General features: G+C 63.4%; 100 protein-coding genes, 4 tRNA genes and 1 pseudogene (2 of these 105 running past the window's edge). 41 read left to right on the plus strand and 64 right to left on the minus strand.

Translation table 11 applies throughout. The features are described from left to right. On the plus strand, positions 1-721 hold the end of the coding sequence (locus tag C722_RS0112160; protein ID WP_017640760.1) for a TolC family outer membrane protein. It extends 776 nt beyond the left edge of the window; the window shows 721 of its 1,497 coding nt (coding positions 777-1,497); its start codon lies off the left edge, out of view; the stop codon is at positions 719-721. Here C722_RS0112160 and waaA read toward each other — a convergent pair. From waaA to C722_RS0112175, 3 genes are read right to left on the minus strand one after another with little or no spacing between them, the layout of a single operon-like run. Continuing rightward, positions 667-1,932: a lipid IV(A) 3-deoxy-D-manno-octulosonic acid transferase gene (waaA, locus tag C722_RS0112165; RefSeq protein ID WP_017640761.1), complete on the minus strand. Its 1,266-nt coding sequence runs from the start codon at positions 1,930-1,932 to the stop codon at positions 667-669. The two genes, C722_RS0112160 and waaA, sit on opposite strands and share 55 nt — an antisense overlap. Positions 1,933-1,980: 48 nt before the next feature. Continuing rightward, positions 1,981-3,765 (minus strand): IlvD/Edd family dehydratase, encoded by a 1,785-nt coding sequence (locus tag C722_RS0112170; RefSeq protein WP_017640762.1) that lies wholly within the window; start codon positions 3,763-3,765, stop codon positions 1,981-1,983. 32 nt (positions 3,766-3,797) lie between these two features. Continuing rightward, positions 3,798-4,979, minus strand: coding sequence for a fumarylacetoacetate hydrolase family protein (locus C722_RS0112175; RefSeq protein ID WP_017640763.1), 1,182 nt, complete (start codon positions 4,977-4,979; stop codon positions 3,798-3,800). Between the two features lie 108 nt (positions 4,980-5,087). Between C722_RS0112175 and C722_RS0112180 the strand changes: the two genes are divergently transcribed. Beyond that, positions 5,088-6,035 (plus strand): LysR family transcriptional regulator, encoded by a 948-nt coding sequence (locus C722_RS0112180; protein WP_017640764.1) that lies wholly within the window; start codon positions 5,088-5,090, stop codon positions 6,033-6,035. A 166-nt stretch (positions 6,036-6,201) separates the two neighbouring features. Next, entirely contained in the window at positions 6,202-7,566 is a 1,365-nt protein-coding gene (locus C722_RS0112185) for an MFS transporter (RefSeq protein ID WP_017640765.1), read from the plus strand. Here C722_RS0112185 and C722_RS0112190 read toward each other — a convergent pair. Together C722_RS0112190 and C722_RS0112195 are read right to left on the minus strand one after the other, a co-directional pair. Further along, positions 7,563-8,849 (minus strand): MFS transporter, encoded by a 1,287-nt coding sequence (locus C722_RS0112190; RefSeq protein ID WP_143075289.1) that lies wholly within the window; start codon positions 8,847-8,849, stop codon positions 7,563-7,565. The two genes, C722_RS0112185 and C722_RS0112190, sit on opposite strands and share 4 nt — an antisense overlap. A gap of 224 nt (positions 8,850-9,073) precedes the next feature. Next, positions 9,074-9,958 carry a LysR family transcriptional regulator gene (locus C722_RS0112195; RefSeq protein WP_017640767.1) on the minus strand — a complete coding sequence of 295 codons (885 nt, stop codon included), beginning with the start codon at positions 9,956-9,958 and terminating at the stop codon, positions 9,074-9,076. A gap of 84 nt (positions 9,959-10,042) precedes the next feature. On the opposite strand from C722_RS0112195, the gene C722_RS0112200 reads away from it, so the two are divergent. The 4 genes from C722_RS0112200 to C722_RS0112215 all read left to right on the plus strand — a co-directional run bounded on the left by C722_RS0112200 (position 10,043) and on the right by C722_RS0112215 (position 13,419). Then, positions 10,043-10,375, plus strand: a complete 333-nt coding sequence (locus C722_RS0112200; protein ID WP_017640768.1) for a multidrug efflux SMR transporter — start codon at positions 10,043-10,045, stop codon at positions 10,373-10,375. 61 nt (positions 10,376-10,436) lie between these two features. Further along, on the plus strand, positions 10,437-11,612 hold the full coding sequence (locus C722_RS0112205) for an FAD-dependent oxidoreductase (protein ID WP_017640769.1): 1,176 nt from the start codon (positions 10,437-10,439) through the stop codon (positions 11,610-11,612). Continuing rightward, positions 11,609-12,424 carry an aldo/keto reductase gene (locus C722_RS0112210; RefSeq protein ID WP_017640770.1) on the plus strand — a complete coding sequence of 272 codons (816 nt, stop codon included), beginning with the start codon at positions 11,609-11,611 and terminating at the stop codon, positions 12,422-12,424. Before C722_RS0112205 ends, C722_RS0112210 begins: the two co-directional genes overlap by 4 nt. A gap of 98 nt (positions 12,425-12,522) precedes the next feature. Next, the gene (locus tag C722_RS0112215) at positions 12,523-13,419 is read left to right on the plus strand and encodes a hypothetical protein (RefSeq protein ID WP_017640771.1); all 897 of its coding nucleotides are present in this window, start codon (positions 12,523-12,525) and stop codon (positions 13,417-13,419) included. Between the two features lie 13 nt (positions 13,420-13,432). On the opposite strand, the gene C722_RS0112220 is transcribed toward C722_RS0112215, so the two are convergent. After that, positions 13,433-14,176, minus strand: coding sequence for a TIGR00266 family protein (locus C722_RS0112220; protein WP_017640772.1), 744 nt, complete (start codon positions 14,174-14,176; stop codon positions 13,433-13,435). Positions 14,177-14,380: 204 nt separating this feature from the next. On the opposite strand from C722_RS0112220, the gene C722_RS0112225 reads away from it, so the two are divergent. Next, positions 14,381-16,738 carry an FdhF/YdeP family oxidoreductase gene (locus C722_RS0112225; RefSeq protein WP_017640773.1) on the plus strand — a complete coding sequence of 786 codons (2,358 nt, stop codon included), beginning with the start codon at positions 14,381-14,383 and terminating at the stop codon, positions 16,736-16,738. Between the two features lie 447 nt (positions 16,739-17,185). Here C722_RS0112225 and C722_RS0112230 read toward each other — a convergent pair whose 3' ends face one another. The 3 genes from C722_RS0112230 to C722_RS24870 form a co-directional block, all read right to left on the minus strand. Further along, the gene (locus C722_RS0112230) at positions 17,186-17,773 is read right to left on the minus strand and encodes a hypothetical protein (protein WP_017640774.1); all 588 of its coding nucleotides are present in this window, start codon (positions 17,771-17,773) and stop codon (positions 17,186-17,188) included. A 107-nt stretch (positions 17,774-17,880) separates the two neighbouring features. Continuing rightward, positions 17,881-18,498, minus strand: coding sequence for a LysE family translocator (locus C722_RS0112235; protein WP_017640775.1), 618 nt, complete (start codon positions 18,496-18,498; stop codon positions 17,881-17,883). Positions 18,499-18,547: 49 nt separating this feature from the next. Further along, positions 18,548-19,333 (minus strand): 2OG-Fe dioxygenase family protein, encoded by a 786-nt coding sequence (locus tag C722_RS24870; protein ID WP_037063808.1) that lies wholly within the window; start codon positions 19,331-19,333, stop codon positions 18,548-18,550. Positions 19,334-19,477: 144 nt separating this feature from the next. Here C722_RS24870 and C722_RS27050 point away from each other — a divergent pair. After that, positions 19,478-19,594 (plus strand): annotated as a pseudogene (locus C722_RS27050) (LysR family transcriptional regulator); the annotation flags it as partial. 84 nt (positions 19,595-19,678) lie between these two features. Beyond that, complete coding sequence (locus tag C722_RS25790; RefSeq protein WP_256204536.1) at positions 19,679-20,323, plus strand: LysR substrate-binding domain-containing protein; 645 nt, start codon at positions 19,679-19,681, stop codon at positions 20,321-20,323. 363 nt (positions 20,324-20,686) lie between these two features. Here the strand turns inward: C722_RS25790 and C722_RS0112250 are convergent, their stop codons facing one another. The 7 genes from C722_RS0112250 to C722_RS0112280 form a co-directional block, all read right to left on the minus strand. Beyond that, positions 20,687-20,995 (minus strand): chaperone modulator CbpM, encoded by a 309-nt coding sequence (locus C722_RS0112250; RefSeq protein WP_017640778.1) that lies wholly within the window; start codon positions 20,993-20,995, stop codon positions 20,687-20,689. Beyond that, positions 20,995-21,939, minus strand: a complete 945-nt coding sequence (gene cbpA, locus C722_RS0112255; protein ID WP_017640779.1) for a curved DNA-binding protein — start codon at positions 21,937-21,939, stop codon at positions 20,995-20,997. The genes C722_RS0112250 and cbpA overlap by 1 nt, the downstream gene beginning before the upstream one ends. 64 nt (positions 21,940-22,003) lie before the next feature. Then, complete coding sequence (locus C722_RS0112260; RefSeq protein ID WP_017640780.1) at positions 22,004-23,011, minus strand: transporter; 1,008 nt, start codon at positions 23,009-23,011, stop codon at positions 22,004-22,006. Between the two features lie 118 nt (positions 23,012-23,129). After that, positions 23,130-24,632 carry a lysine--tRNA ligase gene (gene lysS, locus C722_RS0112265; RefSeq protein ID WP_017640781.1) on the minus strand — a complete coding sequence of 501 codons (1,503 nt, stop codon included), beginning with the start codon at positions 24,630-24,632 and terminating at the stop codon, positions 23,130-23,132. A 111-nt stretch (positions 24,633-24,743) separates the two neighbouring features. Further along, positions 24,744-25,839, minus strand: a protein-coding gene (prfB, locus tag C722_RS26025) for a peptide chain release factor 2 (RefSeq protein ID WP_153015305.1) whose coding sequence is annotated in 2 segments (ribosomal slippage) — positions 24,744-25,766 and positions 25,768-25,839 — 1,095 coding nt in all. Because the reading frame shifts where the segments join, the coding sequence is not laid out codon by codon here. Between the two features lie 100 nt (positions 25,840-25,939). Further along, positions 25,940-27,562 (minus strand): MFS transporter, encoded by a 1,623-nt coding sequence (locus C722_RS0112275; RefSeq protein WP_017640783.1) that lies wholly within the window; start codon positions 27,560-27,562, stop codon positions 25,940-25,942. A 109-nt stretch (positions 27,563-27,671) separates the two neighbouring features. Then, positions 27,672-29,345, minus strand: a complete 1,674-nt coding sequence (locus C722_RS0112280) for a GMC family oxidoreductase (protein ID WP_017640784.1) — start codon at positions 29,343-29,345, stop codon at positions 27,672-27,674. Positions 29,346-29,491: 146 nt separating this feature from the next. Between C722_RS0112280 and C722_RS0112285 the strand changes: the two genes are divergently transcribed. Continuing rightward, complete coding sequence (locus C722_RS0112285) at positions 29,492-30,394, plus strand: LysR family transcriptional regulator (protein ID WP_017640785.1); 903 nt, start codon at positions 29,492-29,494, stop codon at positions 30,392-30,394. A gap of 3 nt (positions 30,395-30,397) precedes the next feature. Here C722_RS0112285 and C722_RS0112290 read toward each other — a convergent pair whose 3' ends face one another. After that, positions 30,398-31,093, minus strand: a complete 696-nt coding sequence (locus tag C722_RS0112290) for a tellurite resistance TerB family protein (protein WP_017640786.1) — start codon at positions 31,091-31,093, stop codon at positions 30,398-30,400. 191 nt (positions 31,094-31,284) lie between these two features. On the opposite strand from C722_RS0112290, the gene C722_RS0112295 reads away from it, so the two are divergent. Further along, positions 31,285-31,755 carry a nuclear transport factor 2 family protein gene (locus C722_RS0112295; RefSeq protein WP_017640787.1) on the plus strand — a complete coding sequence of 157 codons (471 nt, stop codon included), beginning with the start codon at positions 31,285-31,287 and terminating at the stop codon, positions 31,753-31,755. Between the two features lie 39 nt (positions 31,756-31,794). On the opposite strand, the gene C722_RS0112300 is transcribed toward C722_RS0112295, so the two are convergent. The 13 genes from C722_RS0112300 to ffh form a co-directional block, all read right to left on the minus strand. Beyond that, positions 31,795-32,898, minus strand: a complete 1,104-nt coding sequence (locus C722_RS0112300) for an NADH:flavin oxidoreductase/NADH oxidase (protein WP_017640788.1) — start codon at positions 32,896-32,898, stop codon at positions 31,795-31,797. Between the two features lie 68 nt (positions 32,899-32,966). Next, the gene (gene recJ, locus C722_RS0112305; protein ID WP_017640789.1) at positions 32,967-34,688 is read right to left on the minus strand and encodes a single-stranded-DNA-specific exonuclease RecJ; all 1,722 of its coding nucleotides are present in this window, start codon (positions 34,686-34,688) and stop codon (positions 32,967-32,969) included. Further along, the gene (locus C722_RS0112310; RefSeq protein ID WP_007160963.1) at positions 34,688-35,227 is read right to left on the minus strand and encodes a YaeQ family protein; all 540 of its coding nucleotides are present in this window, start codon (positions 35,225-35,227) and stop codon (positions 34,688-34,690) included. Before C722_RS0112310 ends, recJ begins: the two co-directional genes overlap by 1 nt. A 376-nt stretch (positions 35,228-35,603) precedes the next feature. After that, a complete protein-coding gene (gene thrC, locus C722_RS0112315; RefSeq protein ID WP_017640790.1) occupies positions 35,604-37,013 on the minus strand; it encodes a threonine synthase in 1,410 nt (469 codons plus the stop codon). Positions 37,014-37,059: 46 nt separating this feature from the next. After that, positions 37,060-38,364: a homoserine dehydrogenase gene (locus tag C722_RS0112320; protein WP_017640791.1), complete on the minus strand. Its 1,305-nt coding sequence runs from the start codon at positions 38,362-38,364 to the stop codon at positions 37,060-37,062. Positions 38,365-38,427: 63 nt separating this feature from the next. Then, a complete protein-coding gene (locus C722_RS0112325) occupies positions 38,428-39,153 on the minus strand; it encodes a thioredoxin fold domain-containing protein (RefSeq protein WP_017640792.1) in 726 nt (241 codons plus the stop codon). A gap of 62 nt (positions 39,154-39,215) precedes the next feature. Further along, a complete protein-coding gene (gene xerD / locus C722_RS0112330; RefSeq protein WP_017640793.1) occupies positions 39,216-40,106 on the minus strand; it encodes a site-specific tyrosine recombinase XerD in 891 nt (296 codons plus the stop codon). After that, positions 40,103-40,516 carry an acyl-CoA thioesterase gene (locus tag C722_RS0112335; protein WP_017640794.1) on the minus strand — a complete coding sequence of 138 codons (414 nt, stop codon included), beginning with the start codon at positions 40,514-40,516 and terminating at the stop codon, positions 40,103-40,105. The genes xerD and C722_RS0112335 overlap by 4 nt, the downstream gene beginning before the upstream one ends. A gap of 65 nt (positions 40,517-40,581) precedes the next feature. Beyond that, positions 40,582-40,932, minus strand: coding sequence for a 50S ribosomal protein L19 (rplS, locus tag C722_RS0112340; protein WP_007160957.1), 351 nt, complete (start codon positions 40,930-40,932; stop codon positions 40,582-40,584). Between the two features lie 42 nt (positions 40,933-40,974). After that, positions 40,975-41,712 (minus strand): tRNA (guanosine(37)-N1)-methyltransferase TrmD, encoded by a 738-nt coding sequence (trmD, locus tag C722_RS0112345; RefSeq protein ID WP_017640795.1) that lies wholly within the window; start codon positions 41,710-41,712, stop codon positions 40,975-40,977. Between the two features lie 3 nt (positions 41,713-41,715). Continuing rightward, the gene (gene rimM / locus C722_RS0112350) at positions 41,716-42,252 is read right to left on the minus strand and encodes a ribosome maturation factor RimM (protein ID WP_017640796.1); all 537 of its coding nucleotides are present in this window, start codon (positions 42,250-42,252) and stop codon (positions 41,716-41,718) included. Between the two features lie 5 nt (positions 42,253-42,257). Further along, the gene (rpsP, locus tag C722_RS0112355; protein ID WP_017640797.1) at positions 42,258-42,506 is read right to left on the minus strand and encodes a 30S ribosomal protein S16; all 249 of its coding nucleotides are present in this window, start codon (positions 42,504-42,506) and stop codon (positions 42,258-42,260) included. A 250-nt stretch (positions 42,507-42,756) separates the two neighbouring features. After that, entirely contained in the window at positions 42,757-44,136 is a 1,380-nt protein-coding gene (gene ffh, locus C722_RS0112360; RefSeq protein ID WP_007160953.1) for a signal recognition particle protein, read from the minus strand. Positions 44,137-44,557: 421 nt separating this feature from the next. Between ffh and C722_RS0112370 the strand changes: the two genes are divergently transcribed. Beyond that, a complete protein-coding gene (locus C722_RS0112370; RefSeq protein ID WP_017640798.1) occupies positions 44,558-45,358 on the plus strand; it encodes an inner membrane protein YpjD in 801 nt (266 codons plus the stop codon). Positions 45,359-45,546: 188 nt separating this feature from the next. Further along, on the plus strand, positions 45,547-46,851 hold the full coding sequence (locus tag C722_RS0112380) for an MFS transporter (protein WP_017640800.1): 1,305 nt from the start codon (positions 45,547-45,549) through the stop codon (positions 46,849-46,851). A gap of 58 nt (positions 46,852-46,909) precedes the next feature. Here C722_RS0112380 and purT read toward each other — a convergent pair whose 3' ends face one another. The 3 genes from purT to C722_RS0112395 all read right to left on the minus strand — a co-directional run bounded on the left by purT (position 46,910) and on the right by C722_RS0112395 (position 49,163). After that, positions 46,910-48,091 (minus strand): formate-dependent phosphoribosylglycinamide formyltransferase, encoded by a 1,182-nt coding sequence (purT, locus tag C722_RS0112385; protein WP_017640801.1) that lies wholly within the window; start codon positions 48,089-48,091, stop codon positions 46,910-46,912. Between the two features lie 21 nt (positions 48,092-48,112). Continuing rightward, positions 48,113-48,310, minus strand: coding sequence for a DUF1289 domain-containing protein (locus C722_RS0112390; protein WP_017640802.1), 198 nt, complete (start codon positions 48,308-48,310; stop codon positions 48,113-48,115). Positions 48,311-48,575: 265 nt separating this feature from the next. Further along, complete coding sequence (locus C722_RS0112395) at positions 48,576-49,163, minus strand: CoA pyrophosphatase (protein WP_017640803.1); 588 nt, start codon at positions 49,161-49,163, stop codon at positions 48,576-48,578. Between the two features lie 127 nt (positions 49,164-49,290). On the opposite strand from C722_RS0112395, the gene C722_RS0112400 reads away from it, so the two are divergent. After that, entirely contained in the window at positions 49,291-49,845 is a 555-nt protein-coding gene (locus C722_RS0112400) for an NUDIX hydrolase (RefSeq protein WP_017640804.1), read from the plus strand. A 130-nt stretch (positions 49,846-49,975) separates the two neighbouring features. Then, positions 49,976-50,449: a murein L,D-transpeptidase family protein gene (locus C722_RS0112405; protein WP_371099786.1), complete on the plus strand. Its 474-nt coding sequence runs from the start codon at positions 49,976-49,978 to the stop codon at positions 50,447-50,449. 163 nt (positions 50,450-50,612) lie between these two features. Here C722_RS0112405 and C722_RS0112410 read toward each other — a convergent pair whose 3' ends face one another. From C722_RS0112410 to C722_RS0112425, 4 genes are read right to left on the minus strand one after another with little or no spacing between them, the layout of a single operon-like run. Beyond that, entirely contained in the window at positions 50,613-51,767 is a 1,155-nt protein-coding gene (locus C722_RS0112410; RefSeq protein ID WP_017640806.1) for an ABC transporter ATP-binding protein, read from the minus strand. A gap of 10 nt (positions 51,768-51,777) precedes the next feature. Then, positions 51,778-52,437 (minus strand): ABC transporter permease, encoded by a 660-nt coding sequence (locus tag C722_RS0112415; protein WP_017640807.1) that lies wholly within the window; start codon positions 52,435-52,437, stop codon positions 51,778-51,780. A gap of 4 nt (positions 52,438-52,441) precedes the next feature. Next, positions 52,442-53,344, minus strand: coding sequence for a glycine betaine ABC transporter substrate-binding protein (locus C722_RS0112420; protein ID WP_017640808.1), 903 nt, complete (start codon positions 53,342-53,344; stop codon positions 52,442-52,444). A gap of 9 nt (positions 53,345-53,353) precedes the next feature. Beyond that, positions 53,354-54,064, minus strand: a complete 711-nt coding sequence (locus C722_RS0112425) for an ABC transporter permease (protein WP_017640809.1) — start codon at positions 54,062-54,064, stop codon at positions 53,354-53,356. 722 nt (positions 54,065-54,786) lie between these two features. On the opposite strand from C722_RS0112425, the gene C722_RS26215 reads away from it, so the two are divergent. The 4 genes from C722_RS26215 to C722_RS0112445 all read left to right on the plus strand — a co-directional run bounded on the left by C722_RS26215 (position 54,787) and on the right by C722_RS0112445 (position 59,490). Further along, positions 54,787-54,978 (plus strand): hypothetical protein, encoded by a 192-nt coding sequence (locus C722_RS26215; protein ID WP_143075287.1) that lies wholly within the window; start codon positions 54,787-54,789, stop codon positions 54,976-54,978. Positions 54,979-55,297: 319 nt separating this feature from the next. After that, complete coding sequence (locus C722_RS0112435) at positions 55,298-56,344, plus strand: glycoside hydrolase family 5 protein (protein ID WP_017640811.1); 1,047 nt, start codon at positions 55,298-55,300, stop codon at positions 56,342-56,344. Positions 56,345-56,638: 294 nt separating this feature from the next. After that, positions 56,639-57,814 carry an acyltransferase gene (locus C722_RS0112440; protein WP_017640812.1) on the plus strand — a complete coding sequence of 392 codons (1,176 nt, stop codon included), beginning with the start codon at positions 56,639-56,641 and terminating at the stop codon, positions 57,812-57,814. Positions 57,815-57,906: 92 nt separating this feature from the next. Next, positions 57,907-59,490: a peptide chain release factor 3 gene (locus C722_RS0112445; protein ID WP_017640813.1), complete on the plus strand. Its 1,584-nt coding sequence runs from the start codon at positions 57,907-57,909 to the stop codon at positions 59,488-59,490. Between the two features lie 74 nt (positions 59,491-59,564). Here C722_RS0112445 and rmuC read toward each other — a convergent pair whose 3' ends face one another. From rmuC to recC, 4 genes are all read right to left on the minus strand, one after another. Beyond that, positions 59,565-61,148, minus strand: a complete 1,584-nt coding sequence (rmuC, locus tag C722_RS0112450; protein ID WP_017640814.1) for a DNA recombination protein RmuC — start codon at positions 61,146-61,148, stop codon at positions 59,565-59,567. 73 nt (positions 61,149-61,221) lie between these two features. Beyond that, positions 61,222-63,303 (minus strand): exodeoxyribonuclease V subunit alpha, encoded by a 2,082-nt coding sequence (gene recD / locus C722_RS0112455; protein WP_017640815.1) that lies wholly within the window; start codon positions 63,301-63,303, stop codon positions 61,222-61,224. Further along, positions 63,296-66,958: an exodeoxyribonuclease V subunit beta gene (recB, locus tag C722_RS0112460; RefSeq protein ID WP_017640816.1), complete on the minus strand. Its 3,663-nt coding sequence runs from the start codon at positions 66,956-66,958 to the stop codon at positions 63,296-63,298. Before recB ends, recD begins: the two co-directional genes overlap by 8 nt. Further along, positions 66,955-70,386, minus strand: a complete 3,432-nt coding sequence (gene recC, locus C722_RS0112465; RefSeq protein WP_026083814.1) for an exodeoxyribonuclease V subunit gamma — start codon at positions 70,384-70,386, stop codon at positions 66,955-66,957. The genes recB and recC overlap by 4 nt, the downstream gene beginning before the upstream one ends. Before the next feature lie 182 nt (positions 70,387-70,568). Between recC and C722_RS0112470 the strand changes: the two genes are divergently transcribed. After that, positions 70,569-71,066, plus strand: a complete 498-nt coding sequence (locus C722_RS0112470; RefSeq protein WP_017640818.1) for a hypothetical protein — start codon at positions 70,569-70,571, stop codon at positions 71,064-71,066. 155 nt (positions 71,067-71,221) lie between these two features. Here C722_RS0112470 and yacG read toward each other — a convergent pair whose 3' ends face one another. The 5 genes from yacG to pilB form a co-directional block, all read right to left on the minus strand. After that, a complete protein-coding gene (gene yacG, locus C722_RS0112475) occupies positions 71,222-71,419 on the minus strand; it encodes a DNA gyrase inhibitor YacG (RefSeq protein ID WP_007160931.1) in 198 nt (65 codons plus the stop codon). Next, the gene (gene coaE / locus C722_RS0112480; protein WP_017640819.1) at positions 71,416-72,027 is read right to left on the minus strand and encodes a dephospho-CoA kinase; all 612 of its coding nucleotides are present in this window, start codon (positions 72,025-72,027) and stop codon (positions 71,416-71,418) included. Before coaE ends, yacG begins: the two co-directional genes overlap by 4 nt. After that, a complete protein-coding gene (locus C722_RS0112485) occupies positions 72,024-72,896 on the minus strand; it encodes an A24 family peptidase (protein ID WP_017640820.1) in 873 nt (290 codons plus the stop codon). Before C722_RS0112485 ends, coaE begins: the two co-directional genes overlap by 4 nt. After that, complete coding sequence (locus tag C722_RS0112490) at positions 72,896-74,113, minus strand: type II secretion system F family protein (RefSeq protein WP_017640821.1); 1,218 nt, start codon at positions 74,111-74,113, stop codon at positions 72,896-72,898. The genes C722_RS0112485 and C722_RS0112490 overlap by 1 nt, the downstream gene beginning before the upstream one ends. A gap of 209 nt (positions 74,114-74,322) precedes the next feature. Then, a complete protein-coding gene (gene pilB, locus C722_RS0112495; protein ID WP_017640822.1) occupies positions 74,323-76,017 on the minus strand; it encodes a type IV-A pilus assembly ATPase PilB in 1,695 nt (564 codons plus the stop codon). A 212-nt stretch (positions 76,018-76,229) separates the two neighbouring features. Between pilB and C722_RS25795 the strand changes: the two genes are divergently transcribed. Genes C722_RS25795 through C722_RS26220 form a run of 3 tightly spaced genes read left to right on the plus strand, consistent with a single transcriptional unit; the run spans position 76,230 to position 79,337 of the window. Then, on the plus strand, positions 76,230-76,655 hold the full coding sequence (locus C722_RS25795) for a prepilin-type N-terminal cleavage/methylation domain-containing protein (protein WP_026083815.1): 426 nt from the start codon (positions 76,230-76,232) through the stop codon (positions 76,653-76,655). A gap of 37 nt (positions 76,656-76,692) precedes the next feature. Continuing rightward, positions 76,693-78,345: a tetratricopeptide repeat protein gene (locus C722_RS25800; RefSeq protein WP_081594583.1), complete on the plus strand. Its 1,653-nt coding sequence runs from the start codon at positions 76,693-76,695 to the stop codon at positions 78,343-78,345. Between the two features lie 35 nt (positions 78,346-78,380). After that, positions 78,381-79,337, plus strand: a complete 957-nt coding sequence (locus tag C722_RS26220; RefSeq protein ID WP_157225830.1) for a hypothetical protein — start codon at positions 78,381-78,383, stop codon at positions 79,335-79,337. A gap of 499 nt (positions 79,338-79,836) precedes the next feature. Here C722_RS26220 and C722_RS0112505 read toward each other — a convergent pair whose 3' ends face one another. Then, complete coding sequence (locus C722_RS0112505) at positions 79,837-80,835, minus strand: SDR family oxidoreductase (protein ID WP_017640823.1); 999 nt, start codon at positions 80,833-80,835, stop codon at positions 79,837-79,839. Positions 80,836-81,125: 290 nt separating this feature from the next. Here C722_RS0112505 and C722_RS0112510 point away from each other — a divergent pair. From C722_RS0112510 to cyoE, 6 genes are all read left to right on the plus strand, one after another. After that, positions 81,126-81,201, plus strand: a tRNA-Thr gene (locus tag C722_RS0112510). Positions 81,202-81,607: 406 nt separating this feature from the next. Beyond that, positions 81,608-82,531: a ubiquinol oxidase subunit II gene (gene cyoA, locus C722_RS0112515; protein WP_017640824.1), complete on the plus strand. Its 924-nt coding sequence runs from the start codon at positions 81,608-81,610 to the stop codon at positions 82,529-82,531. Between the two features lie 3 nt (positions 82,532-82,534). Beyond that, positions 82,535-84,523, plus strand: a complete 1,989-nt coding sequence (cyoB, locus tag C722_RS0112520) for a cytochrome o ubiquinol oxidase subunit I (RefSeq protein ID WP_017640825.1) — start codon at positions 82,535-82,537, stop codon at positions 84,521-84,523. A 3-nt stretch (positions 84,524-84,526) separates the two neighbouring features. Next, entirely contained in the window at positions 84,527-85,141 is a 615-nt protein-coding gene (locus C722_RS0112525; protein ID WP_026083816.1) for a cytochrome o ubiquinol oxidase subunit III, read from the plus strand. Next, entirely contained in the window at positions 85,141-85,479 is a 339-nt protein-coding gene (gene cyoD, locus C722_RS0112530; RefSeq protein WP_026083817.1) for a cytochrome o ubiquinol oxidase subunit IV, read from the plus strand. Before C722_RS0112525 ends, cyoD begins: the two co-directional genes overlap by 1 nt. A gap of 11 nt (positions 85,480-85,490) precedes the next feature. Continuing rightward, positions 85,491-86,378, plus strand: a complete 888-nt coding sequence (gene cyoE / locus C722_RS0112535) for a heme o synthase (RefSeq protein WP_201785582.1) — start codon at positions 85,491-85,493, stop codon at positions 86,376-86,378. Between the two features lie 61 nt (positions 86,379-86,439). Here the strand turns inward: cyoE and C722_RS26440 are convergent, their stop codons facing one another. The 11 genes from C722_RS26440 to rluD form a co-directional block, all read right to left on the minus strand. Beyond that, complete coding sequence (locus C722_RS26440; RefSeq protein ID WP_017640829.1) at positions 86,440-90,354, minus strand: pilus assembly protein; 3,915 nt, start codon at positions 90,352-90,354, stop codon at positions 86,440-86,442. Beyond that, positions 90,351-90,959, minus strand: coding sequence for a PilX N-terminal domain-containing pilus assembly protein (locus C722_RS0112545; protein ID WP_017640830.1), 609 nt, complete (start codon positions 90,957-90,959; stop codon positions 90,351-90,353). The genes C722_RS26440 and C722_RS0112545 overlap by 4 nt, the downstream gene beginning before the upstream one ends. Beyond that, complete coding sequence (locus tag C722_RS0112550) at positions 90,956-91,756, minus strand: PilW family protein (protein ID WP_017640831.1); 801 nt, start codon at positions 91,754-91,756, stop codon at positions 90,956-90,958. The genes C722_RS0112545 and C722_RS0112550 overlap by 4 nt, the downstream gene beginning before the upstream one ends. Before the next feature lie 3 nt (positions 91,757-91,759). Beyond that, a complete protein-coding gene (gene pilV, locus C722_RS0112555) occupies positions 91,760-92,356 on the minus strand; it encodes a type IV pilus modification protein PilV (RefSeq protein WP_017640832.1) in 597 nt (198 codons plus the stop codon). After that, positions 92,357-92,890 carry a GspH/FimT family pseudopilin gene (locus tag C722_RS0112560; protein ID WP_017640833.1) on the minus strand — a complete coding sequence of 178 codons (534 nt, stop codon included), beginning with the start codon at positions 92,888-92,890 and terminating at the stop codon, positions 92,357-92,359. A gap of 332 nt (positions 92,891-93,222) precedes the next feature. Beyond that, positions 93,223-93,298: transfer RNA gene (locus C722_RS0112565), tRNA-Lys, on the minus strand. Between the two features lie 5 nt (positions 93,299-93,303). Next, positions 93,304-93,380 (minus strand) — tRNA-Pro (locus tag C722_RS0112570). Positions 93,381-93,390: 10 nt separating this feature from the next. Beyond that, positions 93,391-93,466 (minus strand) — tRNA-Asn (locus C722_RS0112575). Between the two features lie 162 nt (positions 93,467-93,628). Further along, the gene (gene clpB / locus C722_RS0112580; RefSeq protein ID WP_017640834.1) at positions 93,629-96,193 is read right to left on the minus strand and encodes an ATP-dependent chaperone ClpB; all 2,565 of its coding nucleotides are present in this window, start codon (positions 96,191-96,193) and stop codon (positions 93,629-93,631) included. Between the two features lie 131 nt (positions 96,194-96,324). Further along, complete coding sequence (pgeF, locus tag C722_RS0112585) at positions 96,325-97,056, minus strand: peptidoglycan editing factor PgeF (RefSeq protein ID WP_017640835.1); 732 nt, start codon at positions 97,054-97,056, stop codon at positions 96,325-96,327. Then, a complete protein-coding gene (gene rluD, locus C722_RS0112590) occupies positions 97,053-98,012 on the minus strand; it encodes a 23S rRNA pseudouridine(1911/1915/1917) synthase RluD (protein WP_017640836.1) in 960 nt (319 codons plus the stop codon). The genes pgeF and rluD overlap by 4 nt, the downstream gene beginning before the upstream one ends. Before the next feature lie 188 nt (positions 98,013-98,200). Between rluD and C722_RS0112595 the strand changes: the two genes are divergently transcribed. Then, a complete protein-coding gene (locus tag C722_RS0112595) occupies positions 98,201-99,226 on the plus strand; it encodes an outer membrane protein assembly factor BamD (RefSeq protein WP_017640837.1) in 1,026 nt (341 codons plus the stop codon). A gap of 106 nt (positions 99,227-99,332) precedes the next feature. Here the strand turns inward: C722_RS0112595 and C722_RS0112600 are convergent, their stop codons facing one another. Next, on the minus strand, positions 99,333-100,955 hold the full coding sequence (locus C722_RS0112600; RefSeq protein WP_017640838.1) for an NAD+ synthase: 1,623 nt from the start codon (positions 100,953-100,955) through the stop codon (positions 99,333-99,335). Between the two features lie 133 nt (positions 100,956-101,088). Here C722_RS0112600 and C722_RS0112605 point away from each other — a divergent pair, with 133 nt between their 5' ends. Genes C722_RS0112605 through C722_RS0112615 form a run of 3 tightly spaced genes read left to right on the plus strand, consistent with a single transcriptional unit; the run spans position 101,089 to position 104,238 of the window. After that, the gene (locus C722_RS0112605; protein WP_017640839.1) at positions 101,089-101,337 is read left to right on the plus strand and encodes a PP0621 family protein; all 249 of its coding nucleotides are present in this window, start codon (positions 101,089-101,091) and stop codon (positions 101,335-101,337) included. Next, positions 101,321-102,895 carry a PAS domain-containing sensor histidine kinase gene (locus C722_RS0112610; RefSeq protein ID WP_017640840.1) on the plus strand — a complete coding sequence of 525 codons (1,575 nt, stop codon included), beginning with the start codon at positions 101,321-101,323 and terminating at the stop codon, positions 102,893-102,895. The genes C722_RS0112605 and C722_RS0112610 overlap by 17 nt, the downstream gene beginning before the upstream one ends. A 2-nt stretch (positions 102,896-102,897) precedes the next feature. Then, complete coding sequence (locus tag C722_RS0112615) at positions 102,898-104,238, plus strand: sigma-54 dependent transcriptional regulator (RefSeq protein ID WP_017640841.1); 1,341 nt, start codon at positions 102,898-102,900, stop codon at positions 104,236-104,238. Here the strand turns inward: C722_RS0112615 and thiO are convergent, their stop codons facing one another. Then, positions 104,239-105,339 (minus strand): glycine oxidase ThiO, encoded by a 1,101-nt coding sequence (thiO, locus tag C722_RS0112620; protein WP_371099787.1) that lies wholly within the window; start codon positions 105,337-105,339, stop codon positions 104,239-104,241. It lies immediately after the preceding gene. A 98-nt stretch (positions 105,340-105,437) separates the two neighbouring features. Between thiO and C722_RS24880 the strand changes: the two genes are divergently transcribed. The 7 genes from C722_RS24880 to C722_RS0112655 all read left to right on the plus strand — a co-directional run bounded on the left by C722_RS24880 (position 105,438) and on the right by C722_RS0112655 (position 112,959). Next, positions 105,438-105,962: a GspH/FimT family pseudopilin gene (locus C722_RS24880; protein WP_017640843.1), complete on the plus strand. Its 525-nt coding sequence runs from the start codon at positions 105,438-105,440 to the stop codon at positions 105,960-105,962. Between the two features lie 102 nt (positions 105,963-106,064). Further along, complete coding sequence (locus tag C722_RS0112630; RefSeq protein WP_017640844.1) at positions 106,065-106,535, plus strand: GspH/FimT family pseudopilin; 471 nt, start codon at positions 106,065-106,067, stop codon at positions 106,533-106,535. Further along, positions 106,532-107,035, plus strand: coding sequence for a type IV pilus modification protein PilV (pilV, locus tag C722_RS24885; protein WP_017640845.1), 504 nt, complete (start codon positions 106,532-106,534; stop codon positions 107,033-107,035). The genes C722_RS0112630 and pilV (C722_RS24885) overlap by 4 nt, the downstream gene beginning before the upstream one ends. Continuing rightward, entirely contained in the window at positions 107,032-108,129 is a 1,098-nt protein-coding gene (locus C722_RS0112640; RefSeq protein WP_017640846.1) for a PilW family protein, read from the plus strand. The genes pilV (C722_RS24885) and C722_RS0112640 overlap by 4 nt, the downstream gene beginning before the upstream one ends. Then, positions 108,126-108,611: a PilX N-terminal domain-containing pilus assembly protein gene (locus C722_RS25450; protein ID WP_017640847.1), complete on the plus strand. Its 486-nt coding sequence runs from the start codon at positions 108,126-108,128 to the stop codon at positions 108,609-108,611. Before C722_RS0112640 ends, C722_RS25450 begins: the two co-directional genes overlap by 4 nt. A gap of 14 nt (positions 108,612-108,625) precedes the next feature. Continuing rightward, the gene (locus C722_RS24895) at positions 108,626-112,498 is read left to right on the plus strand and encodes a pilus assembly protein (protein ID WP_017640848.1); all 3,873 of its coding nucleotides are present in this window, start codon (positions 108,626-108,628) and stop codon (positions 112,496-112,498) included. Positions 112,499-112,500: 2 nt separating this feature from the next. Next, the gene (locus C722_RS0112655) at positions 112,501-112,959 is read left to right on the plus strand and encodes a type IV pilin protein (protein ID WP_017640849.1); all 459 of its coding nucleotides are present in this window, start codon (positions 112,501-112,503) and stop codon (positions 112,957-112,959) included. 15 nt (positions 112,960-112,974) lie between these two features. Here the strand turns inward: C722_RS0112655 and ispH are convergent, their stop codons facing one another. The 4 genes in view from ispH to ileS are tightly spaced (at most 34 nt apart) and all read right to left on the minus strand, a layout consistent with a single transcriptional unit that may run on beyond the window. Beyond that, a complete protein-coding gene (gene ispH, locus C722_RS0112660) occupies positions 112,975-113,919 on the minus strand; it encodes a 4-hydroxy-3-methylbut-2-enyl diphosphate reductase (protein WP_017640850.1) in 945 nt (314 codons plus the stop codon). Positions 113,920-113,953: 34 nt separating this feature from the next. Further along, a complete protein-coding gene (locus tag C722_RS0112665) occupies positions 113,954-114,400 on the minus strand; it encodes a peptidylprolyl isomerase (protein WP_007160800.1) in 447 nt (148 codons plus the stop codon). Beyond that, positions 114,393-114,896 carry a signal peptidase II gene (gene lspA, locus C722_RS0112670; RefSeq protein WP_017640851.1) on the minus strand — a complete coding sequence of 168 codons (504 nt, stop codon included), beginning with the start codon at positions 114,894-114,896 and terminating at the stop codon, positions 114,393-114,395. The genes C722_RS0112665 and lspA overlap by 8 nt, the downstream gene beginning before the upstream one ends. Next, on the minus strand, positions 114,889-115,343 hold the 3' end of the coding sequence (gene ileS, locus C722_RS0112675) for an isoleucine--tRNA ligase (RefSeq protein ID WP_017640852.1). Its footprint extends 2,380 nt past the window's final position; 455 of the gene's 2,835 nt are visible here — the last part of the coding sequence; its start codon lies off the right edge, out of view; its stop codon occupies positions 114,889-114,891. The genes lspA and ileS overlap by 8 nt, the downstream gene beginning before the upstream one ends.

The following is a 115,343-nucleotide window of genomic DNA, read 5'->3' on the forward strand; positions in this document are numbered from 1 at the left end:
GCTGGCCGCCGGCCAGGGTGTGAACGCGGCGCAGGAAACCCTGCGCCAGCGTCGCGCCGGGCACCTGCCGACGGTGGATGCGGTGGCGCGCTACAGCCACAGCGACAACGATGCGGTGAATCTGCCCAACGCCGAGCAGCTGGCGCTGTTCGGCAGCCCGGTCAACAGCCGCAGCATCGGTATCCAGGTGGAGCTACCGCTGTACAGCGGCGGCGCCACCAGCTCCCAGGCGCGTCAGGCCTACCAGCAGCTGGACCGGAGCGAACAGCAGCAGGAAAGCCTGCGCCGCCAGGTGGTGCAGAACACCCGCAATGCCCATCGGGCGATCAACACCGACATCGAGCAGGTGCGTGCCCGCCGGCTATCCATCGCCTCCAGCCAGCGCGCCCTGAGAGCCACCGAGATCGCCTACCAGGTGGGCAGCCGCACCATCGTCGACGTGCTCGACGCCCAGCGGCTGCTGTACAACGCCGTGCGCCAGTACAACGATGCCCGCTACAACTACATCCTGGATACCCTGAGACTCAAGCAGGCGGCCGGTACCCTGGCGCCCAACGACCTGCTGGCGCTGTCGGGCTATCTCGACCCCCACTACGACCCGGATCGCGACTTCCTCCCGCCGGACCTGGCCAAGACCCGCGCCGAGGTCCTGCCGGCGCGCTCGGCTCAGGGCGTGAGCAATTTATCCAGTCCGGAGAGCAGGCGCTCCAGCGCGCCCTGATTGGCGGACAATACCGCGAGACCCGCCTGCCGGCGCCGCTCGGCTTCCGCCGGTTCGGCCCAGAGCCGGGCCACGGCGGTAGCGATCGCGAATGCCTCTGCCACGGTTTCCAGGGCGCCGGCGTCGCGCAACTGGGCGACGATGTCGAGGAAGTTGAATACGTGCGGACCGCTGAGCACCGGCACGCCGAGAGCAGCCGGCTCCAGCGGATTGTGGCCGCCGCGCTCGATCAGGCTGCCACCGACGAAGGCCACGTCGGCCAGGGCGTAGAGAAACAGCAGCTCGCCCATGGTGTCGCCCAGCAGGACCTGGGTCTGCGGTTGCACCGCCTCCCCCGTCGAGCGCTGGATCACGCTGAAATCTTCGCGGCGCACCTCGGCCAGTACCTCGGGAAAGCGCTCGGGATGACGCGGTACCAGGATCAGCAGGGCATCGGGGCGTGCGGCCAGCAATTGGCGATGGGCCTGTAGCAGGATCTCGTCTTCACCGGCATGGGTGCTGGCGGCGATCCACACCGGGCGCTGGCCCCAGCCCTGGCGCAGCGCAGCGGCGCGGACCGGCAGTTCGGGATCGATGCGCAGGTCGAACTTGATGGAGCCTGTCACCGTGACCCGCTCGGCACGGGCGCCGAGGGCGCGGAAGCGCTCGGCTTCCACCGGCGTCTGCACCGCCAGCCAGGCCAGCTCCGCCAGCATCGGCCCGGTCACCCCACCCAGTTTTCCGTAGCCCCGGGCGGAGCGTTCGGACAGCCGGCCATTGGCCAGGGCGATGGGAATATCGCGGCGCGCCGCCTGGTGGATGAGGTTGGGCCAGAGCTCGGTCTCCATCACCACCCCCAGGCTGGGCCCGAGCCGGTCGAGGAAACGCCCGGCCAGCCATGGCAGGTCGTAGGGCAGGTAGCAATGCTGGACGTCATCACCGAACAGGGCGCGGATGCGCTCCGAGCCGGTGGGCGTCATGCAGGTCACAATGATCGGCAGGTCGGGATGCCGCTGGCGCAGGGCGCGGATCACCGGCGCGGCGGCGATGCTCTCTCCCACCGACACCGCGTGCACCCAGATGCCGCCGGGCGGCACCTCAGGCAAGCCCAGCGCCAGGCGTTCGCCGATGCGCTGCCGATAGGCGGGCGCCTTGCGTCCGCGCCAGAGCAGGCGCAGCAGGATGAAGGGCAAGGCCAGGGTGAAGATCAGGCTATAGAGGGTACGGTTCATGGCGGCAGAGCTTAATGAAGCCCGGCCGCCAGTGCGAGCCCGTTCGACCTAGTGCGAATGCCGCGGCACCCCACCCTCGCGCGCGATCACCTTGAGGTGCAGGGTGGCCGGCTCCAGGCAGCCACCGGTGGAGAGCTGGCCCACCAGTTGCCGATAGAGCTCCTGCCAGGGGGTCTGGGCCGGCGGCAGGTTGGGCGTCCATTCGGCGCGGCGGCGTTCCAGTTCGCCATCGTCAAGCAGCACGTCGACGCTGCGGGCATTGAGGTCCACGCGCAGCCGGTCGTTGGTCTTGAGCAGGGCCAGGCCGCCGCCCACCGCCGCTTCCGGCGACATGTTGAGGATCGAAGGGCTAGCCGAGGTGCCGCTCTGGCGACCGTCGCCCAGGCATGGCAGGGAATCGATACCCTTCTTGATCAGCGCCGCCGGGGGCGCCATGTTGACCACCTCGGCGCTGCCCGGATAACCCACCGGACCGGCGCCGCGGATCACCAGGATGCAGCGTTCGTCGATGTCCAGCGCCGGATCGTCGATGCGCGCGTGGTAGTCCTCCGGGCCTTCGAAGACGATCGCCCGCGCCTCGAAGCTGTTTTCCTTGCCGGGTTCGGCCAGGTAGGTCTGGCGAAAGGCCTCGCCCACCACCGACATCTTCATGATGGCACTGTCGAAGAAATTGCCGCTGAGCACGATGAAGCCGGCGCGGTGCTTGAGCGGCGCTTCGTAGGGCTGGATCACGGCCGGATCCGAGCTGGCGGCCCCCTCGGCGATGGCACCGATGGTGCGCCCGGATACCGTCAGGCAGTCGCCGTGCAGGCGCCCCGCCTTGAGCAATTCGTGGAGCACCGCTGGCACCCCGCCGGCGCGGTGGAAGCCCTCGCCCAGGTACTTGCCGGCCGGCATGCAGTTGGCCAGCAGCGGGATGTCCTCGCCCAGGCGCTGCCAGTCGTCCAGCGACAGTTCCACGCCCATGTGGCGGGCGATGGCGATCAGGTGCGGCGGGCAGTTGCTGGAGGCGCCCAGGGCCGAAGCCACCACGATGGCGTTCTCGAAGGCCTCGCGGGTCATGATCTGCGAGGGGCGGATGTCGTCCAGCACCAGCTGGCAGATGCGCTTGCCGGTGGCATAGGCCATCTGGCCGCGCTCGCGATAGGGCGCGGGGATGCTGGCGCAACCGGGCAGCGACATGCCCAGGGTCTCGGCCAGGGCATTCATCGACAGGGCCGTGCCCATGGTGTTGCAGTGGCCCACCGAAGGCGAGGCGGCGGTGGTCAGGGCCATGAAGCCCTCGTAGTCGATCTCGCCGGTCGCCAGCAGGTTGCGCGCGTGCCAGAGCACGGTGCCGGAGCCGATCAGCTCGCCTTTGAAATGCCCGTCGAGCATGGGCCCACCGGACAGCACGATGGCCGGCAGGTCGGTGGTGGCCGCGGCCATCAGGCAGGCCGGGGTGGTCTTGTCGCAGCCGGTGGTGAGCACCACGCCGTCCAGGGGAAAGCCGTGCAGGATCTCCACCAGGCCGAGGTAGGCCAGGTTGCGATCCAGGGCCGCGGTGGGGCGGCGACTCTGCTCGGCGATGGGGTGCACCGGGAATTCCATGGGGATGCCGCCCGCATCGCGGATACCGGCCTTGACCCGCTGGGCCAGCTCCAGGTGATGACGGTTGCAGGGCGTGAGGTCGCTACCGGTCTGGGCGATGCCGATGATGGGGCGACCGGACTGGAGTTCGTCGCGGGTCAGGCCGTAGTTCATGTAGCGCTCGACATAGAGCGCGGTCATGTCGGCGTGGGCAGGATCATCGAACCATTGCTGGCTGCGCAGCGGGCGTTTGGCGGAAGTCATGATGGTCTCTAGTTGTTATTAGGAAAGAGCGGTTAGCGACCCAGCAGGCCGCGGGCGGCCAGGTTGTGCATCAGGGCACCGAGGCCGAAGCGCCAGGCCGGGGCCTGGTCGCTGGTGGTCACCCTATTGTGCAGGGTTCCCAGCAGCGGGCTGGCGATGCTCACCACGTCCCCTACCTTGTGGGTGAAGCCACCGCCCGGGGCGTCGCGATCCTGGGTCGGGGCGAATAGGGTGCCGAGAAACAGCACGAAACCGTCGGGATACTGGTGGTTGGCATTGAGGGTCTGGGCGGCGAGATCGGTGGGATCACGACTGATCTGCGCCATGGAGCTGCTGCCATTGAGGTGAAAGCCGTCTTCGCCCTGGACTTCCAGGGTCACCACACACTGGCGGACCTGGTCGAGATCGAAGGTCTCGTCGAACAGGCGGATGAAGGGCCCCAGGGCGCAGGAGGCGTTGTTGTCCTTGGCCTTGCTCAGCAGCAGGGCGCTGCGGCCCTCGATGTCGCGCAGGTTGACGTCATTGCCTAGGGTGGCGCCATGCAGGCGGCCGCGGCTGTCCGCCACCAGCACCACCTCGGGTTCGGGATTGTTCCATTGGGACACGGGGTGGATGCCGATGGCGCTGCCGCTGCCGACCGCGGCCAGCACCGGCGCCTTGGTGAAGATCTCGGCGTCCGGCCCGATACCCACCTCCAGGTATTGCGACCACATGCCCTTCTCGATCAGCAGCGCTTTGAGCGCCTGGGCGCGCGGACTGCCCGGCTCCAGGCCCTGCAGATCCGCGCCGATCACCGCCTGCACCTGCTCGCGGATGGCCACGGCGCGCCCGGCATCGCCGCCGGCCTGCTCTTCGATCACCCGTTCCAGCATGCTGGCGGCAAAGGTCACTCCGGCGGCTTTGATCACCTGCAGGTCGGCCGGTGGCAGCAGGTGCAGACGTGCGGGGTCGGCCTGCTCGCCACTGTTGGCCAGCAGGTCATCGAGGCTGCCGAGGTAGCGCCCAGGGGTATCGCGCAGGGCCTGCAGCGGCGCCTCTTCCTCGAACAGGGCGCTCAGCGTAGCAAAGCGTGCCGAGATATCGAAGACGCCGTCCTCGCGCAGCACCACGGGCGAGGGACCGGCCAGCGGACCGGGCACCCAGGCACGACCGACCAGAGTGCCGGCCAGGCCATCGGTGGGAAGGGTATTGGCAGGCGAGAGACGAAGGGGCATGGGCAGGACTCCAGGGCTGATGGGTCCACGCTAGGCAGCCGGACTGATAAACTCAAATGGGCTTATTTCATCATTCGATAACCTGCGCTTATCGCCTGGGAGGCATGCGTGTCCGAGCCGTCGTTCAGCCAGATCAGCCACTGGCTCAAGTTTCGCCACCTGCTGCTGATCGATACCCTGGGGCGCACCCGCAACATGCACCTGGCCGCGCAGCAGATGAATCTCAGCCAGCCGGCCATCAGCAAGATGCTCAAGGAGCTCGAGCACCTGCTGGGCTTCGCCCTGTTCGAGCGCCAGCCACGCAGCATGCCGCCCACCGCCCTGGGCGAGCACGTGCTGCGTTACGCCCGGGTGGCCCTCAACGATGCCCGCGACTTCGCCGAGCAGATCGACAGCCTGAGACGCGGCGGTCACGGCCAGCTCAAGGTTGGTGGCATCTTCGCCGCCACGGCGGTGGCCCTGCCCCAGGCCATCGTCGCGATCAAGCAGCGCTGGCCGCTGCTGGCCATCGAGGTGGTGGAGCAGACCAGCGATCACCTGATGGAGATGCTCGACGACAAACTGCTGCACCTGGCGGTGGCACGCTTCACCGACGAAGCCCAGGCCCAGCGTTTCGACTTCCAGCCCCTGGCACCGGAGCCCTTCCGTTTCGTGGTCAACGCCGATCATCCACTGGTGGGCAGCGGCCCCGTGGGCCTCGACCAGGTGCTGGCCTGGCCCTGGATCCTCTATCCCAAGGGCACGCCCATCCGCGGGCGCATGGAGCGGGCCTTCGCCGCCGCCGGCCTGCCGGTGCCGAACAACACCATCGACACCATCTCCATGCAGACCTTTCTCCAGGTGCTGCGCGCCGGCCCCATGATCGGCATGCTGCCGGAGGCCATGGTCGAGCCCTATCTCGCCAGCGGCGCGCTCAGTGCGCTGGAGCTGCCGCTGCACCTGCCGGCGCAGGACTACGGCATCCTCACCCGCAAGGGCGAACCCCTCGGCGAGGCCGCCCGGGAATTCGCCGCCATCCTGCTGAGCCATGCCGGTCGCGAGGAGTCCGCAGCCTAGACAGCTCGATAACGCGCCGTTATCGAATGATCCGCAAATGCCATTGGGAAAGAATCGCTCTCGCTCCTAGAGTGGCCTGGCGATCCAGACGGCCACCCCGCATCCCCGGCCGCCTCCGACCTCTTCAATAACAACAACGGGCCCCAAGGCCCCGAAGGTCATTCCCATGTTCGAGACCACCGCTCCCCAGGGCGCCGCTGGCGACGCCTTCGAAGAACGCACCTATCGCAAGGTGGTGCTGCGTATCCTGCCGATCCTGCTGCTGTGCTACATCGCCGCCTACCTGGACCGGGTCAACGTCGGCTTCGCCAAGCTGGACATGCTCGACGATCTGGGCTTCAGCAACACCGTCTATGCCCTCGGCGCCAGCATGTTCTTCTGGGGCTACTTTCTCTTCGAGGTCCCCAGCAACCTGCTGCTGCATCGCTACGGCGCGCGCTTCTGGATCGCCCGCATCATGCTGACCTGGGCGATCATCTCCATGGCGGTGGCCTTCACCCAGCCGCTGGCGCAATTCTTCGGTCTGCAGTCGAGCACCCTCTTCTATGTGCTGCGCTTCCTGCTGGGCGTCTGCGAGGCGGGCTTCTTTCCCGGGGTGATCCTCTATCTCAACTACTGGTTTCCGACCCGCCGGCAGAGTCGGGTGATGTCGGGCTTTCTCATCGCCCTGCCCTTCAGTCTGAGCTTTGGCGGCGTGCTTTCCGGTTGGCTGATGAGCAGCCTGCACGACTGGCACGGCCTGGCCGGCTGGCAGTGGATGCTGCTGGTGGAAGGGGTGCCTTCGATCATCATGGCGGTGGTGGTGTTCTGCTGCCTGAGCGACAACATTGACAAGGCGCCCTGGCTAGACGCCCGGGAAAAGGCCCTGCTCAAGCGCAACCTGGAGCAGCAGAACGCCGGCAAGGCGTCGCGCCTCAGCGAGGTGTTCTTCAATCCGCGGGTCTGGCTGCTGGTGTTCATCCTGCTGACCTTCAACACCGGCTTCTATGGCCTGGCGTTCTGGATGCCTTCGATCATCAAGAACGCCGGGGTCAGCGGCAGCCTGCAGATCGGTCTGCTCACCGCCATCCCCTACAGCGTCGCCCTGGTGGTCATGCTGCTCAACGCCCGCCACTCGGCACGCACCGGCGAGCAGCGGATGCATGCGGCGGTGCCGGCCTTCGTCGGCGCCCTGGGCCTGGTGCTGAGCGCCTGGTTCATCCACAACATCGTGCTGTCGATCTTCTTCCTCACCGTGGCCGCCTCGGGCCTGCTGGCGCTGATGCCGATCTTCTGGTCGCTGCCCGGCACCCTGCTTTCCGGCGTCGCCGCGGCGGCGGGTATCGGCATGATCAACGCCATCGGCAACCTCTCCGGCTTCACCGGCTCGATGATCACCGCGACCATGGAAACCCTCACCGGCGACATCAACAACGGCACCTATGTGCTCGGCGCCTGCCTGTTCGTCAGCGGCCTGCTGATCCTGGCGATCCCGGCGTCGATGCTGCACCGGGCGCCGACCGCCGTGCCGCTCGACCTCAAGACCGCCTAGCCCGCCTCGGGCACGGCCGAACGCCCGGCTCCCGCGGCGCTCGGTCGCCCGATCCCCAGCGCCATCACCGCCGCGACGATGCCGGTCAGCCCAGCCAATACCAGGGCCTCCTGGTAGGAACCGAAGTGCTCGCGCAGGGCGCCGGCGAGAAAGGCCGCGCAGGCGGCGCCGAGCATGTGGCCGCAGAACACCCAGCCGAACACCACCGGCGCACTCCTTTCACCAAAGCTCTGGTTGGTCAGCTTGACCGTGGGCGGCACCGTGGCGATCCAGTCCAGCCCATAGAAGATGCCGAACAGCAGCAGCTGCTCGGGGGCGAAACCGGAGAATGGCAGGTAGATCAGCGAAAGCCCGCGCAGGCTGTAGTAGACGAACAGCAGGCGGCGCGGATCGTATCTGTCGGTCAGCCAGCCGGAGGCGGTGGTGCCCACCAGATCGAAGATCCCCATCAGCGCGAGGATGCCGGCGGCCTGTACCTGGGACAGGCCGTGGTCGTGGCCCATGGCGATGAAGTGGGTGCCGATCAGGCCGTTGGTGGTGAAGCCGCAGACGAAGAAGGTCAGGAACAGCAGCCAGAAATCGCGGCGCCGACTGGCCATGGCCAAGGTGCCGAGGGTCACGCGAAACAGATTGCCCGGTGCGGTGGCGACCGGCGCCTGATAGTCCGCCGGGGCGCCATGGGGTCGCAGGCCGACGTCCACCGGCCGCTCGGGCAGCAGCCAGGCCACCAGCGGGATCAGCGCCGCGCTGGCCACGGCCACGGTCAGCACCACGGTCTGCCAGCCCTCATGACTGGCGAGATGGGCCAGCAGCGGCAGGAACACCAGGTTGCCGGTGGCGGTGCTGGCGGCCAGCAGGCCCATCATCAGGCCCCGGCGGGCGACGAACCAGCGATTGACGATGGCGGCACCCAGCACCATGGCCACGCAGCCCGTGCCCAGGCCGCTGAGCACGCCCCAGGTGGCCACCAGGTGCCAAGGTTCGCGCATCAGGGTGCTCAGGGCGGTGGCGAGGCTGATCAGGGTGAGGCCGCCGAGCAGGGTGCGGCGGATGCCGAGGGTCTGCATCAGGGCGGCGGCGAAGGGCCCGACCAGGCCGTAGAGGAAGATGCCCACGGCGGCGGCGAAGGACACGCTTTCGCGGCTCCAGCCAAAGGTCTCCTGCAACGGCAGCAGCAGTACGCCCGGGGTGGACCTCACCCCGGCCGAGACCAGCAGGGCGAGAAAGATCAGCGCCAGGACGACGAAGACATAGCGCTGGCCGAGGGCGGGAGGTGTGGTCATGGCGATCATCCCGGATCGAGGAGGAATGACCTGAGTATCGCAGCGCTTGCACCTAGGCGCTGGTCAAGCTGCCCCACGGATTCGGCCAGAATACGACTGTCATGGGAAGAGGCCATGGGCAAGCGCTGAGGCTCCGTCATGTTGGGCTTCGCTTTCGCTCAGCGCCAACCTACGGCGCTCCGCGTAGGTTGGCGCTGAGCGCAGCGAAGCCCAACACATCGATTTCAACCAATCGCCCGCAACTCTTCGGCCAGCCGTTGCGCCAGCCAGCGCGCCGCCGGCCCCGGTGCGGCGTTGCGGCGCCAGGCCAGCTCCACCACCAAGGCCGGCGGCACCCAGTCGCAGGCCAGTTCGGCGAGCAAGCCCTGGTAGGAGGGATAGCGCGCCACGTGCCGCGGCAACCAGCCCCAGCCCAGGCCGCGCATCAGCAATTCGGCGAGCAGATAGAAGCTGTCGGCGCGCCAGACCTGGGGCGCGATCTGCTCGCCACCGGGATAGGGGTTCTCCAGCGGCGCGATCAGCAGCTGACGGTGGCGGGCCAGTTCGCGCCGCCCTACCCCGCGCTGGCTGGCCAGGGGATGCTGGGCGCCGCAGGCGGTGACCTGGGCGACATCACCCAGGGCCTGGCGCTCCAGGGCCTGAGGCATGTGCTCATGGCGAAACAGCAGGCCGAGGTCGGCCTGGTTGGTCAGCAGCTTGCGCGCCACATCGCCCTGGGCGCCGCTGGTGAGCTGGACTTCTAGGTGCGGGAAGGCCGCGGCCAGGGCGTCCAGCGCATCGAGCACCGGCTGGTAGGGCATGGCTTCGTCCAGCGCCAGGCGCAACAAAGGCTCCTGACCGGCGCAGAGGGCCTGGGCACGGCTGTCCAGCCGCTGGCATTGACGCAGGACCTCCCTCGCCTCCTCCAGCAAGGCCAGACCGGCCGCGGTGATGACCGGCGTACGACCATTGCTGCGCTCGAACAGCGCGACGCCCAGATCGCTCTCCAGCAGAGCGATGGCGGTACTCACCGCCGATTGCGCCCGTCCCAGACGGCGTGCCATGGCCGAGAAACTCGCGCCCTCGGCGATGCCGACGAAGATCTCCAGCTGCTCCAGATTCCATTGCACGACCCATCTCCTCAACGGATAGGTATCAACTTTCACCTATCGCCCGGAAAGGCACAATGGGGGCCTTCGACAGGAGGAATCATCATGAGCGGATACATCTACCTGGCCATCGCCATCGCTGCCGAGGTCGTCGCCACCACCTCCATGAAGGCCATCAGTGGCTTCAGCAAGCCACTGCCACTGATTCTGGTCATCACAGGCTACGGCCTGGCCTTCTGGATGCTGACCCTGGTGGTGCGCAGCATTCCCGTGGGTATCGCCTACGCCATCTGGGCCGGGCTGGGCATCGTGCTGGTCAGCATTGCCGCGGCGGTGCTCTACGATCAGAAGCTGGACCTGCCGGCCATGCTGGGCATGGGCCTGATCGTCGCCGGCGTGGTGGTGATCCAGCTGTTTTCCGACAGCACCGGGCATTGAGACCAGCGGCGGCGAGGAGCGTGTAAAATCACTCCTTTGCCGATTATCCAGCAGGCCGTTCATGTCCCAACCCTGGTCCACCGATATTCTCATCGTCGGCGGCGGCGTCGCCGGCCTCTGGCTCAACGCCCGTCTCAGACGCGCCGGCTACGCCACCGTGCTGGTGGAGACCGGCGCCCTGGGCGGCGGCCAGAGCGGCAAGTCTCAGGGCATCATCCATGGCGGCACCAAATATGCCCTGACCGGGATGCTCACCGGTGCCTCCGAGGCCATCGCCGACATGCCGCGGCGCTGGCGCGAAAGCCTGGCCGGCAGCGGCGAGCTGGATCTTTCCGGTGTACGCCTGCTCTCCGAGGCCCACTACCTCTGGTCGCCGGGCAGCCTGGCCGGCAACCTCACCAGCTTCTTCGCCAGCAAGGCGGTGCGCGGCCGCGTGGATGCGGTCAAGGGCGACGAACTGCCCCCGGCCCTGCGTGACCGCGCCTTCAAGGGCAAGGTCTATCGCCTGGCCGAGCTGGTGCTGGACGTACCCAGCCTGGTCGCACGCCTGGCCGAACTGGCCGGCGACAGCCTCTTGGCCGGGCATGACCTCCAGCCCCTGCGCGAGGACGGCGAGCTGACCGGTCTGGTGGTGGACGGCCAGGCCATCCGCGCCCGCCGCATCGTGCTCACCGCCGGCGCCGGCATGGCCGATCTGCTCCAGGCACTCCATCTGGAACAGCCGGCCATGCAGCGCCGACCGCTGCACATGGTGGTGGTCAAGGGCCCTATGCTCAAACCCCTCTATGCCCACTGCCTGGGCGGCGGTCCCAAGCCACGCCTGACCATCACCAGCCACCCCACCGCAGACGGCCAGTGGCTGTGGTACCTGGGCGGCGACCTGGCCGAGGCCGAGGGCGTGGCCCGTGAGCCAGCGGCGCAGATCGCCACGGCGCGGGAAGAACTGCAGCGCCTGCTGCCCTGGATCGATTTCGCGGGCGCCCAGTGGGCGACCCTCCGGGTGGACCGCGCCGAACCAGCGCAATCCGGACTGGTGCGGCCGGACAACGCCTTCCTCGCCGAGGAAGGCCGTCTGCTGGTGGGCTGGCCGACCAAGCTGGCGCTGTCGCCGGACCTGGCCGACCGTGTCCTCGCCCACCTCGACCGTGACGGTATCCGGCCGGGACAGCACCCCGCCCTGCCCGCCCATCCGCAACCGCCGGTGGCCGCGCCCTTCTGGGAGGAACTGCTGCCATGAGCCTGCGCACCCTGCACGGTCTGCAGCGTCCGCTGGGCAGTACCGGTCTCGAGATTTCCCCCCTGGGCCTGGGCACGGTCAAGTTCGGCCGCGACCAGGGCGTGAAGTACCCCAACGGCTTCACCATCCCCGACGACCGCGCCGCCGCCGACCTGCTCAGTCTGGCTCGCGAGCTGGGCATCAACCTGCTGGATACCGCCCCGGCCTATGGCCGCAGCGAAGAACGCCTGGGTCCGCTGCTGCGTGGCCAGCGCCAGCACTGGGTGATCGCCAGCAAGGTCGGTGAGGAATTCGCAGGCGGACTGTCCAGCTTCGACTTCAGCCCGGCCCATACCCGCCGCTCGGTGGAACGCAGCCTGAAGCGTCTGGAAACCGACTGGCTGGACCTGGTGCTGGTGCACTCCGACGGCAACGACCTGAGCATTCTCGAAGACAGCGGCTGCTACGAGACCCTGGCCGAACTCAAGCGCGAAGGCCTGATCCGCGCCTTCGGCTTCTCCGGCAAGACCGCCGCCGGCGGCCTCAAGGCTCTGGAAACCGGCGATTGCGCCATGGTCACCTTCAACCTCAACGAAGACGCCGAGATCCCGGTGATCCAGGCCGCCGCCGCCCAGGGCAAGGGCATCCTGATCAAGAAGGCCCTGGCCAGCGGTCACGCCGTACTCGGCGCCGGCCAGGATCCGGTGCGGGCCAGCTTCGCCCGGGTGTTCGGCGAGCCCGGGGTGAGCAGTGCGATAGTCGGCACTATCGATCCCCTGCACCTGTCACATAATGTCCGTACCCTGGCCGAAGTGATCACCGCTCGGCCCTGATCCAGAGCGTTTCGCTGAACCCTTGCCTTCGTCCGCTGGACGTCCTGCCCGGTCGCCCGGGACGGCGCGTCCGCGGCACACTACAACAGGAGTCGGCCATGCCCCAGCTCATCGCCCGCCACAATCCCAAGGCGTTCAAGACCCTGCCCCTTTCGGTCGAGGCCAATCATGACGGCCTCACCTACCAGGCGCTCGGCCAACCGCTGAATTTCAGCGAGATGCTGGAGCGGCGCAAGCCGATCGAGATCGAGGATGCCCAGCACTTCAGTGCGAAGCTCGCCAACCTGGGCGTCTCGGTGCGCCTGACGCTGAACTGGCAGGGCCAGGACCACTGGCTACTGGTGCGCCAGCGCCGGCCCGATCGGGGCGACGTGGTGCTCAAGCTGATCTCCGGCTATATCCCGACCCACGAACTGGCCCTGCCGCTGCTCACCGCCGTGCAGGAGGTGGCCGAGGAGTGCCTGATCGAGACGCCGCGCGGCTGGCTGGCCGGGCGCTTCGCCGACACCTGGCTACCGACGCCCTATGCCCCGGCCCTGCCCTATCGCGAGGACGTGGCCTTTCGCCTGAGCCCGCGTTCGGGGGCGGCACGGCCGGTGCGCTGCGGCAGCCTGGCGCTGCTGGAGCGTCCGCGCGCCTATGTGCACACCCCCACCGCCTCGCTGCAACTGGTCTATGACCTGCTGCTGGAGCTGCCCAAAGAGTGCAAGGCGCCAAGTCTGTTCCACGTCGACGAGAAGATCGAGAACGGCCAGCTGCTGGCGCGCCTGGCCCGCCAGCGCCCGGATCTCTATCTGGTCGCTCTGGACGACGGCAAGCCCACCGGCGAGCTCTATACCCTGTCGGTCGGCCAGCGCCTGCCGGTGTCGACCCGCGGCCTCTGGCTGTCGGAAAGCTTCGCCCGCCAGGACGGCTGGCTGGTCCACGACAGCCGCGTGCGCTGGCGCGACTGGCTGGAGCGCATGGCGCCCCAGAGCGCCCTGCAACGGGCCTAGGACACAGGGAGAACTAGTCGCCACCCGCGCGGCGTTCGCCGACACCGCCGCCGGCCGCGGCCTGAACCCGGCCGGCTAATCGCGAAAAGGGCAGCGTCTGGATCCACACGGTGCCGTGACCGCTCAGGGTCGCCAGCACCAGACCCTCGCCGCCGAACAGCATGCTGCGCAGGCCACCGGCCAGCTTGATGTTGTAGTCGATGCCACTGGTGAAGCCCACCAGACAGCCAGTGTCCAGGCGCAGCGTTTCGCCCCTGAGTTCCTTGCGGATCACCGTGCCCCCGGCGTGCACGAAGGCCATGCCATCGCCTTCCAGCCGCTGCAGGATGAAGCCTTCGCCGCCAAAGAAGCCGGCGCCCAGGCGCCGGGTGAAGGCAACGCCGATACGGGTGCCCTTGGCCGCGCAGAGAAAGGAGTCGCGCTGGCAGAACAGGGTGCCGCCCAGGGCTGCCAGATCCAGGGGGATCACCTGACCCGGATAGGGCGCGGCAAAGGCGACGTGGCGCTTTTCCCGGCCCTCGTTGGTGAAATGGGTCATGAACAGCGACTCACCGCCGAGCATCCGCTTGCCGGCACCCCAGAGCTTGCCGAGCAGTCCGTCGGACCCATCGCCCATACGTGCGGTGAAATCGATGTCGGCCTCCATGTAGGTCATGGCACCGGCCTCGGCGATCACCGTCTCGCCGGGATCGAGACCGATCTCCACCGCCTGCAGGGATTCGCCGAGGATACGATGGTCGAGGATATGGCTGGCCATGGTGAGCTTTCTCGGTAGCTGCGGAAGCGTCCAGCCTAGCAGTCACCGGCCGCCTTGGCGCGCCCCTTCAGGCGGGTGAACGGCGCTTCGCTGTCCGCTCGCACTCGTCGGCCCGGCAGCCAGACGGTGGAACGCCAGCCCGCTTCCAGGGTTCACCTCTAGGTACCCGCCGGCTTCCTGTCCGGCTCAGTTCCAGAGGTGAACATGACCAAGCAATCCGCCCATTCCCCCGCTCAACCCCTGCACGGCACCCAGGAGCACGGCAGCGCCGGGGGCTGGGGTGCGCTCAATGCCGTGACCCAGCACCTGAGCCGCCAGAAGGTGTTGATGCGCGGCAACAAGGCATTGCTGACCATGAACAAGCCGGGTGGCTTCGACTGCCCGAGCTGCGCCTGGCCCGATCCGAAGACCCCGCATACTTTCGAATACTGCGAGAACGGCGCCAAGGCGGTGGCCTGGGAGGCCACGCGCAAGCGTACCACCCCGGAATTCTTCGCCGGCCATACCCTGAGCGAACTGCGCACCTGGACCGACCATGACCTGGAAGACCAGGGCCGTCTCACCCACCCCCTGCGCTACGACGCCGCCAGCGACACCTATCGCCCGGTGAGCTGGGCGGACGCCTTCGCCGAGATCGGCGCCGAGCTGCGCGCCCTGGACGATCCCTGGAAGCTGGAGCTCTACACCTCGGGCCGCTCGTCCAACGAGTCGGCCTTTCTCTATCAGCTGTTCGGTCGTCTCTACGGCATGAATAATTTCCCCGACTGTTCCAACATGTGCCACGAGACCACTACCACCGCCATGCCAGAGAGCATTGGCGTCGGCAAGGGCACCCTGGACCTGGAGGATTTCGCGCAGGCCGACGCCATCTTCATCATCGGCCAGAATCCTGGTACCAACAGTCCGCGAATGATGAGCGAACTGCACGACGCCGTGCACCGCGGCGTGCCCATCGTCACCTTCAATCCGCTGCGGGAAAAGGCCCTGGTGCGCTTCGCCTCGCCCCAGGCCGTGCGCGATATGGCCTTGCCGGGCGGCGGCGTGGCCATCAGCTCCCAGTACCACCAGGTGCGTATCGGCGGCGACATGGCGGCCATGCAGGGGCTGTGCAAGGTCGTCATCGAGGCTGACGACGAAGCGCGCCGCAGCGGCGCCCCGCGCATCCTCGACGTGGCATTCATCGAACAGCATTGCGTCGGCCTGGAAGCCTTCGCCGAACACTGCCGGGGGCTGAGCTGGGAGCGTCTGGAGCGCTATTCCGGCCTGACCCAGGCGGCCATGCGGGACGCGGCTCAGGTCTACATGAAGGCCGAGCGGGTGATCGCCTGCTGGGGCATGGGCGTGACCCAACACCGCCGCGGCGGCGATGTCCTGCAGCAGATCATCAATCTGTTGCTGCTGCGCGGCAACGTCGGCAAGCCTGGTGCCGGCCCCTGTCCCATACGCGGCCACTCCAACGTCCAGGGCGACCGCACCGTGGGCATCTACCAGAAGCCCAAGGAACCCTTCCTGGCGAGGCTGGACCAGGCGTTCGATTTCCAGGCGCCCCGCGAGGGCGGCGACGACGTGGTGGAGTGCTGCGAAGCCCTGCTGCGCGACGAACCCCAGGCCTTCATCGGCCTGGGCGGCAATTTCTTCCGCGCCATTCCCGACATCGACCGGGTAGCGCCCCATGTCGCCAACCTGCGCCTGACGGTGCAGATCGCCACCAAGCTCAACTGGAGCCATACCCTGCACGGTCGCAGCACCTTCCTGCTGCCCTGCCTGGGCCGCACCGAACGCGATGTCCAGGCCAGCGGAGTGCAAACCATCACCGTGGAAGACTCCATGTCCATGGTGCACGGCTCAACCGGTAGCCTGGAACCGGCCTCGCCGGAACTGCTGTCGGAGATCGCCATCGTCGCCGGCATCGCCAAGGCGACCCTGGGCGAGCGCTATCCCCATATCGATTGGGACGCCCTGGTTGGCAATTACGCGCTCATCCGCGACAAGATCGAGGCGGTGCTGCCCGAACAATTCGCCGACTACAACGCCCGTATCGAACAGCCTGGCGGCTTCCGCCTGCCCAATGCGGCCCGTGAACGGAAATGGGATACCCCCACCGGCAAGGCCAACTTCCTCTTTCCCGGCGACGTGCTGGACGAGGACGACAGCCCACCGGATGCCGAGCATCTGCAACTGATGACGATCCGCAGCCACGACCAATTCAACACCACCATCTATTCCAATCGCGATCGCTATCGCGACATCGACGAACGCATGGTGGCCATGCTCAGCCCGGAGGACATGCGCCGCCACGAGGTGCAGGAGGGTGACTTCATCGACTTCGTCGGTGATGCCCTGGACGGCTATCCGCGTCGGGCCGGGCCCTTCAAGGTCATCGCCTTCGACGTACCGGCCGGTTGTTGCGCCGCCTACTATCCCGAGACCAACAGCCTGGCCCCGCTGGCCAACCACGACACCCGCAGCCATACCCCGGCGTCGAAGTCCTTGCCGGTAAGAATTGAAAGGCTGAGTCAGGAACAGGCGATGCAACGGCGGGGGTTGATTGCGGCGGGATAGTCCTACGCGGCTACAGATCGACTCACGGAGTTCTCTTCACGCCGCCAGAGACTCAAGGCTTCCAGAGACTTGGTAGTCCTGAGCTGATTGGTTAAGTCAACTGCACTGCCTGGCAAAAGACCAACAAGATCCAGGCTGTGATTGCTGATCCTGGATAACCCTGGCGTAAGACGCCACATGCGGTGATAAGGAGGCCGCGGCCATGCGAGGCGCTTCCGTACGCCTGTAGTCCCCTGGCCATTGATTAAGGCTCAAGGGTAGGCGCAAATGAAGAGAGGGCGGGCTCTGGCGTTGTCGTGTCCAGAAAGGTCCCCATGCCTGCCTACGCTTCGCCTTGTTTGATCTCGAAAAACCTAGTGCGAATATGAGTTAGGGACCAATCACCTGGCTTCGGTCGGGAATGAATTTTCGCACACTTACATCAGGTCTTCTGCATATCTTGCCGGCCTAACCAGAGCCTTGTTCATAAGCTTGCGAAACAAGGAGCAACGCTCTGGATGCAACTGCGTAAACAATTGCCAAGCCTGTCATCATGAATGTTAAAAACCATGCCATCGTATTAATGGAATCAGGTGCCACCAAGTTAGTGACACCAATCATGAACGCCCCATAAAGCAGCGGGATTAATGAAAGGCAGAAGGCAATTTTAACCAGCCTCTTGAACTTTAAAATAGATTCGAATTTTTCACCGCACTGCGCCACTCTGCCAGCAGCATTCAGCTTTAGCAAAGCTCGAATCAAATCATAAATTGAAGCGGCGCCACCTATAAAGCAAACCCAAGCCATAGGGTCGTTCAGCATAAACTTAGACTGAGAGCCGAAGAAATACAAAACCAAGTAACCAATGGGTGCAACCAATAGGAAAAACACAACACCATACATATCGAAGGCGACATCGATGAATTGCTTCCTACTGTCTCCGCTCAGCTTTCGACTAATACGCCAGTACATAAGCGGCGTGATCAATATCACTATCACAAAGACAAAGGCTGTAGACACCTGAACCCATTCCTTGGCATAGAAGCTTTCGAACATCAGAACCTATCCTTACAGAAATACATAGAAATTAGCATCAGGAGGCACTATTGTTCTGATACAGCATGTGCTGTCTGCCTCTGACCTGTCCGTTCGCGAACCCCGTATCACCGGAGAGTAGTAGGCATTAAAAGCATGGCGCCGAGTATCATCAGCGCGGCGCCGATGACCCTGTCTAGTACGATTTGCTTGCTAAGCATCTTCTGACGGAGCATCTCTGCAGAGAAAAAGATAGCGACGAGACTGAACCAAGCCCAGTGAGAGAACGACATGAACAGACCGTAGGCGAAGTTTGTGACAAGAGAGCTGTCAGGCTTTACCACCTGAGTGTAGGTCGACACAACGAACAGCATTGTCTTCGGATTGAGGGCATTGGTAAGAAATCCCATCCGAAAGATCGACAGTAGGCGCTCAGATGTTCCAAAGCCAGCATTGAGGTCAACTCGGTTTTTGTTAGTGAATGATTTTATACCTATATATATCAGGTAGGCTGCCCCGAGCAGCTTCATAGCGAACAGTAGGCGAGGTGACTGCACAATCAACAGGGCGATACCGAATACTGTGTAGAAGACGTGTATCTGAACACCACAAGCAATACCCAAAGCTGCTGTCAGGCCGGCCTTTCGACCGTGCAGAAAGCTGTTACGGGTTACCATGGCAAAATCGGGGCCCGGGCTGATAACTGCCAATATGGTGATCAATGCTACAGCTAGAATTTCGTTCATGTCGATCCTTTATGATGGACGAGCCTGAATGGCCCGTCCATGAACGGCTCTACTTTTTATTGAAAGTAATGACCAAGACGTCTCGGTAGGCTTCTCGTTCGGTATCGAGCTGGATAATTGGCGTTACGCCATGCATTACCCTTTCATCATTCACGATAGCAACGTCCATAGGGTTGGTGAGCGTGAAGGCAGTCAGCCGCCTCTTTTGCCTATCGTGTATAGATGTCTCACCGTTAACGACATTAACTCGATTGATCAACATCATGAATACGAAATTTACGCCGTCACGATGTACACCTTCGGGGGTGGGCGAGGAGCTCTGGCCTGGCTTGGCGTAGATCCGAAATTGATGAACCTCAATATGCCAAGAAAAAAACGGAGTGAGTTGTCCAAATGCTTCGCAGCACAGCCTCATAGAAGCGAGGAACGCTCGATTGTTGATCGTACCCGGATCAATTGGCGAAAAGTGCCGAGCGATATCGCCGTTGAGCTGATTGTAATCCAGGCTTTGATAGTGAGGCTGATGCGGAACAAGCTCGACCGATACGCCCAAAGGGTCAGCGTGAAAAGTTGCATGCCGACGATAGCGATAACTACCGCCGTCCCTCATGTAGCCATCCTGCTCCAAGAGATTCCAGCTTTCTTGAAACGCAGTCCATTCTTCCAAAAAGTCTTCATCCTGTTCAGCTAGCAGCTTGGACGTACGCCTTGCCGGCAGGTTTATAAAATCATTTTTGGCGATATTTTTGCACAGGTCCTCAACCCCTTTACGGACGCCGGCAAAGCTGTGACTGGAACGATTGGCAGATTGAGCAAAGCTAGAGGTGCTATCCATATCACTGTCCTAGATGTGTTCATAGAAGCTTTTTTTCCGAGTGGCTGCTGGATGATGCCTTGTTGCTTACCGAGATAAAAACGATTTAAAATCGCCTAACCTGTTCCATTTCGTTGCCGATCGATATGAAACTGCCACCACTGAATGCTTTGCGTTTTTTTTGATATTGCAGCCAGAACCGAAAGCTTTGTGGAGGCCGCGGCTGAGCTGCATGTCACGCACAGTGCCGTGAGTAGACAGGTACGACTATTAGAGGACGATCTGGGTGTTTCCCTGTTCGACAGAAGAGGGCGATCTATATATCTGAACAAGGCTGGACGTGAGCTGAGACAGGTCACTAGTAGAATGTTCGACGAGCTCGCGCAGGTGTCAGATCGAATCCGAAACTCGGCCATGGAGAATGTTTTGACCTTGTCCTGCGAGCCCACGATAGCGATGCGTTGGCTTATTCCTAAGCTGGGGTCATTTCAATCTGCATGTCCCGATATTACTTTGCATTTGGTGGCAGCAGGCGGGGCAATCGATTTTCGACGTACCAGGGTTGATATTGCGCTCCGCCGCAATGATTTCAAATGGGATGACAGTGTCGAAGCGCTATTCATCTGCAAAGAGCGCACAGGGCCGGTAGCGGCAGGAGCTCACGCATCAAGCATTGATAATGAAGATACAGTTTTTCTTCATACGAGCTCACGCCTCAATGCTTGGCCTACCTGGGCGTCGACGGCTGGCAGATCAATAAAAAGCAAACGTAACGTAACCTACGAACACTTTTATCTCTCCATTCAGGCTGCAACTGCTGGGCTGGGTGTGGCTATAGCTTCTTTTTTGATGGTACAAGAAGATGTTGCTGCGGGACAGTTGGTGGCGCCGCATGGATTTCTCGAAGACGGATCTGCTTATTATCTTTTATCTCCAGAACCGATTTCCGGCTGTGACAGTCGTCAGCGCTTCGCGAACTGGCTGCTAAGAGAGATCAGGAACAACGAATAAGTAGTTAAAAGACTCTATCAGGCCTTAAATCAACGCTTTCAAATGAGGGGCTGATACCACCGGCACAGTAAACATCTCGGCAGCACCATCTCAGCCGACGTGTCACATATCAATCCCAAGGACACTGCGGTTAAGAGTCTATCTTATGTAAGAAAGGCCCCATTAGAGGCGGCCTCTGGCAATGATCGAAACTTACCTAGGCGCTGGAAACCTTACATCCGGCGTCCTCGCCCGGCCTCCGGAGAAGAACTGGGCGCTTTATTTCTTGAAGTGAGCTGAATACAGCGAAGCCCAACAACCAGACGCGGCTCCGACTGTTGGGTTCGGACGATGATGCCGGCTCAATCCACCCTACGCGGCCGGTCAGACGTCCCGCAGCTCGCCAGCGAAGCGTTCCAGGCGCCGTCGCAGCCGTTGGTTCTCCCGCCGCAGTTCTTCCACCTCATCCAAGAGGTGCAGCGCTAGAGCGGTCGCGGACCAGTCCAGGTCCAGTTCGTGGCGCAGACGCACGGCGCGGCGGGCGCGGTGCAGGGCACCGGTGTCGAAATGCCACTCGGCCGGGCGCTTGCCACGCTGGGGCGCCAGGATGCCGTGTTCGACGATTTCCACCACCACCGGCTCGCTCACCTCGCAGAGCACGCAGAATTCCTGCAGGACGATCAGACTGCTCATCAGACTTTCCTCCAGTCTTGGCGGGGATCGAAGGCCGCCCGCTCGGCCAGTTGGCGCCACAGCGCCTGGGTTGCTTCATCGCCTTTGGGCGGCATCACCACCTTGAGCAGGGCATGCAGATCGCCCTGCCCGTTCTTGCCGGCCAGGCCCTTGCCCCGTACCCGCAGCCGCGCACCGTTCTGGCTGCCGGGCGGGATGCTGAGCATGATCTGCCCATCCAGCGTCGGCACCTGCACCTTGGCGCCCAAGGCCGCCTCCCAGGGGGCGAGCGGCACGCTGACCACCAGGTCCTGGCCATCCACGTCGAACAGGGGATGAGGCACCAGACGGATGACCAGGTAGAGGTCACCCGGCTCCGCGCCACCGATGCCCGGCTCGCCCTGCCCTTTCAAGCGGATACGCTCGCCGTCGGTGCTGCCGGCGGGAATCTTGACGTTGAGGGTCTTGGTGGTCTCGCCGACGCGCCGGCCCAGCTCGTCACGCTGCGGCAACGAAAAGCTCAGCGGCTTGGTGCTGCCGGCCTGGCTCTCTTCGAGAAACAGAGGTAATTCCAGCTCGACGTCGCGGCCACGGCGGGCGAAGCCACCCTGCTGCGAGCGTCCGGCGGCACCGAACAGGGACTCGAAGAAGTCCGAATAATCCTGGCCGAAGCCGGCATGGGGATCGCTGTAGTCGGCACCCGAGCCCGGTTGCCAATCCGGCGGCACCTGGAAGCGCTCGCCCTGTTGCTGATAGAGGCGCACCTGGTCGTATTCCGCACGCTTGTGCGGATCGCGTAGGACATCATAGGCCTCGGCCACCTCCTTGAAGCGGGCCTCGGCATCGGCCTCCTTGCTCACATCGGGGTGGTACTTGCGCGCCAGTTTGCGGTAGGTGGTCTTGAGGGTCTTGTCGTCGACATCAGGGGCGACGCCGAGCACCTCGTAGTAGTCCTTGAAGTCCATTGCGGTCTCCAGTGGGGGTTCCCCTAGAGACCGCGCGGTGCCTGCAACGGTTGCATGACTCTGGTCAGTCGCCGCGCTTGCGGAAGGCCAGGCTACCGGCCAGCACGGTAAAGGTCGCCACCAACGCTACCAGGATCCAGAAGCCATGGGGCGAATCGGCAAGCGGAATGCCGCCGACGTTCATGCCGAAAAAGCCGGCGATGATGTTGATCGGCAGGGCCAGCACCGTGACCAGGGTCAGGGTGAACAGGGTGCGGTTGGTCTGCTCGGCGGAGGCGGCGGCGATCTCCTCCTGCAGCAGCTTGAGACGCTCCACCAGGGCGGCGAGGTCGTCCAGCACCCGGTCGAATTCCTCGGTGGCCTCGCGCAGGGTCTGGATGTCGTCGCGGCGCAGCCAGGCGGGCGGCCGGTTGAGCAGGCGCAGCAGCGAGCCCGGCTCCAGGGCCAGCAGGCGCTGCAAACGCACCAGGGCGCGTCTCAGACTACCCAGCTCGGCGCGACTGGCGGCCAGCCGCTGGGACAGCAGCCGATCCTCGATGGCATCCACCTTGACCGTGGTGTCGCGGATGATGCCGGTCAGCACATCGGCCTGGTCGCGCAGCAGATGCACCAGCAATTCCAGGGTCGAGCCGAAGCCCTCGCCCCGGCGTACCGCGTGGCGCAGGCGATCCACCGAGCGCAGCGGCTGGGCCCGGGCGGTCACCAGCAGTCCCGGTCGGGCACAGGCCCAGAGGGTGGCGACGTCCACCGAGACCTGTCCGTAGGCCAGGGTCACGTCGTTCACCACCCCGAGCAGGGTATCGTCGGCTGGCTCCAGCCGGGTCGAATGGGAACCGGCGTGTAGGGATTCGAAGAATTCCTCGGGCAGTCCCAGGTGCTCGCGCATCCAGCGCTCGGCGGCGGCATGGGCCAGGTTGAAGTGCAGCCAGCGAAAGCCACCCTCTTCCGCGTCCCAGGGATCTTCCGGCGCCATGGTCAGGGCACGCCCCGGCTGACCGGAGGTGAAATGGTAGGCATAGAGCAGCCCCAGCCGTTCGGCGGCCGGATGCAGGGGGATCAGGGTGTTGGTCATGGCTACCTGCGGAGGGAACGCGACATCAGGGCTCTGTTAGCAGGTCCGGATGAACCTTTGATGACAGAGCCCCGAGTCAGCAGGTGCCAGCGGCGCCCCCGAAAAGGAGGCGCGGCGCTTATTGCGGACGCATGTGCGGGAAGAGGATGACGTCGCGGATCGACGGCGAGTTGGTCAGCAGCATCACCAGGCGGTCGATGCCGATGCCTTCGCCGGCGGTGGGCGGCATGCCGTATTCCAGGGCGTTGATGAAGTCGGCGTCGTAGTGCATGGCCTCGTCGTCACCGGCGTCCTTTTCCTGGACCTGCAGCATGAAGCGCTCGGCCTGGTCTTCGGCGTCGTTGAGCTCGGAGTAGGCGTTGGCGATCTCGCGGCCACCGATGAACAGCTCGAAGCGGTCGGTGACGCTGGGATTGTCGTCGTTGCGCCGGGCCAGCGGCGAGACCTCGAAGGGGTACTCGGTGATGAAGTGCGGCTGCTCCAGCTTGCTCTCCACCAGCTCCTCGAAAATCATCACCTGCAGCTTGCCCAGGCCTTCGTGGCCGAGGACCTTGGCGCCGGCCTTCTTGGCGATGGCGCGGGCCTTCTCGACGTCCTGCAGGTCTTCCGCAGTGATGTCCGGGTTGTACTTGAGGATGGAGTCGTACACCGACAGGCGCACGAAGGGCTCGCCGAAGTGGAACACCTTGTCGCCATAGGGCACGTCGGTGGTGCCGAGCACGGCCATGGCCAGTTCGCGGAACAGTTCCTCGGTGAGGTCCATGTTGTCGCGGTAGTCGGCGTAGGCCTGGTAGAACTCGAGCATGGTGAACTCGGGATTGTGCCGGGTCGAGACGCCTTCGTTACGGAAGTTGCGGTTGATCTCGAAGACCTTCTCGAAGCCACCGACCACCAGCCGCTTGAGGTACAGCTCCGGCGCGATACGCAGGAACATGGCCATGTCCAGGGCGTTGTGGTGGGTTTCGAAGGGCTTGGCCGCCGCGCCGCCGGGAATGGTCTGCAGCATGGGCGTTTCCACTTCGAGGAAACCGCGCTCCATGAGGAAGCGGCGGATGTGGGCGATGACCTGGGAGCGCACGCGGAAGGTCTGGCGCACCTCTTCGTTGACGATCAGGTCGACATAGCGCTGGCGATAGCGCAGCTCGGTGTCGGTCAGGCCGTGGTGCTTGTCGGGCAGCGGGCGCAGCGACTTGGTCAGCAGGCGCACGTCGCTCATGTTGACGTAGAGATCGCCCTTGCCGGAGCGGGCCAGGGTGCCTTCGGTGGCGATGATGTCGCCCAGGTCCCAGGTCTTGACCGCTTCCAGGGTCTCGGCCGGCAGGGTCTTGCGGTCGACGTAGACCTGGATGCGCCCGCTGGTGTCCTGCAGCACCATGAAGGCGCCGCGGTTGAGCATGATGCGGCCGGCCACCTTGACCTTGATGCCCGCGGCTTCCAGCTCTTCCTTGGTCTTGTCGGCGTACTGCTGCTGCAGGTCACCGGCCAGGCTGTCACGGCGGAAGTCATTGGGGAAGGGAATGGCCTGCTGGTCACGCAGCGCGGAAAGCTTTTCCTTGCGCTGGGCGATCAGCTTGTTGTCTTCCTGTTCCTGGGCTTGGGGATCTAGGGGTTGTTCGCTCATGTCTGCTCTTTACCTGGGGTGCTGACCGTAGGAGCGGCCCATGGCCGCGATAGAGTTTTATCGCGGCCATGGCGGTGCGCCGATGCGACCGCTCCTACAGGAAATGATGGATTAAACGCCCTGCTTGAGGCTGGCTTCGAGGTATTCGTCCAGATCGCCGTCGAGCACCTTGTCGCAGTCGCTGCGTTCCACGCCGGTGCGCAGATCCTTGATCCGCGAGGCGTCGAGGACGTAGGAGCGGATCTGGTGGCCCCAGCCGATATCGGACTTGGAGTCTTCCAGGGCCTGGGAGGCGGCGTTGCGCTTCTGCATCTCCAACTCGTACAACTTGGCCCGCAGCATCTTCATGGCGGTGTCCTTGTTGGCGTGCTGGGAGCGCTCGTTCTGGCAGGCCACCACGGTGTTGGTGGGCACGTGGGTGATCCGCACCGCGGAGTCGGTGGTATTCACGTGCTGGCCGCCGGCACCGGAGGAGCGGTAGGTGTCGACGCGCAGATCGGACGGGTTGATCTCGATGTCGATGTTGTCATCGATCTCGGGCGAGACGAACACCGCGGTAAAGGAGGTGTGGCGACGGTTGCCCGAGTCGAAGGGACTCTTGCGCACCAGGCGGTGCACGCCGATCTCGGTGCGCAGCCAGCCAAAGGCGTATTCGCCCTTGATGTGCACGGTGGCGCCCTTGATGCCGGCGACCTCGCCTTCCGACAACTCGACGATCTCGGCGCTGAAGCCGTGCTGGTCGGCCCAGCGCAGGTACATGCGCAAGAGCATGTTGGCCCAGTCCTGGGCCTCGGTGCCGCCGGAGCCGGCCTGGATGTCCAGGTAGCAGTTGTTGGGGTCCATCTCGCCGCTGAACATGCGGCGGAATTCCAGCTTCTCGAGGATGCCGCGCAGGCGCTCCACCTCGGCCGCCACGTCATCGACCGCGCTCTGGTCTTCCTCTTCGGCGGCCATTTCCAACAGGTCGTTGGCATCCGCCAGGCCGCCGTTCAGCTCGTCCAGGGTACCGACCACCTGGGCCAGCAGCGCGCGCTCGCGGCCAAGGTTCTGGGCGTATTCGGGCTTGTTCCAGACAGCGGGGTCTTCGAGCTCGCGCTCGACTTCGACGAGACGATCCTTTTTCAGATCGTAGTCAAAGATACCCCCGAATGGTCTCGGTGCGGCTGGAGAGGTCCTTGATGCTGGTGACGATCGGGTTGATTTCCATGGGGGAAACACTCGCGAGAAAAGCTGTGGAAAAGCTCGCGAGTATAACCCAATCGGCGGCGAAACTCAGCGTGCGACGGGGATTCGCCGCCTGCTGGGCCTCAATCGGCGTCGAGATCGCGGTGGCGGGTTTCCGGCAGACACAGCAGGCCTACCACCAGGCTGACGCCGGTCACCAGTACCGGGTACCAGAGGCCGTAGAAGATGTCGCCGGTATAGACCACCAGGGCGAAGGACACCGTGGGCAGGAAGCCGCCGAACCAGCCATTGCCGATGTGGTACGGCAGCGACATGGAGGTGTAGCGGATGCGGGTGGGAAACAGCTCCACCATCAGTGCCGCAAGGGGTCCGTAGCAGAGGGTGGCGATGAGGATCAGGGCGAAGATCACCGCCACCACCATGGGCTTGTTGACCTGCGCCGCATCGGCCTTGGCCGGGTAGCCGGCGGCCTGTACCGCGGCGCGCAGGGCTGGCTCGTCATAGCCGACGATGACCTTGTCGCCGACATTGACCTGCACCGCGTCCCCCGGTGCCGCCGCCACGCTGCGGTAGGGCAGTCCGCTCTTGGCCAGCAGGGTCTTGACCCGGTCGCAGGGGCTGTCGAAACGCGCCTTGCCTACCGGATCGAACTGGAAGGTGCAGGTGGCCGGATCGGCGGTCACCACGATGGGCGCCTGCTGGCTGGCCTGGTAGATCTGTGGATTGGCGTAGTGGGTCAGGGCCTTGAACAGCGGAAAGTAGAGCACCGTGGCCAGCAGCAGGCCCAGCATCAGGATCGGCTTGCGGCCGACCTTGTCCGACAGCCAGCCGGCGATGACGAAGAAGGGGGCGCCCAGGATCACGCTGACGATCAGCAGGTTGTTGGCCAGCACCGGATCCAGCTTGAGGGTCTGGGTGAGAAAGAACATCACATAGAACTGCGACAGGTAGAAGGTCACCGCCTGGCCGCCGTTGATGCTGAACAGCGCGATCAGCACCACCTTGAGATTGCTCCAGTTGGTGAAGGAATCGCGGATCGGCGCCTTGCTCTGCTTGCCTTCGGCCTTCATGCGCAGGAAGGCCGGCGATTCGTGCATCGACAGGCGGATCCAGGTGGAGATGGCCAGCAGGAAGATCGACAGCAGGAACGGCAGGCGCCAGCCCCAGACCTCGAACTGGTCGCCGGTCAGGTAGCGGCAGACCAGGATCACCACCAGCGACAGCAACAGCCCCAGGGTCGCGGTGGATTGCAGCCAGCTGGTGTGGGCACCGCGCTTGCCGGGCGGCGCGTGCTCGGCGATGTAGGTAGCGGCGCCGCCGTACTCACCGCCCAGGGCCAGGCCCTGCAGCAGGCGCAGCACCACCAGGATGATGGGTGCGGCCACGCCGATGCTGGCATAGGTGGGCAGCAGGCCGACGCCGAAGGTGGCGATGCCCATGAGGATGATGGTGGCGAGAAAGGTGTACTTGCGCCCGACCAGGTCGCCCAGGCGGCCGAACACCAGGGCACCGAAGGGCCGCACCACGAAACCGGCGGCGAAGGCCAGCAGGGCGAAGATGAAGGCGGTGGTGTCGTTGACGCCGGCGAAGAACTGCTTGCTGATCACCGCCGCCAGGGCGCCGTAGAGAAAGAAGTCGTACCACTCGAAGACGGTTCCCAGGGACGAGGCGAAGATCACCTTGCGTTCTTCGCGGCGACTGCTGGCCGCGCTGGGTTGGACCCGGGGTTGGGCATAGTCGGACATCGCACGTTCTCCTGACCCGGGATCGCCGGGCTGATTGTTGTTATGGGCGACAGCTACTACGGTGGAAACGGCGGGAGGCCCCGCCGTCGGTGGAACCGGATGGACGCAGCTAGGCCGCCGAGACGGCGCTGGCCCGGGCGACCGCGGCGGGCAGCTCGTGACTGCCCTGCTCCCGCGCCTCGGCCAGCATGAAGGTGGCCGCCTGCTCGGCGATCATCAGGGTCGGCGAACAGCTGTTGCCCGAGACCAGGGTCGGCATGATGGAGGCGTCGGCCACCCGCAGCCCGGGAATGCCATGCACCCGCAGGCGGGCGTCCACCACGGCGTCGGCGCCCTGCCCCATGCGGCAGGTGCCGGAAGGATGGAAGATGGTGGTGCCAATGGCGCCCGCGGCTTGCTGCAGTTCTTCCTCGCTCTGATAGGCCGGGCCTGGCAGATACTCCTCGGGCCGGTAAGCGGCCAGTGCCGGCGCCGCGGCGATGCGCCGGGTCAGGCGGATGGCGTCGGCGGCCACCTTGAGATCCTCCGGCGCGCTGAGGTAGCGCGGCTGGATCAGCGGCGCGGCCAGCGGGTCGGCGCTGCGGATGGCCACCTGGCCACGACTGGCCGGGCGCAGGTTGCACACCGAGGCGGTAAAGGCGGGAAAGCCGTGCAGGGGCTCGCCGAAGCGCTCCAGCGACAGCGGCTGCACGTGATACTGCAGATTGGCCGAGGGCTGCCCGGGATCGGAACGGGCGAAGGCGCCCAGCTGGCTCGGCGCCATGGCCAGGGGACCACTGCGACTCCAGAGATACTCCAGGCCCATGCCCAGCTTGCCCCAGAGACTGCCGGCCAGGGCATTGAGGGTCGGCACGCCGTGCACCCGATAGATCAGCCGCAGTTGCAGGTGATCCTGCAGGTTGCCGCCGACCCCTTCCAGCCGATGCTGGACACCGATGCCCAGCCCTTCGAGCAGGCCGCGCGGACCGATGCCGGAACGTTGCAACAGGGTCGGCGAGCCAATGGCGCCGGCGCAGAGCACGATCTCCCGCCGCGCCACCAGGCGCTGGGGTTCGGCCTGGCCCGGCAGCCGCGCCAGCACCGCCCGTGCCCTGCCCTCCTCCAGCAGCACCCGCTCCACTTGCACCCCGGTCAGCACCTGCAGATTGGCACGCTGGCGGATGGGCTTGAGAAAGGCCTTGGCGGCATTCCAGCGCACGCCATTACGCTGATTGACCTGGAAGTAGCCGCAGCCTTCGTTGTCGCCGGTGTTGAAGTCTTCCACCGGCGCGATGCCGGTTTCACCCGCGGCACTGCGAAAGGCATCGAGCAGGGTCCAGTGCAGGCGCTGCCGCTCGACCCGCCATTCACCCCCGGCACCATGAACGGCCGAGGCGCCGTCGCAATGATCTTCCATACGCTTGAACAGCGGCAGTACGTCCTGCCAGCCCCAGCCGGGATTGCCAGCGGCGGCCCAGCCGTCATAGTCACGGGCCTGGCCGCGCATGTAGATCATGCCGTTGATGGACGAGCAGCCACCCAGCACCCGGCCACGCGGATAGTTGAGCGCGCGGCCACCCAGGCCCGCTTCCACCTCGGTCTTGAAGCACCAGTCGGTGCGCGGATTGCCGATGCAGAACAGATAGCCGACGGGGATGTGGATCCAGGGATGGTTGTCACGGCCGCCGGCTTCCAGCAGCAGCACGCGATGGGCCGGATCGGCGGACAGCCGATTGGCCAGCAGGCAGCCGGCCGGACCGGCGCCGACGATGATGAAGTCATATTCCGCAGCAGGACCGGGCATGACGTTCCCTCGCTTTTTTGTTGTTGTGGTCCCTATCCTAGTGTCGTCATCCGCGAACAACAGTCGCAGAAAACGGGCAACGGCTGTGCATTTCTGAACAGAGACCAGCAAGCGGCCAGGTAGACAGGCCTAGACGAGGAAAAGGGATGTTCGACTGGAACGATCTGCGGGTTTTTCTGGAGGTCCAGCGCCATGGCCGCCTGCTTACCGCCGCCCGCAGCCTGGGCGTCAGTCATGCCACCGTCGCCCGTCACTTGGAGGCGCTGGAACGCGCCCTGGGCAGTCAGCTGCTGGTGCAACAGGCCAGCGGCTATCAGCTCACCCCCGCCGGCCAGGCCCTGCTGGCGCATGCCCAGGCGATGGAAGAAGCCGCACTGCTGGCCCAGGAGGCCGTGACCCAGCGACTCAATCCGCTGGGTCAGGTACGGGTCGGGGTGACCGAAGGCCTGGGCACCGGTTTTCTCGCCCAGCGCCTAGGAGCGCTGCTGCGCGATTATCCGGGCCTGGAAGTGGAGCTGGTCTCGGTGCCGCGCTTCGTCAGCGTCACCAACCGCGAAGCGGACATCGCCATCACCCTGGAAAGGCCCACCGCCGAAGGCCTGATCGGTCGGCGACTGACGCCCTATCGTCTGAGGTTCTATGCCAGTCGCGCCTACCTGGATCGAGCACCGGCGCTGGATGCCGAAGCCGACCTCGGCGAACAGACCTTCATCGGCTACGTCGACGACCTGCTGTACACCCGCGAACTGCAATTCATCCAGGGACTCTGTTCGGATCCGCGCATCGTCTTTCGCAGCACCAGTGTCATCGCCCAGCGCGAAGCGGCCTGCGCCGGCATCGGCATCGCCGTGCTGCCCTGCTATCTGGTAGGTCAGGGCACGCCGCTGGAGGGCGTGTTGCCAGAACGCTCCTTTACTCGGGAATACTGGATCTCGACGCACCGGGAATTGCACCGCTCCGCGCGCCTGCGCGTGGTCTGGGATTTCCTGCTGCACCTCTGCGCGGCGGAGCGGAGCGTCCTGCTGGGCGAGGAACGCCCGCTCGCCTAGCGGTCAGACCGCCGCGGCCTCACGTTCCAGTTCGGCCCGCAGGCCCGGCTCCAGGCGCAGCTGGCGTGCCAGCTCGTCCAGGTAGGCCTTTTCCATGTATTGCTGATCGTCGATCAGCATCAGGCTGGCCAGGTACATCTCGGCGGCCATCTCGGGCGTTTCCGCCGCCGCGGCGACCTTGGCCGGATCCAGCGGTTGTTCCAGTTCGCGCTGCAACCAGCTGCGCAACTCGGGATCGTTGTCCAGCTTGGCCATCTCGGCTTCGATGGCCTGGCGCTCCTGGTCATCGACATGACCATCGGCCTTGGCTGCCGCGATCAGGGCGATCAGCACCGCCCGGCCATGGGCCTCGGCTTCGTGCTCCGGTACCCGATCCACGGTACGGGGCTCGACGGCTGCCGTACCCTGGGCCTGATTGGCCTGCCAGGACTGATAGGCCTTGTAGGCCACCATGCCCAGCGCCGCCAGACCGCCATAGCCGACCGCCTTGCCACCCATGGCGCGACCGCGCTTGCTGCCCAGCAGCGCAGTCAGGGCCCCAGCCGCCAGGCCGCTGTTGCCCAGTCCGGAGAGCAGACCGCCCAGGGAATCCTTGCCGGTGGATGCCGTGCCGGGTCGGGGGGCCGAGTGACCGGTCTTCTTGGCCAGGGCCTGCTGGCCCGCCTTGAGCAGTTGATCAAGCAAACCGCGGGTGTTCATGGATGACCTCCACAGAGTCAGGATTCAGCTCTTTAGGACCGCTGAGCACACCGTCTGGCTCCCGGCACCTGCTTACCGAATGTTGCCGGGGTCGCCGTCGCGACCAGCCGGTTGATACAAAATATTGCTGACCGCGGGCCGCCCACGGCGCTACTCTTGCGCCTTTCCCTTGCAGTTGCCGGAGACACCCCATGCGCTCGCGTCTGGCTGTGCTGTTCGCGCTTTCGCTCGCCCTCATCGCCGGCCAGGTCCAGGCCGCCGCCGAGGATGCCCGCCTCATTGCCAATCGCTATCTCGATGCCTGGAACGATCACGATGCCGAGGCCGCCAGCGCCCTGCTCGACCCCAAGGTGCAGTATTTCGACAGCGGCGCCGCCACCACCGAGACCAGCCGCACCCAGGCCCGCGACCGCATCGTCAAGGTCACCCTCAAGGCCGTCCCGGATCTACAGGTAAAGATGGTGCACAAGCCGGTCATCGGCCCGCGCAGCATCGCCTTCGAATGGGAACTGACCGGCAACCGCGTCACCGCCACCGGCAAGCAACCGGTCAAGATCCGCGGCGCCAGCATCATGAAGATCCGCGACGGCCGCATCTGGTATCTGGGCGACTACTACGACAGCGACGCCCTGGAGGCGATGCTGCGCCCGGTCAAGCCCTGACTCGGGGAGCCATCCGCACGGATGGCTCCGTCCCGCGCCCTATTCCTCCCCGAACGGCTTGCGCAGCGGCGTATCCCGGTGCGCGGCGCGCACGTATTGTGGCGGCCAGGAGACCTTTTCCCGTAGGGCTTCGGCGGCATTCAGCGGCCAATAGGGATCGCGCAGCAGTTCGCGGGCCAGCAGCACCAGATCGGCCTGACCGGTACGCAGCACGTGCTCGGCCTGGGCCGCATCGGTGATCATGCCCACCGCGCCACTGGGAATCCCAGCCTCCTTGCGCACCCGCTCGGCGAACTGGGTCTGGTAGCCGGGCCCGGTGGGAATGTCGGCCTGGGCGGCGGTGCCGCCGGAGGAGACGTCGATCAGGTCGACGCCCAGGGTCTTCAATCGGCGTGCCAGCTCCACCGTCTCATCGACATCCCAGCCGTCTTCCACCCAGTCGGTGGCTGAAACCCGCACGAACAGCGGCAACGCTTCCGGCCAGACCGCGCGGACATCAGCGGTGACTTCCAGCAACAGGCGAATGCGATTCTCGAAATTGCCGCCGTAATCGTCCTCGCGGCGATTGGAGAGCGGCGAGAGGAACTGGTGCAGCAGATAGCCGTGGGCGGCATGGACCTCGGCCACCTTGAAGCCGGCCGCCAGGGCGCGCTCGGCGGTGTCCACGAAGGCCCGGCGGATGCTGGCGATATCGTCGCGATCCATGGCGGTGGGCCGGGTGTGCTGGGGATCGAAGGCGATGGCCGAGGGCGCCACCGGCACCCAGCCGCCTTCGGCGATGGGCACGCTGCCGTGCTTGCCGAGCCAGGGTTGCCAGGTACTGGCCTTACGGCCCGCATGGGCCAGTTGGATACCGGCTACGCTGCCCTGGCCTTCGATGAACTGGGTGATACGGCGCAGGGGCTCGATCTGCTCGTCCTTCCACAACCCCAGGTCCTGGGGCGTGATGCGCCCGTCGGCGGTGACCGCGGTAGCCTCGAAGATCACCAGGCCGGCGCCACCGGTGGCGCGACTGCCCAGGTGAACCAGGTGCCAGTCGTTGGCGAAGCCGTCTTCGCTGAAATACTGACACATCGGGGAGACCACCACGCGATTGGGCAGGGTCAGCTGACGCAGGGTCAGGGGCTGGAACAGGAGACTCATGGCGGACCTCGTCTAGTCGGGATTCACCGCATTGGAGTGTTCCCGAACAGAATAGGTCGCTGTTCCGACTAACGCGGTGCCAGGTGCACCACCAGCAACTGCACGCTCTCGTTGCCGCGGAATTCATTCACGTCCAGCCGATAGGCCAGCTCGGCCCAGCGGATGTTGGGATCGGGCCAGGTGTCACGGTCGATGTTGAAGGCGATGCCGTCCAGCTCCGGGCCGCCCTGCTCGCTGCGCAGGGTCAGCTTGAGGTGCCGTTCCTTGAGCAGGCGCTGGGAGAGGATCTCGAAGGTGCCGTGAAACAGCGGCTCGGGGAACTGCTGCCCCCAAGGGCCGGCCTTGCGCAGGGCCTGGGCCAGATCGAGCTGGAATTCGCTCGGAGCGAGGCAGCCATCGGTCTGCAGGCGCCCACTGAGGTCGTCGGCCTGCAGATGGCGACGGACCTCGGCGTCGAAGGCGCTGGCAAAGGTCTCATAATGCGCCTGGGGCAGACTAAGGCCGGCGGCCATGGCGTGACCGCCGAACTTGGTGATGAGCCCCGGATGACGGGTCGCCACGGCGTCCAGGGCATCGCGGATGTGCAGCCCGGGTACCGAACGCGCCGAGCCCTTGAGCATGCCGTTGCCACTGCCGTCGTCGGCGAAGGCCAGCGCCGGGCGGTGATACTTTTCCTTGAGGCGCGAGGCGAGGATGCCGATCACGCCCTGGTGCCACTCCGGGTCGAACAGACAGAGACCGAAGGGCAGATTGTCTTCCGGCAACTCCTTGAGCTGCTTGAGCGCCTCGCGCTGCATGCCCTGCTCGATGCTCTTGCGATCCTTGTTGAAGTCGTCCAGCTGCTGAGCGTATTCCTGCGCCAGTTGCGGGTCTTCGCAGAGTAGCAGCTCGATACCGATGGACATGTCGTCCAGGCGCCCCGCCGCATTGAGCCGCGGGCCGAGAATGAAACCCAGGTCGCTGGAGGCCACCTTACCCGGTTGGCGCCCGGCCACTTCCAGCAGCGCCTTGAGCCCCGGGCGCGCCCGACCGGCGCGGATACGCATCAGTCCCTGGTGCACCAGGATGCGGTTGTTGGCATCAAGCGGCACGACATCGGCGACGCTGCCGAGGGCGACCAGATCCAGCAACTCGGCTAGGTTGGGCTCGGCCAGGCCCTGACGGGCGAACCAGCCGTTCTCGCGCATGCGACTGCGCAGGGCCAGCATCACATAGAAGATCACCCCGACCCCGGCGATGCACTTGCTGGGGAAGGCACAGGCCGGCTGATTCGGATTGACGATGGCATCGGCGGCGGGCAATTCGGCACCCGGCAGGTGGTGGTCGGTGATGACCACCTGCAACCCGGCCGCCTTGGCCGCGGCCACGCCGTCCAGGCTGGAGATGCCGTTGTCGACGGTGAGCAGCACCTCGGGTTCGCGCTGCAGGGCCACGGCAACGATCTCGGGCGTCAGGCCGTAGCCGTATTCGAAGCGATTGGGCACCAGGTAGTCGACCCAGGCCGCGCCCAGGCGGCGCAGGGCCAGCACGCCCACGGCGCTGGCGGTGGCGCCATCGGCATCGAAATCGCCGACGATGAGGATGCGCCGGCGCTCTTCCAGAGCGCGCGCCAGCAGCTCCACCGCCGCCTCGATGCCCTTGAGCTGGTGATAGGGCACCAGCCGCGCCAGGCCCTTGTCCAGTTCTTCCGGCAGGGTCACGCCGCGCGCGGCATAGAGCCGGGTGAGCAGCGGCGGCAGATCGCCCAGGTCGGGCAATACCGCCGGCAGCGGACGGGGCTCCAGGCGCATCAACGTTCGCCCAGCAGCCATTCCAGCTGCAATTCGTGCTGACCGCGGTCGTCGGTGACGAACAGGGTGCCTTCGCTGATCATCACCTGCCAGGAAATGCTGCGCGGCAGATCGCGGGCCAGTTCGGCCAAGGGCTCGGCGGGAACCGCGGCGATGTGCAGATTCTTCAGCGTCCTGACCGCGTCCACCACCTTGGTCTGCCAGACGCGCAGATTGCCGTAGGCCAGCAGGCTGGTGCGCTCGGTGCGACGGCTGCACCAGGTCAGGCGCTCGGCATCGGGCTGGCCGACTTCGATCCAGTGCAGCACCCGGCCATCGAGACTCTTTTCCCACAGCGCCGGCTCGTCGACGTCGGACAGGCCACGACCGAAGGCCAGCTGCTCGTTGTACCAGAGCACATAGGCCAGCAACCGCACCGCCATTCGCTCCTCGGTCTCGGAGGGATGCCGCGCCACGGTCAGGCGCAGATTCTCGTAGACCCCGCGATCCAGATCGGTGAGGTTGAGTTCGACTTTGTAGGGCGTGGCTTGCAGAGCCATGGGCGGGTCACCGGCAGGGAAAGCCGGGCATTGTACCGGAAAAGGCCGAGGGGCTTGGGACCGTGGATCCGTAGGTTGGGCTGAGCGTAGCAGCGACGGTTGGAGTCTGCCTCGTTGGGCTTCGACGATGGAGCCGTCTCAACCCAACCTACAGGTCAGCGTAGGTTGGGTTGAGCGCAGCGAAGCCCAACAAAGACGGTTGGAGTCCGCCGTGTTGGGCTTCGACGAGGGAGCCGTCTCAGCCCAACCTACGGTCCAGCGTAGGTTGGGCTGAGCGCAGCGAAGCCCAACAAAGACGATTCGCGTCCGACTTTGTTGGGCTTCGACGATGGAGCCGTCTCTGCCCAACCTACGGTCGTAGGTTGGGCAAACTACCCTACAGCGGCTGACCACGCTTGCCGTGGCGGGCGACGAAGGCCTGGACGGCGGCGAGGTCGTTGGGCAGCACGGTGCAGCGCTCTTCACGCTGCAGCAGATCGGCCAGGTGGGTCGGCAGGCTGAGGGTCGCGCCGATGCCGGCCTTTTCCACCGCTTCGGGGAATTTCACCGGGTGGGCCGTGCCAAGCACCACCATCGGGGTGGCCAGGCTGCGGCGGCATTCGCGAGCGGCGCTCACGCCGATGGCGGTGTGCGGATCCAGTACCTCGCCGGTGGCGGCAAAGACCTCGGCGATGGTGGCGCAGGTCTCCTCGTCGCTCACGGCCAGGGAGTCGAACAGCTTGCGCGCTTCGGTCCAGCGATCGTCCGCCACCGTCAGGGTGCCGCTGCTGCGGAAGTTCGCCATCAGCTCGGCCAGGGCCAGGCCGTCGCGACCGTGCAGGTCGAACAGCAGGCGCTCGAAGTTGGACGAGACCATGATGTCCATGGACGGCGACAGCGTGGCTTCCAGCTGCTGCTTGTCGTAGCGGTTGCCGGACATGAAGCGGTGCAGGATGTCGTTGCGGTTGGTGGCCACCACCAGCTGGCTCACCGGCAGCCCCATGTTGCGCGCCAGGTAGCCGGCGAAGATGTCGCCGAAGTTGCCGGTGGGCACCGAGAAGGCGATGGAGCGCGCCGGGGCACCCAGCTGCAGGGCCGCATGGAAGTAGTAGACGATCTGGGCCATGATCCGCGCCCAGTTGATCGAGTTGACCGCCACCAGCGGGGTGCCCTTGAGGAAACCCTGATCGGCGAAGCTGGCCTTGACCATCTCCTGGCAGTCGTCGAAGTTGCCTTCGATGGCGATGTTGTGGATGTTGTCGCCCAGCAGCGTGGTCATCTGCCGGCGCTGCACTTCCGACACCCGCTGGTGCGGATGGAGGATGAAGATGTCGACGTTCTCGCAGCGCTTGCAGCCTTCGATGGCCGCCGAGCCGGTGTCGCCGGAGGTGGCGCCCATGATCACCACGCGTTCGCCGCGCTTGGCCAGCACATGGTCGAGCAGCCGTCCCAGCAGTTGCAGGGCGAAGTCCTTGAAGGCCAGGGTCGGGCCGTGGAACAGCTCCAGCACCCACTCGTTGGCATCCAGCTGACGCAGCGGCGCGATCGAGCTATGGGCGAAACCAGCGTAGGTCTCTTCCAGGATGGCCTTGAATTCGGCATCGGCGATGGAGCCGGCGACGAAGGGCTTCATCACCCGGAAGGCCAGCTCGTGGTAGGGCAGACCGGCCCAGGAGGCGATCTCTTCCAGGGAAAAACGCGGCAGGTTCTCCGGTACATAGAGACCACCATCGCTGGCGAGACCCGCCAGCAGCACTTCTTCGAAATTCAGCGCGGGCGCCTGGCCGCGGGTACTGATGTAACGCATGACTCGACCTCGGGAAAGACGGCGGCGCCGGGCGCCGCCAGGCTGCTCAGTTCAGGTGCTCGACACGGATGCGGACGACATCGCCGACGACGTCATCGAGGGCTTCCAGGGCGGTGATGGCCTCGACCATGTGGCGCTCGGTCACGCGATGGGTCAGCAGGATCATGGGTACCAGGCCGTCATGTTCCTCGGCTTCCTTCTGCATGATGGACTCGATGTTGATGCCGCGCGCCGAGAGGATGCTCGCCACCTGGGCCAGCACGCCTGGGTGATCCTTGGCCTGGATACGCAGATAGTAGGCGCTCTCGCAGGCCTCGATCGGCAGCACCGGATGGTCGGACAGCGCATCGGGCTGGAAGGCCAGGTGCGGTACGCGATTCTCGGGATCCGAGGTCATGGCGCGAACCACGTCCACCAGGTCGGCCACCACCGCCGAGGCGGTCGGCTCCTGCCCGGCACCGGCGCCGTAGAACAGCGTCGAGCCGACGGCGTCGCCATTGACCATCACCGCGTTCATCACGCCGTTGACGTTGGCGATCAGCCGATCGGCCGGGATCAGCGTCGGGTGCACCCGCAACTCGATGCCCTGGTCGGTGCTGCGCGCCACGCCCAGGTGCTTGATGCGATAGCCCAGCGCCTCGGCGTAGCCGACATCGGCGGTGGTCAGGCGGGTGATGCCCTCGGTGTAGGCCTTGTCGAATTGCAGCGGGATGCCGAAGGCGATGGAGGCCAGGATGGTCAGCTTGTGGGCGGCATCGATGCCTTCGACGTCAAAGGTCGGATCGGCCTCGGCATAACCCAGCGCCTGGGCTTCGGCCAGGACATCGGGAAAGGTGCGACCCTTCTCGCGCATCTCGGAGAGGATGAAGTTGCCGGTGCCGTTGATGATGCCGGCCACCCAGTTGATGCGGTTGGCGGCCAGGCCTTCGCGCAGCGCCTTGATCACCGGGATGCCGCCGGCCACGGAGGCCTCGAAGGCGACGATCACGCCCTGCTCGCGTGCCTTGGCGAAGATCTCGTTGCCGTGCACGGCGATCAGCGCCTTGTTGGCGGTGACCACGTGCTTGCCGTTGGCGATGGCGCGCAGCACCAGTTCGCGGGCCAGGGTGTAGCCGCCGATCAGCTCCACCACCACGTCGATCTCGGGATTGTCGGCCACCGCCAGGACCTCGGCGGTGATCGGCGTACTGCCGGTATCGCACTGGGGATTGGGTCGGCGCTGGGCGATCTGCGCCACCTCGATACCCCGTCCGGCGCGCCGGGCGATTTCCTCGGCGTTGCGCTTGAGCACGTTGAAGGTCCCGCTGCCCACGGTACCCAGACCACAGATGCCTACTTTGACCGGCTTCACACCCTTATCCCCATGTCGTATGGGACCGCTCCGCGGCCCCGTTCATAGCTCTGATTGAGGCGCCTAGCGGGCGCCGATTGCCGCTTCCGCCAGCTGGTCGGCCGGCTGGTAGCCCGGGATCATCTGGCCATCGGCGAGAATGATCGCCGGCGTGCCCTGGATACCCATGTTCTGCCCCAGCGCGAATTGCTGGGCGACCGGACTCTGGCAGCTCTCGGACTTGACCTCACGCCCGGTGAACATCTGGTTCAGCGCCGCCGGCTTGTCCTTGGCGCACCACACCGATTCCAGCTGCTTGGAGCCCGGCGAGCCCATGCCCTGGCGCGGGAAGGCCAGGTAGCGCACCTCGATGCCGCGCTTGTTCAGCTCGGGCACCTCGGCGTGCAGCTTCTGGCAATAGGGGCAGGTGGTGTCGGTGAAGACGGTGATGTGTGCCTTGGTCTCGCCCTGGGCGGGATAGATGATCATCTGGTTGCGGTCGAGGCCGTTGATCTGCCGCGCCACGGCGACGTTCTCGGCCTTCTCGGTCAGGTTGGAGGCCTTGCCGTCCTTGACCTGGTACAGATAGCCCTGCATAACGAACTGGCCGTCGCCGCTGGCATAGAGCACCCGGCCGCCCTTGAGCTGGACCTGGTAGAGATCTTCCAGCGGACTCTTGGCGATGGACTCGATGGCGAGATTGGGCTGCAGCGCGGTCAGGCTCTGACGAATGGCCTGCTCAGGTTCGGCCTGAGCCAGTTGCACGCCGAGCCCCAGGCAAGCGGCGAGCAACAGTTGGGAAATACGCATGTTTGACTCCTGTTGAGACGCCGGCAAGCCTACCACAGACCTGCCGGCTACGGCGGTGGGCCCTAGCCGCGCGGATGGTGCTGGGCGTGCAGTTGCTGCAGCCGCACGCGGGCGACGTGGGTGTAGATCTGGGTGGTGGACAGACTGGTATGGCCGAGCAGCATCTGCACCGTGCGCAGATCCGCGCCGTGGTTGAGCAAATGGGTGGCGAAGGCGTGCCTCAGGGTATGCGGTGACAGCGAGGTGCGGATGCCCGCCACCTGGGCATGCAGCTTGATGCGGTGCCAGAAGGTCTGCCGGGTCATGGGCGTGCCCCGCTGGCTGGGAAAGAGGATATCGCCGGGCTGGCCGCCCAGCAGCAGCGGGCGCGCGGTCTTCAAATAGTCTTCCAGCCAGGCGATGGCCTCTTCGCCCAAGGGGATCAGCCGCTCCTTGCTGCCTTTGCCGAAGACCCGCAACGAGCCCTCGCGCAGGTTGATCTCGTCCAGGGTCAGGCTGATCAGCTCGGTCACCCGCAACCCGGTGGCATAGAGCACCTCGAGCATGGTGCGATCGCGCAGGCCCAGGGTGTCTTCGGTATCTGGTGCGGCCAGCAGGGCTTCCACGTCCGCCTCTGACAGGCTCTTGGGCAGCGGCGCGCCCAGTTGCGGCATGCTCACCAGCAGCGTCGGGTCCTCGGCGACCCGCCCCTCGCGCACGGCATACTTGTAGAAGCTGCGCAGACCGGAGAGAAAGCGCGCCGTGGAGCGCGCCTGGTAGCCCTCGCTCAGGCGCCAGCCGAGGTGATCGAGCACGGCGTCGCGACCCAGGTTCTCCAGGGTCAGTCCCCTGCCCTCCAGCCAGCGGGCGAAGGCCAGCAGATCGGTGCGATAGGCGCTGCGGGTATGGGGCGACAGTCCCTTTTCCAGCCACAGGGCGTCGAGGAATTCCTCGATCAGCCGTTCGGCGCTCACGCGGCGAAGCCTGGCAGCAGCGGCGTCGGCTTACCCTCGTCATCGACCGCGACAAAGCTGAAGGCGCCGTTGATGGCGCGCTCGCGCCCTTCCGCCAGCATGCCTTCGACGAACACCTCCACCTGCACCTTGATGCTGGTGTTGCCAACCTTCACCACCCGGCCGATCAGCTCGACGATGGAGCCGGCGGGAATGGGGTGGTTGAAATCGATCCGGTCGGTGGAGACCGTGACCAGTGGCTTGCGACAGAAGCGCGTCGCGGTGATGAAGGATACCTCGTCCATCCAGGCCAGGGCGGTGCCGCCGAACAGGGTGTCGTGATGATTGGTGGTGGGCGGGAACACTGCCTTGGCCACCCGGGTTTCCGACAGCGCCGTGCGCCGCTGGATTTCCGCTTCGCGGGTCGTCATGTCTTACCTCGAACCTCAGAAACGAAAAAAGCAGCCGAAGCTGCTTTTTTCTGGTCACGCCGCGATCAGGAAAGCTTTTCCTTGATGCGGGCAGCCTTGCCGGACAGCTCGCGCAGGTAGTACAGCTTGGCCTTGCGCACGTCACCGCGACGCTTGACGCTCAGGCTATCGACCAGCGGGCTGTAGGTCTGGAAGGTACGCTCGACGCCAACGCCGTTGGAGATCTTGCGTACGGTGAAGGCGCTGTTCAGGCCGCGGTTACGCTTGCCGATCACTACGCCTTCGAAGGCCTGCAGACGCTGACGGTCGCCTTCCTTCACCTTAACCTGGACAATCACGGTGTCGCCGGGGGCGAACGCCGGGATTTCTTTGTTCATCTGCTCAGCTTCGATCTGGGCAATGATTTTGTTGGTCATGTCACTCTGCTCCTAAGACAGGCCGCGGCCCGCCATCGATACCTAACTATCGTTCCGCTGACGAAGGTATTCCGCCAACAGGTTCTGCTCTTCCCCAGAAAGCGAGCGGCTATCCAGAAGATCGGCGCGTCGCTCCGCAGTACGTCCCAGGGACTGCTGCAGGCGCCAGCGCCGGATATGCTCGTGGTTACCACTGAGCAACACGTCGGGTACGCGACGGCCCTCGTACACCTCGGGTCGGGTGTAGTGCGGGCAATCGAGCAGGCCGTCGGTAAACGAATCCTGCTCGGCGGAATCCGCATGCCCCAAGGCTCCAGGCAGCAGTCGCGTGACCCCATCGATCAGCACCATGGCCGGCAATTCACCGCCGGACAGCACATAGTCGCCAATCGACCATTCTTCATCCACGTGCGTCTCGATGAAACGCTCGTCGATGCCTTCGTAACGCCCGGCGATGAGGATCAGATGCTCCTCCTGCGCCAGTTCCCGTACCGCCGCCTGGTCGAGCTTGCGACCCTGGGGGGACAGGTAGATCACCTTTGCCGCCGAATCGCCCTTGGCATCGGCCAGGGCGCGCTCCAGCGGCTGGATCTTCATCACCATGCCGGGACCGCCGCCAAAGGGCCGGTCGTCCACGGTCTGGTGACGATCCTCGGTATAGCTGCGCGGGTTGTAGCAGGTCAGCTCCAGGAGCCCCTGCTTCATCGCGCGACCGCTCACGCCATAGGCGCTGACGGCCTCGAACATCTCGGGAAAGAGGCTGATGACATCGATACGCATGGATCAGAAATCCGCGTCCCAGTCGACCTGCATCTCGCCCTTGGCCAGATCCACCGCCAGCACGTACTGGTCGGGCAGATAAGGCAACAGACGCTCACGATCGTCGAGGCTGCCAGCACAGGGCTTGACCACCATGACGTCGTTGGCCCCGGTCTCCAGCAGATGATCCACCACGCCCAGCCACTGGCCTTCGCGATTGATCACCTTGAGACCTTCCAGCTGATGCCAGTAGTAGTCACCGGCGCCCAGCTGGGGCAATTCACTGCGCGGCACGCAGATCTCGAAACCGGCCATCAGGCGGGCTTCTTCGCGATCGTCCAGGCCCTGCAGACGTACCGTCAGGACCTTGCCGTGCATCCGACCGCCGAGCACCTTGACCTGCCGGGTCTCGCCTTCGCGCCTTAGCGTCCAGGTCCGATAGTCCAGCAGATTGTCGAGCGGATCGGTAAAGGAGTAGATCTTGAGCTCACCGCGTACGCCAAAGACCGAAACTATCTTGCCCAGAACCACCAGGTCGGGGGCGGAGGTCGGCGCACTCATGGTCTTCAGGCGGTAGCCTGAGCGCTCTTCAGCAGCTGAGCGACGCGCTCGGACGGCTGGGCGCCCTGCGACAGCCAGTAGCTGGCACGCTCTTGGTCCACCGACAGACGGATTTCTGCGCCGCTGGCCACCGGGTTGAAGAAACCGATGCGCTCGACGAAACGACCATCACGCGCATTGCGGCTGTTGGTCACGGTCAGGTGGTAGAAGGGGCGCTTCTTGGAGCCGCCACGGGCTAGACGGATGGTTACCATTGAACTTCGTTCCTGTAGTCGGTGCTTGTAGCTGTGGGCACACTGGGCCACATGGCCCGAAAGGCCGCATATTCTAAGGGCTGTCACCCGGTTTGCCAATGGCTTTAAACGGTGCCCTCGGCATTGCGGCAGCCTGGAGACTCCAGCAGCGGAGCCTCGTCGCTCGCGAAGGTGCATCAGCACTGGTGCCGACGCCCCACGCAGAGCCCTTTCCAATGCCGGCCATCTGGCGACGGGCGGCACCGGAAAATCACATCTTGGGCATGCCGCCGCCAGGGAACATGCTGCCCATGCCGCGCATCATCTTGGCCATGCCGCCCTTGGCGGTGACCTTCTTCATCATCTTTTGCATCTGCTTGTGCTGCTTGATGAGGCGGCCGACGTCCTGCACCTGGGTACCGGAGCCCAGGGCGATGCGCTTCTTGCGCGAGCCGCTGATCAGTTCCGGATCGCGGCGCTCGGCCGGGGTCATGGAGTCGATGATGGCTTCCATCTGCTTGAAGTGCTTTTCCGCCGCGCCCTGGGCGTTGCCCATCTGCTGGATGTTCATGCCACCCATCATGGTCGGCAGCTTGTCCATCAGCGAACCCAGGCCGCCCATGTTCTTCATTTGGCGCAGCTGATCGCGGAAGTCCTCGAGATCGAAGCCCTTGCCCTTCTTGAGCTTCTTGGCCAGCTTGTCGGCCTTCTCGCGATCCAGGGTCTGTTCGGCCTGCTCGATCAGCGAGAGGACGTCGCCCATGCCGAGGATGCGCGAAGCGACACGGTCCGGGTGGAAGGGATCGAGGGCTTCGCTCTTCTCGCCCATGCCGATGAACTTGATCGGTTTGCCAGTGATGTGGCGGACCGACAGGGCGGCACCGCCACGGGCGTCACCGTCGACCTTGGTCAGGATCACGCCGGTGAGCGGCAGGGCGTCGTTGAAGGCCTTGGCGGTGTTGGCGGCGTCCTGACCGGTCATGGCGTCGACCACAAACAGGGTCTCGGCCGGCTTGGTGGCGGCGTGGACCTGCTGGATCTCCGCCATCATCTCGCTGTCGATGTGCAGACGACCGGCGGTGTCGACGATCACCACATCGATGAATTTGAGCTTGGCTTCGCGAATGGCGGCCTGGGCGATCTCCACCGGCTTCTGGCTGATGTCGGAGGGAAAGAAGGTGACCCCCACCTCCCCGGCCAGTGTTTCCAGCTGCTTGATGGCGGCCGGACGATAGACGTCGGCGGAGACGACCATGACGGTCTTCTTCTTGCGCTCCTTGAGGAAGCGCGCCAGCTTGCCCGCGGTGGTGGTCTTGCCCGCGCCCTGCAGACCGGCCATGAGGATGACCGCCGGCGGCGCCACGTTGAGCGCCAGGTCTTCGTTGGCCGCGCCCATGATGGCTTCGAGTTCGGCGCGCACGATCTTCACGAAGGCCTGGCCCGGGGTCAGGCTCTTGGACACCTCGGTGCCGACCGCCCGCTCCTTGACCCGGTTGACGAATTCCTTGACCACCGGCAGGGCGACGTCCGCCTCGAGCAGCGCCATGCGCACCTCGCGCAGGGTGTCCTTGATGTTGTCTTCGGTGAGCTTGGCCTTGCCGGTAATGTGGCGCAGGCTTTGGGACAGGCGGTCTGTGAGATTCTCGAACATGCGGACATCCAGGGCAGAAACGGCGGCTGACCGACAAGTATAACGAAAGACCGCCTGACCAGGGATAGCCGCTGGGGCCGGTTACCGCATGAATCCGTCAGCAGCGCCCGCTTTGGCGAGCAGCTGAGGAAGCAAGGACAGGCACCGGCATCAGGGCCGGTGCCCGAGGGGACGGGATCAGAAAATCAGCGAGAAGATGCCGATGACCACCACCAGGCCGATCAGAAAGATGATGCCCATGGTACCGCCGAGAAATTTAAGCATGGTCGCGACCTCTTCTAGATATGTAATTCATGGGACCACCCGACAGCGGCCAGGGTTCGCCCGATCCAGCCAGCCAGCACCAGGGCGTGGCTCGGACTTTCTGTACCGCCCTGTCTGTGCCACACTCGCCTGCTTTCCGCTCTGCTGAAACCGGACCATGCACGCCCTGCTGCCCACCCTCCTGGCCGCTGCCCTCTATCTGCTCGCGACCCTCTACCAGGGCAGTTGCCTGCTGCGCAAACAGCCGTCGAGCAAGCCCCTGGTCCTGGGCGCCGGCATCCTGGCCCTGCTGCCCCATGCCCTGGCCGTCTATCTGCAGCTGATCCTCGAACCGACCCTCAGCCTTGACTTCTTCGACGCCTCCAGTCTGATCTCGGCGACCGCCATCGCCCTGATGCTGATCGGCTGCCTGCGCATGCCGCTGCAACCCTTGCTGGTGCTGATCTATCCCCTCGGCGCCATCACCGCGCTGCTGGCCGAATTCGTACCGCCCGGCACCGTGACCCCGCTGGACGTCTCGCCCAAGATCGTCGTGCACGTGCTGCTGTCGATCATCGCCTACGGCCTCTTCACCCTGGCGGTGCTGCAGTCGCTGCTGCTGCTGATCCAGGATCGCCAGCTCAAGAACAAGCATCCATCCGGCCTGATCCGCAGCTTTCCCCCGCTGCAGACCATGGAAAGCCTGCTGTTCGGCTTTCTCTGGGCCGGCTGGGTGGTGCTGTCGCTGTCGCTGATCTCCGGCTGGTTCTTTGTCGAGGACATGTTCGCCCAGCACCTGGTGCACAAGACGGTGCTCTCCTGCATCGCCTGGGTGGTGTTCGGCATCCTGCTGTGGGGGCGCAATCGGCTGGGCTGGCGCGGCCACCGGGCGATCCGCTGGACCCTGCTGGGCTTCATCCTGCTGATGCTGGCCTACTTCGGGAGCAAGCTGGTGCGGGAATTCATCCTGCATCGTTGACAGTCGTCATTCCACTACCCGCATAATCAGGCGACCGAACCACGTTCGGCGCGACCCGGCCAACAGCCAGGTCGCGCCCGGCACGTCATAACAGGTCGTCACGCCCGTCCTCATCCTCGGACAGCCGCTGCCCCATCAGGCCGCTCCGGCAGACGCCTCCTACAAGAACGACTGCCCGGTATCTCTGCATGTCCACAACCGCTGCCGCCTTCGACGCGCCCACTTCCGTGCCGCGCAATTCCCCCACCCGCGTGGCCACCGCCAGCTTCATCGGCACCGCCATCGAGTTCTACGATTTCTATGTCTATGCCACGGCCGCGGCCCTGGTGATCGGCCCGGTGTTCTTTCCCCAGGGCTCGGGCATGGCCCAGACCCTCAGCGCCTTCATCACCTTTGGCATCGCCTTCCTGGCGCGCCCCCTGGGTTCGCTGCTGTTCGGCCACTTCGGCGACCGCATCGGCCGCAAGTCCACCCTGGTGGCCTCGCTGCTGCTGATGGGTATCTCCACCACCCTGATCGGCCTCCTGCCCGGCTACGCCAGCATCGGCGTCTGGGCGCCCATCCTGCTGTGTCTGCTGAGATTCGGCCAGGGCCTGGGACTGGGTGGCGAATGGGGTGGTGCGGCGCTGCTGGCCACCGAGAACGCCCCGCCCGGCAAGCGCGCCTGGTTCGGCATGTTCCCCCAGCTCGGCCCCTCCATCGGCTTCCTCATGGCCAACGGCCTGTTCCTGGCTCTGGCGCTGCTGCTGGACGACGAGCAATTCCGCGCCTGGGGCTGGCGCATTCCCTTCCTGCTCAGCGCGCTGCTGGTGGTGGTCGGCCTCTATGTGCGGCTGTCGCTGCACGAGACACCGGTGTTCGCCGAGGCCATGGCCCGCCGCGAGAAACTGCGCCTACCCATGGTCGAAACCTTCGGCAAGCACGGCAAGGCGGTGCTGCTGGGCGCCCTGAGCATGGTGGTGTGCTACGCCCTCTTCTACATCTCCACGGTGTTCTCGCTGAGCTACGGGGTGAAGAATCTTGGTTACAGCCGGCAGGAATTCCTCGGCCTGCTGTGCATCGCGGTGCTGTTCATGGCCCTGGCCACGCCGCTGTCGGCCTGGCTGGCGGATCGCTTCGGCCGCAAGCCAGTGCTGGCGGTGAGCGCCATCGCCGCCCTGCTGTCGGGCTTCGCCATGGAGCCGCTGCTGACCCATGGCTCCAGCCAGGCGGTCGGCCTGTTCCTGGCGCTGGAGTTGTTTCTCATGGGCATGACCTTCGGCCCCATGGGTGCCCTGCTGCCGGAAATCTTCCCGACCCAGGTGCGCTACACCGGCGCCTCGGCGGCCTACAACCTGGGCGGCATCCTTGGCGCCTCCCTGGCGCCCTATGCCGCGCAGCAACTGGTGGAAGCCGGCGGCCTGAGCTGGGTGGGCGGCTACGTCTCGGCGGCGGCGGCCATCAGCCTGCTGGCGGTGCTCTGCATGCGCGAAACCCGCGATCAGTCACTGTAGATTCTTCAGCGCATGAAAAAGGGCCCCGCAGGGCCCTTTTTCGTGGCGCGAGACGGCGTTACAGCTCGACCTTCACCGCCTGGGAAGCACGCACGGCCTTGGCGCGCGCCGCCTCGATGCTTTCGTCGCGAGCCAGGGCCACGCCCATGCGCCGCTGCCCCTTGACCTCCGGCTTGCCGAACAGGCGCAGCGCGGTGTCGGGTTCGGCCAGGGCCGCGCCGAGGTTGCCGAAGGCGGTCTGCCGCGACTCGCCGCCCACCAGGATCACCGCCGAGGCCGAGGGGCCGAACTGGCGGATGGTAGGGATCGGCAGACCGAGGATAGCGCGGGCGTGCAGGGCGAATTCGGACAGGTCCTGGGAGATCAGGGTCACCAGACCGGTGTCATGGGGACGTGGCGAGACTTCGCTGAACCAGACCTGGTCGCCCTTGACGAACAGCTCCACGCCAAACAGGCCGCGACCGCCCAGGGCCTCGGTGACGGCGCGAGCGACCCGCTCGGATTCGGCCAGAGCCTTGTCGCTCATGGCCTGGGGCTGCCAGGACTCGTGGTAGTCGCCCTTGACCTGACGATGCCCGACCGGTGCGCAGAAGGCGGTGCCGCCGACATGGCGCACGGTCAGCAGGGTGATCTCGTAGTCGAAGTCGACGAAGCCCTCGACGATCACCCGGCCCTTGCCGGCGCGACCGCCTTCCTGAGCGTACTGCCAGGCGGCCTGCAGCTCATCGGCGCTGCGCAGCAGGCTCTGGCCCTTGCCCGAGGAACTCATGATCGGCTTGACCACGCAGGGATAGCCCAGCGCCTCGGCGGCGGCGGCGTAGTCTTCGTAGGTATCGGCGAAGTGATAGGGCGAGGTGGGCAGGCCCAGCTCCTCGGCGGCGAGGCGACGGATGCCTTCGCGATTCATGGTCAGCTGGGCCGCGCGGGCAGTGGGCACCACGGTGTAACCCTCGCCTTCCAGCTCCACCAGGGTAGCGGTGGCGATGGCTTCGATTTCCGGCACGATGAAGTGCGGCTGCTCGCGCTCGATCACCGCGCGCAGGGCGGCGCCGTCGAGCATGTCGATGACGTGGCTGCGGTGGGCGACCTGCATGGCCGGGGCATCGGCGTAGCGATCCACGGCGATAACCTCGACGCCCAGACGTTGCAGCTCGATGACGACTTCCTTGCCCAGTTCGCCGGAGCCGCAGAGCAGCACGCGGGTGGCGCTGGGGGACAGGGGGGTACCGATACGGGGCATGACAGATCTCTCCGGCTGATATCAGGTCAGGAAGGCCGCACCGCCCGCCCGCGCCCGCTCGTCGCAGCGCAGCAGCACCTCGCGGCGCTCGCTGTCGCTCATGGACATCCAGCGGGTGATCTCGGCGGCGCTGCGTTGGCAGCCGATGCAGATGTCCTGTTCGTCCAGGGCACAGACATGGACGCAGGGCGAACGCACGGGTGAATTGGCGGTGGTCATGCGGCTTCCCTCGAATGGCCGCGCATTGTGCCCGTTAACGTCCGACTTGGCATGTGCCTTTACCTTGTCGCTAGGCTCTGCACGAAAAGGCCTGCGCTCGGTGATGCTTCGTTGAAAAACGCCTGGATCGCCAGCCCGGCCTGGGCGGCCCCGTCGCAATGCTCATTTACCACTCGTAAACTCGTTCGCGAGCACGGTTCGCTTCCTCAGCGCTTTTCTCCTCGCCTGACCTTCGCTCGGCGACTTTTCGTACAGAGCCTACCGCTCAATCCCGCCTGGGCGGTGCCTTGAGCACGATACCGGCGTCGTACAGCAGGTTGACCAGCTCGACGATGATCACTGCCGTCAGCCCCCAGATGCGGTGCTCGCCATACTGATAGCTGGGCACCTGCCAACGCAGGCCGTCGTGGTCGACCCTGAGGGTGTAGTCCGGCGGCACTTCGCAGAAGAACTGCAGGGGCACGGTAAAGATCGCGGCGATCTCGGCTTCGCTGGGGACGTATTCGAGCTGATCGGGAATCAGGGCGACGATGGGCGTCACCGCCAGGCCGTAGCGTGACACCAGCGGACTCAGGGGCGCGATCACCTCCACCAGGCCTGGCGGCAGCCCGACCTCTTCCTCGGCCTCGCGCAGGGCGGTGGCGATCAGATCGACGTCCTCGGGATCGCGCCGGCCGCCCGGCAGGGCCACCTCGCCGCCATGGGTGGACAGGTTGCTGGCCCTCAGGGTGAGCAGCAATTCGGGATGCTCGCCACGAATGATGGGCACCAGCACCGCCGCTTCCTGATGGTTCTCGGTGCCGCTCAGGGTGCGCGGCCGATAGTGACGCAGGCGCTGGAGCAACTCATCCACGCCGGAATTCTCCCTTGCTCATCGTATCCCCTGGATCATGGCACGCCCGCCGGGCAATCCCAAGCCCAGCCATCGCTTGCGAGGCCCGCGATCGCCCCGGCACACTGCAGCAAAACGAGGATGAATCATGAAGCATTGCAACCACTGTGGCGGCCTGCTGGAAGAACGCATTCCCGCGGGCGACAACCGCATGCGCCTGGTCTGCAGCCAGTGCGGCGCGGTGCATTACCAGAACCCACGGGTGGTGGCCGGCTGTCTGGCAACCTGGGAAGGCCGGGTGCTGCTCTGCCAGCGCGCCATCGAGCCGCGCAAGGGCTACTGGACGCTGCCGGCAGGCTTCATGGAAAACGGCGAGACCACCACCGAGGCCGCCGCCCGCGAGACCCTCGAGGAAGCCGGCGCGCAGGTGCAGGACCTGGAGCTCTATACGCTCTTCGATCTGCCGCACATCGACCAGATCTACATGCTGTTCCGCGGCGAGCTGGTCGACGGACGCTTTGGCGTCGGCGAGGAAAGCCTGGACGTGCGCCTTCTGGACGAAGCCGACATCCCCTGGTCGTCTCTGGCTTTTCCGACCATCAAGCGAACACTAGAATGCTTTTTCGCTGACCGCCGCCGCGGCGAGTTTTCACTGCGCCATGAGGGCATGGCGCCCATGGTGGTCGCACCCAAGCCTGCCTAAGGGCCTGTTCAACGTCTGCTCGCGAGACCTTGAACAGGCTCTGAGCTCTTCCGAGGATCTTCTCGACATGCGTCCGTTGCACCTGTTGTTGGCGCTCTGCTATGTGCTGTGCGGTTCGTTGCTTCCCCAGCTGGCCCAGGCCAGTACCAGCGTCACGGTGATCCGCCAGCCGGCCGCGCCGCTGATCGACAAGGTGCTGGTCATCAAGTCGCGCAATCAGCTGCAACTGCTCAGCGGCGACACCGTGATGAAGTCCTACCGCATCTCGCTGGGCAAGAATCCCCGCGGCCCCAAGCTGCGCGAGGGCGACAAGCGCACCCCGGAAGGCTTCTATTGGATCGACTGGCGCAAGACCAGCGACAAATTCAACCTGGCCATGCACATTTCCTATCCCAATCGTGAGGACCTGGCGCGCGCCAGCCAGGCCGGCGTGCGTCCCGGCAGCATGATCATGCTGCACGGCACCCCCATCGACGAGGAGTACCCGGAGTGGTACTTCAACTCGCTGAACTGGACCGAGGGCTGCATCGCCATGACCAACCACGACATGCGCGAGGTCTGGGGGCTGGTCAAGGACGGCACTATGATCGAGATCCGCCCCTGAGAGCCTATCCAAAGGCTGCTGCGCGTCGGCCAGACTGCGTTGAAAAGGCCTTTGGAATGCTCATTTACAATTCGTAAACTCCGCTTCCTCAGGTCTTTTCGCCTTGTTTGGCTCTAGCTCGCGAGCCTTTGAACAGCCTCTGCGCCGATAGGCTTCCCGTGCCCTACCCCGCCACCTGCTCCGCGGGCGAGACGATGGTGGTCTTGCCCCGCGAACGACCACTGCTGAGGTAGTCGGCGATGGATTCCTGGGTGACCTCGCCAAGGAAGTCTTTGTCGGCGCTGAGCACCGGCAGCCAGGAAGTGTTGAACTGGTACATGCGCGACAAGAGGATGCGCAGGTGCTCGTCAAAGGCCGCGGTGGCCTTGAACGGGGTGACGAAGGGCGCCACCGGCCCGCTCTGACCGCGCAGGTCGCGGCGGCGCACGTAGCCCAGGCCCTTGTTGGCCGCATCCGTCACCACCAGGTAGCGGCGATCGTGCTCTTCCATCAATTCCACGGCATCGCCGATCAGCGTCTCGGCCTGGATCGCGGGCGCGTTGTCGGCGGCGTCCTCGGCACGAATCAGCAGCAGCCGCTTGAGGGTGCTGTCCTGGCCGACGAAGTTGCTGACGAACTCATCCTTGGGATGGGCCAGCAGGGTGTCCGGATGATCGAACTGCACCAGGCGCCCGCCGCGGAACACGGCGATCTTGTCGCCCAGGCGGATGGCTTCGTCGATGTCATGGCTGACCATGATCACCGTCTTGTTCAGCGCCCGCTGCATCTGGAAGAACTCGTTCTGGATGGCGTCGCGGTTGATCGGGTCCACCGCACCGAAGGGTTCGTCCATCAGCAACAGCGGCGCCTCGGCCGCCAGGGCGCGGATCACCCCGATGCGCTGCTGCTGGCCACCGGACAGTTCGCGTGGATAGCGCGACAGGTACTGCTTGGGCTCCAGCTGCACCATGCTCATCAGCTCGGTGGCGCGCTCGCGGCACCTCTTCTTGTCCCAGCCCAGCAGCTTGGGTACCACGGTGATGTTTTCCTCGATGGTCATGTTGGGGAACAGACCGATCTGCTGGATCACATAGCCGATATGGCGTCTGAGGGTCACCTCGTCGATGCCGGTGGTGTCCTCGCCGTTGATCAGCACCCGCCCCGAGGTGGGCTCGATGAGGCGGTTGATCATCTTCAGGGTGGTGGTCTTGCCGCAGCCGGAGGGGCCGAGGAAGACGCAGATCTGGCCCTCTTCCACGGTGAGGCTCACGGCATCCACCGCGGTCACGTCCTTGCCGTGCTGCTTGAAGGTCTTGGTCAGGCGGTCGAGTTCGATCATCTGGGGCTCCTTAAAGGGCGCTGCGCAGGCCGCGCGGGGTGAGGCGGCGTTGCAGCCACTGCAGGACGAGGTCGGCGACGATGGCCAGCAGGCTGACCAGCACGGCGCCGACGATGAGGGTGGCCATGTCACTGCGGCTGATGGCGGTGAGGATGAGCACGCCCAGGCCGCCGGCACCGATGGTGGCGGCGATGGTCATGACGCCGATGTTCATGACCACGGCGGTGCGTACCCCGGCGAGGATCACCGGCAAGGCGATGGGCAGCTCGACCATGCGCAGGCGCTGCCAGAAGGTCATGCCGATGCCGGCACCCGCCTCGCGGATGCCGGGCTCGACGCTGGTCAGCGCCAGGTAGGTGTTTCTCAGGATCGGCAGCAGCGAATAGAGGAACACCGCGGTGATGGCCGGCAGCGGACCGAGGCCCTGGCCGAACTTGGAGTAGAAGGGCAGCAGGAGGCCGAACAGGGCGATCGAAGGCAGCGTCATGACCACCGTGGCCACCGCCTGCAGCGGTCCGGCCAGCGCGGGGTAGCGGGTCATGAGGATGCCCAGGGGCACGCCTACCATGATCGCCAGGGTCACGGCGATGCCCACCAGGGTGATGTGCTGGCGGGTCAGGTCGAGGACCTGCAGCCAGTCGATGTGATTGAAGGAGGTGACGAAATCCATGGGGTCATTGCCCTCCGCTTAGGGGGTGCTGGGCAAGAAAGTCGCGGGCCACCTGGGCCGGCGTCTGCCGCTCGATGTCCACCTTGGCGTTGAGCTGGCGCATGGTGGCCTGATCCAGGCTTTCCGCCAGGGGCCTCAGCAACGCGGCGAGATCCGGGTGCTTGGCCAGGTACCCGGCGTTCACCACCGGCGCGGCGGTGTAGTCGGGGAAATAGCCCTTGTCGTCTTCCAGCACCTTGAGCTTGAAGGCATCCAGGCGGCCGTCGGTGGTGTAGACCAGTCCAGTGAACACCTGGCCGTTGCGCAGCGCGGTATAGACCAGTCCCGGATCCATCTGGCGGATGTCGTCACGGGTGTAGTTCAGGCCATAGGCCTTGACCAGGCCGGCGAGGCCGTCGGAACGGTTGGCGAATTCGATGTCCAGCGCGGTCAGGTGGCGCTTGCCGGCCTCGGCCTTGAGCAGCCGGGCCAGGTCGCTGATGCTGTTCAGCTCGGGATGCTGCTGGGCGACCTTTTCCGGTAGCGCCAGGGCGTAGGTGTTGTTGAAGCGGGTGGGCGCCAGCCAGGCCAGCCCGACCTTGGCGTCCAGCTCCTTGACCCGCTGGTAGGAGGCGTCCTTGTCCAGCCGCTCGGTGACATGATTGTAGGCCACCAGCGAGGTACCGGTGTATTCCCAGGTGAGGTCGAGCTGGGCGTTCTTCACGCCGTTCCAGGCGATGGTGCTGCCCAGGCCGCCGACGATCTCCGGCTGGTAGCCGTGCCTGGACAGGTACTGCCCGGTGAGCTCGGCGAGAATGGCCTGCTCGGTAAAGACCTTGGCACCGATGCGGATGGGCTCGGCCTGGGCACCACTGGCCAGCGCCAGTCCGAACCAGGCGGCGCCCAGGGCGATAAGCAACTTCTTCATCTCGTCTCCTTAGCGGGCCAGGCCGCGTTCCAGCCAGAGGCGACTGGCGAGCAGCACCAGGCCATCCAGCAGCAGCGCCAAGAGCGCCGTGGCGGCCGCGCCCAGCAGCAGCTGTGACTGGTTCTCCAGGGCGATGGCAGGAAAGATCAGACTGCCCAGGCTGTTGGCGCCGATGAGAAACACCAGCGGAGTGGTGCCGACGTTGATCGCCAGGGCCACCCGCACCCCACCGACGATGATGGGCACGGCATTGGGCAACTCCACCTTGGTCAGCACCTGGGTGGGGGTCATGCCGATACCGGTGGCCGCTTCCTTGAGCGAGCCCGGCACGTTCTTCAGCCCCTCGTAGGTGTTGCGCACGATGGGCAGCAGCGAAGCGAGAAACAGCGCCAGGATCGCCGGCCCGTCACCGATGCCGACGACGCCCAGGGCGATGGCCAGCACCGCAAGCGGCGGCACGGTATTGCCGATGTTGAACACCTGCATGAAGCGCTCGGCACTGCGGGCGAACCGCGGCCTGCTGAGCAATACCCCGGCGGGAATGCCCACCAGCAGCGCCAGGACCATGGAGACGGCCACCAGGTAGAGGTGGGCCTGGAGATAGAACAGCAGATCCGCGCGATAGGTACTGAGGGTATCCCTACCGATCCAGTGCACCAGCAGTGCCAGGATCACCACTCCCACGGCCGAGCCGAGCAGGAGGGTCTTGAACTTCGCCATGTCAGGCTCCTTCAACGGGCGGACAGGCCGCATGCCTTCCGAGTGCGGACCTCGCGACAGGGGCGAGGCGCAGGACGGCTGTCCGGGTTCAGGGTCGAGACACAGCAGGGCATAGCGGGTATGCCGGCTGGACCAACGGGGCGGTGCGGATCTCGGGATCTGCCTAGCCCTTAGGTGTCGCTCTCTCGTAGCGACATGGCGCTTTGCCTCGACCGAAGAGATTGACGTCCATCGCAGTCGATAGTTCGTCAGCTCCTTTTCAGGCTAACCCAATAGACTCGCTCAATGCCAACCCAATCGCGGAAAGCGACACACCTTGACAGGGTGAAAGGCCCAGGCGAGAGGCTCGGATACCCGAAGAAAAGCGAGAATCGCGTGCTAGAGCAGTCGGCGAATATGTGACGATAAATTTAATACCTTTACTGTTAGCTGCTCTGCAGACTCGACGCGACATCTGTCACAGATGCGATGGCAGACCGGCTCGGTTTCGTGGAGCGTGACACAGCTCAGCTGACGTACGGTCATAACTGAAACATCTTTGTGTGAGCCAGTGCGATGCCGATGTTTTGGCACCTCTTTATCATGCCGACGAGTGGCTGACGCTTTGAGGGATCATTCAGCCATAACACGGTCAATAGGTGGCCCAGTGATAGCACCAAGCGCCGTTTCTGGAACCGCTATAAAAACAGACTATTCACCGAGCTAACTTCAAAGGGAACGTTATGAATGACATGACGGCTTGTGCATCGTTGGACTCCGCTGTTCTATCCTCTACCCCCGTAATGCTGCTGCAACCCAAGGTGGAAAACTGGGTGGTGGTGTATGCGCACGGTGGCCTGATCGCCGACTTCGATGACGAGGCCTCAGCCCGCCGCGAAGCCGAGCAGTGGGCTGGAATCTGCCTGCGTCGCTAAAGACCGCTTTCGAATGATCTGCCTGCGCCATGGAAAGATGGAAAGCAGTCACAGGCAGTTCATTGCTCGCTCCAATGCCCTTTCCCTCCGTTCGGCTGATCGTCCCTCCCGGATCTAGACCCCGCGTCGTCCTGGCACAGGCTAACCTCCAGCCCTACCTAGCTCGCATTTCTGCAGCTTTCGCCTGGCATTAACGTCGCCTGGCGCACCTTCTGAGCAATACAGCGCAACTTCCTGACGTCTCTTCGGGCCTCATGGCGAATCGGGTCACCGCGACCCGTGCTCCTACCGTCTTCCGTCACTGTCCGGGACCTTGCCGATGACGCTACGCCTGAAAACCGCTCTCACGACCCTGCTCACTCTCCTCTGCCTGACCATCGTGCCGGCCACCCGTGCCGATACGCGTGACTTCCCCACCGATCTGGTCGGACTGAACTTCTCCGGTGCCGGCTTCGCTCCTCATGTATTGCCGGGCAAGCCCGGCACCAACTACTTCTTTCCCGACGCCGGTCACTACCGACGCTGGGCGGCCAAAGGCATCCGCGTGATCCGCTTCCCGGTCATCTGGGAACGCCTGCAGCCCCGCCTGGGGCAGCCGCTGGATCCTGCCTATGCCAAGCTGATCGATAAGACCCTGGACAACGCCAAGCGCTATCGCATGCACGTGATCCTGGATCTGCACAATTACATGAGATACCGCGGGCAGATCATCGGCAGCGCGGCAGTGCCCTACCCGGCCTATGCCGATGTCCTGCGGCGGATCGCCCAGCGCTGGCACGAGCACCCCGCCCTCGCCGCCTACGACATCATGAACGAGCCCCACGATGCGGTTGAGCAATGGCCGATCGCGGCGCAGCACGGCATCGATGCGGTACGCGACGTGGACCGGGCGCGCCCGATCCTGATCGAGGGTAATGGCTGGTCCAGCAGCTATCTCTGGCCGCGCTACAACGCCAAGCTGCTCGGCCTCAGGGACCCGGCCGACAACCTGATCTATTCGGCGCACGTCTATTTCGACAACGACGGTGGCGGCAAATACCTCAAGAAAGACATGACCGACTTCGACCCGGACGTCGGCATCCGCCGGGTCGAGCCCTTCATCGCCTGGCTCAAGCAGCACGGCAAGCGTGGCCATATCGGCGAATTTGGCGTACCGGACAACGATCCCCGCTGGCTGGCGGCAATGGACCGGCTGCTGGCCCGTCTGCGCAAGGAATGCATTCCGGCCATGTACTGGGCAGCCGGCCCCAACTGGGGCGACTATCCGCTGGCGATCGAGCCGGTCAAGGGCAAACCCCGACCGCAATGGACCGTGCTGCAGAAGTACGTGAAGCCGGCCGACTGCACCGACCTGGGTCCTCGCTGAGACAAGGGCGCCACGGCCGAAGCCGAACGGCGCCCACTGCCACCCGTCAGCGATTTGCCTGAAAACAGGTGATTGCCGTCACAAAAGCCAGGGCCATGGACGGCCAAGCAAGAACTTGCTGGCTTTATGCGATCAAATTGTTACAGCAAGTAATAGTTCGACTATTAAGACGCTTGTACGACCACAAGAGCTAGGATGCCATGCCACCGTTCACCCCTCCGCTCCCTTCTCTTTCCCCCTAGCGGCTGCACTGCCTCCGCTTGCCTCGTCCTGCTGCACCGTCAGGGAATTCCCATGGAAAGATTCGTCGCTCTGGATAGCTTTCGCGGTCTATTGGCCGTCGCCGTTGTCCTCTTCCACACCTATGTCGCTCAGGCTGCCTCGGAAAATCCGCTGATAGCCAATGCCTACCTGTTCGTCGAATTCTTCTTCGTGCTGAGCGGCTTCGTGCTGATGCACACCTACGAAAATCGGCTGCGCACCCTGGACGACTATCGCGACTTCGCCATCAGTCGCTCGGCGCGGATCCTGCCACTGCACCTGGCCATGCTGGGCCTCTATGTGCTGCTGGAGAGCGGTCGCCTGTTGGCGGAAAAACTGGGGATCGGCTTCAACGATCCGGCCTTCAGCGGCGCCACCGCGCCCGAACAATTCCTGCCCAATCTGCTGCTGCTGCAATCCTGGCTGGGCGAGGCCATCACCGGCTCCTTCAACTACCCCTCCTGGAGCATCAGCATCGAGTACTACCTCTATCTGGTATTCGGCCTGCTGGTACTCAAGGGCCAGGGTCATCAGCGCCAGTGGTTCCTGGCGATCGCCCTGCTGGCCTTCGTGCAGCTGCTGTTTCCCATCCTGCCGCTGAAGACCGAGATCTTCCGTGGCCTGTCGTGCTTTTTCGCCGGCGCCTGCACCTATCGCCTCTATGTCTGGATCAAGCAGCACAATCAGGGGCAATTCGGTGGCACCCTGCTGGAGCTGGCGTGCCTGATCGCGGGTGTCGCGGTGATGACCTCGGATCTGCCGGTGCCCAAAAAGGGCGTGCTGGCGACCCTGGTGTTCTGCGTCACCATCCTCACCTTCGCCTTCGAGCGCGGCCTGGTCTCCAGCGTGCTGCACCAGGGGTTCTTCGTCCGCCTGGGCGTACTGTCCTACTCGATCTACCTCTGCCACGCCGCGGTGATCTTCGTGTTCAAGAGCGCCTTCATCGTGCTGGGCAAGCTGCTGCACCATGATCTCACGGTGGTGGCGCCCTCCCATGATGTGCCGGTGCCCTTCATGATCCGCTACATCGCCACCGGCAGCCCCGTGCTGGACAACCTGGTGGTACTGCTGGAACTGGGAGTGGTCTTCGCCTTCGCCTGCCTGACCCACAGATACATCGAGATCCCGGGCATGGCCCTGGGCAAGCGCCTGGTCCGCCGCAAACGCACCCCACCCTGCTGCGACGGCACCATCCAGCCGCAGCGCTGAGCGGAGCCCTGGCAGCCCCACCGCCCCAAGTCGGTGAGGCTGCGCTCTGCTATACTCCGCCCCCTCTTTTTTCTTCCCGCCCAGGTTCATCCATGACCACCCAGGCCGCCGAAGTCGCCAAGCGCCGTACCTTCGCCATCATTTCCCACCCCGACGCGGGCAAGACCACCATCACCGAAAAGCTGCTGCTGATGGGTCAGGCCATCGCCGTCGCGGGTACGGTGAAGTCGCGCAAATCCGATCGCCATGCGACCTCCGACTGGATGGAGATGGAAAAGCAGCGCGGCATCTCCATCACCACCTCGGTGATGCAATTCCCCTACCGCGAGCACATGATCAACCTACTCGACACCCCCGGCCACGAAGACTTCTCCGAAGACACCTACCGCACCCTGACCGCGGTGGATTCGGCGCTGATGGTGCTCGACGGCGGCAAGGGCGTCGAACCTCGCACCATCGCCCTGATGGACGTCTGCCGCCTGCGCGACACCCCCATCGTCAGCTTCATCAACAAGCTCGACCGCGACATCCGCGACCCCATCGAACTGCTCGACGAGATCGAGGCGGTGCTCAAGATCAAGGCCGCGCCCATCACCTGGCCGATCGGCAGCTACCGCGACTTCAAGGGCGTCTATCACCTCTCGGACGACCGCATCTACGTCTACACCCCCGGCCATGGTCACGAACGCATCGCCACCAAGACCATCGACAAGCTGGACTCCGATGAAGCCCGCGCTCACCTGGGCGATCTCTACGACCGCTTCGTCGAGGAGCTGGAGCTGGTGCAGGGCGCCTGCCACGAATTCGATGGCGGGGCCTTCCTGCGTGGCGAGATGACCCCGGTGTTCTTTGGTACCGCCCTGGGCAACTTCGGTGTCGACCAGGTGCTCGACGCCGTGGTGGATTGGGCCCCGCGCCCGCTGTCGCGCGCCGCCCACGAGCGGGTGGTGGAGCCGGTAGAAGAGAAGTTCTCCGGCTTCGTGTTCAAGATCCAGGCGAACATGGACCCCAAGCACCGCGACCGCATCGCCTTCATGCGCATCTGCTCGGGCAAGTACGAGAAGGGCATGAAGCTGCGCCACGTGCGCATCAAGAAGGACCTGAAGATTGCCGACGCCCTGACCTTCTTCTCCAGTGAGCGTGAGCACCTGGACGAGGCCTTCGCTGGCGACATCATCGGTCTGCACAACCACGGCACCATCCAGATCGGCGACACCTTCACTGAAGGTGAGCTGCTGGGCTTCACCGGGATCCCGCACTTCGCCCCGGAACTGTTCCGCCGCGTGCGGCTCAAGGATCCGCTGAAATCCAAGCAGCTGCGCCAGGGTCTGCAGGAACTGGCCGAGGAAGGCGCCACCCAGGTGTTCTTCCCCGAGCGCAACAACGACATCGTGCTGGGCGCGGTGGGCGTGCTGCAGTTCGACGTGGTCGCCAGCCGGCTGAAGGAAGAATACAAGGTGGAGTGCGCCTACGAGGCCATCAACGTCTGGTCGGCGCGCTGGATCGAGTGCGATGACAAGAAGAAGCTCGAAGACTTCAAGAACAAGGCCTTCGAGAACCTGGCGGTGGATGGCGGCGGTCACCTCACCTACCTGGCGCCAACCCGGGTCAACCTGGCGCTGATGGAAGAGCGCTGGCCGGAGATCAAATTCCGCGCCACCCGCGAGCACCACTAAGCGCTATCGTCCTGACCGGTGCGCCTGATACCGGTCAGGCGTACCTGCCCTCCCCCTGAACCCGTAGCGCCAGCTCAGCCCTGGTCGGAAGATTCGGCGGCGGCTTCCAGTTCGACCATCGTCAGCTCCAGCTCCGCCCGCTCGGTCCACTGACCGTCCAGTTCGGTGCGTACCGCCACGCCCAGTTCCTTGAAGTCGGCCACCTGCTTGACCAGGTTACCCGGGCCGCCCACCAGTTGGCCGCAGGCCTTGCGATAGGCTTCGCCGGCCTTGTCCAGACTCTTGCCGATGCCGTCCATGCTGCCGAGAAAGGTACGCAGCTTGTCGTAGACCTTGCCCGCGCGCTCGGCCAGCTCGGCGGTATGGCGATTCTGGTCCTCGAAGCGCCAGAGCTGGCGGACGATGTTGAGGCTGGTCAGCAGGGTGGTCGGCGTGGCCACCAGCACGTTCTGCTCGATGGCGCGCTGGAACAGGCTCTCGTCGGCCTTGAGCGCTTCGACGAAGGCCGATTCGATGGGAATGAAGAGAAAGACCATCTCCGGCGAATTCAGCCCCGGCAGGCTGAAGTATTCGCGATCGGCCAGCTCGCGGATGCGGTCGCCCACGGCGCGCACGTGCTCGCCCAGAGCCAGGCGACGCTCGCCTTCGTCCTCACTGTTGACGTAGCGGGTATAGGCATTGAGCGACACCTTGGCGTCCACCACCAGGTGCTTCTTCTGCGGCAGATGGACCAGCACGTCCGGTCGCCGCCGCCCGGTCTCGGTGGTGAAGCTGCGTTCGCGGACGAAGTCGCGACCCTCGCGCAGGCCGGAACGCTCCAGCACATTTTCCAGGATCAGTTCACCCCAGTTGCCCTGGGCCTTCTTCTGGCCGCGCAGGGCGGTGGCCAGGTCATGGGCTTCCTGGGTGATCTGCCGGTTGAGCTCCTTGAGATCGAGCAGTTGCTGGCCGAGGGCCGCCTGCTGCTGGACATCCTTGTGGTGGATGTCCTCGACCTTGGCGCGAAAGCCTTCGATCTGCTCGCGGAACGGCCGCAACAGCGCATCCAGCGATTGCTGGCTGTGCTGGGCGAAGGCCTGGCCCTTGGCGTCGAAGATGCGTCCGGCCAGTTGCTCGAATTCCAGCTTGAGCTGCTCGCGACTCTCGCGCAGCAGCAGCTGCTGCGCCTGGAAGTGCTCTTCCTTCTGCTCCAGGGTGGTCCTGAGCGTCGCATGCTCTTCGGCCAGGCGCGCATGGCGCTCCTGTACCTCGGCGTGCAGCTGTTGCTCGCGGTGCTGGCGTTCGCGCAGTTCGGCGAGCTGCTCCTGGCTACCCTGCAGCTGGGCGCGGGCGGCCTCGGCCAGGGCGTGTTGTTCGGCGGCCTGCAACTGGGCCTGGCGGGTCTGCTGGCGCAACTCGGCTTCCAGCTCGCGATTGGCCTCCAGTTGGCGCTGCAGGGCGGCGGTGCGTTCGCGCTCGGCGCCCAGCTCCACCACCTGGCGACCATTGGCCAGCTCGGCCCGCTGCAGGTCGTCGCGCAGCATGTCGTAGCGCTCGGCGGCGCTGTCGAGTTGCTGTTGCAGATAGCGCTGGCGTCCGGTCAGCCAGACGGCCGAACCCGCCCAGCCGGCCAGCAGCAACAGGGGAAGCACAAGGGAAACGAAAGGCAGGGAAGTCATGGCGCTCTCATCGCGGACGGCTCCCCTCACCTTAGGCAGGCGCAGGAGGAGCGTCCAGCATTTATCTGTACATTTACACAGTGTTTCGCAAATCCAGGTCCAGGCCGCTGACACGGCGGACTCGACGGGCCACGGCCTCGGCAAAGATGCCGCCGCGGGCCTCGATCAGGGTGAAATCATCGCGTGCCCGGGTGATGCCGGTATAGACCAGCTCCTTGGTCAGCACCGGACTGAGCTGCTCGGGCAGCAGCAGCGCCGTGTGGGCGAACTCCGAGCCCTGGGACTTGTGCACGGTCATGGCGAACACCGTCTCCACCGCCGCCAGCCGACTGGGCAGGACGAATCTAAGACCGCCGCTGCCATCGCCACGGGGAAAGGCGACCCGCAGGACCTTGCGCCCGGGCTGGTTGGCGTCCGGCAGGCAGAGGGTGATGCCGATGTCACCGTTCATCAGGCCCAGGCTGTAGTCGTTGCGCGTCACCAGCACCGGGCGGCCCTCGTACCAGCCGTGCTCGCCCGTGAGCAAACCGGCGGTCAACAGGGCGTTGGCGATGCGCAGATTGAGGCCCTCCACGCCCCAGGGGCCCTTGCGCACGGCGCAGAGCAGCTGGAAGTCGTCGAAGGCGGCCAGCACCTGGCCGGCCCAGCGCGTCCAGACCGGATCCTCCAGCACGCTGTCGAGTTGCGGCCGCGTCTCATGCAGGACCTCAAGGTAATGACGATAGCCGCGGGCGCGCCCGCGCCCTTCCAGTACCAGACGCTCCAGGGCGCGATCCTCCGGTCCCTTGAGCAGCACCCGGTGCAGGTCGGCGTAGCCGCCGTCGACCAGCACCTGCTGCGCGCCCATGCCGTCCTGGGCATTGACCCGGCGCGCCAGTTGGCCGATACCGCTGCCGGCGCCGAAGCGGCGCGAGCGCCTGAGCATCACCACCTGCTGGGCCAGGGCGTCACCCTGGTCGTCGCCGACCGCCAGCGCCGCCTGGGCCAGCGACTGGCCACTCACCCCTTCCAGCCAGGCCCGGGTGGCCGGACTGTAGCGTCCGGCTTCGGCATCCCGGCAGAGATCGCCCAGCACCGCGCCCGCCTCCACCGAGGCCAGCTGGTCCTTGTCGCCGAGCAGCACCAGTCGCGCCCGCGGCGGCAGGGCCGCCAGCAGGCTGGCCATCATTTCCAGGTCGATCATCGAGGCTTCGTCCACCACCAGCACGTCCAGCGGCAAGGGATGCCCGCGGTGATGGCGGAAGTGACGGGTATTGGGCCGACTGCCCAGCAGCCGGTGCACCGTGGTCACTCCCGTAGGGATGTGCCGGCGCAGTTCGTCGTCCACCGGCAGGCGACTGACCTGGCCGCCGATGGATTCGGTGAGCCGCGCGGCCGCCTTGCCCGTGGGCGCGGCCAGGCGGATACGCAGGGGCCGACCGGCCGCCACCGCCGGCGCCTGGAGCAGCGCCAGCAGCCGTACCACGGTGGTGGTCTTGCCGGTACCGGGGCCGCCGGTGACGATGCTGAAGGCACCACGCACCGCCAGGGCGCAAGCCAGCTTCTGCCAGTCGGGTTCGCCGCCCGCGTCGGGGTCCGGCGGAAACAGCCGGTCGAGACGCTCGGCGAGATCCGCCGGCAACGGCTCCGGGGTGGCCAGGCGCTGGCGCAGGCTGGCCGCCACCGCACGCTCGTAATTCCAGTAGCGGCGCAGATAGAGGCGCTCACCGCCCAGCACCAGCGGTCGCTCCGGACAGCTGCCGTCGGCATCGACCAGCACGCTGGCCAGCAGCGCCTGCCGCCAGGCCTCCAGGGTATGGCCGTGCAGCAACTGGGACGGCAACAGCGACGCACGCGCCTCGTCGCCCTCGGGCGGCAGCGACAGGGCGGCATCGGGATTGCGCAGGGTGGCGGCGAGATCCAGGCAGACATGGCCATGGCCGAGCTGATGGCTGGCCAGGGCCGCGGCCAGCAGCACCGCCGAGTCGCCCTGGGGCTCGAGTTCACCGAGAAAGCTGGTGAAGGCCCGGTCCACCTGGCGCAGCCAGCCGCGCTGCACCCAGAGCTCCAGCAGGCGAAAGAGGTCATCGCGCTGTTCGAGCGGTGCCAGGGGGCGCTCCTGGGCCAGGGACGCCAGGCGCAGCAGCCGTTCGGTAGCGGGGCTGAAATCAGACATGGGCAATCTCCGCACCGCTGAACAGCAGATCCAGGGTCTCGATCAGGACCTGAGCGGGACGCTCGACGAAGACGCCGTGGCCGGCGGGATCGCAGCCGCGCAGGAAGAGGTAGACGGCGCCGCCGAAGTGGCGCTCGTAGCTGTAGCCGGGCAGCCGCGCCTTGAGCAGCCGGTGCACGGCCAGGCTGTAGAGCACGTACTGCAGGTCGTAACGCTTGGCCAGGACGGCGCCTTCCATGGCCGCGCGGGTATAGGCGCCGGCCTCGGCGCCCAGCCAGTTGGACTTGTAATCCACCACGAAATAGCGCCCCTCGTGCTCGAACACCAGGTCGATGAAGCCCTTGAACAGGCCGTTGAGCTGACCCGGCTCCAGCATCGGTCGCGCCTGGCCGCCATGGGTGCCGCGGCGGACCAGATCGTCAAGCCGCTCCAGATCGACGCCATGGGTGGCGAACCAGAATTCCATCTCCACCTGGTAGCGCGCCAGTTCGCCCAGGCGCTGGCCTCCCCCCGGTAAGGGCAGCGGCAGCTCCAGCAACTGGCGCAGCCAGCCCTGCAGGATGGGAATCCAGTGATTCCAGCCACGCCGCTGGCAACGCCGAGCGATCAGGTCGTCCAGCCGCTCGGGCGCGGCCTGGATGGCGGTGAAGCCCTCCTCGCCGACCCACTCCAGCAGGCTGTGCAGGAAGGTGCCCGGACCGGGGCCGCGGGGAAAGCGATGCAGGTCTTCGCCGGCCGCGGGCTGGCGAGCCTCGTCCGGGGCGAGGCGGTCGTCGTCGAACAGCTTCTGGGCCGCCGGGGTATCCAGATCCAGTTCCAGGTTCAGCTGGCCTTCCTCCCGCGCTTCGCCTAGGCGCGTGCCGATGCGCAGGGCGCTGTAGGAGGCGATCCACCAGTCCTCGCGGGCCGCGCGACGGGCCGTCAGCGCCCTGAGGGTCACCGGAGCCTCGCGGGCTTCGGGCAGCCGGGTCGGATCGGCCTCGGGCAGCGGCAGGATAAGGGTGTCGGATTGCGCGCCGATCAGGGTGGCCAACGCCGTTCCCAGGGCTGCTGAACTGGCCAGGGGCTCGCCGCCCGTAGCCAGATAACCCAGGGCGCTGCGGGCGAAGCCAGACTCCTTGCTGCGGCCACGTTTGAGATCGGCCACCCCGACCCAGCAGGCGTGCCGGGCCCGGGTCAGGGCGACATAGAGCAGCCGCAGGTCTTCAGCCAGGCGTTCGTCGTCGGCGCGGGCCAGCTCCTCGGCGGAGGGTTTGAAGGTACGGCGCACCTGGCCCTGGTCGTCGTGATAGCGCAGTGGCAGGCTGGCGCCCTCCTCGGCGCGATAGGCGCAGGCGAAGGGCAGGAACACCAGCGGATACTCCAGGCCCTTGGACTTGTGCACCGTCACCACCTTGACCAGCTCGGCGTCGCTCTCCAGGCGCAGGATCTGTTCGTCGGCGGCCCCCTGGGCGGCCAACTGCTCGGCCAGGTGGCGGATCAGCGCCTGTTCGCCGTCCAGCTCGCCAGCGGCGCGCTGCAGGAGCTCGGCGAGGTGCAGCAGATTGGTCAGCACCCGCTCGCCGTCGGCGCGGGCCATCAGCCGCTGCGGCAGGCGGAAGTCCTGCAGCAGGCGGCGCAACATGGGCAACACGCCCTGAGTGCGCCAGAGCTGGCGATAGCCACGGAATTGCAGCACCCGCGACTCCCAGGCCTGCTCGTCGTGGTTGAGGGCATCGAGCTCGGCGAGTGGCAGGTCGAGGGTCAGGCTACCCAGGGCTGCGCGCAGCCGGCGATCCACATCGGGCTCGGCACAGGCCTTGAGCCAGTCCAGCAGGCAGCGGGCCTCCTGGGCGGTGAACACCGAATCCTTGTCCGACAGATAGACGCTACGCACCCCACGGCGCACCAGGGCCTGGCGGACCGCCTGGGCCTCGCTGCCGGCGCGCACCAGGATGGCGATATCGGCGGGCCGCAGCGGCACCAGTTCGCCGTCTTCACGGCGAAAGCCAGCCTTGCCCTCGGCGGCCAGGCTCAGCAGCCGGACGATCTCGCTGGCGGTGCTCTCGGCCAGGGCGGCGCGATAGGCGGTACCGGCCAGCGGCTCGTCGCCCGCCAGTTGCCAGAAGGTCAGGGCCGCGCCCGGTACGCCGTCGATTTCCAAGGCTTCGCGCCGGCCCTGGGCGCGGACCGGTTCGAAGGGCACCGGATTGTCCTCGCCCTGGCGGAACAGGAAGGCGGCGCGCGGTGCCGTCATCTCGCCATGCTGGAATACCTGGTTGACCGCCGCGACCATGGCGGCGGTGGAGCGGAAGTTGGTGTCCAGCGAATGCAGGTGGCCGGCATTGGCGCGGCGGGCCTGCAGATAGGTATGGATATCGGCGCCGCGGAAGGCATAGATGGCCTGCTTGGGATCGCCGATCAGGAACAGCCCGGTGCCCTCTCCTGCGCCGTAGACGGTGCTGAAGATGCGGTACTGCACCGGATCGGTGTCCTGGAATTCGTCGATCAGCGCCACCGGAAACTGCTCGCGGATCAGCGCCGCCAGTCGTGCGCCAGCGCCATCGGCCTGCAGTGCCCGATCCAGACGGGTGAGGATGTCGTCGAAGCCCAGCTCGGCGCGGCGCAGCTTCTCGCGCTCGAATTTCTGCTGCACCCAGGCCGCGGCGTGTTCCAGCAGGGGCACCTCGGGACTGGGCAGCTCGGCCAGTTGCCCGGGCAGCCGCGCCATGGCCGCCAGGGCCGGATGATCCGGCGGACTGGCCTTGGTCCAGGCCTCGGCGAAGCCATCCTCGGTCAGCCGGGTGAAGCCGGTGCCGATATCGAGGTCTTCACTGGCGGGGTTGTCCGCCCAGGCGACCAGCTTGTCGCACCAGGGCCCGAAGAACCGCTTCTGCAATTTGCGACCATCGACCACCTTGGCGTCGCAGCCGGCCTGGCAGAGATCGCGCAACTCTTCCGCCCACCTGCTCCAGGGCGCCTTGAGCCGCGCCAACCGCTCTCGGCGTTCGGCCAGGGCGGTAGCCAGCAAGGCGGCAGGCTCCCCCTGGGGCGCGCCCAAGGCCTCGCTCAACAACGGGCGGAGGCGCACGGCCAGGGCGCGGGGTTCGCCCCAGTGCTCGATCACCCAGTCCAGCGCCTCGCCCTCCAGCGGATAGCAGAAGCGCCGCCAGTAGTCGCGCACCACCTGGGCGAGCAATTCGCTCTGGTCCTGCTCCAGGTTCTGCACGAAGAGGCTGCCGCTGTCGAAGGCGTGCTCGCGCAGCATGCGTTGGCACCAGCTGTGGATGGTGGAGACGGCCGCCTCGTCCATCCACTGGGCGGCGATGTCCAGGCGCCGGGCGCAATCGGCCCAGGCCTCGGCGGGAAAGTCCTCGCGCAATTCGGCAAGCAAGGGATCGGGCGCCACGATCTCGTCACGGAAGAAGCGCGCCGCCTCGGCCAGGCGATGGCGAATGCGGTCGCGCAATTCCTGGGTGGCGGCCTCGGTAAAGGTCACCACCAGGATCTGCGGCGGCAACAGGTCGCGGCCGAAAGCCGTCTCGGACGTACCGTGGCCCAGCACCAGACGCACATAGAGCGCGGAGATGGTGAAGGTCTTGCCGGTGCCGGCACTGGCTTCGATGAGCTGATTGCCCTGCAGCGGAAAGCGCAGGGCGAGGGGACGCTGGCTCATGCCTGTCCCTCCCCACCAACCACCTGCCAGCCGGCGGTATGCACCGGCGCATAGAGGGTCTGGCACCAGCCGTCGAATTCCTCGTCGGCCAGCAGCGCGGCGAAATCCGGATACTGCCGACGCAGCGCCGGATGGGTCGCCGCCTCGCCCTGATAGGCCTGCTCGGCCGCGGCCAGGGCTTTGTCCGGCTCATTGGCCAGCCAGGCGAAGGCGGTGCGCGGCGCCACCGGCAGCGGACGCCGCTGGCCCAGTGCCCAGGCGTCCAGCAATTCATCCAGCTGCCGCCGGGCCAACTCGGCGTCCAGCGGCGCCAGCAGCAGGGTCAGATCGGTCGCCACCACCGCGGTGGTCAATTTCAGGCCACCCGCCGCAGCGACCAGATGCTGCACCCAGGGCCGTAGCAATCGGTGCCATTTGCGGGTACGGGTGCTGCCCAGGCCATTGGCCTGAGCGGTCAGGGCCAGCAGCCCCTCAGGACCGCGGCGCAGGCGTTCGAGATTAGCCACCAATTGCAGCTCTTTGTGTTCGAGATCCAGGGTCACGGCCTCTTCCAGGGGTTCGGGCCAGCGCAGCGTCAGGGCCTCGACCTGGGCGACCACGGCAGGCAGAGGCTCGCGCAAGGCCCGCCCGGCCCGCTCGCCAAAACCCGCCAGCGGCAAGCGACCACTGCCGCGCAGGCGCTCCGCGGCGGCCATGAGCGCCTGGTCGGCCTCGGCAGGCTCAGCCAGTGCCGCCGCCAGCAGGTCTTCGCCCAACTGGTAGCGGGTCAGGGCATCCAGACCGAAGGGCTCTTCGTCTTCCGCCGGCGCATCGGGCGCCGCGAAATGCACCTTGAGTCGATTGGCGAAGAACAGATCCACCGGTCCGCGCAGAAAGCGGGCGAGATCATCGAGGCCCAGGGGCTCTTCGGGTACCAGCAGCGGCAGCAGGGCATCCTCATTGCGCGTGGTGCGGTCATGCACGCCCAGCCATTCAGCGGCAAAGCTGAAATACCCACGTTCGCCGCGGAAGTAACGGGCGCTGAAGGGTTGCAGCGGATGCTCCTGGGTCAGGGCCGCCAGGAGGCGCTCCGGCTCCTCTTCATGCCCCGCCAGCCGCCAACCGGCCTGGAGATGGTCACGCAACTGGGCGACCAGCACCGACGGCGGGCGCTCGCTATTGTCGCGGATGCTGCGCCCCACCCAGCTGACATAGAACTGATCGCGTGCCGAGAGCAGCGCCTCCAGCAGCAGATAGCGATCATCCTCGCGCCGCGAGCGGTCACCGGGGCGATAGTCCTGGGCCATGAGGTCGAAATCCAGCGGCGACTGGATGCGCGGATAGGCGCCATCGTGCATGCCCAGCAGACAGACCACCCGGAAGGGAATGGCGCGCATGGGCATCAGGGTGCAGAAATTGACCGCCCCGGCGAGAAAGCGCTGGGCCAGGCCCCCGCTGTCCAGTCCGGCCAGCCAGGCCTCGCGGACCACGGTGAGCGGCAGCTCTTCGTCCAGGACGACGTCCTCGCACAGCTCCAGCCAACGCTCGCGCAGATTTTCCAGCTGCTCCAGCAGGTATTCGTCATGCTCATCCTGGGCGCTGAAGAACAGCGCCAGCAGCGCCTGCAGGCGGGCGCCCCACTCCGATGGCCGGGCCGGCTGGGCGAGCGCCGCCTGGGCCGCATCCAGCGCATCGAGCAGATCCACCAGCGGCCCGACCAGCGCCGCGTCCAGGCCGCCCACCTCGTCGAAGGGCTCGATATCGCCCAGGGCGGCGCCACTGCCCACGGCGTAGCCCAGCAGCATGCGCCTCAGGCCGAAGCGCCAGGTGTTCTGGGTCAGGCCTTCGGGCAGGTCGAGGCGACTGCGTTGCTCGGCATCCAGCCCCCAGCGCACGCCGGCGCCCTCCAGCCAGAGGTGCAGGGTCGGCAGATCGCCCTCACGCAGGCCGAAGCGAGCACGCACCGCCGGCACGTCCAGCAGGTCGAGGATCTCGCTCAGGGCGAAGCGGCTGTCGGGCAGCTGCAGCAGATGCTCCAGGGCGATCAGCAACGGCTGGAAGCCGCGCTGGTGCTGGTCGGCCAGGCTGAAGGGGATGAAGCGCGGATCCTGGCGGTCAAGCTGACCGAACACCGCACGGATGTGCGGCGCATAGGCATCGATGTCCGGCACCATGACGATGACGTCGCGCGGCCTCAGGCTGCCATCGCTGTTGAAGCGCGCCAGCAGCTGATCGTGGAGGATCTCCACCTCACGCTGCGGACTATGAGCCACATGGAAACGCATGGACCTGTCCCGCGCCGGAGCTACTGCCGGCCAGCGTTCACGGGTCTCGGTCAGCGGACGCAATTCGAGGATATCGTCCTGCAACTGGCCGAGCAGATGCTGGGGTTCGGTGTCGGCAAAGAGATCGATACGGCCGCCGTTGAGGTCCTCGAACAGCCGACGATAGCCGTCAGGCTCGTCGAATTCGTCCAGCAGGTGGATGTAGTCGCGGCCCTGCTTGCCCCAGCTCGCCAGCAGCGGCTGACCGTGCTGATGCAGCGCCTCGGCATCCAGCGTCTGGGGCATGCCCGGCTTGCGCTGTTGGCGACGATAGTTCTGTCGCAGCAGATCCTGGTCAGCGACGATGTCGGACCAGTGATGGCGACAGGGATTGTGCACGCAGAGCAGCACCTGGCTGAAGCGCGCCAGCGCGGCCAAGGCCTCGAGGGTCTGCGCCGGAATCGCCGACAGGCCAAAGATCACCACCCGCCGCGGCAGACCAGCCGGCGCTTCGGTAGCCGCCCGCATCACCTCCAGAAAGCGCCGGTGCACGCCGGCCCGGCTGCGGGCCAGACCACCATCGCCCACATCGTCCAGCAGCGCCCGCCACAGCTGCGCCTGCCAACGGCAACTTTCCGGCAAGGGACGCCGACCGTCGCGCAGGCTGGCCAGCAGATCGCGACCCGCCGCCCAGTCGTTGAGCCAGTCGGCGCGATAGACTTGGTAGCCGTCATAGAGATCGGCCAGGCGCTCGGCCAGCTGGTATCTCTTGCGCAGATCGCCGTCGTCGTCGAGAAAGCGCCGCAGCGCAGCGAAGTCTGGCTGCAGGAGCAGCGTCGGCAACAGCCGCATCAGGCGCCAGGTCAGGGGCGCACGGTCCAACGGCGAGGATGGCGGGACCTGATCACGGCCCAGCACCTGGCGATAGGTCCGCCAGAGAAAGGCCGCCGGCAACTGCACCTCAAGGGCTGCGGCCACCCCGCAGCCACCCTCGTCGTCCCCGCGCGGATCCTCGGCCAGAGCCAGCTTGAGCCATTGGGCGATGCCATTGCTCTGCACCAGCACCTGTTCGTTTTCCAGTGGCGCCAGGGGATAGCGCCGCATCCAGCCGACCGCCAGGCCGCGCAGCTCTTCGAGCCGGTTGCCGTGTACCACCATGAATCCGGGAGTGAGCGCCTCGGACATCCTACGCCTCGCTGTTCGCTGTCTGCGGCCAGGGTAAGGATCACCCGCGCCGGATACCAGTCCGCAATGTGCTGACCAACGCATGACGCAGCGCACAGCCGCTCCCGTCTCCCCGCCTGAGAAGAGGTTCCAGCCGGTAGACTCGGCCTCTATCGGCCGCTGGCCATCGACAGGATGTTTTCATGCGTTTCCTCGTTGCCCTTCCCCTGCTCCTGGGCGCTACCCTCGCCCATGCCGATAACGGCGAACCCGTCGACTGCGCCAGTCTGCAGGCCCAGTTGCCACTGCCGCTGCTCCAGCAGACCTCCGGCCTGCCCCTGGCCTATGCCCGGCAGATCGCCGGCGGCTGCGCCTTCACCGATCGCGACACCGGCCAGCCGGCCAACTATCTGCTGGGCCTGTCGGCGGGCTACGAGAACGGTGGCAGGGCGCTGCCCAAGCTGCGGCGACAGGTGCAATCGCTCAGCGAGCAACTGGAGTGCAAGGCCATCGACGGCCTCGGCGAAGGCGCCAGTGCCTGCAGCAAGCCCTTGCTGGGCACCCAGGTGTTCTTTATCAAGCGCGACCGCATCCATACGGTGACGGCGTCGAGTCCGCTGGAATACGAGAAACCCGAACTGGCGGCCAAGCTGCGCCAGGCGGCCCTGGCCACCGCCCAGGCGTGGACGCAACGGCTATAGAGGAAGGCGCGTCCTAAGCTTGTCTGAAAAGTCGCCGAGCGAAGGTCAGGCAAGGCAAAAATTTGTGAGGAAGCGGAGTTTACGAGTGGTAAATGAGCATTCCGAACGAATTTTTAACGCCGCATGACCGAGCGCAGGCACGTTTCAAACAAAGCTTAGTGGCCGCGCCGATTAAGGTCTTCCGAATAGAGATCGTCTTCCAGCTCATTGCCCGGGATGGCATGTTCTTCCGCCGCCCAGGCCCCCAGGTCGATCAGTTTGCAGCGGTCGGAACAGAAGGGCCGATTGGCGCTCTTCTCGCTCCATTCCACGGGTGCGCCACAGGTGGGGCAGTCCACGGTGAGAGTGCTCATGCTTGGCCTCCGTCAAGGGTCAGATAAAAGGAATGCAGCCGCTCCACTTCGGTGTGGAGCATGGCGAGATCGCCGTCGTTGCAGATGACGTCATCCGCCTTGGCCAGGCGCTCGGCCCGCGGCAGCTGGGCCGCCAGGATGGCTCGTACCTGAGCCTCGTCCACCCCGTCACGGCGCATGGCTCGCTCAAGCTGGAGCGCTTCCGGCGCGTCTATCACCAGCCCGCGGCGGACCAGTGCCCGTTGCCCGGATTCGAACAGCAGCGGCGACACCAGGATGGCATAGGGCGACGCGGCCCGGGCCAGGGCCGCCAGGATCTCCTGGCGAATCAGGGGATGCAGCAGGGCTTCGAGCCAGCGCCGCTCGGCCGGATCGGCAAAGATCGCCGCCCGTAGCGCCGCCCGGTTCAGGCTGCCGTCCGGCTGCAAGACAGCCGGCGAAAAATGCCTGGCGATCTCGGCCAGCGCCGGTCGTCCCGGCTCGACCACCCAACGAGCGGCCTGGTCGGCGTCGACACAGGTGATGCCCAACTGGGCGAAATGTTCGGCAGCGGCGCTCTTGCCACTGCCGATGCCCCCGGTCAGGCCGAGGGTCCAGGCAGAAGTCATCGGAATCCGGCGAAATTCAGGTACAGGCCGGTTATTTGATCACCCCAGAGCAAGGCAATCCACCCCGCCACGGCCAGATAGGGACCGAAGGGCAAGGGCGTACTGGTTTTCGCCCGCCGCAGCCGCAGAGTGATGACACCCAGGATGGCGCCCACCAGCGACGACAGCAGGATGGTGAGCGGCAGTATCTGCCAGCCACCCCAGGCACCTAGTAGCGCCAGCAGCTTGAAGTCGCCATAACCCATGCCCTCCTTGCCAGTCACCAGGCGAAACAGCTGGAACACCAGCCAGAGACTCAGATAGCCCACCACCGCCCCCCAGACGGCATCGCTGAGGGTGGTGAACAGCCCGAACTGATTGACGATCAACCCCAGCCACAACAGCGGCAAGACGATCACATCCGGCAACAGCTGATGATCGGCATCGATCAGACTGGCCGCCAGCAGCCCCCAGGTCAGCAGCAGAAAGGCTCCACCCTGCCAGGTCACGCCCAGATGCCAGATGACCCAAGCCGACAGCAGTCCACAGGCCAACTCCACCAGCGGATAGCGCAGGCTGATGGAAGCCTGACAACCCTTGCAACGACCGCGCAGGAGTAGATAACTCACCACCGGCACGTTTTCCCAGGGCCGCACGGCCCGCTGGCAATGGGGGCAACGCGAGGCAGGCCGCGCCAGATTGAAAGCAGGCCCCACGGGCTCAGCCGGCAGCTCCAGCACCTCACGCGCCTCTGCCTGCCAATCCCGCTTCAGCATCACCGGCAGGCGATAGACCACCACATTGAGAAAGCTGCCTACCAGCAGCCCCAGGATCAGCGCGCAGAGCGCCGCGGCCAAAGGCGCGCTGGCCAACAATTCCAACAGCGCCATCAGACCACCGAGCCGAGCTGGAAGATGGGCAGGTACATGGCAATGATCAGACCACCGACCAAGACCCCGAGGACCGCCATGATCATCGGCTCCATCAGGGTAGTCAGGTTATCGACCATGTTGTCGACCTCGTCTTCATAGAAGGTCGCCACCTTGGACAGCATCTCGTCCAGCGATCCCGACTCCTCACCAATCGCCGTCATCTGGATGGCCATGGACGAGAACACTCCGGTCGTACGCATGGAAAAATTCAACTGCATACCGGTGGAAACATCGCCCTTGATCTTCTCCACGGCATTGCGGAATACCACGTTGCCGGTCGCACCAGCCACTGAGTCCAGGGCATCCACCAGCGGCACACCTGCCGCGAAGGTAGTAGCCAGGGTACGGGCATAACGAGCGATGGCCGACTTATAGAGAATGGAGCCGATCAACGGGATCTTCAGCAATCCACGGTCAACCGCGTCGCGGAATTTTTCCGATTTCTTGTAGAAGTGGCGAAGGACGAAAGCGAGCACGAACAACCCACCAAGGACCAGTAACCACCACTCTTGAAGAATCTCTGAGAGTCCAATGACCATCAGAGTAAACGCAGGTAGTTGAGCACCGAAGCCTTCGAATACCGATTGAAACTGAGGTACTACCTTGATCAGGAGTACAGCTGAAACAATAATGGCGACTACTACTACTGCCGCCGGATAGGTCATGGCCTTCTTGATCTTCTTCTTCAGCGCCTCGGTCTTTTCCTTGTAGGTTGCTACCCGATCCAGCAGGGTTTCAAGGGCACCCGATTGCTCACCGGCATCCACCAGATTGCAATAGAGATCGTCGAAATACTGCGGCTGCTTGCGCAGAGAATTGGCCAGGCTATTACCCGCGGCGACATCCTGTTTGATGTCATCCACCATCTTGCGCATGTTGGGATTGTCGAAGCCTTCGCCAATGATGTCGAAGGCCTGCAGCAGGGGCACACCGGCGCTCATCATGGTCGCCAACTGCCGGGTGAACAGGGCGATGTCCATGGGCTTGATCTTCTTGCCCTTGCCGAACAGCGACACCGACTTCTTGCGCACCCGGGTCGGATTGATCCCCTGCTTGCGCAACTGCGCCTTGATCAGCGCAGGATTCAAGCCCGTCATCTCGCCCTTCACCTTGGTCCCTTTGCGATCGGTCCCCTCCCAGGTGAAGCTGCCCATCTTGATAGCTTTATCGGCCATGGCCTCGACTCGTCAAAGGCTCGGCCCGCCGTGGCGAGCCCGTCAAAAGAATGCTCTTTTCAGAGCCGGTTGCCGCTTTAAAGGCAAGCATCGCGCCAAACAGCGACAGTCGCCACGCCCGACATATCCGAGGCTTGCAGCGAGGATCGACCAACGCTCGGATAAAGTCCCCTCTCCCTCAGGGAGAGGGTTAGGGTGAGGGAAAACCGCTAGTCCTTAGTCACCCGATTGATCTCTTCCAGACTGGTAATCCCCTGCATCGCCTTCACCAGTCCCGATCGCCGCAGATCATTGAAGCCCTCCTTGCGCATCCGCGCCGCGATCTCGATGGAGTTGCCCTCCTCCATGATCATCTGCTGCAGCACTGGCGTGACCTTCACCACCTCGTAGATTCCCACTCGCCCGCGATACCCCGCATTGCAGTCTTCGCAACCGATGGGCTGGTAAAGGGTGAAACTGCCGACCTCCTCCTCGCGAAAGCCTTCGGCCAATAACGCCTCACGCGGCACCTCATGGACTCTCTTGCACTTGTTGCACAGCTTGCGCGCAAGTCGCTGAGCGATGATCAGATTGACCGAGGTTGCCAGGTTGAAGGCGGGCACCCCCATGTTCCGCAGACGCGTCAAGGTTTCCGCCGCGCTGTTGGTGTGCAGGGTCGACATCACCATGTGACCGGTCTGGGCTGCCTTGATGGCGATCTCCGCCGTTTCCAGATCCCGAATCTCACCGACCATGATTACGTCGGGATCCTGACGCAGGAAGGCCCGCAGCGCCTGGGAGAAGTCGAGTCCTTGACGGGGATTGACGTTGACCTGGTTGATGCCTTCCAGGTTGATTTCCACCGGATCCTCGGCAGTGGAAATATTGATGTCTTCGGTATTGAGGATATTGAGACCGGTATAGAGGGAGACCGTCTTGCCCGAACCGGTCGGCCCGGTCACCAGGATCATTCCCTGTGGCTGCTTGAGCGCCTGCAGGTAGAGCTCCTTCTGCACATCCTCGTAGCCCAGGGCATCGATCCCCATCTGGGCACTGGAGGAATCCAGAATCCGCATCACAATCTTCTCGCCCCAAAGGGTGGGCAAGGTGTTGACGCGGAAGTCAATGGACTTGGTCTTGGATACCTTCAGCTTGACCCGCCCATCCTGGGGTTTACGGCGTTCGGAGATGTCCATATTGGACATTACCTTAAGTCGCGCCGAAATTCGCGATACCAGCTGCACTGGCGGTCGGGCGGCCTCGTGCAGGACACCGTCGGTGCGGAAACGCACCCGGTACATCTTTTCGTAGGGCTCGAAATGCAGGTCGGACGAACCCTTCTTGATGGCATCGAGCAGCATCTTGTTGACGAACTTCACCACTGGCGCGTCGTCGGCATCAGTACCCGCAACGGCTTCCTGAGGCCGCTCGCCACTCTCAGTCTCCAGATCAAGGTCGATATCGCCCAGATCCAGTCCACCCGTACCGCCATCGAGATACTTTTCGATGGCCTGGTGCAGCTTGTCATCCTCGACCAGCACCACCTCGACGGCGAGCTTGCTGCCAAAGGACACATCATTGATAGCCTGCTGGTTGGTCGGATCGGAAAGCGCGATGAAAAGCTTGTTGCCTCTTTTACTCAAAGGCAGGAAGTGATGCTGCTGCATTAATTTCTCGTTAACGATGTCCTTAGGCAACTGCTCCTTATCGACAGCCGCGAGATCGAGGAAGGGTACGCCGAATTCCTGGGCAGCCAATTCTGCCAGCGGCCTGCTCTGCACCAGCCGCTGCTGAACGAGATAGGTCACCAGCGGAACCTTCGCCTGCTTGGCCTTGACCACAGCCTGCTGGGCCGCCGCCTCCGCGAGCAATTGCGCATCTACTAATTGCCGCGCCAGTCCCGACAGCATCACGGTCTCGTTCATCATCATTCCTGCCCTTGGCTACAGATGGCGTTATAGCACCCCCTAGACTGCCCGCAAAATGGCGCCAGACAGCTGACATTTTTTGTCACGAGCTGCCCATTTGTTGACGCTTATCGCGAAAAAAACGTGCTGCAGTCGCCACTTTTCTTTGGCACGGCCTGTGCTATACCTCAAACAGGCACGTTGGCCTGATCCAACCTCGGAGACTTGGAATGAAAGCTCAGAAAGGCTTTACCTTGATCGAACTCATGATCGTCGTCGCGATCATTGGCATTTTGGCGGCAGTGGCACTGCCGGCATATCAAAACTACGTACGCCGTGCAGCTTATAGTGAAGTAATCTCCGGCATGGAGCCTTTCAAAGTGGGCGTGACTGAGTGTTTCCAAACCACTGGAGCACTGACTAACTGCACATCTGGGAGTAACGGCGTTCCTGCTGATATTAGCGGCAGAACCAATGGGGCACTCGCCGCTATTCAGACGTCAGCTGGTGTTATCACTGCCACACCCCGCGCATTCAAAGGAATTGCTGCGGCAGATACATGCTTACTTACTCCTGTTGCAGCCGCTGGCAGCACCGGCCTGCTGGACTGGACCTATAGTGGCGCCTGCGTTACGAATAACTACATTAGAAACTAAATAACTGAGCAAAGGCGCCGTGAGGCGCCTTTTTTTTATGACCATGGAAAAAGAACAGAAAATTGACTACAGAATAATGGGATGGGCATTTATTGCCTGCATCTTCGTATGCATACCCTTCTTAAAAAATCCGACACTATTCGACGACTTTAACATCATAACGCCGTCAAAGCTTGAAGAGCTGAAAGATATAGGTCTTAGTTTCTCGCCAAGAATTTGGGTTTACCAAACATTCCTGTTGAACCAGACCTTTTTTGGTTCAAACCTAGAAGGCTATAGAATAACAAACCTGATCATTCACCTAGCAAACAGCCTAGCACTTTTCTTCCTCTGTAAAGAAGCCAGAAACCAAACAGCAATTAAAAATTATACTACGCCTAAAAAGCACAACCTCGATGCGGCGCTGGTAGCAGCTCTATTTGCAGTCCATCCAATCGCTATACTGACGCAAGCCTATCTCGTCCAACGCACTGTACTTCTAGCGACATTTTTTGCGCTTTGCTCAACAATTTTTTTCCTCAGAGGCCTGAGAGGAAGCAAATTATCGTTCTATTTGAGCACGTTTTTTTGCCTGATGTCGTTGTATTCAAAGGAAAATGCCATAGCGCTTCCAGGCGTACTGTTCCTTCTTTCAATAGCAGAGGCACGAGCCCAAAATCTCAGAGCAATGGTCTTTTTCAAGACTCAGAAGCACGCATCTTTTTCATTATTCATCTGCTCCTTGATTGCATTCTCTGTAGCCTTAAGACTGAAAGGTCTTATTGGTAGCAACTATGAACCTCTAACCTCTGAGATTATCGAAGACAACACATTACTGGAAGGGAAAAACATCTACCTTCTCAGCGTATTGAATCAGACAAAACTTTTCTTTACGTACTTGGCTTACTGGACGGCACCTCTGCCGGAAAACCTTTCAATAGATATCAGGAAACCTTTTCCGACCCAATTTTTTTCTACCAGCGCCTGGCTACCGGCAATACCATTCTTCCTATATCTATTATTTTTTGCCGCTCAGACTATCAGAGAAAAAATCACTACTCTCCAAGTATTTATCGTAGCACCGGGAGTTCTCTTCCTAACCGAATTCGCCGCCACAAGATTGCAAGAAATTTTCGTACTTTATAGATCTTACCTCTGGATACCTTTTGGCCTTGTCGCCATCAGCTTGATTCTTGAAAAATTGAAATCGGCAAAGCTGAAAATTGCTAGCCTTTTCTTCCTATCCATAGCCTTACTTTACTCGAGCTGCGCGACACTGGTCCCATTAACAAACGCCTATTTGGCCTGGGATGCAGCCCGCAAGATATATGAGAAGAACAGCGGCGAGCCCTTCACCCCAGGAGGGTACCGCATCTATTACAACCTTGGGACAACACTCTACGACCAAAGAAACCTAGAATTAGCGCTAGAGAATTATAACAAATCACTGGAGCTAAATAGCAAATACTCGCACGCCCTTCTAAACAGAGGAGTTATTTACCTGGATACACAAAACTGGGAGCTCGCCTTACATGATTTCGAAAACGCCTATAACTTGAACAAGAGCTCGATAAAACCCCTCATCGGAAAAGCAAAAGCCCTTAATAAACTTGGCAAAAAAATAGAATCTGAAGAAACAGTCAGAGAACTGTGTGCATTATCAAGCGAGAGCACATGTAGAGAGGCAAAGACTTTTGCAACGACCGAATAGACTTTCGATATAAAACCCTGAAGCCGAGGAGTAAAATGAGCAGAGGAGATCTGTTTTTTTCATTAGCCAATCAGATTTGGCGAGTAGCATCTACTCCTTTGACGCTAATTGTATTACCGCTTTTTTTAGAACCAGAATTACAAGGGTATTGGTATACCTTTCTCGGGATTGCGAGTCTCATCGCTCTTGCTGACCTTGGCGCCTCTAATGTTGCTACGCATATGGTGGCTCACGAATCAGTGTGGATATCCATATCTGACAAGAAAGAACCTATAGGCTCGGAAATCCGGATAAACGCTCTTGGCTCGATTTTTCAATCCGTCCATCGCCGAATAGCCAAAAGGGCGGCGGCTATTTTACCTTGCGTATTTATCATCGGATCATATATTTTCTCCACACACTCAAAAGACCTAACATGGCTTACTCCATGGATAATAATTTGCGCCTCATTTGCGATTTCGGTCTTAAATAACTTCCTACTGTGCGTCATAGAGGGCTGTGGGAAAATTGCTAGCAGCCAAAAGATTCGCGCCACGTCTTCCATCGCGGGCTTCATAACGCTGGTTGCTATGCTATTTATCAGCCCAAGCCTCTACTCACTAGCCCTTTCGTCCTTAGCTGGCAGCGTCTTATGCTTAGCAATTGTCTTGAAAAAGTATGGAATTTTTTTCGCAGCCTTACGAAACTCTGCATCGAACAAAGTAGAAGAACAAAACCTCAAAAAACTTCATTCACTACTGAGAAATACGGCTATTAGCTTTTTTGGAGGAACGATTGCATTTCAGACGATAATACCCATTGTATTCTATCTGAAAGGCCCGATCAGTGCCGGCCAAGCAGGCATGAGCCTAGCCATATTTACAACAATACATGCCATGTCATGCATCTGGCTTAATACTTACATACCAAAGTTTTGCGGCATGATTGCAAAAAAACAACCTTCGCGTTGCAAAAAATGGCTTTTCAAAATTCTCCACTCTTACAATCACTAGCTATCTAGCCGGATCAGCCTTATTTTTTTATTCCTGCCAAAAATTGCGGCAGTCACGAGCTTTGAGGAGAGAATTACAAATATAACAAACTTATATCTAATCGCGGCCGGATGGCTTTTTCAGACGATGACTTGGATAATAGCCACTTACACAAGAGCTCAAAAAGAAGAGCCCTTCCACGCAATCTCGGCAATCACTGGAATAGCTTTATTCCTTTCCAACATCCTACTAATAAATAAAATATCATTTGAAAAATTCTTTATAATATTTTTTACTTATTGTATTGTTTCACTCCTATGCTTTACCCTAATGCACAATCAAAAATTCACCTCGACGCATAATCGCCCCTTAGTTTAAGAGGGCAAACCAAACCTGCGTCAAAATTCTTGAATTTAGAATCGTAACTAATGATGTAGACATCACGCGAAACCACCCTATTTTTCTCCATAGGACAAAAATCCTCTAATTGAACTAACTAAACTACAGGTACCGATCACCATCACGGCATCCCCTTCCCTCCAAACGCCCCCACCACCGTCCCCGTACTAAAACTCGCATCCTCCTCCGCCAGCGCCACATAGAGCCCCGCCAACTCCGCCGGCTGCCCTGCCCGACCGAGCGGCGTGTCCTGCCCGAACTCCTTCATCTGCCCTTCCAACTGACCACCCGCCACCTGCAGCGGCGTCCACACCGGACCCGGTGCCACGGCGTTGACGCGGATACCCTTCTTGGCCAGTTGCTTGGCCATGCCCTTGGTGAGATTAAGGATGGCGGCCTTGGTCGCGGCGTAGTCGATCAGTTCTTCGCCGGGATCGTAGGAATTCACCGAGACGGTATTGATGATGCTGGCGCCCGGCGGCAGGTGCGGGATGGCGGCCTTGCTAAAGCGGAAGACGTGATAGACGTTGGTCTTGAAGGTCCGGTCGAATTGCTCGTCGGTGATCTCGAGGATGTCGGCCTTGCTCTGCTGATAGGCGGCATTGTTCACCAGCAGGTCCAGGCCGCCGAGTTGCTGGATGGCCTTGCTCACCACGTCTTCGCAGGCCTCCTGGGTACGAATGTCGGCCGGCAGGGTGATGGCCTTGCGGCCGGCTTCCTGGATCAGCTTGACCACCTCCTGAGCGTCGGACTCTTCGGAAGGATGGTAGTTGATGGCCACATCCGCCCCTTCCCGGGCGAAGGCGATGGCCACGGCGCGACCGATGCCACTGTCGCCGCCGGTGATGAGGGCCTTGCGCCCGGCCAGGCGACCGGAGCCGTGATAGCTGGCCTCGCCATGGTCAGGACGCGGCTCCATTTTGCTGGTGAGCGCCGGCCATTCCTGGCGCTGCTCCTTGAACGGCTCCCTGGTGTACTTAGTGCGGGGATCCTGCAGCGGCTTGCCCGGACGGGTAGTAGCGGCGCCTTCCTGGGCGACGGCAGCGCCTGAAGCAGCAGCGGCGATACCCACAGCGGAGCCGACAAGCACGTTACGACGGGTAAGGGAGTAATCGGTCATCAAGGCTCTCCGCATGGGCAGCTATCTATTGGCAGGATCATGGGGTCGAAGTTGCGGCAAGGCTGGATCCGCGAAGGCTTAGGTATGACGACTCCCGTAAAGGTTTCCCGAATGAATGCCGCCCTGACCGCTGACCTTCGCGCGCAACAATCACGTCAGGCCGAGAAGCATTGACGAATCGCGAAATCAGCGGCGGGCAGCAGTGCGACACATCGCCACAGGGCTTGGCACAGGCACGACGACTAGGCTTGCACAGCAGATGACCGAAGACTTATCATTGAAAGCTTCGTGCCGGTGTAGCTCAGTTGGTAGAGCGGCGCATTCGTAATGCGAAGGTCGTAGGTTCGACTCCTATCTCCGGCACCATCCCTCCGCTTCATCCCTCCTCGCTCTTTTCAAAGCCTTCAAGGCCTTAGCCGCCTTGGATCGCGCCTTTCTGCGCCCCTTTCCGATCTGCGCCCTGCGTGCGAGCCGACCGCAAACGCCGGAGAAAACTGGCGACTCCCTGTCCCTCGACTACTCTTACCCAGCGCATGACAGTGCCTTACCCCGCCTGTTTTCGGCTTTCTCGACGACCGACAACACCTGAACAGCGGCTGACCAAAGGGTCGAATATCCAGCCCCTCTGTGGCACCATACCGCGCTGCGAAATCCCGCAATTTCTGCAATCCATCAGTCTGCCGCACGGATGCCTGTCCGTTGCGGAGCATGAGGCTGGCGACAGGCACGTTGAGAGAATAACCACGATGAGCCGCTCTACTGAGGTCGTGAGATGAAACTAACGAAGTATCTAAAACCAACCGGTTGGCTTCTGGCCGGTGCCGCCGCGCTGCTGCTCAGCGGGTGCGACGCCGTGCTGCTGGATCCGAAAGGCTCCATCGGCGTGCAAGAACGCAACCTCATCTACACAGCGTTCGGCCTCATGCTGATCGTGGTGATCCCGGTCATCGTGATGACCTTCCTGTTCGCCTGGAAGTACCGCGCGACCAACAAGGACGCCAAGTACACCCCGAACTGGGCTCACTCCTACAAGATCGAAGCCGTGGTTTGGCTGGTCCCCCTGGCCATCGTGGTGTTCCTGAGCATCCTGAACTGGAAGACCTCCCACGAGCTGGATCCCTTCAAACCGCTGGACCATCCCGAGCAGCCGCTGGTGATCGAAGCGGTCTCGATGGACTGGAAATGGCTGTTCATCTATCCCGAGCAGGGCATCGCCTCGGTGAACGAGATCGCCATCCCGGTCAATCGTCCGGTGCAGTTCAAGATCACCTCCGAGTCGGTCATGAACACCCTGTCGATCCCGGCCCTGGGCGGCATGATCTACGCCATGTCCGGCATGCAGAGCCAGTTGCACCTGATCGCCGATCATCCCGGCGAATTCGAAGGTCGCTCGGCCAACTACAGCGGCGCCGGCTTCTCCGACATGATCTTCGCCGTACACGCGGTACCCACCGCCGGTGATTTCGACGCCTGGGTCAACAAGGTCAAGCAGTCGGGTGGCAAGACTCTGGACCAGGCGAGCTACACCGAGCTGGCCAAGCCCAGCGAGAAGCAGCCGGTCGCCTACTACTCGACGGTCGAGCCGGATCTGTTCAGAACGGTCATCAAGAAGTTCATGAAGTCCGACTTCAGCAAGCAGACCGATCACGTGATGGACATGAGCCAGCACGGCGGTCAACACGGTACCGAGGAATAAGTCATGTTCGGTAAATTAACTCTCGCGGATATTCCGTATCACGAGCCGATCATTCTCGTGACGTTCGTCGTGGTCGCCCTGGGTGGCCTGGCGCTCATCGGGGCACTCAGCTACTTCGGCAAGTGGGGCTACCTCTGGAAAGAGTGGCTGACCACCGTCGACCACAAGAAGATCGGCGTGATGTACTTCATCGTCGCCCTGATCATGCTGCTCCGTGGCTTCTCCGATGCCATCCTGATGCGTAGCCAGCAGGCCATCGCCTCCGGCGGCGCCGAGGGCTACCTGCCACCTCATCACTACGACCAGATCTTCACCGCCCACGGCGTGATCATGATCTTCTTCGTGGCGATGCCCTTCGTGGCCGGCCTGATGAACGTGGTGACACCGCTGCAGATCGGTGCCCGCGACGTGGCCTTCCCCTTCCTGAACTCGCTGAGCTTCTGGCTGTTCGTGGCCGGCGCCGTGCTGATCATGATGTCGCTGTTCGTGGGCGAGTTCGCCGCGACCGGCTGGGTGGCCTATCCGCCGCTGTCAGGCATCCAGTACAGTCCAGGCGTAGGGATGGACTACTACATCTGGGCGCTTCAGCTCTCCGGTATCGGTACGACCCTGACCGGCGTCAACTTCTTCGTGACCGTGCTGAAGATGCGCACCAAGGGCATGACCCTGATGCGCATGCCGATCTTCACCTGGACCTCCTGGTGTACGGCCATCCTGATCATGGCGGCCTTCCCGATCCTGACCGTGACCCTGGCACTGCTGACCCTGGACCGTTACCTGGGCTTCCACTTCTTCACCGCGGAAGCTGGCGGCAACCAGATGATGTACACCAACCTGATCTGGGCCTGGGGCCACCCCGAGGTATACATCCTGATCCTGCCGGCCTTCGGCGTGTTCTCGGAAGTGACCTCCACCTTCAGCAAGAAGCGTCTGTTCGGCTACGTCTCGATGGTCTGGGCCACGGTAGCTATTACCGTGCTGTCCTTCATCGTCTGGCTGCACCACTTCTTCACCATGGGCTCGGGCGCTAACGTCAACGCCTTCTTCGGCATCGCGACCATGATCATTGCGATCCCGACGGGTGTGAAGATCTTCACCTGGCTGTTCACCATGTACCAGGGTCGCATCCAGTTCACCTCGCCGATGCTCTGGACCCTGGGCTTCATCGTGACCTTCAGCATCGGCGGCATGACCGGCGTCCTGCTGGCGGTACCGGGTGCCGACTTCGTGCTGCACAACAGCCTGTTCCTGATCGCTCACTTCCACAACGTGATCATCGGCGGCGCCGTGTTCGGCTACTTCGCCGGCATGATCTACTGGTTCCCGAAGGTCTTCGGCTTCAAGCTGAACGAGAAGCTGAACAAGCAGGCCTTCTGGTGCTGGCTGATCGGTTTCTATGTCGCCTTCATGCCGCTGTACATGCTGGGCTTCATGGGTATGACCCGTCGTCTGAACCACTACGACAACCCCGACTGGCACCCCTTCCTGGTGACCGCCGCCATCGGCGCCGGCATCATCGCCCTCGGCATCCTGAGCCAGCTGTGGATGTTCTACGTCAGTATCCGCGATCGCAATCTGCCGGAGAACGTGGACGTGACGGGCGATCCGTGGGATGGCCGTACCCTGGAATGGTCGACCTCCTCGCCGCCGCCCTTCTACAACTTCGCCGAAGTACCGGAAGTGCACGACATCGACGCCTACTGGGGCATGAAGGAAAAAGGCATCACCGAGAAGAAGGATGCGGACTATAAGCAGATCCACATGCCGCGCAATACCGCTGCTGGCATCGTGATCAGCCTATTCGCCCTGGCGCTTGGCTTCGCTCTGATCTGGCACATCTGGTGGCTGGCCATCGCTAGCTTCGTGGGTTCGATCGTCGCCTTCGTTATTCGTAGCTACGACGAAGACACCGACTACTACGTACCGGCGGAAGAAGTGGCGCGCATTGAAAACGCACGCATTCAGTCCCTGGCGAAATTGAAGCAGGCCTAACCAATGGCGAATCAAGTTATGCATAACGAAGTCGCCCATGCCGAGGAGCATGGGCACCACGACGCGGGATCCTTGACCACTTTCGGTTTCTGGTCCTACCTGATGACCGACTGCATCCTGTTCGGAACCCTGTTCGCGACCTATGCAGTGCTGAGCAACGCCTATGCGGGCGGCCCGACCCACCACGACATCGTCAATCTGCCGTTCGTGCTGGTCGAGACCTTCCTGCTGCTGTTCTCCAGTATCACCTACGGCTTCGCCATGATTGCCCAGCACAAGGGCAGCAAGAGTGGCGTCCTGGGGTGGCTGGCGGTCACCTGGCTGTTCGGTGCCGGCTTCATCGGCATGGAACTCTATGAGTTCAACCACCTGATCCATGAGGGCTGGGGTCCGGATCGCAGTGCCTTCCTGTCGTCGTTCTTCGCGCTGGTCGGCACCCACGGTCTGCACGTGAGCTCGGGTCTGATCTGGATGATCGTGTTGATGCTGCAGATCTCTTCCAAGGGTCTGACCACCACCAACGTGACCCGCCTGTCGTGCCTGAGCCTGTTCTGGCACTTCCTGGACATCATCTGGATCTTCGTCTTCACCATCGTCTATCTGATGGGGGTTCTGTAATGGCGCACGACCATAACGCCCACGGGCACACCGCCGAGAGCCATGGCACTTTTAAGAGCTACATGGTCGGCTTCATCCTGTCGGTCATCCTGACGGTCATTCCCTTCGGCCTGGTGATGTTCCCCACCTTCTCCAAGGGCGCGACCCTGGCGATCGTGGTGATCATGGCGGTGATACAGCTGCTGGTGCACCTGTACTTCTTCCTGCACCTGAACACCTCCGAAGAGCAGCGTTGGAACGTGATCTCCTTTGGTTTCACCGTGGTCATCGTCGGTATCTTGGTCGTGGGATCCCTGTGGATCATGTACCACATGCACCACAACATGATGATCCACTGAACCGGGCCGACGTGATGATCAAGAAGTACCTTCTCGTGACCAAGCCGGGCATCATCTTCGGCAACCTGATCTCGGTTGCCGGCGGGTTCTTCCTGGCTTCCAAAGGGAGCATCGACCCGCTGTTGCTGCTGGCGACGGCTATCGGGGTGTCGTTGGTCATTGCTTCCGGCTGTGTGTTCAACAACGTGATCGATATGGACATCGATCAGAAGATGGAAAGAACCCGCAATCGTGCCCTGGTACAGGGCACGATCTCCTCGAAGGTGGCGCTGGCCTATGCCACCCTCCTCGGCCTGGCCGGGGTGGGGCTGCTGTACGTGGCGACCAATCTGGTCGCCACCGCCTTCGCGGTGATGGGTTTCGTGGTATACGTGGGGCTTTACAGCCTCTGGCTCAAGCGCACCTCGGTCCACGGTACCCTGGTCGGCAGCCTGTCCGGTGCCGCTCCGCCGGTGATCGGCTACTGCGCCGCCAGCGGCCAGTTCGACAGCGGCGCCGCGGTGCTGCTGCTGATCTTCTGCCTCTGGCAGATGCCACACTCCTACGCTATCGCCATCTTCCGTCTCAAGGACTACACCGCGGCCTCGATTCCGGTGCTGCCAGTGGCCAAGGGTATCTCGGTGACCAAGCGTCACATCGTCTGGTACACCGTAGCCTTCCTGGCCGCCACCCTGCTGTTGACCGTGCTTGGCTATGCCGGCTATGTCTACCTGGCGGTGGCCGCCGTGATCGGTGCCTGGTGGCTGCGCCTGGCCTTCATGGGCTATCAGGCCGAGAACGACGTGCAATGGGCACGCAAGCTGTTCGGGTTCTCCATCATCGCCATCACCGCCCTGAGCGTGATGATGTCGGTGGACTTCCAGATCCCGGGCGACGTGCTGCTGACCTACGCGCGTTGAGACGCACCGTTCCATGAAAAAGCCCGGCCTAGTGCCGGGCTTTTTCATGAGTTCTCGATTCCTAAGGATCGGGATAGTCCTGATTGGTGATGACACGCCAGGTCTGGCGGCGGCTAGGACTTAAATTACCGCCTTTTCCATCTCTGGGCGGCGTATCGCTGCCATAGATCGCGGAATCGGCCAAGGTGCCCTCCATGCTGAAGGTGCCATTGCCATAGACGAAGGGCACGATCCCTCCCAGCAAACCATCCATCTGGAAGCGCCCGTAGACCGTATCCAGTCCAAGGTTGAACAGTCCCTTGTTGCTGCCGCCGGTATAGGGATCCAGGGCATAGAGGTAGGTGGTCACACCAGCGGTACAGGCGTCGGTGCTGGGTATCAAAGAGCTCATCAACAGCGCGCCGCTGAACAGCTGGGGCTTATTGATCACCAACTCGCCGTTCAGCGGCAGATTGAGGTACCAGCCCTGTTTGCCGTTAGCAGCCGTGACAGGGTCATAGTTCACCGCCGTGGTGGAAACGGTGTTCGCGGTGCTGCTGGCACGGGAACCGGCGGAGCTGGTATAGCTGATGCGTTGATCGGTACCCAGGGTCTGCTGCTGGAGATTGGCCGTGGTCAATAGCGGCGTACTGCCCGCTGGCGAACCATCGGTCTGCCGATCCCAGATACCGTAGAGGGTCATGGCCTTGCTGGTATTGGCTATGGCATCGTTGACCTCGAGGTACTTGCCAGTTCCGAACAGCACCAGGTGCCCCGTGCCACTGGGGTGGGTAACCACCAACGGACTGGCGGTGATCGGCTGGACCAGGTTGGTGGTGCCTGGCGCCACGCTGCTGGCCCGAGCGGTGTACAGCGGTCGGCCGCCAAAGGAAACTGCTGATCTATCACTCGAACCAGTTGTGGGTGAAAAGGAGCCGAAAAGATCGAAGCGCCACAAATTACCCTGCAAGTCGCCTGCGTAGGCATAGTCTGCTATCAAGTCGCCATTGACGTCGGCCACGAAGGGCGAACCCAGTCCATTAGGCTGGGTTCCAGAGATCGGTGGAGTGAGCTGCTTGACCGTACCGTCTTCTAGATCGATTACAAGCAAAGCAGCAATATCATCAACGCTGCCTTTGTTCGTACTGTTGTAGCCATTTCCGACAATCACGGCCCAGCGCCCTGACTGCATTCGGGTTATTACAGGACGTGCATAGGTAAAGCCCAGATCGGTATAACCCGTATTAGCCGCCGTCCTTTCCCACAGCAGGGTCGGAGCATCTGGATTGGTAATATCCAGAGCGAAGATACCTCGCCCTCCCCCACGTAGCGTTCCGACCAGAACAGTGCGCCACCTATCTATATAGACGTCGCCTACTACCGGGGTATTGTCAACAAAGGACTGGTGCCCGCCACCGTTGTAACTACGCTCGGTCAGTCGAGTGAGATTGCCGATGACTTCGCTGGGAACAAAAGCATAGACCTCCTGGCCCTGATCATTGAAGGCGTGCAACATGCCATCGTTGGCGCCGACATAGATTCGCCGTTCGCGTAAGACATTAGACTCACGGAAGGTCGTATAAGAGTTATCGCCCACCATCGCGTTCATCAGGGCTATGGGGCTATCAGGTACGTCCACGACAACCGGGGATGAATTCACGATGTCACCAAGGATATGGTTGCGTGGCCGCAAGGAGGGCGTAGCGCTAGGGGCTTCCAGACTGCGATCTCCACGCAGATAGTCCACACGGCGACTGCCGTAGGTATCGGTAGCGCCGCCCGATGTTCGATTGAGGCTGATCTGTTGATCAACGTTCAGATTGGCCCAGGCAAAATCAGTCAGCGTGCCGCCCTTGGCCATATAGATCTTTCGAGCGGCAAAAGCGGTATTGCCCGCGACAAACCGGCTATCGAGCTGCTGAGCCGCACTCCAGATGCGGGTCTTGGTCGTGGCGGTGCGTTGATACTTGATGACATCCCCGCTCCAGTCGGTACTGGAAAAGGAGGGCTCATAGGTATAGAGCGAGGTGGTATCTCCCACCTGGGTCGGGGATAGGGTCTGGCTGGCGCCGACACTGGTGGATTGATTGATCCGGGTGATTACCTTGCCGAGGGAGCTGATGAGATCGCTAGCGTTTTCGGCACTGAAGAACTCACCCCGGGAATTGATCGCCGCGTGCCAGAGATCATAGACGTTGTTCTGATTGACCGAATTGTCCGCGCCGGCCACTGGCCAGGGCGTGGTACCGGCCGCCAACCCGGAATAGCCTCCGGAAAAGGTGTCCCCGCCCCAGGCCGGATTGACCAGGGCGCTGCTCAGTCCGATACCGACATAGAAGCCGGTCAGGTGCTGCCAGGTGGCGGGGTCATTGCGCGGATTCCAATAGGGCGAAAGGGTCCGACTGCCCTGCTTCTCGTCGCTGGTGGTGGTGTTATAGGGAGGCACCTTGTTATCGAGATTGGGCTGGGCATCGGTACGCCAATAGAGAAAGGCAAGATCCGCCAGGGTATTGGCCGTGGTGTCCTGAAACGGCGCCTGTGGAGAATACTGCTGGCCATCCGGCAAGGTAGCAGCGCTACCATCCACGTCGCTCGAAGCGAAAGCCGCATTCCAGATACCATCGGTCACCACTAGGCTGTAGCTGGCCCGACAGCCATAGACCGGCGCTTCGCTGCTGCCAGGCTGGAAGGCATAGGGACTTTCACTGCCTGTGGTCTTGAGCAAATCGCCGACACGGGCGACCGCCTGCAGCAAGGGCGTACTCTGGTTGTAGTAGACGTCGCCCAGCCAGGTGAAAAAGGCGGCCCGGTGCGCCCCGGTGAAGGGCCTCAGCCGGTTGTCATAGGTCGTGGAACTGGAGTTGCTAATGCCGCGGCAGTTGGCATTGGCGGTTACCAGAATGCAGCTGTCACTGGTGCCCAATGCCTGCCAGCCAAGCCGGATATTCTCCGAGGCGTCCGCCAGCGCCAGATTGGTCGACGTCTGCGCAGCCAGCGCGCGGCTACGATAGAAGGAATACCAGTTGGCGAAGTTCTGCCGCTCGTCCGTGCCGTTGGGCCCCGAGGTAGCGCTGACGAATGCCCTTCGATAACAACCGTCGTTGTCCTTGTTGACCGGCACGCACGCATTGAGGCTGGTGTCGTAAAGATAATAGTAGGCCGGTGTACTGGTAACTGTGTTGGCAACCGTTGCGGTAATCGTATAAGAAAGTGAAGAAACGAGGATGCCGCTTAGCGGACCGCCGTAGACGATGTTTCTAGTGCAGGTCACGGCACTGTAAGCAGGATCGGCAATGGTCGCCGAACAGCCTCTGGCGGGTGTCAGAATGCTCTGCAGGATCGAAGGGTCCGTGATATTCACGGAAACGCCATTAATGGTCTCGGTGAAACTGTCGGCGAACAAGATACTAGTCGCCGTCAGATTCGTCCGAACCGAACTGGTACCCCGATAGGTTCCGGCGTTGAAATCTAGACTAGGATTTTCCGCCAGGACGCTGGCACTGTTGTTTTGCAATCCGGGAAGATCATAGGTTGTCCCGCGCGCGACATTGGGATCGGTTGTGACGATGTTCGGGTTGTAACCCCAGCTCACCCGGTAGTCGCTCGCCAGATTCACGCTACCCAAGTTAGGGCGAAAGCCATTGACGTAGGCGCTAGTAAAACTGGTGGCCAGGCGGGTACGAACCAGCCCTCCGGAGTTGCTATAGCTCACGGCATAAGGCGCTGGATAGGTAATGGCCGGGTTGTAATACAGGCTGTTGAAGGCCGCTGATTTGGCGCGCCTTGTAGGCCTGATTTCCTTGGTATTGGACGCATCCGGCACCACCGCCATCTGCATGCTGGTGGAGTTGTCCAGGGTGACGAACAGATTGGGACCGATGCTGTTGGTCAGGAACAGCGGCTGCTGGCTGAGATTCAGCGCCGCGGCTTGAGCGGCTGGCGCAGCGAAGGTCAGGAGCAGGGTCAGCGCCCCAAGGCCTGATACGGCTCGACTCATGGCACCTCCAGGGCGACGACGCTCTGCAGGATCACCGGGAAGCGCCGGCCTCGATCCTGGGCGACGGCGGTGATGCGGAACAGGTTGGTGGCCGGTGCAGACACATCGACCGAGCTACTCCCCATGGCGGTCACCACCCAGCGCGGCGTCTGGCTGAAAGAAGCGCTGCCATCGGAGCCGCGATAGGCGACCGTACGGGTTGTGGGCGCACTTCCAGTCGCCTGCAAGGCGGTGGCCGCCCAGGTCTGGGTCAGGCTACTGGTGCTGAGATCACTGGCCTTGGTCAGGATGCAAAGATCACCGGTCTGTGCCTTGGCGAACGCGCTCCGCACGGCTGGCACGCTTTCCGTGCAGCTGGCAAAACCGGCGCTGAAGGCGGTGAAGGAAGGCTGTTGGCTGAGAGCGACCAAGCGGCGCTCCCCCTCCCGTAGCGCCGCCTCCGCCGCATTGAAGGCCTGGGTGTTTTCCAGCGCCGCGCCACCACTGCGGGCCTGCAGCAAGGTCTGACGCATGCTCGAGGCGGCCAATAGCGAAAGCAGCAGCAACATCACCAGGGCGATCAACAAGGTCGCACCCCGCTGCCCAGGACGGCGGTAGGCTTTCATAGCGCGAGATTCCTCAGCATGACGGTGCTCTGCAGCATCTGCATTGGCCGACTCGCGTCATCGATCTGCCGACCCGTCAGCGTCTTCCAATTAGCGGCAGCGTTACTGGCGACATCGCTCGTGAGTGCCTCGGTGGTGCTGAGCAGCGCCGCATAGCGCACCGCCGCGCTGCTGCCCTTTTGCACATCGGATTTCAACGGGATAGACCAGCGAAAATCTTGCAGCCCCTGCACCAGCACCGCGCTGCCCTTGCGTGTCAGAGCCCCGGACTGCTCGCTCCAAACGGTGCAGCTCAAGGTACCGGCACCGGGTGTCGCGCCGGCGGTATAACGCAGCTTGAGCAGGATATTGCCGCCGACATTGAGATTGACCCGGGGAATGACGTTGCCTAGGCAATCCAGGTCCTTGTTGTCCAGCGCACCTTGATAGCGGATGCAGACGCCGGTAGGCGCGTCGACATTGTCCGTAGTGGCAGCGAAGGTGACGCCCGCGTCAAGGGCGGGACAGCTGACACCATCGTTGTCCGCTACGGCATTGATGGCGGGAAACGCCGACGACAGGGTGCTCTGATTGCGGATGTTGGCGCGGAACCCGGTTCTCGCCAGTTGCCGATCAAGTACCTGCAAGGTCAACTGGGCATTGTTGCGATTGCCGGTCTGGCCTTGCTGAAAGAGAAAACTGCGCTTGTTGTTGATATAGATCTGCGAGACGCCCAGCACCAGGAAGGTACCCACGGTCAGGGCGATCATCATCTCGATGAGTGAAAAACCCTTCTGTCCACGCGACATGATGAGCATGGCCTACAGCTCCGAGCGCAAGGCGTAGTAGCAGACGCCCTTGGGACAATTCAGCGAATCGTTGCTGACGTCCTGCCAGGCCACCACAACCATTACCGGTGCCACCGCCGTGGTCTCGCAGGCCTTGAGTGGCGTGGTGTTGCCGGAGGTATCGCTGGCGGGCAACGGCGGTACGCCGGATGCCGGACAGACCGCGAAACTGCTGGCGATCAAGGCATCCGTCACCGGCAGCAAGGCCTTCACCTGATTCAACCAGCACCCCAGATCCTGCCCTGCTACCGTGTCACCTCCCGCAGAGCGATCCCGGTTCAGGCAGGTCTTGCCGGCATCGAGCGCCCTGGTGCGAAAATTGGTCCCCGGTTGCTTGATATAGGCGCCGTCGATCTTGACCTTGTCACTGGCCACCACCTGATCGCGATTGCTGCGCATCAGTTCGAGCAGGTCATTGGCCAGAACCATCGCATTGCTGCGCTGCACCGAGTCCTGGGACAGCGCCACGCTGCGCGTTTGCAAGGCCACCATGCCCAGCACACCGATGCAGATGATCACCAAGCTGACCAGCACCTCGATCATGCTGAACCCACCCTGCTGTGGCTTCATTTAGCTGCACCCCACAGCGCTTGGGCGGGTAGGCACGTAGTCGGCCACGCTCAGCACGCCCCCCTGGCTGAGCGTGAATTGCTTACCCTGGGCAAGGGCATTGGTGGCGCAGACGCGAATGGTGGCCTCGCCAGTCAATTTCAAACTGCCGTTGGGCTGGAACGTCAGACTGGCGAGCGGAGTGCCGCCCACGGCTCCGGTCCCATTGACGCCATTGCCCAGCCCACCACTGTATTGCCGCAGTACCTCGGCTGTCGGCAGTACCACCGTACTGACGGTACTGATCCTCAGCGCGCCCATCCAGCCGTTGGCGTCCACAGGATCGGTCGTGACGACGACATTCACGCCGCGACTCATGGCTTCACTGCGCGCGTAATAGAGCGCGCGCTGTAATTCTCCCGCTGCCGCCTGGACGCGGTTGCTCTGAACCAGACCGGCGAAGCCCGGCGCCGCCAGTGCCGTGACGATGCCCAGCAGCGCCACGACGATCAAGACCTCGATAAGCGTGAAGCCCGAGAGGCGTTTCGACTGCATTCCCGCCGCCTGAAAACCCGTTACTTCACCTGATAGTAGTAAGGCCTCAGACGGTCGCTATGACCGGCTATCGCCTTGATAGGCGCGGGACGCAGCCTGGATGACGGCGTTTGCCAGAGATGAGCGGAATAGAGCGCGACGTGATGGAAGCGAGGCAGGCCAACCTAGGCGCGACTTTTTCACGGTACCCCTGTGGAAGCAGAAGGATGTCGAGCGCGCGCCTTGTCTGGCGTACTAGCGGGATCAGCCCCTTGCCAGCACAAATTGGATCTCGAAGGAAAAAGTAATGCACCAAAACGCAAAAACCCTCCTTGCGGAGGGTTCCTGGTAAATGGTGGGTCGTGCAGGATTCGAACCTGCGACCAATTGGTTAAAAGCCAACTGCTCTACCAACTGAGCTAACGACCCAAATATGGTCGGGGTAGGGGGATTCGAACTCCCGACATCCTGCTCCCAAAGCAGGCGCGCTACCGGGCTGCGCTATACCCCGAGAATGGAAGTGGCTCCGCGACCTGGACTCGAACCAGGGACCCAATGATTAACAGTCATTTGCTCTACCGACTGAGCTATCGCGGAATTTCGATCTTCCAACCCCTCTTACGTCAGTGCCTTTCGAGCTTTGCCGTAAGTGAGGTGCGCCATTTTACGGAAGTAGAAACAGACGTCAACACCTAGCCTGCTGTTTTTTCACAAATTTATGCGGAAAGCCGGGCAACCCTGAGGTCACCCGGTCTTTTCCTAGGCGAAGACGATCTCGTCGCCCTCTACGCTGCCGTGGATCCGCGCGTTTGGCGCGAAGGCACCCGACAGGATGCGCTGCGCCAGGGGGTTCTCGATCCAGCGTTGGATGGCCCGCTTGAGCGGACGCGCACCATAGACCGGGTCGTAGCCCACGGCGACCAGCTTGTCCAAGGACTCCGGCGTCAGCTCGAGTTGCAGATCGCGCTCGGCCAGGCGCTGCCGCAGGTGCTGCAGCTGGATCTCGGCGATACCCGCGATCTGTTCGCGACCCAGGGGCTCAAACACCACCACCTCATCGATCCGGTTGATGAACTCGGGGCGGAAATGACCGGCCACCGCATCCATCACCGCGGCGCGTTGGCCATCGGGATCGCCCACCAGCTCCTGGATCTGTGCCGAGCCTAGGTTCGAGGTCATGACAATCACCGCATTGCGGAAGTCCACGGTACGCCCCTGGCTGTCGGTCAGGCGACCGTCATCCAGCACCTGCAGGAGGATGTTGAAGACATCCGGATGCGCCTTTTCCACCTCGTCCAGCAGGACCACCGAGTAAGGCTTGCGCCGCACGGCCTCGGTCAGATAGCCGCCCTCCTCGTAACCGACGTAGCCGGGCGGTGCACCGATCAGGCGCGCCACGGAGTGCTTCTCCATGAATTCGGACATGTCGATACGCACCATGGCGTCCTCGGTATCGAAGAGGAATTCCGCCAGCGACTTGCACAGCTCGGTCTTACCGACCCCGGTCGGGCCGAGGAAGAGGAAGGACCCGCTGGGCTTGTTGGGGTCCGACAACCCGGCCCGCGAGCGGCGCACGGCATTGGCCACGGCCGTGACCGCCTCGTCCTGACCGATCACCCGGTTGTGCAGGGCCTCTTCCATGCGCAAGAGCTTGTCGCGCTCGCCTTCGAGCATCTTGCTGACCGGAATGCCGGTCCACTTGGAAACCACCTCGGCGATCTCGTCTTCGGTGACCTTGTTGCGCAGGAGCTGGTTGGCCGGCTTCTCGTGCTGGTCGACCATCTGCAGACTGCGCTCCAGATCGGGAATGGTGCCGTACTGCAGCTCGGCCATGCGATTGAGGTCACCCTTGCGGCGAGCGGCCTCCAGTTCGGTGCGGGCCTGCTCGATGCGCTGCTGCAACTGGGCGGAATCCTGGACCTCGGCCTTCTCGGCCTTCCAGATTTCCTCCAGATCGGCGTACTCCTGTTCGAGCCGGGCGATGTCCTCGTCGAGTTTTTCCAGCCGCTTGCGCGCCGCCTCGTCTTCTTCCTTCTTCAGCGCCTGGCGTTCCACCTTGAGCTGGATCAACCGGCGATCCAGGCGATCCAGGGCCTCGGGTTTGGAGTCGATCTCCATGCGGATGCGGCTGGCCGCCTCGTCGATCAGGTCGATGGCCTTGTCCGGCAACTGGCGATCGGTGATGTAGCGATGGGACAGCTTGGCCGCGGCGATGATGGCGCCGTCGGTGATGGCTACCTTGTGGTGCACCTCGTAGCGCTCCTTGAGGCCACGCAGGATGGCGATGGTGTCCTCTTCGCTCGGCTCGTCCACCAGCACCTTCTGGAAGCGCCGCTCCAGGGCCGCGTCCTTTTCGATGAACTGGCGGTACTCGTCGAGAGTGGTGGCGCCCACACAATGCAGCTCGCCGCGGGCCAGGGCTGGCTTGAGCATGTTGCCGGCATCCATGGCGCCTTCGGCCTTGCCGGCGCCGACCATGGTGTGCAGCTCGTCGATGAACAGGATGATGCGGCCTTCCTGTTTGCTCAGTTCGTTGAGCACACCTTTAAGGCGCTCCTCGAATTCACCGCGGAACTTAGCGCCGGCGATCAGGGCGCCCATGTCCAGAGCGAGCAGGCGCTTGTCCTTGAGGCCGTCGGGCACCTCGCCGTTGATGATGCGCTGGGCCAGGCCTTCGGCGATGGCGGTCTTGCCGACGCCGGGTTCGCCGATCAGCACCGGGTTGTTCTTGGTCCGCCGTTGCAGGACCTGGATGGTGCGGCGGATCTCGTCGTCCCGGCCGATCACCGGGTCGAGCTTGCCGTCTTCGGCGCGCTTGGTGAGATCGACGGTGAACTTGTCCAGCGCCTTGCGGCTGTCTTCGGCATTGGGGTCATTGACCGCTTCGCCGCCGCGCAGATTGTTGATGGCGTTCTCCAGCGCCTTGCGCGAAACGCCCTGCCCCAGCAGCAATTTGCCGAGGCGGGTGTTCTCGTCCATGGCGGCGAGCAGGACCAGCTCGCTGGAGATGAACTGGTCACCCTTCTGCTGGGCCAGGCGATCGGCCTGGTTGAGCAGGCGCGCCAGGTCCTGGGACAGGTTCACGTCGCCGGTGGGATTCTGGATCTTGGGTAGCTTGTCCAGCTCTTCGCCGAGAGTCTTGCGCAGGCTGGCAAGGTCGAAGCCGACCTGGCGCAGCAGCGGGGAAATGGAGCCACCCTGCTGGTCGAGCAAGGCGGAAAACAGGTGCAGCGGCTCGATGGCCGGATGGTCGTGGCCGACGGCCAGGGATTGGGCATCCGCCAGGGCGAGCTGCAGTTTGCTGGTGAAACGGTCTATACGCATGGGCAAGGTCCTTATCTGAAACGCGGGATGGCGCAGCAGAAGGCGCTTTCAATTACCCGCGGGAATGACCTTTAGATAGGGGCGATGCGTAACGATTCAAGCCAGGAAGGCTTGACATCCCAAAAAAATGCCTAGGGCTTGATCCAGATCAGGCTGGCGAAGCGACCGGTGCGAGAGGCGCGCCGGTAGGAGAAAAAGCGCTGGTGATCGACAAAGGTATCGAAGCCACCCCCATAGACCGCCGTGATGCCCTGGGCGGCGAGACGCAGACGGGCCAGAGCATAGAGATCGCCCAGGTACTTGTCCCCGCCCTTGGCCACGAAGCACTGCCCGGCGTCACCGTGCTGGGCAAGGAAAGCCTCACGCACCTCGACACCCACCTCGAAGCTGGCTGGGCCAATGGCCGGCCCCAGCCAGACCAGCACCTCGGCGGGCGGCACGGCCAGACTGGCGGCAGCCGCTTCCAGCACCCCACCGGCCAGACCGCGCCAGCCGGCGTGGGCCGCCGCGACGCGGGAACCGTCCCGCCGGCAGAACAGCGCCGGCAGGCAGTCGGCGGTCATCATGGTCACGGCGATACCAGGCGTAGCACTCCAGGCCGCATCGGCACGCAGCACCTGGGTCGGGTCGGCTTCGACCACCGCGGTGCCATGAACCTGTTCGAGCCAGGCCGGCTGGCACCCCAGGGCCTCGCCCAGCCGTCGACGGTTCTCGGCGACCGCCGCCGGATCGTCACCGACGTGATTACCGAGGTTGAAGCTGGCGAAAGGCGGCTGACTGACACCACCCAAACGGGTGGTGACGCAGGCCTGGACGCCGACCGGCGCCGGCCAGTCCGGCCGCAGCCAGTCGGCGCCTGTCACTCGAAGGACTCCCGGTCCTGACGCAGCAGATCCAGCAGCCAGACTAGGTCTTCCGGCAGCGGCGACTCCCAGCGCAGCCGTTCACCGGTCACTGGATGGTCCAGTTCGAGGAAGCGCGCGTGCAGCGCCTGGCGCGGAAATTCGCGCAGGGTCTTGATCAAGGTCGGGTTGGTCGCTGGCGGAATCTTGAAGCGACCGCCATAGACCGGATCGCCGACCAGCGGGAAACCGACGTGGGTCATGTGCACGCGGATCTGGTGGGTACGGCCGGTCTCCAGCTTGACCCGAGTATGGGTATAGGCACGGAAGCGCTCCAGCACCCGGTAGTGACTGACAGCGGGCTTGCCGCCGGCGATCACCGCCATCTGCTGGCGACGCTGGGAATGACGCCCGATGGGCGCATTGACCGTGCCGCCGGCAACGATCACCCCGGCAACGACGGCTTCGTAGATGCGGCTCACCGAGCGTGCCTGCAACTGGGCGACCAGATGGGTATGGGCCTCCAGCGTCTTGGCTACCACCATGAGCCCGGTGGTGTCCTTGTCCAGGCGATGGACGATGCCGGCGCGCGGCACGCTTTCCAGTCCCGGTACATGGTGCAGCAAGGCATTGAGCAGGGTGCCGTCGGCATGGCCGGCGGCCGGATGCACCACCAGCCCGGCCGGCTTGTCGAGCACCAGCAGGTGATCGTCTTCGTAGACGATGTCCAGCTCGATGTCCTGGGCCACCCACTCGCCCTGGGCCTCGCGCTCGGCACGCAGCGCCAGCTGGGCGCCGCCATGGACGGAGTCACGCGGACGCAGCACGGCGCCGTCGACGGTCAGGCTACCGTCCTTGATCCAGGCGGCGAGACGCGAGCGGGAATGTTCGGCGAACAGCTGGGCAGCGACCTGATCGAGGCGCTGGCCACCGAGTTCGTAGGGGACTTCGGCATTGAGAACGATGGATTCGGACATGGATCTGCGCGGGCAATGGCGGGGCTTTTGGAATCGGCCCGACCCTGTGGTTAAATACGGCGACTTTTTTGCCCCGGCATTCCGGGTCGATCATCATAACAGGACGGTTCCGGCCCCGTCACAGGCTAGGTGAGCGCTCTCCGCGCTCATCCCTGCACCGCCGACCGTTTCGGGGAATCCAAGCCGCCATGCAATTGAAGCACCTGCTGCTGGTCACCAGCCTAGTCCTCACCGCCGCCTGCTCCTCGAAAGCGCCCGAGGTTCCGGAAAATCTGCCGGAAGGCGAGCTCTATACCCAGGCTCAGCGCGATATCTCCAACAGCAGCTACACGGACGCCATCAGCAAGCTGAAGGCCCTGGAGTCGCGGTATCCTTTCGGCCGCTATGCCGAACAGGCCCAGCTGGAGCTGATCTACGCCAACTACAAGAATGGCGAGCCCGAGGCGGCGCGTACGGCGGCGGATCGCTTCATCCGCCTGCATCCGCAGCACCCCAATGTCGACTACGCCTACTACATGAAGGGCGTGTCCTCCTTCGAACAGGACCGCGGCCTGCTGGCGCGCTTCCTGCCGCTGGACATGACCAAGCGTGACCCGGGCGCGGCGCGCGATTCCTTCAACGACTTCGCCCAGTTCACCAGCCGCTTCCCCAACAGCCGCTACGCCCCGGACGCCAAGGCGCGCATGGTCTACCTGCGCAACCTGCTGGCGGCCTACGACGTCCACGTCGGCCACTACTACCTGACCCGCAAGGCCTATGTGGCCGCCGCCAACCGCGGTCGCTACGTGGTCGAGAACTTCCAGGGCACCCCGTCCGTGGGTGACGGCCTGGCGATCATGACCGAGGCCTACAAGCACCTGGGTCTCAACGACCTGGCGGCCACCAGCCTGGAAACCCTCAAGCTCAACTACCCGGACAATGTCAGCCTCAAGGATGGCGAATTCCAGCTGCGCGAGCCGGACGACAAGGATCAGCAGCGCTCCTGGCTGACCCGCGCGACCCTGGGCCTGATCGATCGCCCGAGCGATCCGCTGCCGCCCGGCGAGACCCGCGCCAGCCAGGACATCCAGCGCAAGTACCAAGAAGAGCGTGACAACCTGGCGCCCGAGCTGCGCATCGTCGACCCGGCCGAAGCCGAGAAGGCCGGCGGCGCGACCCCGGCTCCGGCCAAGCGCTCCTGGTTCAGCCGCCTGACCCTTGGTCTGTTCGACTGATCCGGCAGCAGATGTGCAAAGGGGAAGCCACTGGCTTCCCCTTTTTATTGCGTCAGCTTCTGATCGTGAAGACTGACGCCGGATCAGAAATCCGGCGCCACGTATCCTAGTCGCCTATCCGCCAGCCCGAGGTGATGGGATAGCGCCGGTCACGACCGAAGCCGCGTTCGGTCACGCGCGCCCCGACTGCCGCCTGCCGTCGCTTGTACTCGTTGAGATCCACTAGGCGCAGCACCTTGCGCACCATTTCCTCATCAAAACCGGCGGCGACGATATCCACCGCCGATAAATCCTGCTCGACATACAGCCGCAGGATCTCGTCGAGCACCGGATAGGGCGGCAGCGAGTCCTCGTCCTTCTGGTCCGGCGACAGCTCCGCCGACGGCGGCCGATCGATCACCCGCTGGGGAATCACCTCACCGTGGCGATTGCGGTACGCGCAGAGGCGGAACACCAGGGTCTTGGGCACGTCCTTGAGCACATCGAAGCCGCCGGCCATGTCGCCATAGAGGGTGGCGTAACCCACCGCCATCTCGCTCTTGTTGCCGGTGGTCAGGACCAGATAGCCCTTCTTGTTGGAGATGGCCATCAGCAGGGTCCCGCGGCAGCGCGCCTGCAGATTCTCCTCGGTGGTGTCGCGCCCAAGTCCGGCGAATTCGCCGGCTAGGGTTTGCTGGAAGGCCTCGACCATGGCCGCGATGGGCAGCACGCGGTAGCGCACGCCCAGCGTCCGCGCCTCGGCCTCGGCGTCTTCGAGGCTGATCTGGGCGGTGTAGTGGTAGGGCATCATCACCGCCTCCACCTGCTCCGCGCCCAGGGCATCCGCCGCGACTGCCAGGACCAACGCCGAGTCGATGCCACCGGACAGGCCCAGCACCACGCCCTTGAAGCCGTTCTTGCGCACGTAGTCGCGTACCCCCAGCACCAGGGCGTCATAGACGCTGGCTTCCAACGAAGCCACGGGGGCGAGTTCGGCCGGCTGCGGGGTCAGGTACTGGTCGAAGCTGACTGGATAGAGCCCCTCGACGAAGGCCGGCGCGCGCTGGCTGACCTGCCCCTGGGCATCCACCACGAAGGAGTGGCCGTCGAACACCAGTTCGTCCTGGCCACCCACCTGGTTGACGTAGACTACCGGCATGCCGCCCTCCCGGGCACGCTCGCCTACCACGGCCTCACGTTCTGGTTGCTTCCCGCTATGGAAGGGGGAAGCGTTCAGATTGAGCATCAGCCGCGCCCCGGCGGCACGGGCCTTGGCCATGGGCTCGGCGAACCAGATGTCTTCGCAGATGGTGACGCCGATGGGCACGCCCTGGTAGTCGAACACGGCGGCACTGCCGCCCGGCTCGAAGTAGCGTTTTTCGTCGAACACCTGATAGTTGGGCAGTTGCTGCTTGCGATAGCAGGCCAGCTCGGCGCCATCGCGATAGACCGCACAGGCGTTGTAACGCCGCCCCTCCTCCAGCCAGGGAAAGCCCACCAGCACATGGATGCCGGCGATCTCCTGGCGGATCCGCTGCAAGCCCTGCTCGATGCGGCGCTGCATGCTCGAACGCAGCAGCAGGTCCTCCGGCGGATAACCGCACAGCGACAACTCCGGGAAGACGATGAGATCCCCCTGCAACCGGTCCCGGGCCTCATAGGCCGCGGTGATGATCCGTTCCACATTGCCATGGATGTCGCCGACCTTGAGGTTCACTTGCGCCATCACGACCTTCAGCAGCTGACTCATGCACTCTTCCTTGCCCGATTCATCGCTGCATTTTCCTGCATGCAGCGAAGCGGGACAATCGATGCCCTGCGGGGGGCTCACCCACTGCGGCGGCCCTGCTAAACTCCACCCTCCTTCACGCTGCGAGATCGCCATGGGTCTGCTTCGCCTGCTGTTGTGGCTCGTCCTCCTGGGCGCGCTGTTCTGGATGATCAGGCGCTGGTGGCGCGGCAAGACGCAGAAGCCCGCTGCCAAGGCGCCTCCGCTGCCGCCCAATGCCATGGTGCGCTGCGCCCACTGCGGCGTGCATGTGCCCCAGGAAAGAGCCCTGGCCGACGGCGAAGGCCAGCGCTGGTATTGCAGCGCCGAACATCGCCGGTTGCAGCATGAGCACCGCGACTGATCCAGGCATCCTGAGAGCCGACGCGGTCCTGCGGCTCTATCATCTCTATCGCATCGTCATCGGTCTGGCGCTGGTGGTGCTGATTTCCAGCGATCTGGATCAGCACTGGCTGCGCACCGTCGACGGCCTACTGTTCCGTCAGGCCAGCTGGGCTTATCTGGCCACCAACGTAGTGCTCGCGGTCGGCCATCGGCTGCTGCGCGGTCGCGCCTTCGCCCTGGCACTGATCGATATCCTCGCCCTGGGCGGCCTGTTCTTCCTGGCCGGCGGCATCGCCAGCGGCATGGGCAGTCTGCTGGTGGTGACCGTCGGGGTCTCCAACGTCCTGATCCGCGGACGCCGCGGCCTGCTGATCGCTGCCCTGGCAGCCATCGCCCTGCTGCTGGCGACCGGCTACCTGGACCTGCGCCGTGGCGACAGCGGCAGCGGCTATGTGCAGGCGGCAGGTCTGGGCACCCTTTGTTTCGCCACGGCACTGCTGGTACAGGGCCTGGTCCGGCGGCTGCTGGACAGCCAGGCCCTGGCCGAAACCCGCGCCACTGCGGTGGCCGAACTGGAAGCCCTCAATGCCCTGATCCTCGAACGCATGCGTACCGGCATCCTGGTGTTCGATGCCGAGTACCAGGTGCTGCTGGCCAATCCAGCAGCCCGACGCCTGCTCGGGGTGGACGACGAGGCCACCATCACGCCCCTGACCCTGGGCCTCGCCCAGCGGCTGGAGGAATGGGAGCGCAATCCCAGCATCCGTCCCACGCCCTGGCGCGCCCATGCCAACGGCCCGCTGCTGCAACCCAGCTTCGCCCGGCTGCAGCAAGGCGAGGGCGAACGGGTACTCACCTTTCTCGAAGACGTCTCGCGCATCGCGCAGCAGGCCCAGCAACTCAAGCTCGCCTCCCTTGGTCGTCTCACCGCCGGCATCGCCCACGAGATCCGCAACCCGCTGGGGGCCATCAGTCACGCCGCGCAACTGCTGCAGGAATCCGAAGAACTGACCACACCGGATCGGCGCCTGGCGCAGATCATCCAGGACCAGTCACGACGAATGAATCGGGTGGTGGAAAACGTTCTGCAGCTGTCGCGCCGACGCCAGGCCGCGCCGCAGCTGATCGATCTGCGCTATTGGGCGCACCGCTTCGCCGGGGAGTTGCGCCCTACCCTGCCCGCCGGCCAGACGCTGCACGTCAAGACCGAAGCCGGTACCCTGCAGACCCACATGGACCCCCACCAGCTGGGCCAGATCCTGACCAACCTAGTACAGAACGGCCTGCGCTACAGCTGCCAGAAACACGGCACCGGCCAAGTCTGGCTCAGCACCTACCGCGACCCGGAAAGCGATCTGCCCATCCTCGAGGTGGTCGATGACGGCCCAGGCGTCGCCGCCGAACAACTCGACCACCTGTTCGAACCCTTCTTCACCACTGAGAACAAGGGGACCGGGCTGGGCCTGTACATCTCCCGTGAGCTTTGCGAGAGCAACCAGGCCAGACTTGGCTATCATCCTTTGGCGAACGGCAGCTGTTTTCGCATCACCTTCGCCCATCCCCGCACAATGAGCTGAGCATGGCCCGACAGAAAGTCCTGATCGTCGACGATGAACCCGATATCCGCGAACTCCTGGAGATCACCCTGGGGCGGATGAAGCTCGACACCGCCAGCGCCAAGAACATCGCCGATGCCCGGGCCATCCTCGAACGGGAAAGCTTCGACCTCTGCCTGACCGACATGCGCCTGCCCGACGGCTCGGGACTGGACCTGATCCAGTTCATCCAGCAACGCTTTCCGCAATTGCCGGTAGCCATGATCACCGCCTTTGGCAGTCTGGAAACCGCAGTCCAGGCCCTCAAGGCCGGCGCGTTCGACTACCTCACCAAGCCGGTGGACCTGCCGCGCCTGCGCGAGCTGGTAGGCACCGCGCTGCGCCTGTCCGGGCCTGCCCCGACAGCGGCCGGCGCCAGCGAAACCCAGCTGCTCGGCGAATCGCCGCCCATGCGTGCCCTGCGCAACCAGATCGCCAAGCTGGCGCGCAGCCAGGCGCCGGTCTACATCAGCGGCGAATCGGGCAGCGGCAAGGAGCGGGTGGCACGACTGATCCACGAGCAGGGTCCGCGGGCCGGTCGGCCCTTCGTCCCGGTCAACTGCGGCGCCATCCCCTCGGAATTGGTGGAAAGCGAATTCTTCGGCCACCGCAAGGGCAGCTTCACCGGCGCCATCGAAGACAAGCAGGGCCTGTTCCAGGCCGCCCAGGGCGGCACCCTGTTTCTCGACGAAGTGGCCGATCTGCCGCTGCCGATGCAGGTCAAGCTCTTGCGCGCCATTCAGGAAAAGGCCGTGCGCCCGGTAGGCAGCCAGCAGGAGATCAGCCTGGACGTGCGCATCCTCAGCGCCACCCACCGGGATCTGGCCGCCGAAGTCGCCGCCGGGACCTTTCGCCAGGACCTCTACTACCGCCTCAACGTCATCGAATTGCAGGTGCCGGCCCTGCGCGAGCGCCGCGAAGACATCGGCATCCTGGCCAACCATATGCTCGAACGCCTGGCACGCGACGCCGGCCTGGCCGCGGCCACGCTGGGCGAGGATGCCCTGGCCAAGCTCAAGAGCTACCGTTTCCCCGGCAACGTGCGGGAACTGGAAAACATGCTGGAGCGGGCCTACACCCTCTGCGAAGGCGACGTCATCCGCCCGGCCGACCTGCGCCTGGCCGATGCCCCGGCAGCCACCGCCACCGGCGAAGCCAGCCTGGCCAACATCGCCAATCTGGAAGACCACCTGGAGTCCATCGAACGCCAGCTGATCATGCAGGCGCTCGAAGAGACCCGCTGGAACCGCACCGCCGCCGCGGAACGCCTGGGCCTCTCCTTCCGGTCGATGCGCTACCGACTGAAGAAGCTCGGCATCGATTGATCAGTCCGCCGCCAACCGCGCGCCTGGCGCATAGGGCGCCGAATCGATGATGGGCGTGCGTTCGGTGAGCAGATCGGTCAGCAACTGGCAGGACGCCGGTGCCAGCACCAGGCCATTGCGATAGTGCCCGCAGTTGAGCCACAGCCCGGGCAGCTCCGGTACCGGCCCGATGAAGGGCACGCCATCCGGCGACCCCGGCCGCAGTCCCGCCCAGTGCGCCACCGGCGCCTGGCCGGCCAGCGCCGGCAGCAACTCGGCGGCCGAGGCCTGTAGGCTGGCCAGCGCCTCGGCGGTCGGCGTCTTGTCGAATTCGGCGTGCTCCAGGGTACTGCCGATGAGGATATGCCCATCGCGGCGCGGAATGGCGTAGCGTCCCTTGGCCAGCACCATGCTGGTCAGATAGCCGACCGGCTGGCGATACAGCAGCATCTGCCCCTTCACCGGCCGCACCGGCACCGCCAGCCCCAGGGTCTGCAGCAGCTCACCGCTCCAGGCGCCCGCACAGACGACGACCGACTCGGCATGGATGGCCTCGCGCGCCGTCTGTACCCCCATTATGCGCTCACCCTGGCGCAAGAACCCGGTCACCGGCGACTCGCTCATTAGCGTCACGTTCGGCATGCGCAACAAGGCTTCGCGCAGGGAGCGCACCAACCGTGGATTGCGCACATTGGCCACCCCGGCCATGAACACCGCGCGCTCGTAGCCCGCCCCCAGTACCGGTACCCGGCCGCGCACCTCGTCCATCGACACCGACGAAAGCGGCCTGACATTACGCCGCGCCCACTCCAGTGCCTCGGCTTCGTCCTCCAGATCCAGCCAGTACAGGCCGGTCACCTCGACCTCCGGGTCGATGTCCGTCTCCTGCCGCAGGCGCTCGCCCAGCACCGGATAGAAATCCTGCGACCAGTGCGCCAGCGCCGTCACGGCCGGCTGATAGCGCCACGGATAGAGCGGCGAGACGATCCCGCCACCAGCCCAGGACGCCTCCCGCCCAGGCTCGCCCCGCTCCACCAACACCACCCGCCGACCGCTCAAGGACAGGTGATAGGCCGACATCAGCCCTATAGCACCCGCCCCGACCACCGCTACATCGAAAATCACGTCACACCTCTACATCCTGGAATTGACTGTTCCGCCGTCTTGGCGCAAAACGGCTCTTGTGGCCAGGACGGCCGCCTACCCACAAGGACGTCAACATGACCTATCGCACCTCGCGAGGCTTCAGCCTCTTCGAATCCTTGATCTGCCTCAGCGTGCTGAGCATCGTCGCCTCCCTGGCCATACCGGCCTTTGGCAGCATGCTGCAGCACAATCGTCAGCAACTTGCCATTCAGCAACTCAGGGAGACGATCAACTTCGCCCGTGCGGCCGCCATCAAAGGCTATGGCAGTGTGTCCATCTGTCATGCGCCAGCAGGCGACTGCGACAGCTCGAACCTCTGGTCGGCCACCACACGCGTTTTCCGCGATGGGGATCGCGATGGCTTGCAGTCTGCCGAGGAGCCCACCCTGCTGATCAGTCAGCTTCCCGAAGGCCTGCACTGGCGGTGGAACAATTTCCGTACGCTACCTCATCTGACGTTTTTAAACAGTGGCGTGACCAACGCCCTGAATGGCAGCTTCATTCTCTGCCAAGGCACCGAGCCGCGCGCACGACTCGTTCTGAACAAGGCCGGACGAATCGAGACAGCGGATCTTCGCGACAGCGATCGCTGCGCCTGAACGCCCTGACCAGACACCTTCCCGTTTCGACCGGATATCCGCCGTACGCTGTTCCAGCCGCCTGCGATACCCCATGCTTGGCTTTCCAGCCTGGCGAAAACGATGATGCGTACCCAGTACGGCTTTACCCTGATCGAAACTCTGGTAGCGCTCGCCATTCTGGCGATCGTGGTTAGCATTGCTGCGCCGTCGTTTACCCGCATGCTGCAAAGCAATCGCGCGGCTGTGTTAAGCAACGAGTTGCTGGGCACTCTGCAACTCGCCCGGTCCGAAGCCCTCAAGCGGCGAACCAATGTCGTGCTTTGTCGCAGCACCGCAGGTAGCAACGTTTGTGTAGACGGCGCGGACTGGTCATCTGGCTGGCGCCTGATGCAAGGCACCGCCGTGTTACGAACCTGGGAACCTATCAGTGGTGGCACTCTCACGGGCCCAAGTACGGGCATGACCTATCAAAGCAATGGCCTCAGCGGTGCTCAAGCAACGTTCACGATCACCACGGCATCCACGTGCAGCCGTACCATCCAGGTCAGCGCAACCGGCAATGCCACGGTCAACGCGGGTGGCTGCCCATGAGCGGACACGAACGGCAAAAGGGCGCCACCCTGATCGAGGTACTGGTCGCCATGCTCATCCTGGCTATCGGCTTACTGGGTCTGGCCGGCTTGCAGACAGTGAGCGTACAGAGCAACCAGGGCGCCTACTACCGCTCCCAGGCTACTATTCTGGCCAATGACATCGTTGATCGCATGCGCGCGAACCGAGTTGCAGCGCTGGCCAATCGGAGTAGCTATTCAGTGAGCTTTCCGACCTCAAAAAGCGATAACGCACTTTCGGGCTCAGCCGCCCAGCAAGACGTCAATGGCTGGCTGAACGCCCTGGCTTTGAGTCTTCCCCAAGGCACAGGCAGTCTAAGCCTGGACAACAGCAACGCAGTCGTCGTCACCATCTGCTGGAATGATCGCCGGGCCGCGATCAAATCAGCTCAAGCGGTGGCACCGACAAGCGACAGTTGCAGCAGCCCCGCCAGCAGCAACAGCAGTTTCGAGCTCTTCACCTACAGGACGCAGCTATGAGGCCCATCTCAGCCAAGCGGCAAGGCGGCCTTTCCATCATCGAACTGATGATAGCCCTGCTACTCGGGTTACTCTTGATGGGCGGCGTACTGCAGTTATTCCTATCCTCCAAACGCACCTACCAGACCAATTCCGCGCTGTCACAGGTGCAGGAGTCGGGACGCTTTGCCTTGGAATTTCTGTCCTTCGACCTGCGTAACGCGGGTTATCGAGGGGGATGCCTGACAGCGCTCACCAGTCTGCTGCCGAGCACCCTTACCCAACAGGCGGACGGCACGGACGATGTCCGCTTTGTCTTGACTACGGGTATTCAGGGCTGGAGTACCGCGAGCGATACCAATAACCAAGCCCCGAACAAGACGCCCCTATGGTTCAAGCCAACCTTCGATGCACGTACATCTGACACCGATGTAGTCTTTCTTGCCCACGCGGTAACACCTGCCGGTGTCTTGTTGACTGACGCCACGACAACTCAAATCTCGACCTCCGCCGGCCTGCCTCAGAATCGTCTATTGGTCATCAGCGATCCATTGAGCTGCCATCTGTTCGCCAATCAGAGCACTGCCAACGACAATCGCGTATCTCTGCCCAATGGCAGGACCTTTGCCCCACACGATTACGGCACCACCATCGCCAAAAATACCAGTAGCAGCACTAATCCCAGTACTAGCAGTGACATGGCTCAGCTGTTGCTTTACCAAAGCGTGGTCTACTACCTGCAGAACAATCCTGATACCGGCGTACCTTCACTCTGGCGCAGGGTCTATGACGGCCTCAATCAACCAGCCGAAGAACTGGTCAGTGGTATCCAGCGGCTCCAGATCCGTTATGCCACGGCGACTACTAATGGCAGCCTTAGCACCTCGGGTACCGGTATCTATAAAGACGCCAGCGATATCACCGATTGGCAAAGCGTCGTCTCGGCCCGCATCCGTCTATTGGCGGTGAGTCGCGAGCGCAATGCTGTCACGCCCAATCAACAACTGATCTTCAATGACCCTCCGATCCAAGGTATCGACCCCATAACCATTGCCGATGGCCGTATTGGTCAGGTCTTTACCCTTACCATCAGCATTCGAAATCATCTGCCATGAACCAGTTTCCTTCAGCACAGCGCGGCGCGATATTGATCGTCACCCTGGTGATGCTATTGCTCTTGACCCTGTTGGCATTGGGCAGCATGCGCGGTACTACGCTAGAGGAGCGCATGGCCGGCAATCTACGCGACGAAAGTCAAGCCTTCCAGGCCGCGGAGATGGGCCAACGAGTTGCCGAGGCGTGGGTAACGAACGCCAGCCTCGCTACGCTGCAAAGCATGACGACGCCGCGATCTGTAACGATCAATCCGCCAGAGTTGCAGTCGACCACCTACAGCATCGTACCGCTGCCTGGGGTCACCCTGAGAAATGCTGGAGGGGATATAGGTAGCAGCAAACCCATCACGACTAGCGTCGTCCGTATCCTCAGCAAGGGTCAGGGCGCAGCTCAAGACTTGTCTTCCTCTGGCAACAGTCAGTCGGCCAGCTCTGCAGCCAGTTCCAGCGTAGAAATCAGCACTCTTTACATCAGGCGTTAGGCCCGGAGATTTCCATGCGCCGATCTATTGCATCTTTCAGCCGCCTTCGCACTCCCAGCCTGCTGGTCTGTATTGCCATAACGCCATTGGCCCAGGCGACCGTTTCGCAATCGCCTCTGGTAACCGGTGGTGACATACCCGGCAGTCTGGCGCTGGTCCCTTCGGTAGAGTGGCCTACGGTCCTTTCAGTCGCCAACCTTGGTAGCTATAGCTCTGCCAGTACCTACAGCGGCTACTTCGATTCTGACAAGTGCTATGTCTACAGTTACGCCAATGCGTCCAGTCAAGGCGGCACTAATCTGGATAACAGCTGGTTTGAGCCTCAGAGCACGGTCAACGACCATAAGTGCACCGGGGCCAGGCAGTGGAGCGGCAACTTTCTCAACTGGGCTGCGACACCTACCATCGACCCGTTTCGCAGTGCCCTGACGGGAGGTGCTCGGGTTAGGGATACCGCAACCCTTACGGTGCTTCAGAAAGCCCGGCACGATGGGCAGAACAGCGCAGGCAATCGCCTGAACACCAACCAGGGGATCATTCCCTACGCCGAAATCGCTGGCGCAACACCTTTCGCAGCCACCTGGGACAATCTCTATGTCCGGTTGGAAGGTCAGGGTTTCGACATGCTGTTTTCCAACTGGAACGACCGTATTGGCGGCGGCGGTTCCGCGAACTATGGTTATGGCAACAACTGGCCTGAGGTCTGGGTCGATCTGGACCCCAGCAATACGCGTCAATGGGATGGCAACAATCTTCGCAGAGACTACGATCCGGGTGGCAAAGCTGCCTATACCAACAGCGTCTATCGCGTACGCGTTCAGGTACGGGTTTGCAATCCGGCGGTGGGCATTGAGACTAACTGCAAGCGTTATTCAAACACCAACTACAAGCCCGAAGGCTTGCTGCAACAGTATTCGGACCGACTGCGCTACTCGGTATTCAGTTATCTCAACGATTCCGATCAGCTTCGCGATGGCGGCGTACTTAGGGCCAATCAGACATTCATCGGCCCGGTAAATCCCGACCAGAGCAGCAACTCCAGGGCGGAGTGGGACGCGACCACTGGCGTTCAAAGTATCAATCCTTCACCTACAGAAGCCAGCGATACACTGGGTACCACGGGCATCACCAACAGTGGCGTTATCAATTACCTGAACAAATTCGGCTCAATGCCCTATGACGCCCAGAAAAACTATCGAAACTTGAAGAGTATAGACCCGGTAAGCGAGCTCTATTACACAGCCATCCGCTACTTCAAGAATCAAGGCAACGTGGCCTCCTATAGCAATCTTACCGGCAACGCTACCAATCGCTATGCCCAAGCCGATGGCTTTCCAGTCGTTACCAGTTGGCGAGACCCCATCACCTATTCCTGCCAGAAGAACGTGATTCTCGGTATCGGCGATACCAATACCTGGCAAGACAAGAATCTCCCAGGCGGCGACACTTCCTCGGGCGGCGAACCCGCGAAGCCTCCCGAGGTGACAGCAGACACCACGGTGAATGTACAAACCGCCACCCAGAAAGTTGCCTCGCTGGAAAACATTCCCATCACCACGCCCTTTACCGGGCGTGGAAACTCCGCCTATATCGCCGGCCTTGCCTACGATGCCCATACTCGTGATCAGCGGTCGGATCTGGCCGGCAATCAAACGATATCCACCTACTGGATGGACGTCCGGGAAAACCAGACGCTCGCGGGAAAAGGTCAGAACCAGTATTGGCTTGCAGCCAAGTATGGTGGCTTCATAGTACCCAGCAACTTCCAACCCTATGCAACCACGACCACCCAGGCCAGCATCACCGAAAATCTTTGGACCACCAACGGCGAAACCCTGTCAACGGGAGACAAACGTCCGGACAACTTCTTCGTGGCCAGCGACGCTCAAGCCATGACCACCAGTCTGAAGAACGCCTTTGCCAAGATCGTCAGCGAAACCAGTAGCACCAGTACCTCTCTGGGCGCCAACAGCGGCTCTCTGGAAACCGGTACCGCGTTCTACCAAGCGAACTTCAGTGCTCGGTACTGGAGCGGGGATCTGATTGCAAAGACCTTCAATACCGACGGCACGCTATCTGCTACCAGCCTCTGGAGCGCTGCAGCCAAGCTGGATGCCCAGTCCTGGTCTACGCGCAAGATATTCACCATAGGACCTTTCACGGATACCAACCTGGTGTCAATGGATCGCCAGAACTTCGACTGGGACGGCATCAAAGCGCAAGGGCAGGCTGCGCTGCGTCGCAATACCGATGGCAGTCAAGCCAGTGAGGAAGAGGGTAAACGGCGACTGGCCTATCTGCGGGGCAACCGCAACGAGGAAACCGCCGCCGCTAATCCTTTGCGTAAGCGTGCCAGCCGCCTGGGCGATATCGTCAATTCCGACCCGCTGTTTGTGGGTCAGCCAGACTACGGCTATAACCTGCTGCCTAGCACTCTGGGCGGCGACAAATATATCGCTTTCCGCCAAGGCGCAGCCTATAAGAGTCGTACACCTTTGATCGTCGTCGGCGCCAACGATGGCATGCTGCATGGCTTTGATGCGAGTCTTACCGCCACTGGCGGAACTGAACTCTTCGCCTATGTGCCCCAGACCGTGATGGGCAACCTCTATCGGCTAACCCAAAGCAACTACAGTCACAGATACTTCGTGGATGGCTCCCCAGCGACCTCTGACGTCTACTTCGGCGGCAACTGGCATACCTTGGTCGTAGGTACTACGGGGGCCGGTGGCAATGGAGTCTTCGCCTTGGATGTCACGAATCCCGGAGCCATGACGAATCAGGCAGCACTCTGGGAGTTTTCCTCCCCAGACATGCGCTATCCCATCCAGAAGCCCGCCATCGTTGCCCTACCCAATGGCAAATTCGGCGTCATCGCCACCAGCGGCTTTAGCGATAATGCCGTGACTTCAGGCAAGGTCTGGATTCTTGATGCCAGCAATGGCGAGGTACTCAAGACCTTTACCCTGAGCACCACGGGCGGACTGGGTGAGCCCCTGGCGATAGATCTGAACAATGATCGCATCACCGACTATTTCTATGTGGGAGACACCGCGGGGAATCTATGGCGTTTCGATGTTTCCAGCACTGATAGCACGGCCTGGCAAACGCCCAGTGCCCCCATGTTCATCGCGACTGCCGGCAATGCCAGCAACGCTGCCAGACAACCCATCACCGCTCCCCTCAGCGCAGCCCTGAATAGCGATGGCAAAGCCATCATCCTGTTTGGAACAGGTAGCTACTTTCAGGTGGGCGACAACAACCTAACGGGCACGCCGCGCATGGAAACCTTCTACGGGATCATTGATCGCGGGCAGACGGTTACTAGAAGTCAGCTGCTCGAGCAGAAAATCCTTAACGAACGGACGGTTGGCACAAGAAAAGGACGTCGTGTCAGCACCGTCGACCTTGCCTCAACCCAAGCCGGCTGGTTCCTGGACCTGGTATGGAAGAGCGAAAAGGGCGGTCCCGGCACCCTGACGGGAGAAAGAGTGGTTTCGTCGAGCAGGCTGCACGGTGGTGCATTGGTGTTCACGACCCTTACGCCTTCGAGCGACCCCTGCACCGGCGGCGGTACCAGCTGGACCATGGCGATCAATCCGTTGAATGGTGGTTCGCTGAAATACACCTATTTCGACCTGAACCAAGACAATCAACTGAACGATAGCGACAACGACACCTTGCTCGGCGGAAACATACCGGACTCCGGCATGATAGATATCAATGGCGGTATTCTCAAAACACCTACCACATTGAATAGGGATACCCTGGCCGATGGTAGTCCTTCGCCTACGGACGTGCTTTATGACAGCCAGGGCAACCGCCTTGTCATTCCCAAGGGAACGAGGACATCAGGGCGAGTCTCCTGGCGAGAAATTAGGAATTGATCATGCCTGTATCCAACAAGTGGCCACATCGACCCAGACAGACCGGCTTCACGCTCATTGAACTGATGATCGTAGTAGCCATCGTTGGTATCCTGGCCGCCATCGCCTATCCGTCATATCAGGAGCATATACGCAGGGCCAACCGAGCCGATGCTCAGGCCTCACTTATGGAGCTGGCGCAGTTCATGGAGCGAAACTACACCCGTCTGGGACGCTACACCACGGATACGACCGGCACGGCACCCACCCTGCCGTTCACTACCGCTCCCAAGGATGGAGGGCGGCCCGTCTATGATTTGAGCCTGAGTGCGGTGACGGCTACTGGCTACACCCTTCAGGCGACCCCTCGTGCAGGCGGCTCCATGGCCGGCGACCGTTGCGGCAACTTGACGCTCGACAATGCCGGCCTGAAGGGCCAAACCGGTACCGGTGCCACCACCGCCGACTGCTGGCGCCGCTAGGGCGCCAGCGACGTCCTATACCGCCTTTACCCTGAGCTCCCGCGGCAGGGTGAAGGTGATGTTCTCCGGCTCGCCTTCCAGCTCGACCTTGCCAGTGGCGCCCCAGCTCTGCAGCTGGTCGATGACGCCGCGTACCAGGACTTCAGGGGCCGAAGCACCGGCGGTGACGCCGATGCGTTGCACGCCTTCGAACCAGCTCTGCTGCATATCCTCGGCGCCATCGATGAGATAAGCCGGGGTGCCCAGGCGTTCGGCGAGTTCGCGCAGGCGGTTGGAGTTGGAGCTGGTGGGGCTGCCCACCACCAGTACCACGTCGCTTTCCAGCGCCAGGGTCTTCACGGCGTCCTGGCGGTTGGTGGTGGCGTAGCAGATGTCGTTCTTGCGCGGGCCGTTGATCTGGGGAAACTTGGCGCGCAAGGCGTCGATCACCTTGCGGGTGTCGTCCATCGACAGGGTGGTCTGGGAGACGTAGAACAGGGCGTCGGGGTTGCGCACCTCGAGCTTTGCCACGTCTTCCTCGTCTTCCACCAGGTAGATGGCACCGCCGGCACGATCGTCGTACTGGCCCATGGTGCCCTCCACTTCCGGGTGCCCAGCGTGGCCGATGAGGATGCACTCCTGGCCGTCGCGGCTGTAGCGCGCGACTTCCATGTGCACCTTGGTCACCAGCGGGCAGGTGGCGTCGAACACCTTCAGACCACGCTCGGCGGCCTCGCGGCGCACGGCCTGGGAGACGCCATGGGCGCTGAAGATAAGGATGACGTCATCCGGCACGTCGGCCACGTCTTCGACGAAGACGGCGCCACGGGCGCGCAGGTTGTCGACCACGAACTTGTTGTGCACCACTTCGTGACGCACATAGATGGGCGGGCCGAAAACGTCCAGCGCCCGGTCGACGATGTCGATGGCGCGGTCCACGCCGGCGCAGAAGCCGCGGGGATTGGCGAGCTTGATCTGCATAGGCTCCTCTGCCCGCTTCACGGGCGGCGTTGGATCAATGGGAGACGGCAGGCTCGATGGCCAGGATTTCCACGTCGAAGGTCAGCACACGGCCGGCCAGCGGGTGGTTGAAGTCGATGATCACCTGCTCGTCGTCGTAGCTCTTGACCACGCCAGGCATCTCGCCACCGGCGGCATCGCTGAAGATGATCAGCAGGCCGGGCGACAGCTCCATGTCACTGAAGTCGTCCCGCGCCATGGTCTGCAGGTTGCCGTCGTTGGGCTGGCCGAAGCCGCGCTCGGGCGGAATGGTCAGGCTGGTCTTGGTACCGGCCTCTAGGCCGAACAGCGCCTGCTCGAAGCCGGGCAACAGATTGCCATCGCCGACGGTGAAGGTGGCTGGCGCCTTGTCGAAGGTGCTGTCCACCACATCGCCGTTCTGCAGCTTGATGGCGAAATGCAGGGTGACCCGGGTATCCGGGCCGATGGTGATCTCAGCCATGGGCTTCCTCGGGCTTCTTCTTGCGGAACATGTCCAGGGCCAGCATCACGGCACCCACGGTGATGGCGCTGTCGGCCAGGTTGAAGGCGGGGTAGTACCACTCCTGGCGCCAGTGCACCAGGATGAAGTCGATGACGTGGCCCAGGACCAGGCGGTCATAGAGATTGCCCAGCGCGCCACCGAGGATCAGCGCCAGGGCGATGGCGGTCCAGGTGTCGTTGCGCAGGCGCTTGAGCCAGACCACCAGGACCACGCTCACCACCGCGGCGATGCCGGCGAAGAACCAGCGCTGCCAACCGGAGTGATCGGCCAGGAAGCTGAAGGCGGCGCCCGGGTTGTAGGCCAGGGTCCAGCTGAGGATGTCCGGAATCACCGGTACCTGCTGGTAGAGCGACAGGTTGGCCTGGAAGTAGAGCTTGGTCAGCTGATCCAGCAGGATCACCAGCACACTCAGGGCCAACCAGGGCAAGGCACCGAAACGCGAGGCGTCACGCATGCTCGCGCACCTCGCCGGCACCGTAGACATTGGTCACGCAGCGCTCGCAGATCTCCGGGTGCGCGGCATCCTGGCCGACGCTGTGGCTGTGGTGCCAGCAGCGGGCGCACTTGGGGGCCTCGGACTTGCGGACCACCAGCTTGAGGCCGCTCAGTTCGCTGGCCACGGCGCCTTCGGGAGCCTTTTCCAGCGGCTGGACAGCGGCCTGGGACGAGATCAGCACGAATCTGAGTTCGTTGCCCAGGGCTTCCAGCACGGTCTGCAGGGCGCTGTCGGCGTAGAGGGTGATCTCCGCCTGCAGGCTGCCGCCCAGGGTCTTGGCGGCGCGCTGGTTCTCCAGCTCCTTGTTGACCGCGGCCTTGACCGCCATCACCTGATCCCAGTAGGCACGATCCAGGGTCGCACCCTCGGGCAGGGCGAAGAGGCCGTCGTACCAGGTGGTCAGCA

This window comes from Pseudomonas sp. 313 (assembly GCF_000316965.1).
Classification (GTDB): Bacteria; Pseudomonadota; Gammaproteobacteria; order Pseudomonadales; family Pseudomonadaceae; genus Chryseomonas; species Chryseomonas benzopyrenica.

Bases quoted from the DNA above. Each gene is read 5' to 3' on its own strand.
- C722_RS0112335 (WP_017640794.1), bottom strand. From the start codon at position 40,516: ATGACGACCCGCGAAGCGGAAATCCAGCGGCGCACGGCGCTGTCGGAA.
- C722_RS26440 (WP_017640829.1), bottom strand. From the start codon at position 90,354: ATGAGTCGAGCCGTATCAGGCCTTGGGGCGCTGACCCTGCTCCTGACC.
- C722_RS0112250 (WP_017640778.1), bottom strand. From the start codon at position 20,995: ATGAGCAGTCTGATCGTCCTGCAGGAATTCTGCGTGCTCTGCGAGGTG.
- C722_RS0112380 (WP_017640800.1), top strand. From the start codon at position 45,547: ATGTCCACAACCGCTGCCGCCTTCGACGCGCCCACTTCCGTGCCGCGC.
- pilV (WP_017640845.1), top strand. From the start codon at position 106,532: ATGAGCGGACACGAACGGCAAAAGGGCGCCACCCTGATCGAGGTACTG.
- C722_RS0112215 (WP_017640771.1), top strand. From the start codon at position 12,523: ATGCCCCAGCTCATCGCCCGCCACAATCCCAAGGCGTTCAAGACCCTG.
- C722_RS0112185 (WP_017640765.1), top strand. From the start codon at position 6,202: ATGTTCGAGACCACCGCTCCCCAGGGCGCCGCTGGCGACGCCTTCGAA.
- C722_RS0112225 (WP_017640773.1), top strand. From the start codon at position 14,381: ATGACCAAGCAATCCGCCCATTCCCCCGCTCAACCCCTGCACGGCACC.
- C722_RS24880 (WP_017640843.1), top strand. From the start codon at position 105,438: ATGACCTATCGCACCTCGCGAGGCTTCAGCCTCTTCGAATCCTTGATC.
- C722_RS25795 (WP_026083815.1), top strand. From the start codon at position 76,230: ATGAAAGCTCAGAAAGGCTTTACCTTGATCGAACTCATGATCGTCGTC.
- C722_RS0112470 (WP_017640818.1), top strand. From the start codon at position 70,569: ATGCGTTTCCTCGTTGCCCTTCCCCTGCTCCTGGGCGCTACCCTCGCC.
- rplS (WP_007160957.1), bottom strand. From the start codon at position 40,932: ATGACCAACAAAATCATTGCCCAGATCGAAGCTGAGCAGATGAACAAA.
- rmuC (WP_017640814.1), bottom strand. From the start codon at position 61,148: ATGACTTCCCTGCCTTTCGTTTCCCTTGTGCTTCCCCTGTTGCTGCTG.
- C722_RS24895 (WP_017640848.1), top strand. From the start codon at position 108,626: ATGCGCCGATCTATTGCATCTTTCAGCCGCCTTCGCACTCCCAGCCTG.
- C722_RS0112325 (WP_017640792.1), bottom strand. From the start codon at position 39,153: ATGCGTATTTCCCAACTGTTGCTCGCCGCTTGCCTGGGGCTCGGCGTG.
- cyoA (WP_017640824.1), top strand. From the start codon at position 81,608: ATGAAACTAACGAAGTATCTAAAACCAACCGGTTGGCTTCTGGCCGGT.
- C722_RS0112600 (WP_017640838.1), bottom strand. From the start codon at position 100,955: ATGAGTCAGCTGCTGAAGGTCGTGATGGCGCAAGTGAACCTCAAGGTC.
- C722_RS0112615 (WP_017640841.1), top strand. From the start codon at position 102,898: ATGGCCCGACAGAAAGTCCTGATCGTCGACGATGAACCCGATATCCGC.
- C722_RS26220 (WP_157225830.1), top strand. From the start codon at position 78,381: ATGAGCAGAGGAGATCTGTTTTTTTCATTAGCCAATCAGATTTGGCGA.
- C722_RS0112630 (WP_017640844.1), top strand. From the start codon at position 106,065: ATGATGCGTACCCAGTACGGCTTTACCCTGATCGAAACTCTGGTAGCG.
- C722_RS0112260 (WP_017640780.1), bottom strand. From the start codon at position 23,011: ATGACCAACACCCTGATCCCCCTGCATCCGGCCGCCGAACGGCTGGGG.
- C722_RS0112420 (WP_017640808.1), bottom strand. From the start codon at position 53,344: ATGAAGAAGTTGCTTATCGCCCTGGGCGCCGCCTGGTTCGGACTGGCG.
- rpsP (WP_017640797.1), bottom strand. From the start codon at position 42,506: ATGGTAACCATCCGTCTAGCCCGTGGCGGCTCCAAGAAGCGCCCCTTC.
- yacG (WP_007160931.1), bottom strand. From the start codon at position 71,419: ATGAGCACTCTCACCGTGGACTGCCCCACCTGTGGCGCACCCGTGGAA.
- C722_RS26215 (WP_143075287.1), top strand. From the start codon at position 54,787: ATGAATGACATGACGGCTTGTGCATCGTTGGACTCCGCTGTTCTATCC.
- cbpA (WP_017640779.1), bottom strand. From the start codon at position 21,939: ATGGACTTCAAGGACTACTACGAGGTGCTCGGCGTCGCCCCTGATGTC.
- C722_RS0112425 (WP_017640809.1), bottom strand. From the start codon at position 54,064: ATGGCGAAGTTCAAGACCCTCCTGCTCGGCTCGGCCGTGGGAGTGGTG.
- C722_RS0112400 (WP_017640804.1), top strand. From the start codon at position 49,291: ATGAAGCATTGCAACCACTGTGGCGGCCTGCTGGAAGAACGCATTCCC.
- trmD (WP_017640795.1), bottom strand. From the start codon at position 41,712: ATGCGTATCGATGTCATCAGCCTCTTTCCCGAGATGTTCGAGGCCGTC.
- C722_RS0112290 (WP_017640786.1), bottom strand. From the start codon at position 31,093: ATGAACACCCGCGGTTTGCTTGATCAACTGCTCAAGGCGGGCCAGCAG.
- C722_RS0112545 (WP_017640830.1), bottom strand. From the start codon at position 90,959: ATGAAAGCCTACCGCCGTCCTGGGCAGCGGGGTGCGACCTTGTTGATC.
- C722_RS0112230 (WP_017640774.1), bottom strand. From the start codon at position 17,773: ATGTTCGAAAGCTTCTATGCCAAGGAATGGGTTCAGGTGTCTACAGCC.
- rimM (WP_017640796.1), bottom strand. From the start codon at position 42,252: ATGAGTGCGCCGACCTCCGCCCCCGACCTGGTGGTTCTGGGCAAGATA.
- C722_RS25800 (WP_081594583.1), top strand. From the start codon at position 76,693: ATGACCATGGAAAAAGAACAGAAAATTGACTACAGAATAATGGGATGG.
- waaA (WP_017640761.1), bottom strand. From the start codon at position 1,932: ATGAACCGTACCCTCTATAGCCTGATCTTCACCCTGGCCTTGCCCTTC.
- recD (WP_017640815.1), bottom strand. From the start codon at position 63,303: ATGTCTGATTTCAGCCCCGCTACCGAACGGCTGCTGCGCCTGGCGTCC.
- C722_RS0112485 (WP_017640820.1), bottom strand. From the start codon at position 72,896: ATGGCGCTGTTGGAATTGTTGGCCAGCGCGCCTTTGGCCGCGGCGCTC.
- pilB (WP_017640822.1), bottom strand. From the start codon at position 76,017: ATGAACGAGACCGTGATGCTGTCGGGACTGGCGCGGCAATTAGTAGAT.
- C722_RS0112370 (WP_017640798.1), top strand. From the start codon at position 44,558: ATGCACGCCCTGCTGCCCACCCTCCTGGCCGCTGCCCTCTATCTGCTC.
- C722_RS0112275 (WP_017640783.1), bottom strand. From the start codon at position 27,562: ATGTCCGACTATGCCCAACCCCGGGTCCAACCCAGCGCGGCCAGCAGT.
- thrC (WP_017640790.1), bottom strand. From the start codon at position 37,013: ATGCGTTACATCAGTACCCGCGGCCAGGCGCCCGCGCTGAATTTCGAA.
- C722_RS0112300 (WP_017640788.1), bottom strand. From the start codon at position 32,898: ATGAGTCTCCTGTTCCAGCCCCTGACCCTGCGTCAGCTGACCCTGCCC.
- C722_RS25790 (WP_256204536.1), top strand. From the start codon at position 19,679: ATGTTCGACGAGCTCGCGCAGGTGTCAGATCGAATCCGAAACTCGGCC.
- C722_RS0112210 (WP_017640770.1), top strand. From the start codon at position 11,609: ATGAGCCTGCGCACCCTGCACGGTCTGCAGCGTCCGCTGGGCAGTACC.
- recC (WP_026083814.1), bottom strand. From the start codon at position 70,386: ATGTCCGAGGCGCTCACTCCCGGATTCATGGTGGTACACGGCAACCGG.
- C722_RS0112310 (WP_007160963.1), bottom strand. From the start codon at position 35,227: ATGGCTCTGCAAGCCACGCCCTACAAAGTCGAACTCAACCTCACCGAT.
- C722_RS0112490 (WP_017640821.1), bottom strand. From the start codon at position 74,113: ATGGCCGATAAAGCTATCAAGATGGGCAGCTTCACCTGGGAGGGGACC.
- C722_RS0112440 (WP_017640812.1), top strand. From the start codon at position 56,639: ATGGAAAGATTCGTCGCTCTGGATAGCTTTCGCGGTCTATTGGCCGTC.
- pilV (WP_017640832.1), bottom strand. From the start codon at position 92,356: ATGAAGCCACAGCAGGGTGGGTTCAGCATGATCGAGGTGCTGGTCAGC.
- cyoD (WP_026083817.1), top strand. From the start codon at position 85,141: ATGGCGCACGACCATAACGCCCACGGGCACACCGCCGAGAGCCATGGC.
- C722_RS0112390 (WP_017640802.1), bottom strand. From the start codon at position 48,310: ATGACCACCGCCAATTCACCCGTGCGTTCGCCCTGCGTCCATGTCTGT.
- C722_RS0112285 (WP_017640785.1), top strand. From the start codon at position 29,492: ATGTTCGACTGGAACGATCTGCGGGTTTTTCTGGAGGTCCAGCGCCAT.
- C722_RS0112190 (WP_143075289.1), bottom strand. From the start codon at position 8,849: ATGACCACACCTCCCGCCCTCGGCCAGCGCTATGTCTTCGTCGTCCTG.
- C722_RS0112665 (WP_007160800.1), bottom strand. From the start codon at position 114,400: ATGGCTGAGATCACCATCGGCCCGGATACCCGGGTCACCCTGCATTTC.
- C722_RS0112560 (WP_017640833.1), bottom strand. From the start codon at position 92,890: ATGCAGTCGAAACGCCTCTCGGGCTTCACGCTTATCGAGGTCTTGATC.
- C722_RS0112280 (WP_017640784.1), bottom strand. From the start codon at position 29,345: ATGCCCGGTCCTGCTGCGGAATATGACTTCATCATCGTCGGCGCCGGT.
- C722_RS25450 (WP_017640847.1), top strand. From the start codon at position 108,126: ATGAACCAGTTTCCTTCAGCACAGCGCGGCGCGATATTGATCGTCACC.
- ffh (WP_007160953.1), bottom strand. From the start codon at position 44,136: ATGTTCGAGAATCTCACAGACCGCCTGTCCCAAAGCCTGCGCCACATT.
- lysS (WP_017640781.1), bottom strand. From the start codon at position 24,632: ATGAGCGAACAACCCCTAGATCCCCAAGCCCAGGAACAGGAAGACAAC.
- C722_RS0112435 (WP_017640811.1), top strand. From the start codon at position 55,298: ATGACGCTACGCCTGAAAACCGCTCTCACGACCCTGCTCACTCTCCTC.
- lspA (WP_017640851.1), bottom strand. From the start codon at position 114,896: ATGCGTGACGCCTCGCGTTTCGGTGCCTTGCCCTGGTTGGCCCTGAGT.
- ispH (WP_017640850.1), bottom strand. From the start codon at position 113,919: ATGCAGATCAAGCTCGCCAATCCCCGCGGCTTCTGCGCCGGCGTGGAC.
- cyoB (WP_017640825.1), top strand. From the start codon at position 82,535: ATGTTCGGTAAATTAACTCTCGCGGATATTCCGTATCACGAGCCGATC.
- C722_RS0112505 (WP_017640823.1), bottom strand. From the start codon at position 80,835: ATGACCGATTACTCCCTTACCCGTCGTAACGTGCTTGTCGGCTCCGCT.
- C722_RS0112175 (WP_017640763.1), bottom strand. From the start codon at position 4,979: ATGCCCCTTCGTCTCTCGCCTGCCAATACCCTTCCCACCGATGGCCTG.
- C722_RS0112235 (WP_017640775.1), bottom strand. From the start codon at position 18,498: ATGAACGAAATTCTAGCTGTAGCATTGATCACCATATTGGCAGTTATC.
- C722_RS0112525 (WP_026083816.1), top strand. From the start codon at position 84,527: ATGGCGAATCAAGTTATGCATAACGAAGTCGCCCATGCCGAGGAGCAT.
- coaE (WP_017640819.1), bottom strand. From the start codon at position 72,027: ATGACTTCTGCCTGGACCCTCGGCCTGACCGGGGGCATCGGCAGTGGC.
- C722_RS0112220 (WP_017640772.1), bottom strand. From the start codon at position 14,176: ATGGCCAGCCATATCCTCGACCATCGTATCCTCGGCGAATCCCTGCAG.
- C722_RS0112640 (WP_017640846.1), top strand. From the start codon at position 107,032: ATGAGGCCCATCTCAGCCAAGCGGCAAGGCGGCCTTTCCATCATCGAA.
- C722_RS0112595 (WP_017640837.1), top strand. From the start codon at position 98,201: ATGCAATTGAAGCACCTGCTGCTGGTCACCAGCCTAGTCCTCACCGCC.
- clpB (WP_017640834.1), bottom strand. From the start codon at position 96,193: ATGCGTATAGACCGTTTCACCAGCAAACTGCAGCTCGCCCTGGCGGAT.
- C722_RS0112200 (WP_017640768.1), top strand. From the start codon at position 10,043: ATGAGCGGATACATCTACCTGGCCATCGCCATCGCTGCCGAGGTCGTC.
- C722_RS0112550 (WP_017640831.1), bottom strand. From the start codon at position 91,756: ATGCTCATCATGTCGCGTGGACAGAAGGGTTTTTCACTCATCGAGATG.
- purT (WP_017640801.1), bottom strand. From the start codon at position 48,091: ATGCCCCGTATCGGTACCCCCCTGTCCCCCAGCGCCACCCGCGTGCTG.
- C722_RS24870 (WP_037063808.1), bottom strand. From the start codon at position 19,333: ATGGATAGCACCTCTAGCTTTGCTCAATCTGCCAATCGTTCCAGTCAC.
- C722_RS0112410 (WP_017640806.1), bottom strand. From the start codon at position 51,767: ATGATCGAACTCGACCGCCTGACCAAGACCTTCAAGCAGCACGGCAAG.
- C722_RS0112445 (WP_017640813.1), top strand. From the start codon at position 57,907: ATGACCACCCAGGCCGCCGAAGTCGCCAAGCGCCGTACCTTCGCCATC.
- C722_RS0112205 (WP_017640769.1), top strand. From the start codon at position 10,437: ATGTCCCAACCCTGGTCCACCGATATTCTCATCGTCGGCGGCGGCGTC.
- recJ (WP_017640789.1), bottom strand. From the start codon at position 34,688: ATGCGCCTGGAGCCCCGTCCGCTGCCGGCGGTATTGCCCGACCTGGGC.
- rluD (WP_017640836.1), bottom strand. From the start codon at position 98,012: ATGTCCGAATCCATCGTTCTCAATGCCGAAGTCCCCTACGAACTCGGT.
- recB (WP_017640816.1), bottom strand. From the start codon at position 66,958: ATGAGCCAGCGTCCCCTCGCCCTGCGCTTTCCGCTGCAGGGCAATCAG.
- C722_RS0112415 (WP_017640807.1), bottom strand. From the start codon at position 52,437: ATGGATTTCGTCACCTCCTTCAATCACATCGACTGGCTGCAGGTCCTC.
- C722_RS0112170 (WP_017640762.1), bottom strand. From the start codon at position 3,765: ATGACTTCCGCCAAACGCCCGCTGCGCAGCCAGCAATGGTTCGATGAT.
- C722_RS0112605 (WP_017640839.1), top strand. From the start codon at position 101,089: ATGGGTCTGCTTCGCCTGCTGTTGTGGCTCGTCCTCCTGGGCGCGCTG.
- C722_RS0112655 (WP_017640849.1), top strand. From the start codon at position 112,501: ATGCCTGTATCCAACAAGTGGCCACATCGACCCAGACAGACCGGCTTC.
- C722_RS0112295 (WP_017640787.1), top strand. From the start codon at position 31,285: ATGCGCTCGCGTCTGGCTGTGCTGTTCGCGCTTTCGCTCGCCCTCATC.
- C722_RS0112610 (WP_017640840.1), top strand. From the start codon at position 101,321: ATGAGCACCGCGACTGATCCAGGCATCCTGAGAGCCGACGCGGTCCTG.